This is a genomic window from Marinobacterium sp. NO-S09, from assembly GCF_059179545.1.
The window spans coordinates 1,957,355-2,072,697 of the sequence record NZ_CP168954.1; the positions used below are offsets into that span (position 1 = coordinate 1,957,355).

The 115,343-nt window shown below is 56.1% G+C and carries 101 protein-coding genes and 10 tRNA genes (2 of these 111 running past the window's edge); 69 read left to right on the forward strand and 42 right to left on the reverse strand.

What is annotated here, in order from left to right; genetic code table 11:
* The 13 genes from O3C79_RS09080 to O3C79_RS09140 form a co-directional block, all read right to left on the reverse strand.
* Positions 1–229, reverse strand: the beginning of a protein-coding gene (locus O3C79_RS09080) for a nitrilase-related carbon-nitrogen hydrolase (RefSeq protein ID WP_494385683.1). Its footprint begins 608 nt before the window's first position; only the first 229 of its 837 coding nucleotides appear in the window; it begins with the start codon at positions 227–229; the stop codon falls past the left edge of the window.
* A gap of 47 nt (positions 230–276) precedes the next feature.
* Positions 277–1,164, reverse strand: coding sequence for a glycine betaine ABC transporter substrate-binding protein (locus O3C79_RS09085; RefSeq protein WP_494385684.1), 888 nt, complete (start codon positions 1,162–1,164; stop codon positions 277–279).
* A 43-nt stretch (positions 1,165–1,207) separates the two neighbouring features.
* On the reverse strand, positions 1,208–1,939 hold the full coding sequence (locus O3C79_RS09090) for an ABC transporter permease (protein ID WP_076461929.1): 732 nt from the start codon (positions 1,937–1,939) through the stop codon (positions 1,208–1,210).
* A 10-nt stretch (positions 1,940–1,949) separates the two neighbouring features.
* Positions 1,950–3,110 (reverse strand): ABC transporter ATP-binding protein, encoded by a 1,161-nt coding sequence (locus tag O3C79_RS09095; RefSeq protein WP_494385685.1) that lies wholly within the window; start codon positions 3,108–3,110, stop codon positions 1,950–1,952.
* A gap of 32 nt (positions 3,111–3,142) precedes the next feature.
* Positions 3,143–3,793 (reverse strand): ABC transporter permease, encoded by a 651-nt coding sequence (locus tag O3C79_RS09100; RefSeq protein WP_494385686.1) that lies wholly within the window; start codon positions 3,791–3,793, stop codon positions 3,143–3,145.
* Positions 3,794–4,076: 283 nt separating this feature from the next.
* Positions 4,077–5,030 (reverse strand): GlxA family transcriptional regulator, encoded by a 954-nt coding sequence (locus tag O3C79_RS09105; protein WP_494385687.1) that lies wholly within the window; start codon positions 5,028–5,030, stop codon positions 4,077–4,079.
* A gap of 145 nt (positions 5,031–5,175) precedes the next feature.
* Positions 5,176–6,216 carry an alcohol dehydrogenase catalytic domain-containing protein gene (locus O3C79_RS09110; protein ID WP_494385688.1) on the reverse strand — a complete coding sequence of 347 codons (1,041 nt, stop codon included), beginning with the start codon at positions 6,214–6,216 and terminating at the stop codon, positions 5,176–5,178.
* Positions 6,217–6,226: 10 nt separating this feature from the next.
* A complete protein-coding gene (locus O3C79_RS09115; RefSeq protein ID WP_494385689.1) occupies positions 6,227–7,690 on the reverse strand; it encodes an aldehyde dehydrogenase family protein in 1,464 nt (487 codons plus the stop codon).
* A 90-nt stretch (positions 7,691–7,780) separates the two neighbouring features.
* On the reverse strand, positions 7,781–8,665 hold the full coding sequence (locus O3C79_RS09120) for a glycine betaine ABC transporter substrate-binding protein (RefSeq protein WP_494385690.1): 885 nt from the start codon (positions 8,663–8,665) through the stop codon (positions 7,781–7,783).
* Positions 8,666–8,868: 203 nt separating this feature from the next.
* On the reverse strand, positions 8,869–9,831 hold the full coding sequence (locus O3C79_RS09125; protein WP_494385691.1) for a GlxA family transcriptional regulator: 963 nt from the start codon (positions 9,829–9,831) through the stop codon (positions 8,869–8,871).
* A 231-nt stretch (positions 9,832–10,062) separates the two neighbouring features.
* A complete protein-coding gene (locus tag O3C79_RS09130; protein ID WP_494385692.1) occupies positions 10,063–11,448 on the reverse strand; it encodes a sodium-dependent transporter in 1,386 nt (461 codons plus the stop codon).
* Positions 11,449–11,553: 105 nt separating this feature from the next.
* On the reverse strand, positions 11,554–12,747 hold the full coding sequence (locus O3C79_RS09135; protein ID WP_494385693.1) for an amino acid aminotransferase: 1,194 nt from the start codon (positions 12,745–12,747) through the stop codon (positions 11,554–11,556).
* On the reverse strand, positions 12,740–16,261 hold the full coding sequence (locus tag O3C79_RS09140) for an indolepyruvate ferredoxin oxidoreductase family protein (protein ID WP_494385694.1): 3,522 nt from the start codon (positions 16,259–16,261) through the stop codon (positions 12,740–12,742). The genes O3C79_RS09135 and O3C79_RS09140 overlap by 8 nt, the downstream gene beginning before the upstream one ends.
* A gap of 209 nt (positions 16,262–16,470) precedes the next feature.
* Between O3C79_RS09140 and O3C79_RS09145 the strand changes: the two genes are divergently transcribed.
* Together O3C79_RS09145 and O3C79_RS09150 are read left to right on the forward strand one after the other, a co-directional pair.
* On the forward strand, positions 16,471–16,938 hold the full coding sequence (locus O3C79_RS09145; protein ID WP_010323715.1) for an Lrp/AsnC family transcriptional regulator: 468 nt from the start codon (positions 16,471–16,473) through the stop codon (positions 16,936–16,938).
* A gap of 131 nt (positions 16,939–17,069) precedes the next feature.
* Entirely contained in the window at positions 17,070–19,973 is a 2,904-nt protein-coding gene (locus tag O3C79_RS09150; protein ID WP_494385695.1) for a bifunctional diguanylate cyclase/phosphodiesterase, read from the forward strand.
* Here O3C79_RS09150 and corA read toward each other — a convergent pair.
* A complete protein-coding gene (gene corA, locus O3C79_RS09155) occupies positions 19,926–20,879 on the reverse strand; it encodes a magnesium/cobalt transporter CorA (RefSeq protein WP_494385696.1) in 954 nt (317 codons plus the stop codon). The two genes, O3C79_RS09150 and corA, sit on opposite strands and share 48 nt — an antisense overlap.
* Positions 20,880–20,893: 14 nt before the next feature.
* A complete protein-coding gene (locus O3C79_RS09160; protein ID WP_010323712.1) occupies positions 20,894–21,868 on the reverse strand; it encodes a calcium/sodium antiporter in 975 nt (324 codons plus the stop codon).
* Positions 21,869–22,066: 198 nt separating this feature from the next.
* Here O3C79_RS09160 and O3C79_RS09165 point away from each other — a divergent pair.
* The 4 genes from O3C79_RS09165 (at position 22,067) to O3C79_RS09180 (ending at position 28,956) form a co-directional block, all read left to right on the forward strand.
* Positions 22,067–22,154, forward strand: a tRNA-Ser gene (locus O3C79_RS09165).
* A 207-nt stretch (positions 22,155–22,361) separates the two neighbouring features.
* Complete coding sequence (locus O3C79_RS09170) at positions 22,362–25,814, forward strand: ATP-binding protein (protein ID WP_494385697.1); 3,453 nt, start codon at positions 22,362–22,364, stop codon at positions 25,812–25,814.
* A gap of 107 nt (positions 25,815–25,921) precedes the next feature.
* A complete protein-coding gene (locus O3C79_RS09175; protein ID WP_494385698.1) occupies positions 25,922–27,184 on the forward strand; it encodes an ABC transporter substrate-binding protein in 1,263 nt (420 codons plus the stop codon).
* Positions 27,185–27,189: 5 nt separating this feature from the next.
* Positions 27,190–28,956, forward strand: a complete 1,767-nt coding sequence (locus O3C79_RS09180; protein ID WP_494385699.1) for a GGDEF domain-containing protein — start codon at positions 27,190–27,192, stop codon at positions 28,954–28,956.
* Here O3C79_RS09180 and O3C79_RS09185 read toward each other — a convergent pair.
* Positions 28,950–29,657: a response regulator gene (locus tag O3C79_RS09185; protein WP_494385700.1), complete on the reverse strand. Its 708-nt coding sequence runs from the start codon at positions 29,655–29,657 to the stop codon at positions 28,950–28,952. The genes O3C79_RS09180 and O3C79_RS09185 overlap by 7 nt on opposite strands.
* On the reverse strand, positions 29,650–31,299 hold the full coding sequence (locus tag O3C79_RS09190) for an ATP-binding protein (RefSeq protein WP_494385701.1): 1,650 nt from the start codon (positions 31,297–31,299) through the stop codon (positions 29,650–29,652). The genes O3C79_RS09185 and O3C79_RS09190 overlap by 8 nt, the downstream gene beginning before the upstream one ends.
* Before the next feature lie 176 nt (positions 31,300–31,475).
* Between O3C79_RS09190 and O3C79_RS09195 the strand changes: the two genes are divergently transcribed.
* The 3 genes from O3C79_RS09195 to O3C79_RS09205 all read left to right on the forward strand — a co-directional run bounded on the left by O3C79_RS09195 (position 31,476) and on the right by O3C79_RS09205 (position 34,560).
* Complete coding sequence (locus O3C79_RS09195) at positions 31,476–32,459, forward strand: tripartite tricarboxylate transporter substrate binding protein (RefSeq protein WP_494385702.1); 984 nt, start codon at positions 31,476–31,478, stop codon at positions 32,457–32,459.
* An 84-nt stretch (positions 32,460–32,543) separates the two neighbouring features.
* Positions 32,544–33,017, forward strand: a complete 474-nt coding sequence (locus O3C79_RS09200) for a tripartite tricarboxylate transporter TctB family protein (protein WP_010323705.1) — start codon at positions 32,544–32,546, stop codon at positions 33,015–33,017.
* A gap of 4 nt (positions 33,018–33,021) precedes the next feature.
* On the forward strand, positions 33,022–34,560 hold the full coding sequence (locus tag O3C79_RS09205) for a tripartite tricarboxylate transporter permease (protein ID WP_494385703.1): 1,539 nt from the start codon (positions 33,022–33,024) through the stop codon (positions 34,558–34,560).
* 97 nt (positions 34,561–34,657) lie between these two features.
* On the opposite strand, the gene O3C79_RS09210 is transcribed toward O3C79_RS09205, so the two are convergent.
* Positions 34,658–36,229, reverse strand: a complete 1,572-nt coding sequence (locus tag O3C79_RS09210; protein WP_494385704.1) for a sensor domain-containing diguanylate cyclase — start codon at positions 36,227–36,229, stop codon at positions 34,658–34,660.
* Between the two features lie 107 nt (positions 36,230–36,336).
* Positions 36,337–37,995, reverse strand: coding sequence for a VRR-NUC domain-containing protein (locus tag O3C79_RS09215; RefSeq protein WP_494385705.1), 1,659 nt, complete (start codon positions 37,993–37,995; stop codon positions 36,337–36,339).
* A gap of 75 nt (positions 37,996–38,070) precedes the next feature.
* On the opposite strand from O3C79_RS09215, the gene O3C79_RS09220 reads away from it, so the two are divergent.
* From O3C79_RS09220 to O3C79_RS09235, 4 genes are all read left to right on the forward strand, one after another.
* Entirely contained in the window at positions 38,071–38,850 is a 780-nt protein-coding gene (locus O3C79_RS09220) for a CLCA_X family protein (protein WP_494385706.1), read from the forward strand.
* Positions 38,851–38,968: 118 nt separating this feature from the next.
* Complete coding sequence (locus O3C79_RS09225; RefSeq protein WP_076461779.1) at positions 38,969–40,444, forward strand: DUF3360 family protein; 1,476 nt, start codon at positions 38,969–38,971, stop codon at positions 40,442–40,444.
* A 145-nt stretch (positions 40,445–40,589) separates the two neighbouring features.
* Positions 40,590–41,513, forward strand: a complete 924-nt coding sequence (gene ttcA, locus O3C79_RS09230; protein WP_076461777.1) for a tRNA 2-thiocytidine(32) synthetase TtcA — start codon at positions 40,590–40,592, stop codon at positions 41,511–41,513.
* Between the two features lie 82 nt (positions 41,514–41,595).
* Positions 41,596–42,375, forward strand: coding sequence for an enoyl-CoA hydratase (locus O3C79_RS09235; protein WP_076461775.1), 780 nt, complete (start codon positions 41,596–41,598; stop codon positions 42,373–42,375).
* A gap of 6 nt (positions 42,376–42,381) precedes the next feature.
* On the opposite strand, the gene O3C79_RS09240 is transcribed toward O3C79_RS09235, so the two are convergent.
* From O3C79_RS09240 to O3C79_RS09255, 4 genes are all read right to left on the reverse strand, one after another.
* A complete protein-coding gene (locus tag O3C79_RS09240) occupies positions 42,382–43,107 on the reverse strand; it encodes a TSUP family transporter (RefSeq protein ID WP_494385707.1) in 726 nt (241 codons plus the stop codon).
* A gap of 84 nt (positions 43,108–43,191) precedes the next feature.
* On the reverse strand, positions 43,192–43,929 hold the full coding sequence (locus tag O3C79_RS09245; protein ID WP_494385708.1) for a DUF3726 domain-containing protein: 738 nt from the start codon (positions 43,927–43,929) through the stop codon (positions 43,192–43,194).
* An 11-nt stretch (positions 43,930–43,940) separates the two neighbouring features.
* The gene (locus tag O3C79_RS09250; RefSeq protein ID WP_494385709.1) at positions 43,941–45,650 is read right to left on the reverse strand and encodes a hypothetical protein; all 1,710 of its coding nucleotides are present in this window, start codon (positions 45,648–45,650) and stop codon (positions 43,941–43,943) included.
* 238 nt (positions 45,651–45,888) lie between these two features.
* Positions 45,889–46,791, reverse strand: coding sequence for a LysR family transcriptional regulator (locus O3C79_RS09255; RefSeq protein ID WP_494385710.1), 903 nt, complete (start codon positions 46,789–46,791; stop codon positions 45,889–45,891).
* 125 nt (positions 46,792–46,916) lie between these two features.
* Here O3C79_RS09255 and O3C79_RS09260 point away from each other — a divergent pair, with 125 nt between their 5' ends.
* The 4 genes from O3C79_RS09260 (at position 46,917) to O3C79_RS09275 (ending at position 51,505) form a co-directional block, all read left to right on the forward strand.
* Positions 46,917–48,359 carry an aldehyde dehydrogenase family protein gene (locus tag O3C79_RS09260; protein ID WP_494385711.1) on the forward strand — a complete coding sequence of 481 codons (1,443 nt, stop codon included), beginning with the start codon at positions 46,917–46,919 and terminating at the stop codon, positions 48,357–48,359.
* 13 nt (positions 48,360–48,372) lie between these two features.
* On the forward strand, positions 48,373–49,371 hold the full coding sequence (locus tag O3C79_RS09265; protein WP_494385712.1) for a dipeptidase: 999 nt from the start codon (positions 48,373–48,375) through the stop codon (positions 49,369–49,371).
* Between the two features lie 104 nt (positions 49,372–49,475).
* Positions 49,476–51,047 (forward strand): BCCT family transporter, encoded by a 1,572-nt coding sequence (locus tag O3C79_RS09270; protein WP_494385713.1) that lies wholly within the window; start codon positions 49,476–49,478, stop codon positions 51,045–51,047.
* 80 nt (positions 51,048–51,127) lie between these two features.
* On the forward strand, positions 51,128–51,505 hold the full coding sequence (locus O3C79_RS09275) for a RidA family protein (RefSeq protein ID WP_494385714.1): 378 nt from the start codon (positions 51,128–51,130) through the stop codon (positions 51,503–51,505).
* Positions 51,506–51,590: 85 nt separating this feature from the next.
* Here O3C79_RS09275 and O3C79_RS09280 read toward each other — a convergent pair whose 3' ends face one another.
* From O3C79_RS09280 to O3C79_RS09295, 4 genes are all read right to left on the reverse strand, one after another.
* Positions 51,591–53,021 (reverse strand): two-component system sensor histidine kinase NtrB, encoded by a 1,431-nt coding sequence (locus tag O3C79_RS09280; RefSeq protein ID WP_010323689.1) that lies wholly within the window; start codon positions 53,019–53,021, stop codon positions 51,591–51,593.
* A gap of 154 nt (positions 53,022–53,175) precedes the next feature.
* Positions 53,176–53,274, reverse strand: a complete 99-nt coding sequence (cydX, locus tag O3C79_RS09285; protein ID WP_010323688.1) for a cytochrome bd-I oxidase subunit CydX — start codon at positions 53,272–53,274, stop codon at positions 53,176–53,178.
* Positions 53,275–53,289: 15 nt separating this feature from the next.
* A complete protein-coding gene (gene cydB / locus O3C79_RS09290; protein WP_494385715.1) occupies positions 53,290–54,432 on the reverse strand; it encodes a cytochrome d ubiquinol oxidase subunit II in 1,143 nt (380 codons plus the stop codon).
* A gap of 19 nt (positions 54,433–54,451) precedes the next feature.
* On the reverse strand, positions 54,452–56,032 hold the full coding sequence (locus tag O3C79_RS09295; RefSeq protein WP_494385716.1) for a cytochrome ubiquinol oxidase subunit I: 1,581 nt from the start codon (positions 56,030–56,032) through the stop codon (positions 54,452–54,454).
* Positions 56,033–56,288: 256 nt separating this feature from the next.
* Between O3C79_RS09295 and O3C79_RS09300 the strand changes: the two genes are divergently transcribed.
* From O3C79_RS09300 to O3C79_RS09355, 12 genes are all read left to right on the forward strand, one after another.
* Positions 56,289–57,611, forward strand: a complete 1,323-nt coding sequence (locus O3C79_RS09300) for a sigma-54 interaction domain-containing protein (RefSeq protein WP_494385717.1) — start codon at positions 56,289–56,291, stop codon at positions 57,609–57,611.
* A 95-nt stretch (positions 57,612–57,706) separates the two neighbouring features.
* On the forward strand, positions 57,707–59,041 hold the full coding sequence (gene soxC / locus O3C79_RS09305; protein ID WP_494385718.1) for a sulfite dehydrogenase: 1,335 nt from the start codon (positions 57,707–57,709) through the stop codon (positions 59,039–59,041).
* Positions 59,025–60,050 carry a c-type cytochrome gene (locus tag O3C79_RS09310; RefSeq protein ID WP_494385719.1) on the forward strand — a complete coding sequence of 342 codons (1,026 nt, stop codon included), beginning with the start codon at positions 59,025–59,027 and terminating at the stop codon, positions 60,048–60,050. Before soxC ends, O3C79_RS09310 begins: the two co-directional genes overlap by 17 nt.
* Before the next feature lie 92 nt (positions 60,051–60,142).
* Positions 60,143–60,502, forward strand: coding sequence for a sulfur oxidation c-type cytochrome SoxX (gene soxX, locus O3C79_RS09315; protein WP_010323682.1), 360 nt, complete (start codon positions 60,143–60,145; stop codon positions 60,500–60,502).
* A 32-nt stretch (positions 60,503–60,534) separates the two neighbouring features.
* Entirely contained in the window at positions 60,535–60,996 is a 462-nt protein-coding gene (gene soxY, locus O3C79_RS09320) for a thiosulfate oxidation carrier protein SoxY (RefSeq protein WP_494385720.1), read from the forward strand.
* Positions 60,997–61,023: 27 nt separating this feature from the next.
* A complete protein-coding gene (soxZ, locus tag O3C79_RS09325; RefSeq protein ID WP_494385721.1) occupies positions 61,024–61,332 on the forward strand; it encodes a thiosulfate oxidation carrier complex protein SoxZ in 309 nt (102 codons plus the stop codon).
* 23 nt (positions 61,333–61,355) lie between these two features.
* Entirely contained in the window at positions 61,356–62,222 is an 867-nt protein-coding gene (gene soxA / locus O3C79_RS09330) for a sulfur oxidation c-type cytochrome SoxA (RefSeq protein WP_494385722.1), read from the forward strand.
* 11 nt (positions 62,223–62,233) lie between these two features.
* Positions 62,234–62,659: a SoxAX-binding protein gene (locus O3C79_RS09335; RefSeq protein WP_494385723.1), complete on the forward strand. Its 426-nt coding sequence runs from the start codon at positions 62,234–62,236 to the stop codon at positions 62,657–62,659.
* A 75-nt stretch (positions 62,660–62,734) separates the two neighbouring features.
* On the forward strand, positions 62,735–64,516 hold the full coding sequence (gene soxB, locus O3C79_RS09340; RefSeq protein WP_494385724.1) for a thiosulfohydrolase SoxB: 1,782 nt from the start codon (positions 62,735–62,737) through the stop codon (positions 64,514–64,516).
* A 64-nt stretch (positions 64,517–64,580) separates the two neighbouring features.
* Positions 64,581–65,318 carry a hypothetical protein gene (locus O3C79_RS09345; RefSeq protein WP_494385725.1) on the forward strand — a complete coding sequence of 246 codons (738 nt, stop codon included), beginning with the start codon at positions 64,581–64,583 and terminating at the stop codon, positions 65,316–65,318.
* On the forward strand, positions 65,319–65,879 hold the full coding sequence (locus tag O3C79_RS09350; RefSeq protein ID WP_494385726.1) for an elongation factor P hydroxylase: 561 nt from the start codon (positions 65,319–65,321) through the stop codon (positions 65,877–65,879).
* Positions 65,872–66,402, forward strand: a complete 531-nt coding sequence (locus O3C79_RS09355; protein WP_494385727.1) for a hypothetical protein — start codon at positions 65,872–65,874, stop codon at positions 66,400–66,402. The genes O3C79_RS09350 and O3C79_RS09355 overlap by 8 nt, the downstream gene beginning before the upstream one ends.
* 11 nt (positions 66,403–66,413) lie before the next feature.
* Here the strand turns inward: O3C79_RS09355 and O3C79_RS09360 are convergent, their stop codons facing one another.
* Genes O3C79_RS09360 through O3C79_RS09370 form a run of 3 tightly spaced genes read right to left on the reverse strand, consistent with a single transcriptional unit; the run spans position 66,414 to position 67,970 of the window.
* The gene (locus O3C79_RS09360; RefSeq protein ID WP_494385728.1) at positions 66,414–66,878 is read right to left on the reverse strand and encodes a copper chaperone PCu(A)C; all 465 of its coding nucleotides are present in this window, start codon (positions 66,876–66,878) and stop codon (positions 66,414–66,416) included.
* Positions 66,879–66,882: 4 nt separating this feature from the next.
* Positions 66,883–67,500 (reverse strand): SCO family protein, encoded by a 618-nt coding sequence (locus O3C79_RS09365; protein WP_494385729.1) that lies wholly within the window; start codon positions 67,498–67,500, stop codon positions 66,883–66,885.
* A complete protein-coding gene (locus tag O3C79_RS09370) occupies positions 67,497–67,970 on the reverse strand; it encodes a hypothetical protein (RefSeq protein WP_494385730.1) in 474 nt (157 codons plus the stop codon). Before O3C79_RS09370 ends, O3C79_RS09365 begins: the two co-directional genes overlap by 4 nt.
* A 149-nt stretch (positions 67,971–68,119) precedes the next feature.
* On the opposite strand from O3C79_RS09370, the gene O3C79_RS09375 reads away from it, so the two are divergent.
* Positions 68,120–68,974 (forward strand): diguanylate cyclase domain-containing protein, encoded by an 855-nt coding sequence (locus tag O3C79_RS09375; RefSeq protein WP_494385731.1) that lies wholly within the window; start codon positions 68,120–68,122, stop codon positions 68,972–68,974.
* Positions 68,975–69,007: 33 nt separating this feature from the next.
* Here the strand turns inward: O3C79_RS09375 and O3C79_RS09380 are convergent, their stop codons facing one another.
* The 3 genes from O3C79_RS09380 to O3C79_RS09390 all read right to left on the reverse strand — a co-directional run bounded on the left by O3C79_RS09380 (position 69,008) and on the right by O3C79_RS09390 (position 71,190).
* Entirely contained in the window at positions 69,008–69,253 is a 246-nt protein-coding gene (locus O3C79_RS09380; RefSeq protein WP_076461732.1) for a hypothetical protein, read from the reverse strand.
* 300 nt (positions 69,254–69,553) lie between these two features.
* Positions 69,554–70,756: a tryptophan synthase subunit beta gene (gene trpB / locus O3C79_RS09385; RefSeq protein WP_494385732.1), complete on the reverse strand. Its 1,203-nt coding sequence runs from the start codon at positions 70,754–70,756 to the stop codon at positions 69,554–69,556.
* Positions 70,757–70,950: 194 nt separating this feature from the next.
* On the reverse strand, positions 70,951–71,190 hold the full coding sequence (locus O3C79_RS09390) for a hypothetical protein (RefSeq protein WP_139044337.1): 240 nt from the start codon (positions 71,188–71,190) through the stop codon (positions 70,951–70,953).
* Positions 71,191–71,308: 118 nt separating this feature from the next.
* On the opposite strand from O3C79_RS09390, the gene pdxB reads away from it, so the two are divergent.
* The 3 genes from pdxB to O3C79_RS09405 are packed head-to-tail and all read left to right on the forward strand — an operon-like array spanning position 71,309 to position 74,284.
* Positions 71,309–72,469 (forward strand): 4-phosphoerythronate dehydrogenase PdxB, encoded by a 1,161-nt coding sequence (gene pdxB / locus O3C79_RS09395; RefSeq protein WP_494385733.1) that lies wholly within the window; start codon positions 71,309–71,311, stop codon positions 72,467–72,469.
* Positions 72,462–73,160: a flagellar brake protein gene (locus O3C79_RS09400; protein WP_494385734.1), complete on the forward strand. Its 699-nt coding sequence runs from the start codon at positions 72,462–72,464 to the stop codon at positions 73,158–73,160. The genes pdxB and O3C79_RS09400 overlap by 8 nt, the downstream gene beginning before the upstream one ends.
* Before the next feature lie 8 nt (positions 73,161–73,168).
* Positions 73,169–74,284: an ATP-NAD kinase family protein gene (locus O3C79_RS09405; protein ID WP_494385735.1), complete on the forward strand. Its 1,116-nt coding sequence runs from the start codon at positions 73,169–73,171 to the stop codon at positions 74,282–74,284.
* 66 nt (positions 74,285–74,350) lie between these two features.
* Here O3C79_RS09405 and htpX read toward each other — a convergent pair whose 3' ends face one another.
* Complete coding sequence (gene htpX, locus O3C79_RS09410; protein ID WP_494385736.1) at positions 74,351–75,235, reverse strand: protease HtpX; 885 nt, start codon at positions 75,233–75,235, stop codon at positions 74,351–74,353.
* Between the two features lie 125 nt (positions 75,236–75,360).
* Between htpX and O3C79_RS09415 the strand changes: the two genes are divergently transcribed.
* Both O3C79_RS09415 and O3C79_RS09420 read left to right on the forward strand, forming a co-directional pair.
* Entirely contained in the window at positions 75,361–76,266 is a 906-nt protein-coding gene (locus O3C79_RS09415) for a class I SAM-dependent methyltransferase (protein WP_494385737.1), read from the forward strand.
* Positions 76,267–76,272: 6 nt separating this feature from the next.
* Positions 76,273–76,755 carry a hypothetical protein gene (locus O3C79_RS09420; protein WP_494385738.1) on the forward strand — a complete coding sequence of 161 codons (483 nt, stop codon included), beginning with the start codon at positions 76,273–76,275 and terminating at the stop codon, positions 76,753–76,755.
* 26 nt (positions 76,756–76,781) lie between these two features.
* On the opposite strand, the gene O3C79_RS09425 is transcribed toward O3C79_RS09420, so the two are convergent.
* Positions 76,782–77,150, reverse strand: a complete 369-nt coding sequence (locus O3C79_RS09425) for a hypothetical protein (RefSeq protein WP_010325180.1) — start codon at positions 77,148–77,150, stop codon at positions 76,782–76,784.
* Between the two features lie 99 nt (positions 77,151–77,249).
* Positions 77,250–78,464: a pyridoxal phosphate-dependent aminotransferase gene (locus tag O3C79_RS09430; protein WP_010325179.1), complete on the reverse strand. Its 1,215-nt coding sequence runs from the start codon at positions 78,462–78,464 to the stop codon at positions 77,250–77,252.
* Positions 78,465–78,633: 169 nt separating this feature from the next.
* Here O3C79_RS09430 and O3C79_RS09435 point away from each other — a divergent pair, with 169 nt between their 5' ends.
* On the forward strand, positions 78,634–79,302 hold the full coding sequence (locus O3C79_RS09435) for a DNA-3-methyladenine glycosylase I (RefSeq protein ID WP_494385739.1): 669 nt from the start codon (positions 78,634–78,636) through the stop codon (positions 79,300–79,302).
* An 18-nt stretch (positions 79,303–79,320) separates the two neighbouring features.
* On the opposite strand, the gene syd is transcribed toward O3C79_RS09435, so the two are convergent.
* Positions 79,321–79,872, reverse strand: a complete 552-nt coding sequence (gene syd, locus O3C79_RS09440; protein ID WP_494385740.1) for a SecY-interacting protein — start codon at positions 79,870–79,872, stop codon at positions 79,321–79,323.
* A 218-nt stretch (positions 79,873–80,090) separates the two neighbouring features.
* On the opposite strand from syd, the gene O3C79_RS09445 reads away from it, so the two are divergent.
* The 19 genes from O3C79_RS09445 to O3C79_RS09535 all read left to right on the forward strand — a co-directional run bounded on the left by O3C79_RS09445 (position 80,091) and on the right by O3C79_RS09535 (position 90,841).
* Positions 80,091–80,167 (forward strand) — tRNA-Asp (locus O3C79_RS09445).
* A gap of 138 nt (positions 80,168–80,305) precedes the next feature.
* A tRNA-Val gene (locus O3C79_RS09450) sits at positions 80,306–80,381 on the forward strand.
* A 4-nt stretch (positions 80,382–80,385) separates the two neighbouring features.
* Positions 80,386–80,462: transfer RNA gene (locus O3C79_RS09455), tRNA-Asp, on the forward strand.
* A gap of 46 nt (positions 80,463–80,508) precedes the next feature.
* Positions 80,509–80,584 (forward strand) — tRNA-Val (locus tag O3C79_RS09460).
* A gap of 4 nt (positions 80,585–80,588) precedes the next feature.
* Positions 80,589–80,665, forward strand: a tRNA-Asp gene (locus O3C79_RS09465).
* A gap of 46 nt (positions 80,666–80,711) precedes the next feature.
* Positions 80,712–80,787, forward strand: a tRNA-Val gene (locus O3C79_RS09470).
* A 4-nt stretch (positions 80,788–80,791) separates the two neighbouring features.
* Positions 80,792–80,868: transfer RNA gene (locus O3C79_RS09475), tRNA-Asp, on the forward strand.
* Positions 80,869–80,996: 128 nt separating this feature from the next.
* Positions 80,997–81,072, forward strand: a tRNA-Val gene (locus O3C79_RS09480).
* Between the two features lie 6 nt (positions 81,073–81,078).
* A tRNA-Asp gene (locus tag O3C79_RS09485) sits at positions 81,079–81,155 on the forward strand.
* A 261-nt stretch (positions 81,156–81,416) separates the two neighbouring features.
* The gene (locus O3C79_RS09490; RefSeq protein WP_010325343.1) at positions 81,417–82,403 is read left to right on the forward strand and encodes a 1-aminocyclopropane-1-carboxylate deaminase/D-cysteine desulfhydrase; all 987 of its coding nucleotides are present in this window, start codon (positions 81,417–81,419) and stop codon (positions 82,401–82,403) included.
* Between the two features lie 40 nt (positions 82,404–82,443).
* Positions 82,444–83,331, forward strand: coding sequence for an NAD(+) kinase (locus O3C79_RS09495; RefSeq protein ID WP_010325344.1), 888 nt, complete (start codon positions 82,444–82,446; stop codon positions 83,329–83,331).
* Positions 83,332–83,334: 3 nt separating this feature from the next.
* Entirely contained in the window at positions 83,335–84,318 is a 984-nt protein-coding gene (locus O3C79_RS09500; protein WP_010325345.1) for a metallophosphoesterase, read from the forward strand.
* On the forward strand, positions 84,315–85,175 hold the full coding sequence (locus O3C79_RS09505; protein ID WP_494385741.1) for a rhomboid family intramembrane serine protease: 861 nt from the start codon (positions 84,315–84,317) through the stop codon (positions 85,173–85,175). The genes O3C79_RS09500 and O3C79_RS09505 overlap by 4 nt, the downstream gene beginning before the upstream one ends.
* Before the next feature lie 32 nt (positions 85,176–85,207).
* Positions 85,208–85,477, forward strand: coding sequence for a YeaC family protein (locus O3C79_RS09510; RefSeq protein WP_010325347.1), 270 nt, complete (start codon positions 85,208–85,210; stop codon positions 85,475–85,477).
* Positions 85,470–86,303, forward strand: a complete 834-nt coding sequence (locus tag O3C79_RS09515) for a DUF2797 domain-containing protein (RefSeq protein ID WP_494385742.1) — start codon at positions 85,470–85,472, stop codon at positions 86,301–86,303. Before O3C79_RS09510 ends, O3C79_RS09515 begins: the two co-directional genes overlap by 8 nt.
* A gap of 13 nt (positions 86,304–86,316) precedes the next feature.
* Entirely contained in the window at positions 86,317–88,935 is a 2,619-nt protein-coding gene (pepN, locus tag O3C79_RS09520; RefSeq protein WP_494385743.1) for an aminopeptidase N, read from the forward strand.
* Between the two features lie 64 nt (positions 88,936–88,999).
* Positions 89,000–89,386, forward strand: a complete 387-nt coding sequence (locus O3C79_RS09525) for a hypothetical protein (RefSeq protein ID WP_010325350.1) — start codon at positions 89,000–89,002, stop codon at positions 89,384–89,386.
* 8 nt (positions 89,387–89,394) lie between these two features.
* Positions 89,395–90,201: an AlbA family DNA-binding domain-containing protein gene (locus O3C79_RS09530; protein WP_417534492.1), complete on the forward strand. Its 807-nt coding sequence runs from the start codon at positions 89,395–89,397 to the stop codon at positions 90,199–90,201.
* 85 nt (positions 90,202–90,286) lie between these two features.
* Entirely contained in the window at positions 90,287–90,841 is a 555-nt protein-coding gene (locus O3C79_RS09535; RefSeq protein ID WP_494385744.1) for a hemerythrin domain-containing protein, read from the forward strand.
* A gap of 5 nt (positions 90,842–90,846) precedes the next feature.
* Here O3C79_RS09535 and O3C79_RS09540 read toward each other — a convergent pair whose 3' ends face one another.
* Complete coding sequence (locus O3C79_RS09540) at positions 90,847–91,458, reverse strand: riboflavin synthase subunit alpha (protein ID WP_494385745.1); 612 nt, start codon at positions 91,456–91,458, stop codon at positions 90,847–90,849.
* An 80-nt stretch (positions 91,459–91,538) separates the two neighbouring features.
* On the opposite strand from O3C79_RS09540, the gene O3C79_RS09545 reads away from it, so the two are divergent.
* The gene (locus O3C79_RS09545; RefSeq protein WP_494385746.1) at positions 91,539–92,423 is read left to right on the forward strand and encodes a TIGR01777 family oxidoreductase; all 885 of its coding nucleotides are present in this window, start codon (positions 91,539–91,541) and stop codon (positions 92,421–92,423) included.
* Position 92,424: 1 nt separating this feature from the next.
* Here the strand turns inward: O3C79_RS09545 and O3C79_RS09550 are convergent, their stop codons facing one another.
* Positions 92,425–94,062 (reverse strand): BatD family protein, encoded by a 1,638-nt coding sequence (locus O3C79_RS09550; RefSeq protein WP_494385747.1) that lies wholly within the window; start codon positions 94,060–94,062, stop codon positions 92,425–92,427.
* Between the two features lie 186 nt (positions 94,063–94,248).
* Here O3C79_RS09550 and O3C79_RS09555 point away from each other — a divergent pair, with 186 nt between their 5' ends.
* The 3 genes from O3C79_RS09555 to O3C79_RS09565 all read left to right on the forward strand — a co-directional run bounded on the left by O3C79_RS09555 (position 94,249) and on the right by O3C79_RS09565 (position 100,428).
* Entirely contained in the window at positions 94,249–99,090 is a 4,842-nt protein-coding gene (locus tag O3C79_RS09555) for an NAD-glutamate dehydrogenase (RefSeq protein ID WP_494385748.1), read from the forward strand.
* A 6-nt stretch (positions 99,091–99,096) separates the two neighbouring features.
* The gene (locus tag O3C79_RS09560) at positions 99,097–99,318 is read left to right on the forward strand and encodes a DUF2835 domain-containing protein (RefSeq protein WP_010325358.1); all 222 of its coding nucleotides are present in this window, start codon (positions 99,097–99,099) and stop codon (positions 99,316–99,318) included.
* Between the two features lie 66 nt (positions 99,319–99,384).
* Positions 99,385–100,428, forward strand: a complete 1,044-nt coding sequence (locus O3C79_RS09565) for a quinone-dependent dihydroorotate dehydrogenase (protein WP_010325359.1) — start codon at positions 99,385–99,387, stop codon at positions 100,426–100,428.
* A 53-nt stretch (positions 100,429–100,481) separates the two neighbouring features.
* Here the strand turns inward: O3C79_RS09565 and rmf are convergent, their stop codons facing one another.
* Positions 100,482–100,688, reverse strand: coding sequence for a ribosome modulation factor (gene rmf, locus O3C79_RS09570; protein WP_010325360.1), 207 nt, complete (start codon positions 100,686–100,688; stop codon positions 100,482–100,484).
* Between the two features lie 308 nt (positions 100,689–100,996).
* Between rmf and rlmKL the strand changes: the two genes are divergently transcribed.
* Positions 100,997–103,138 carry a bifunctional 23S rRNA (guanine(2069)-N(7))-methyltransferase RlmK/23S rRNA (guanine(2445)-N(2))-methyltransferase RlmL gene (gene rlmKL / locus O3C79_RS09575; protein WP_494385749.1) on the forward strand — a complete coding sequence of 714 codons (2,142 nt, stop codon included), beginning with the start codon at positions 100,997–100,999 and terminating at the stop codon, positions 103,136–103,138.
* Between the two features lie 242 nt (positions 103,139–103,380).
* Positions 103,381–104,592 (forward strand): ammonium transporter, encoded by a 1,212-nt coding sequence (locus O3C79_RS09580; RefSeq protein WP_494385750.1) that lies wholly within the window; start codon positions 103,381–103,383, stop codon positions 104,590–104,592.
* Positions 104,593–104,657: 65 nt separating this feature from the next.
* Here the strand turns inward: O3C79_RS09580 and O3C79_RS09585 are convergent, their stop codons facing one another.
* Positions 104,658–105,140 carry an FKBP-type peptidyl-prolyl cis-trans isomerase gene (locus O3C79_RS09585; protein ID WP_494385751.1) on the reverse strand — a complete coding sequence of 161 codons (483 nt, stop codon included), beginning with the start codon at positions 105,138–105,140 and terminating at the stop codon, positions 104,658–104,660.
* A gap of 233 nt (positions 105,141–105,373) precedes the next feature.
* Here O3C79_RS09585 and O3C79_RS09590 point away from each other — a divergent pair, with 233 nt between their 5' ends.
* The 6 genes from O3C79_RS09590 (at position 105,374) to O3C79_RS09615 (ending at position 112,881) form a co-directional block, all read left to right on the forward strand.
* A complete protein-coding gene (locus tag O3C79_RS09590) occupies positions 105,374–106,351 on the forward strand; it encodes an NAD(P)/FAD-dependent oxidoreductase (protein WP_494385752.1) in 978 nt (325 codons plus the stop codon).
* A 62-nt stretch (positions 106,352–106,413) separates the two neighbouring features.
* Positions 106,414–107,343 (forward strand): AAA family ATPase, encoded by a 930-nt coding sequence (locus O3C79_RS09595; RefSeq protein ID WP_494385753.1) that lies wholly within the window; start codon positions 106,414–106,416, stop codon positions 107,341–107,343.
* Positions 107,327–108,322, forward strand: a complete 996-nt coding sequence (locus tag O3C79_RS09600; protein ID WP_494385754.1) for a DUF58 domain-containing protein — start codon at positions 107,327–107,329, stop codon at positions 108,320–108,322. The genes O3C79_RS09595 and O3C79_RS09600 overlap by 17 nt, the downstream gene beginning before the upstream one ends.
* Positions 108,309–110,282 (forward strand): transglutaminase TgpA family protein, encoded by a 1,974-nt coding sequence (locus O3C79_RS09605; RefSeq protein ID WP_494385755.1) that lies wholly within the window; start codon positions 108,309–108,311, stop codon positions 110,280–110,282. Before O3C79_RS09600 ends, O3C79_RS09605 begins: the two co-directional genes overlap by 14 nt.
* A complete protein-coding gene (locus O3C79_RS09610; protein WP_494385756.1) occupies positions 110,282–110,965 on the forward strand; it encodes a M48 family metallopeptidase in 684 nt (227 codons plus the stop codon). Before O3C79_RS09605 ends, O3C79_RS09610 begins: the two co-directional genes overlap by 1 nt.
* Before the next feature lie 110 nt (positions 110,966–111,075).
* Positions 111,076–112,881 (forward strand): methyl-accepting chemotaxis protein, encoded by a 1,806-nt coding sequence (locus O3C79_RS09615; RefSeq protein ID WP_494385757.1) that lies wholly within the window; start codon positions 111,076–111,078, stop codon positions 112,879–112,881.
* Between the two features lie 86 nt (positions 112,882–112,967).
* Here O3C79_RS09615 and O3C79_RS09620 read toward each other — a convergent pair whose 3' ends face one another.
* On the reverse strand, positions 112,968–113,771 hold the full coding sequence (locus O3C79_RS09620) for a response regulator (protein WP_494385758.1): 804 nt from the start codon (positions 113,769–113,771) through the stop codon (positions 112,968–112,970).
* 227 nt (positions 113,772–113,998) lie between these two features.
* Between O3C79_RS09620 and O3C79_RS09625 the strand changes: the two genes are divergently transcribed.
* Together O3C79_RS09625 and O3C79_RS09630 are read left to right on the forward strand one after the other, a co-directional pair.
* Entirely contained in the window at positions 113,999–115,186 is a 1,188-nt protein-coding gene (locus O3C79_RS09625) for an MFS transporter (RefSeq protein WP_494385759.1), read from the forward strand.
* A 4-nt stretch (positions 115,187–115,190) separates the two neighbouring features.
* On the forward strand, positions 115,191–115,343 hold the 5' portion of the coding sequence (locus tag O3C79_RS09630) for a class II glutamine amidotransferase (protein ID WP_494385760.1). 687 nt of this gene lie beyond the right edge of the window; the window shows 153 of its 840 coding nt (coding positions 1–153); it begins with the start codon at positions 115,191–115,193; its stop codon lies off the right edge, out of view.

Genomic DNA, 115,343 nt, shown 5'->3' on the forward strand with positions numbered 1-115,343 from the left:
CGATACGGGCCAGTGACTTCAAACGCTCGTCATCGGCACGCATGGCGGCCTCGGGTGTGCGCCGGCCCAGTTGATAGCCGGTTAATGACAGTTCCGGAAACAGCAGGAGTTCAATGGATTCAGATTGCGCAGTGCGAATCCAGTCGGCGTGGGCGCTGAGGTTGGATTCCAAGGCAAGCAGTTCGGAGTTGAGCTGTACGACCCCAACCAGAAGCGGAAAAGAATTCATTTTATGGCTCCAGAAAAGGGCCGGCAGCGCCGGCCCGGCTGGCGGTTTTAGAGCAGGCCCTTGGCGGTCAGGAATTCTGCTGCAACATCTTCGATGGACATGCGGTCCACATCCACCTTGGCGTTCAATGCCGACATGGTGTCGTTGTCCAGCTGTGCTGACAGGTTGTTCAGCTGCTCGCTCAGGTTCGGGTTGGCCTTCAGCACCTCATCACGCACCACAGGGGTGATGGCGTAGTTGGGGAAGAAGCCCTTGTCGTCTTCAAGCACACGGAAGTTGAAGGCCGGAATGCGGCCATCAGTGGCAAATACCAGTGCAATGTCAACCTGGCCTTCTTTCAGGGCCACGTACGTCAGGCCTGAGTCCATGCGTTTGATATCACTGCGCGGAATTTCGAAATCATAGGCTTTTTTCAGCTCCTTGTAGCCATCCTTGCGGGAGTACCATTCAGCATTAGTGGCAAGCGTCAGCTCCTGGTCGTCATTGAGCGCCTTGGCCAGATCACTTAGCGTATTGATGCCCTTGGCGTCAGCATCTTCATTGCGCATGGCCAGCGCATAGGTGTTGTTGGCGCTGGACGGGTTCAGCCAGGTCAGCCCTTTCTTGGCATCCAGTTCACGTACCTTCTCATAGACCTTCTGCGGATCAGCAATCTGCTCCTTCACCTTGTTGTATACCAGCAGTGAGGTGCCGGTGTACTCCCAGTACAGATCGATCTGAGCATTTTCCTGCGCCTTGCGCAGGACTGCGCTGCCCATGCCGGCACGACGCTCAATGTCGTAGCCCTGTTTATCCAGATACTGGGCGGTCATTTCAGTCAGCAGTTGCTGTTCGGTGAAGTTTTTGCCACCGATGACCAGCGGTTCTGCCTGAATGGCCGTCGCCAGTGTTGCTGCCATCAGAGTGGTACCCAGTTGTTTGAACAGTTTGCGCATTGTCTATTTCCTCGTTTTTATATTTATCCCGCTCTGAGGCCGATCAGGCACGCAGGGGGTTAACGCCTTTGGGCACAATCATGAAAGCCAGGATAGCGATAGCGATGTCGACCAGAATTGCCAGAATCGCAGTCGGAATCGCCCCCGCCAGCATCATGAAGGGTTCATCAAGATCGATACCGGTAAAAATCAGCTCGCCCAGGCCGCCGCCGCCAATCAGGAAGGCGAGCGGCACGGTGCCTACGTTGATCGCCAGTGCGGTACGGATACCGGCAAAGATGACGAACAGGGCGTTGGGCAGCTCGACGCGGATCAACATCTGCATGGGAGTCATGCCGATACCGGATGCGGCTTCTTTCAAATGGTCCGGCACTTCCAGCAAACCGGTATAAGTGTTTCGGACAATCGGCAGCAGGGAAGCGATACAGAGGCCGAACACGGCAGGCAGCATGCCGATACCGAGCAGGCTCATGGAGAGGGCCAGAATCGCCAGGGTCGGGATGGTGGTGCCGATATTCAGCGTCTGCATGGCTGTTTCCGCCATTTTGGCAAAGCGTGGCCGGCTCAAAACTGTGCCAAGGGGCACGCCAATGAGGATTGCGAGGCTGCCGGAGATCAGTACCAGCTCAATGTGCTGACCGACCAGGTAGACCACATCTTCACGGTAGCTGAACAGCTCTTCCAGAATGCCAGCCTGCTCGGCCAGTGAGCCCAGTGCAAACATCAGCACCAGTGCAAGGCCGTAGGCGAAGCGGGTGAATGCGGGTTTCTTCATGACATCCCCCTCAGGCGCTGATCTGTTGCAGAGTCTGCGCCAGGCCTGCCGGTGCATCACGGTGGTAGGTTGCGCCAAGATAGTGAGTGATACCTCGTTGGGTAACCTGTCCGACCAGAACGCCGTGCTCATCGGTGCAGGGTAGCCAGGTGGTGTCATGGTTGAACATCAATGACGCGACCTTGCGTAGATCATCTTCGGGACGGGTGTCCGCCTTGAGGCCGAAGTAGTGCTCACTGCAGAGGCCATTGGTGGTTTGTGCCACACTGCGCGATACATAGCCGATCGGCTGGTTGCGCTCGTTGACCATCAGGATGGCGTGACTATAGCCCTGCTGCTCGATCCGCTCCAGGGCAACCTTAAGGCTGTCACCGGGGCTGACCGTGGTAACCGGTTCCATCACCTGGCTGACCTGGACCAGACGCAGACGTTTCAGGGCGCGGTCATCACCGACAAAGCTCTCAACAAAGTCATCGACCGGGTGGGCCAGCAGATCGTCCGGCGTATCGTACTGAACCAGACGGCCACCGCGGAAAATGGCGATGCGATCAGCCATCTTCACTGCTTCATCGATGTCATGGCTGACAAACATGATGGTCTTGCGAAGTTCCTGCTGCATTTTCAGGAACTCATCCTGGATTACCTCGCGGTTGATCGGGTCGATGGCGCCAAAAGGCTCATCCATCAGCATCACGGGCGGATCGGCTGCCAGCGCACGGGCGACACCGATACGCTGCTGCTGGCCACCGGACAGCTCCCGCGGGTAACGCTTGAGGAAGATGGATGGGTCCAGTGCCACCAGCTCCAGCAGCTCCTTGGCGCGTGCCTTGTAGCGGTTGGCGTCCCAGCCCAGCAGTTTGGGTACGATGGCGATGTTTTCTTCGATGGTCATGTTGGGGAACAGGCCGATCTGCTGGATTACATAGCCGATGTTGCGACGCAGCTCCACTGTGTTCATGCCGGTGGTGTCTTCACCGTTGATGAAGATCTTGCCGGAGGTGGAGGGGATGATCCGGTTGATCATCTTCAGCGTGGTGGTTTTGCCACAGCCGGACGGTCCCAGCAGTACACAGATTTCACCCTCGGGCACTTCCATATTGATATGGTCGGCTGCAGTCACCGGGCCATTGGGTGTTTCGAAGATTTTGGTCAGATTGTCGATTCTTATCATTGTCTTGTCCCGTTAAGCGGCGCTGAAGAGAGTTAGGCTGAAATACCCTTGGGCGTCAGGCGTTTTTGAATCCAGAGCAGGGCGTAGTCTGCAATCACGGCCAGGATGCTGACGGCGATGGCACCGGCTACCAGCTGGCGCGGATCGCTCTGGGTAATGCCTCGGCTGATCAGTACACCCAGTCCACCGGCCCCGATGTAGGCGGCGATGGCCATCACGCCAATGTTCATCACCACAGCGGTGCGAACACCGGCCATGATCACCGGAATGGCCAACGGTATTTCCACCATGCGCAGGCGTTGTACAGGGTTCATACCGATACCCCGTGCCGCTTCACGCAGCGCCGGGTTGACGTTATTGATCGCGGTGTATGTGTTGCGGATGATCGGCAGCTGGGAGTAGAGCAGTACCGCAATCACCGCCGGCAAATAGCCGATGCCGTGGCCAATGGTGGACAGCAGCGGAATCATGATGCCGAACAGGGCGATGGAGGGGATGGTGATAATGATAGAGGCGAGGTAAAGCACCACACGTGCGACTCGCTCATTCTGGGTAATGGCGATACCGATGGGCACACCCGTGATGGTAGCGAGGCCCACGGCGACGGCCACCAGAGAGATGTGCTCGATCGTCAGCTTCACAATCAGATCGAGGTTACCGGTAAGAAAGTCGAGAATTTCCAACGTCTTTCCTCTTGCTTGTAGTCATTATTGTTATCTTTTCTCAGCCTGTGTCTGCTGGAGAATGATGTTCACATTAATAGAGAGCCATGAGGCATTAGGATAGATTTGCGACATTTTAGGGCCTGTTTGCGACTTCGAAATGGAATACATATATTCCATGGATTGTCTGGGGGTATTCATATGTATGGTTGAGTATAAGACGTCCTGCAAATGCAGAGCTTTACAGTCGAGTATCTGGAATTAAATGGCGCGCGATTTTAGCAGGTGTGGCAGAAATACCCAGCTATCTACAGTCAATCCTGGTGGCACTTGGGCTGTGGTTGAATTGCTGCTTGTACGCACGTGCAAAATGAGATGTATTGCTGAACCCGCAGGCAACGGCAACCTTCGTAATCGAAAGTGTTGACTGCTTGATCAGGAAGTAGGCGCGCTCCAGTCTAAGTTCAAGATAGTGTTGATTGGGGCTTTTGCCCAAATGAGTATTAAACAGACGTGCCAGTTGCCTGGAGGATAAGCCTATCCGGCTACAAATTTCATGGTTGGCTAACGGGTTTTCTATATTGGCCAGCATGAGGTCTATAGCTTTGCTCAAGCGAGGATCCAGGGACTGCTGCTTTTTGGTCAGGTGTTGTCGTTGTTTATCGTGTGCCGGTCGCATTACGGGATGAATACATTGTTCTGCAACGAGTGTGGCCAAATTTTCACCGTGGTTCATGGCGATCAGGTGAAGCATCATGTCCAGTCCTGCAAGTCCGCCAGAGCAGGTATGGATATTACTGTCAATTTCATAGAGCCCGCCTGTTACTTCAAGGTCCGGGTATAGCTCTGCCAGTATGTCGCAACTTTCCCAGTGAATGGTGCACGTGTTGTGCTTTAGAATGCCGGCTTCGGCTAATATCAGGCTACCGGTGGATAGTGCGCACAGGTTGATTCCCTTGCCGATCAGGCGCTTCAGCCACGAAAATAGTTCGGGACTTCCTGCGTTATGAGCGCCAATGCCTGCAACGATAACCAGTGTATGCAGTTCGTTGATGTCATCTGTTTGCCGGGTGGGTTCAAAAGGTAAACCGTTGCTGGCGAGTACACTGGTATTGCCTTGGGTATAAATAGGCCAGCGGAATAACTCTTGGCCACACAAGCGGTTAGCAATACGTAGGGGTTCCAGTGCGGAGCCGAAGCACATCATTGAAAACCCTGGGATGAGTAAAAAGCCAAAGTTATGGGTCTTCGGTTGCACTATGATTATTGCCTGTAGCAGGACTGGAGCCAGAAATGGCCTTTGGTAGGCTCGTATCCTGCTGCAAATAAATCAGCAGGTCAAAAACTGTTTTCAAAGCACGAGCCCCGAAGTTTGATCACTCAGGAGCCCGCGATTGGGCATGTTATGAGGACATGTCGATCACTGTTACGCCCACGCCGTTAAAGGAAGCGATATTGTCCATGATGCGATTGATATCTTCCAGCTTGGCGTGCTCCTTAACAAGCAGGCCGGGGTTCAGTTTACCCGTCTCTACAAGTTTGAGCAGGCCACTGAAACTGCTAATTGGCATGCCATGGCTGCCCAGAAATTCGATCTCATAAGACATCATCTGGTCAACCGGCAGGCTGATCTGTCCGCGTTCCTGTTCGGATGTGATACCTACCTGAACATGACGGCCATGTTTACGAAGTCCGTTGATCGAATTTTGGCAAGTCACGGCAATACCGAGTGCGTCCATCGAAAGGTGGGCGCCGCCATCGGTGATGTGCCTGATCGCTTCAACAGGATCTTCTCGGCTTGAGTTGATGGTATGCGTCGCTCCCAATTCTTTACAAAGCCTGAGCTTGTCATCGTCAATATCAACCGCAATGACCAGGCCTCCTGCGGCATTGGCAATCTGAACGGCTGATAACCCTACGCCACCGCAGCCATGGATGCTCACCCATTCACCTGGTTTGAGCCTGCCTACTTCGACAATGCCGTGAAAGGCAGTGATGTAGCGGCAGCCCATGGCGGCGGCCGAAAAGTCGTCGATGTTGTGGGGCAGTTTGACCATGTTGATGTTGGCCTGGTGAACGGCAACGTATTCACCAAATCCGCCAGAGGCATTGAAGCCGGGTTGATAGGGTGCATCACAGCTGTGATGGCGCCCCTCAATGCACCAGTCGCAGTCACCACAACCGCCACACATGGTAACAACCACGCGATCCCCGGGTTTGAACCGGGTGACCCGGCTCCCCACCTGCTCGACCACGCCGCTCAGCTCATGCCCAAGTACCATGGGGGTATCGACATCGTAAAGTCCGTGCCAGATGTGGTGGTCGGTACGGCATACCCCGCATGCGCTGACTTTAATCAGAGCGCCTTCCGCGTCGAAGTCAGGACGAGGAATATCCTGAATACTAAAAGGCTCGTTGAAGCCTGTCATAACCGCTGCTTTCATGATCGTTTCCTTACAGCAGGTGATCGAGTTTAATGGCGATGTTTTTGGTCTGCAGGTAGTTGTACAATGCTTCCTGACCCTTATCCCGGCCCATGCCGGACATTTTCATACCGCCAAACGGGGTCTCGATGCCGCCGGCATACCATTCATTTACGAACACCTGTCCAGCTTCCAAATGGCGGCTGTACCAGGCAACGCGTTCGAGGTTTTTTGTGAACACGCCAGCCACAAGTCCGTAGTCGGTGCCGTTGGCAATTTGCACCGCTTCTTCATGGCTGTCATAAGGCATCACGCAGAGTACGGGGCCGAAAAACTCTTCCTGTGCGATAGATGACTGTGGCGGAACGTCAGAGAATACGGTGGGTGCTATAAAATACCCAGCACGGTTCAGCGCCTCACCGCCGCATTCAAGAGTGGCACCTTCTGCCACGCCCTTTGCACAGAGATCTAAAATTGATGTTTGTTGCTGGGCGGATATGACAGGTGTGATATCCGCGTTATCCAGGCCGTTGCCAATGCTGAGTTGATCAATTTTCTGCTGGATCAGCTCAACAATCCGGGCTTGCATCTGGCGGGGCACGATCAGGCGGGACAGGGCAGAACAAACCTGACCGGCATTGTAAAAGGTGCCCCAATAGACATTTTCCACGACCTTTTCCAGATCAGCGTCGTCGCAGACAATGGCAGCCGATTTGCCGCCCAGTTCCATCACGCTTGGTATGACGCGGGGTGCGATGGCCGCCTGGATGCGCTGGCCGACCGGGACTGAGCCGGTGAAGACCACCTGTTGCGTGTCAGGGTGGCAGGTCATGGCTTCACCAGCCACTGAGCCGCGACCGCACAGAATACTGACGCTACCCTCTGGCACCCCGGCGTTTTCACAGGCGAGACCCAGGAGCAGGGTGGCAATGGGATCCAGTTCGGGAACCTTGACTACCGCGGTGTTGCCGGCCGCCAAAGCCGGTGCCAGAGAGCGTGCCGCCAGTGACAGAGGAAAGTTCCAGGGGACGATATGGGCTGTCACGCCGTAGGGAACATGCACGGTGTAGTCGATGTAGTCCTTGCCCAGCGGGATGCTGCGTCCCTCAATTTTGTCAGCCATACCGGCGTAGTAGTGGAAATAGCGTACCGCTTCATCAAACTCGCCCTCGGCGTCCACCAGTCGCTTGCCGCTTTCCAGCGTAAGCAGTCTGGCGCCTTCGGGTTTGAGCTGTTCCAGCAGGTCGGCGATGCGGCGCAGCATGGCACTGCGCTCATGGGGCGGCATCTCGAACAGGATGCGGCTTTCATGAACCCTGCGCGCAGCCGCAATGGCCTGATTGACGTCGTCAGTCGACGCCATGCTGACCCTGGCGATGACTTCTCCGTTGGCCGGGTTGATCACCTCGGTGGCCTGTTCGGACAGAACCCATTGTCCGGCGATAAAATTCTTGTAGGTGCCGGTGTGCTGATCGAAAGATGCGTATGTATTCATCCTGATACCTTAATTCTCTTAGCGGTGAGAGGTATTGGGGTGGGGCATAATGGCGGCAAGGCCATTATGCGGGTAAGGGGAACGGCTGTTTTACAGCAGCCCTTGCTGTTGCAGGAAGCCTCGGGCGGCGTCTTCAATTGATACGCGCTCGACATCCACTTGGCCGTTCAGTCGGGCCATGACCTGATCATCAATTCTGGCTGCCAGTTCGTTTAGCCAGCCGCTGAGTTCAGGGTGCTTTTCGAGCGTATCCTGGCGTATCACGGGTGCCATTTCGTAGGCCGGGAAGTAGTCACGGTCATCACGGATAACCACAAAGTCAAACGCAGGGATGCGTCCGTCGGTCGCAAACACCAGACCGATATCGACATCACCGTTCTTGAGTGCCTGGTAGATAATGCCGGCATCCATACGCACGATTTCGTTACGCTTGAGGCTGAAGCCATACTCTTTCAACAGGGGCCGCAAGCCATCAGGACGGGCATAAAATTCGGTATCGGAAGCCAGTGTAAGTTTGTTACCGGCCTTGATATGGGCGGCGAGGTCGCTGATGGTTGCAATACCCAAGGCTTCTGCACGGGAGCGCTGCATGGCAAGCGCGTAGGTGCTGTTGGCTTTAGTCGCGTGCAACCAGACCAGACCCTGCTCAGCATCCATTTGCTTGACCTTGGCGTATACGTCATCGGCCGGCATTTTGTCTTTGACCTTGTTGTAAGTAACCAGAGAGGTCCCCGTATATTCCCAATAGACATCAACTTGGCCGTTGATTTGTGCTTTGCGAAGCAGGGCGCTTCCCATGCCGTCCTTTTTCGCGACATCAAGACCTTTGTACGTCAGGTATTGCTCGGTCATGGAGGCCATGATCAGTTGTTCGGTGAATCCTTTACCGCCAACGACGATGTCGGATGCCCAGGCGGTGCTGGCTGAAAGTCCAATAACTGCAATGCCCAGAACACGTTTTGCCATATTCAACATGACATTCTCCTGTTGTTGTTTTTATGTGTAGATGTGGATTCGACCACTGATAAAGACAGCTCTAGTAGACTGGAGAATGCTCTTGGATTATGTTCTAAACCGGACAAAAAATGTTCTTTATCAGACATATTGTCGACGGCATCATTAGCCGTGGCCGCATCTGTGATGCGCGGACGTGCTGGTCACGAAGGTGAGAAAATGCTTTAGCTATGGCGACGCTCTTCCCGTGGCGAGCGTTGATACTTCTTCCGGTAGCAGCGCGAGAAGTAGGACGTTGAGCTGAAGCCGCAGGCGGTGGCGATCTGCAGGATGGTCAGGCTGCTTTGCTGCAGCAGGTGGCGGGCCCGTTCCAGACGCAGTTCCATATAGTATTGCGCCGGCGACATGGACAGGTTTTGGTGAAACAGCCGCTCCAGCTGACGGGTGGAGATACCCACCAGCTGACCGATCTCTTCACAGGTGAGCACCTCTTCCAGGTTTTCACGCATCAACTCCAGCGCCTGCACCAGGCGGGGGTGGTTGGCGTGATAGCGCAGCTGGAACTTCATGCGCTGCTTGTCGTGAGCGGGGCGTATATGCGGATGGATACACTGCTCGGCCACATCATTGGCCAGGGCTTCACCGTGCTGCAGAGCGATGATCTGCAGAATCATGTCCAGCCCGGCCAGGCCGCCGGAGCAGGTCGAGATGCGGCCATCAATTTCGTACAACTCGCCGGATACGTTCAGGCCCGGAAACTCTTCCTGCATGCTTTCACGGTTTTCCCAGTGAATCGTGCAGGTATGGCCCTTGAGCAGACCGGCTCGTGCCAACAGCAGGCTGCCGGTTGAGGTGCCGCCCAGTGCGACTTTATTGCGTGACAGCTGGCGCAGCCATTTGAACACAGGCTTCTCATCGACCAGGTGGGCATTGATGCCGGCCACCACAAACAGGCGGTTCAGATCGCTGACATCGTTCATTGAACGACTGGGACTGATGGGAATTCCGTTACTGCAGGTGACGGGCTCATCGTGCAGACCATAAAAGTGCCAGCGGTACAGTGGTTTGCCGCTGAGGCGGTTGGCCATGCGCAAGGGGTCGACCACCGCGGCGAAGGAGATCATGGAAAATTCGGGGATCAGGAAAAATCCCACATGCTCGGTCTGGCAACTTGTATCCGTGGCCATGCTTGGACTCCGGCACATTCAGGTCGTAAACCTGATCAGAATAATCGGCAGTATCAGCGGGGGCGTCGGGACAGGTCAGCAGAGATCAGTGGCAGGCCCCGTTGGCGGCGCCAATAATGGACGAGCCGTTATCTGCATTCAAGCAGATTTGAAGCCAAGGGTGCAAAGGAAATGGGCGGGTGCTGAGTGAAGGGGGAAGGCCGGGCGACGAGACGCCGCCCGGCGCAGGTATTACAGCAGGTTGTACAGGAAGACTACAGCGATGCCCGCCGGAGTCAGGTAGCGCAGTACAAACATGAACGCGCTGTACATGCCGCCTTTGAGACCGATCTCATCGTCCAGGCCCTGACGCTTCATGGCCCAGCCGGCGAACAGTGCAATCGCCAGACCGCCCAGCGGCATCATCAGATTGGATACCAGGAAGTCGAGCAGGTCGAACACGGTTTTGCCTTCAAAGAAAGCAATGCCGCCCAGCGGGTGGAAGTCAGCCCAGGCATTGAAGGACAGCACGGTGCCAATACCGACCAGCCAGATGGCCAGACCACCGGCCAGTGCGCTCTTGGCACGGCTGACACCTTTGTGTTCTTCCAGCCACTCAACCACCGGCTCCAGCATGGAGATGGCAGAGGTAATGGCTGCGACGAGCAGCAGGGCGAAGAACAGGGTGCCGAAAATCAAACCACCGGTCATTTGGCCGAAGGCCAGCGGCAGGGTTACGAAGATCAGACCAGGGCCTGCGCCCGGTTCCAGACCGTTGGCAAAGACCAGCGGGAAGATGGCCAGGCCGGCCAGCAGGGCAACACCGGTATCCATCACTGCGATAGCCATGGCGGTACGGGCAATGTTGACCTTCTGCGGCAGGTAGGAACCGTAGGCCATCATTACACCGATACCGATACTCAGTGTGAAGGCTGCGTGACCCAGCGCGGTCAGCACACCCTCGGTGGTGAGCTTGCTGAAGTCAGGCGAGAACATGAAGCTGACGGCTTCGCCGAAATGGCCGGTAGTCATGGCGTAACCAACCATGATGAACAGCAGCACAAACAGCAGCGGCATCAGGGTGTTGATCGCTTTTTCCATGCCGGAGCGGATACCGCGACCGACGATAAGAATAACGATCGCCATGAATACACTGTGCCACAGCAGCAGGTCGCCGGTGCTGGCCAGCATGCCACCAAAGGCGCCGCCGATAGCATCGGCATCAGCACCGATAAACATGCCGGAAGCTGCCTTGCCCACGTAGGAAAGGGCCCAGCCGCCAATCACGGAATAGAAGGAAAGTACCAGGAAGGAAGCGATGATGCCGTTCCAGCCGATCAGGCGCCAGCCCTTGCGGGTGCCTTCGGTTTGGGTCAGTGAGTGCATGCTGGCCACGGGGCTCTGGCCACCGCGACGGCCGATCATGACCTCGGCGATCAGAACGGGAATACCCACAATGGCGATACAGGCGAGGTAGACGAGCACGAATGCGCCGCCGCCGTTTTCGCCGGTGATATACGGAAACTTCCAGATGTTGCCCAGGCCTACGGCAGAACCCACTGCCGCGAGAATAAAGGCCATGCGTGAAGACCAGAGGTTTCCAGCCTGCTGGTGTGCTTTTGTTGTGGTCTGACTCATTTTAAGAGTTCTCCGGTATCGTTATTGTTATCGGACAGTGCCGGCACTGTACTGAAAGGCCCCTGTCACCCGGAGGCGGCAGAGGCCGTGTTCTGGCTACTCAGCTTATTCAGTGCGTCCGAGCACCTCACGCATGGCCTCACTGACCAGTGGCAAGGTGTCTGCGGACAGACCGGCGATGTTGATCCGACTGGAGTCCAGCATGTAGATGCCAAACTCTTCGCGCAGAATCTGAACCTGTTGCGGGGTAATACCCAGGAAGGAGAACATCCCGCGCTGCCGTTCGATAAAGCTGAAGTCACCGGCCGGGGCCAGTGCCTGGCTGAGGGCGGCACGCAAATCGAGGATGCGCACACACATCGCTTCGAGTTCGCTCTGCCAAGTCTGCATCAGCTCAGGTGTGTCGAGGATCATCTCGACCACCGCTGCCCCATGCGAGGGAGGCATGGAATAGTGCGACCGGATCGCACTCAACAGCTGGCTGGTGGCGGCCTTGCCCTGTTGGGCGTTGGCCGAAATCAGCATCAGGGCACCGGTACGTTCCCGGTACAGGCCAAAGTTCTTGGAGCAGGAGGACGCGACGATCACTTCCGGCAGGCGCTCGGCCATCAGGCGAACACCCTGCGCATCCTGATCCAGATTTTCACCCAGGCCCTGATAGGCAATATCAATAAACGGCAGCAGTCCCTTGCGCTCGACCAGGTCCGTGATAGCGGCCCATTGATCGGCGTCCAGATCTGCGCCGGACGGATTATGACAGCAGCCGTGCAGGAGTACCACATCACCGGCTTCTGCCTGCTCCAGACAGGCCATCATGGCGTCGAATTCAACGCTCAGGGTGGCCTTGTCCAGGTAGGGGTATTCGCGAATGTTGAGGTTCGCACCGCCCAGTAGCGGAATGTGGTTGGCCCAGGTCGGCGTGCTCACCCATACGGTGGTATCCGGCTTGCAGAGCTTCAGGAACTCGGCGGCCATGCGCAGGGCACCACAACCGCCCGGCGTCTGGACCACGTTGACGCGGCCGTCTTTCAGCGCCGGGTGATTACCGCCCAGCAGTAGCTGGCCGATCAGCTGGTTGAAGCCCTCAGCACCGGCCGGGCCGATGTAGGCCTTGGTGGTTTCGGTCTCCAGCAAGCGCTGCTGCGCCTGCTGGACCGCGGCCATGATGGGGGTGTTGCCCGCTTCGTCACGGTAGACACCGACACCCAAATCAACCTTGTTGCTGCGTGTGTCTTCACGGAAGGTTTTCATCAGACCCAGAATCGGATCCTGGGGCAGGGTTTTCAGTTGTTCAAACATGAGCCTTCTCCTCAGCCTGGGCGACCTTAATCAGCGTGGCCTGACCGGTCTCGAATGCCTTGACCAGGTGCTTGCGCTTCTCGGCTGCCGCTTCAGCCGCCTGTTCGCGTACCGGGCCGTAGCCGCGGATATCGGACGGCAGTTGTGCCAGTTCCAGTGCGAACTCATAGTTGTTGGCGTTCAGTTCTTTGGCCAGTCGGTTCAGCAACTCACGGTATTCCGCCAGCAGAGCACGATCCAGCTTGCGATCGGCAGAAAAACGGAAGGGGTCGAACGGAGAGTTTCGGAGCCCCTTCAAAGGTGCCAGAACTTTCAAGGCCTTCAACATCCAGGGGCCGAACTGACGCTTCATCGGGCGACCTTTTGCATCCTTCTTTCCGCCAAGGATCGGCGGTGCCAGGTTGAAGTTGATGCGGTAGTCACCTTCGAAGGTCTGCTCGACCTCTTTCAGGAAGTCGGTTTGAGTGAACAGACGCGCCACCTCATACTCATCTTTATAGGACATCAGACGGAACAGCTGCTGCACGACGGTGCGCGTCAGGCTGAGATCGTCCTTGCCCAAAGACAGTTCGGCAGTGCGGGTCTGTTCGACCAGCAGTTTGTATTCGTTGGCCCAGGCCGCATCCTGATACTCGGTCAGGTGCTTCATGCGGCGCTCGATCAGCTGCTCCAGAGTTTCTTTCTCCGGGGTGATGGGCTTCTCGCGGGCTTCATCGCTCAGCAGTGACATGACATAGTCACGGTCGGTGGCAGCCAGACGGCCCCAGCCGAAGGCCTGCTTGTTGCGGTCGATGGCCACACCGTTGAGTTCAATGGCGCGCATCAGGGCGTCCATGGATACCGGCACCAGGCCGCTCTGCCAGGCGAAGCCCAGCATCATGACGTTGGAGAATACGGTGTCGCCCAGCAGTTTTTCGGCCACCAGATTGGCATCCAGCTGGTCGAAATGGCTCTCGCCCACGGCATCTTTCAGTAGCTTGAGGCGCTTTTCGGCCTGCATATCGGCATCACGGAAGAGCACGTAATCGGCCGTAGCCAGTTCCGCTTCGTTGGCGACGATGCGCGAGTGGTTCGGGCGCAGTACGTTCAGCGCTTTCTGAGACGTGGCCACAACCATGTCACAGGCGACCATGGCGTCGGCCTGGCCGTTCTCGATACGTACCTGGTGCAGATTGTCCGGGGAGTTGGCCAGACGCACATAGCTCAGTACGGTACCGCCTTTCTGGGCGAAGCCCATGAAGTCCAGTACGGATGCGCCCTTGGATTCCAGGTGAGCCGCCATGGTGATCAGCTGGCCCACGGTAACAACACCGGTACCACCGACGCCGCCGACCAGCAGGTCGTAGCTGTCGTTCAGTGCCGGAATTGTCGGCATCGGCGTGCCGCTAAGGCGTTTTTCCAGCTCGGCGCCCAGGTCCAGCCCCTTGGACTTGCGTAGCTGACCGCCTTCGATGGTGACGAAGCTCGGGCAGAAACCGTTGACGCAGGAGAAGTCCTTGTTACAGGAGGACTGGTCGATCTTGCGCTTGCGGCCCAGAGCGGTGTCACGCGGAACCACGGACAGACAGTTGGACTGAGTCGAGCAGTCGCCACAGCCTTCACACACGTGGTGGTTGATAAACGCACGCTTGGCTGGGTCGGGGAACTGACCGCGCTTGCGACGACGACGTTTTTCGGCAGCGCAGGTCTGGTCGTAGATCAGTACGGTACAGCCTTCGATGTCACGCAGCTCGCGCTGTACATTATCCAGCTCGGAACGGTCATGGAAGGTGACACCGGTCGGGAACAGGGACTCGTGGCCCTTGTACTTCTCGGGTTCGTCACTCAGTACCACAACACGCTTAACGCCTTCGGCGGAGACCTGCTTGGCGATGGCATCCACCGTGATTACACCGTCCACCGGCTGGCCGCCTGTCATGGCAACTGCATCGTTGAACAGGATCTTGTAGGTGATGTTGATACCGGCGGCGACAGCCTGACGGATCGCCATGTAACCGGAGTGGAAGTAGGTGCCTTCACCCAGGTTCTGGAAAACGTGCGGGTTGCCGGTGTAGCGGCTCTTGCCGATCCAGTTAACACCTTCACCGCCCATCTGAATCAGGGATTCGGTGTCACGGCCCATCCAGGATGCCATGAAGTGACAGCCGATACCGGCCAGTGCCTTGCTGCCCTCGGGTACCTTGGTAGATGAGTTGTGCGGGCAGCCGGAACAGAAGTACGGCATGCGGCGAACGCCACCCGGGTCGGTAATGCCCAGGCTGCAGTTCACTGCATCCATTTGATCGGTAAATTTCACCCCGAAGAAGCGGTCCAGACGGGCGGCCAGGTAGCCGGCCAGCAGTTTCGGGCTCAGCTCGCCAACATAGGGAATCAGCGGGTCGCCGTTCTGGTCCTGTTTACCGGTAATCAACACTTCGCCAGGGCGATCCGGTTCAGACATGTACTCCTTGATCTGGCTCTCGATGATGCCGCGCTTCTCTTCGATAACGAGGATCTCATCCTTGCCGCGGACAAAGTCCATGATGCCCTGGCGCTCCAGCGGCCAGACCATGCCGACTTTATAGATGTCGATGCCCATTTCCTGAGCGCGCGCTTCATCGATACCCAGCAGCTGCAGGGCTTCCAGAAGGTCCAGATGTCCCTTGCCGGTGCTGACAATACCGAAACGTGCTTCCTTGTTGTTAAAGAGGCAACGGTCGATCGGGTTGGCACGGGCAAAGGCCTGCACCGCAGCAAGTTTGTGCTCGATGCGGGTTTCCAGCTGTGGGCCGGGCAGATCCGGCCAACGGTAGTGCAGACCGTCAGCCGGCGGGGTGAAATCGGTAGGTGTGACGAATGTCGGCAGCGGCTTCAGCTCAACGGAAGCGGCACTTTCAACAGTTTCAGAGATCGCCTTGAAGCCGACCCAGCAGCCGCTGAAGCGGGACAGGGCGTAACCCCAGAGACCAAAGTCCAGATACTCGGACAGGTTGGCCGGGTTGATGGTCGGCATGAACCAGGACATGAAGGCCACGTCAGACTGGTGCGGCATGGAAGAGGAGACACAACCGTGGTCATCACCGGCAACAACCAGCACACCGCCGTGCGGGGAGCTGCCGTAGGTGGTGCCATGCTTGAGCGCATCACCGGCACGATCGACACCGGGGCCCTTGCCGTACCAGAGACCGAAAACGCCTTCGACCTGTTTGTCGTCGTCGGTTTCAACCTGCTGGCTGCCCAGGATGATGGTGGCGGCCAGATCTTCGTTGATGGCCGGAACGAAGTCGACTTTGCTGTCATCCAGCAGTTTCTTGGCCTGCCACAGCGCCTGGTCGTAAGCACCCAGCGGGGAACCACGGTAACCACTGATCAGACCAGCGGTGTTAAGACCATTCTGCTGGTCGAGGCGTGCCTGCATGAGCGGGATGCGGACCAGCGCCTGGGTGCCGGTCAGAAATACGCGACCCGTATCGCGCAGGTAACGATCCTCGAGACGATAGTCGTCGAGTGCGGGGGTATTGGCATTGACAGTCATACCCGGACTCCTCTTGTTGGATCTTGTCGTTATCGCCGGTTGGCTGCCGATGGCTGTGCAGAAAACCGTGCATTTATGGTGAGAAATTGTAGGGAGAAGCGGCGTAAAGGTGTTTGCTATTTGGGGCGTGAATCAGGTTAATTTCCGATAAATATTTCTTTTTACCTATAAATACGAAAGAATATTCGAAAATTCTTGGGTGTTACTAAATGAAACAGGTTTCGCTGGATAATTTTGATCGCAAGATCCTGCAGGTATTGCAACAGGATGGCCGTATCAGCAACCAGCAGCTTGCCGAACAGGTAGGGTTGTCACCTGCTGCGTGCTGGCGCCGGGTAAGGGCGCTTGAGGAGAAGGGGGCCATTGCCGGCTATGCGGCGTTGCTGGATCCGGAAACCCTGGGCCAGGGGTTGAGTGTATTTGTGCTGGTGTCACTGCAGCGGCATAACATCGACAGCACCGAAGAGTTTGAGCAGGAGGTGCTGAACTATCCCGAGGTGCTGCAGTGCTATGCAGTGACCGGGAATGCGGATTTTGTTCTGCGTGTGGTCGTACCCGACATGGGGTCCTATGACCGCTTTCTTAACGAAAAGATCTTTACTCTTAAGGGGATAGCGCAGGTTCACTCCAATTTTGGCTTGCGTCAAATCAAGAATAGCCATGCTTTGCCCCTGTAGCAGCAAATTTGATTGTCCGCTTCACTGGGGGGTGTTATAAGAGGCTTTAGTAAAGAAAATAGTTCTCAGTTCGGCCTCAGGGAGCGAGGCCAGCCAGGAGACACCCAGTCAGCAGTCGGGCCCCGGATCAGATGCCTCTGAAGATCAATGCCAAAACGCTCCCCCGTTATCAGACCAGCGCCCTGGTGGGCAGTGTGTGCCTGTTGGTACTGCTGATTACGGCCTTTTTTACCAACAACGCCTATCAAACCGGTCAAAACCGCCTGGAGCTTCAGCGTTCTGAAATGGAGCTTGCAAGTCGTGAGCAGTTGCGTCAGCAAGTTGACAGCATCCTGGGCTACATAACCTTTTCCCGCGAGCGCACCGAGACGGTACTGAAACAACGTATCCAGACCGTTACCCGTGAAGTCATGACACTGGCTCGAAGCATATACAGTCAGCAGATCCGCAGTGGCAATAACGACCTCGACAGTATTGGTGCGTTGATTCGTGAAGCCATGCGCGATCTGCGCTTTTTCGGCGGGCGCGGTTATATCTTCATCGATACTCTGGATGGTGAATGTGTACTGCTGCCGACCAGCCCGGGTATTGAAGGTCAGTCGCTGATGGATAATCAGGACGATACTGGCCACTACATCATGCGCGGTTTGATCGATGCGGTAAACAGGCCTGAAGGCGGGGGGTATTCACGTTATCGCTGGTTTGCGCCGGATTATCCGGATCAGATGAAGGAAAAGATCGCTTACGTTGAATATTTTGAGCCACTGGACTGGATTATCGGTACCGGCGATTACCTCTATCAAGTTGAAAATGATCTGAAGCAGGAGGCTTTGGCTCGCCTGGAAGCACTGACATTTGGTGACGATGGCTATATCGCCGTTTTGCATACCGATGGCCGGGTGTTGCTTTCACCGAGTCAGCCCGAGTCCGAAGGGCTGACGTTATCAGAGCTGACGCCTGAACATCGCGACATGGTGCAAACCCTGCTTCAGGGCGCAACGCCTGAGGGGCGTTTTATGCAATATGACTGGTATCGATCCGGCGACAGCGAACTGCATGCCAAGCAGGCGCTGGTGCAATTGGTGCCCGAGTGGAACTGGGTACTGGTCGCCACCAGCTTTCAGGACAATTTGCAGGAGGCGATTGCCCGACAGGAGCAGGCTCTGGAAGAACAGACAACTCAGGATGTGAGGTACATGCTGGTGGTCATGATGGTGGCGCTTATGGTCGCCCTGTCTGTGGCTCTGCTGTTATCACATTGGCTCAGGGATCTGGTGCGTCGCTATCAGCACGCAATCGATAAGCAGAAGGATGAGTTGGAAAACCGCTCACGTGAACTTCAGCTGGCCGCGACGGTGTTTGAGTCCGCTAGTGAAGGGGCGATGATTTCGGATGCAAGCAATCACATCATGGCCGTCAATCCCGCCTTTTGCAGCATTACCGGTTACAGCGAAGAAGATGTGGTAGGGAAAACGCCGGCACTGTTCTCTTCCGGCCGGCACAGTGCACGCTTCTTTGAAAAAATGTGGAGTCAGTTGCGTAGCGAAAAGCGTTGGGAGGGCGAGGTCTGGAACCGTCGTCGTAACGGCGAGGTGTACCCGCAATGGCTGTCGATTACCGTCGTTGAAGACGAGCAGGGCCAGCCTCAGAACTATGTGGCCATGCTCAATGATGTGTCCGAGCGCAAAGCGACCGAAGACCAGCTCAAGTACCTGTCAGACTTCGATACCCTGACTGATCTGCCCAACCGCCGTCTGTTACGTGATCGCACCATTCAGGCCTTGGCCAAGGCCCGTGCCAGCGGCGAGCAGGTAGCACTGTTGGTAGTGGGGCTGGACCGCTTCAAACACATCAATGACTCCCTGGGCCACGGTGCCGGTGACAACCTGCTTAAGCAGCTGGCACGTCGGCTGACGGATCAGGCACAGGAAAACGAGACCCTTAGCCGCCTGGGTGGAGACGAATTCGGCATACTCCTGCCCAAGGTCAAATCCCTGCATGAGCTTGAGAAACGGGTGGAGGAGTACCTGCATCTGGTGAGTGAGCCGGTTCATATTCATGATCACAATCTGGTGGTGACGGCCAGTATCGGTGTCGCCCTCTACCCCTATGACGGTGATGACTTTGACAGCATGCTTAAAAGTGCCGACACCGCGCTCTATCATGCCAAGGGTGAAGGCCGGAACACCTGCCGCTTCTTCGCGCCGGTGATGAACCAGCAGGTCTCGGAACGCCTGGCCATGGAGAATAACCTGCGCAATGCGCTGCAGCAGAATGAATTCGAGCTCTATTATCAGCCCCAATTCTGTTTTGCCACACAAAGCGTGATCGGCTGTGAAGCCCTGCTGCGCTGGAATAGCGCCTCCGGTTTGGTGATGCCGGACCGCTTTATTCCCTTGGCTGAAGAAACCGGCCTGATTGTGCCCATTGGTGGCTGGGTGCTGCGTGAAGCCTGTCATCAGGCCAAGCGCTGGCAGAGTATGAGCAACACGCCGCTGTCTGTGGCGGTGAATGTCTCGGCGGTTCAGTTCCGCCCCGAGCTGGTGGACGATGTGCGTAAGGCGCTGGCCAGCAGTGGTCTGGAGCCGCACTTGTTGGTGCTGGAAGTCACCGAAAGCCTGCTGATGTCGGATGTACAGGGATCGGCTCTGCTGCTGGAGCAGCTCAGGGCGTTGGGCACGCGGATCGCGCTGGATGATTTCGGTACCGGCTATGCCAGCCTGGCCTATCTCAAGCGCTTTGCGCTGGATAAGCTCAAGATCGACCGTACCTTCATCATGGGTATACCCGAGGACAAGGATGACAGTGCGATCACATCTTCCATCATCGATATCGCCCGCCACCTGAATCTGGAAACAGTGGCAGAAGGGGTTGAAACAAGGGCGCATGTCGACTTCCTGCATGCGGCCGGTTGTCACCAGGCGCAGGGTTATTTCTTCGACCGGCCGCTGCCGGTGCCTGAATTCGAGAAGCGGATGCGCGAGCCGTCAGAGCCAGCCCTTGTGTTTGAAAAAGAGGTAGGGCGAGATGGCTGATACCACCATCAGTCCCAGTGCCATCGGATAGCCGAATATCCAATCCAGCTCCGGCATGCTGTGGAAGTTCATACCGTAAACGGTGCCCACCAGCGTCGGCGGCAGGAACACCACGGCAGCGATGGAAAAGATCTTGATGATCTGGTTCTGACGGATATTGATGAAGCCCTGGGCCGCGTTCAGCAGGAAGTTGATCTTCTCGAACACGAAGGTAGCGTGCGCCATCAGGGTGTCCAGGTCACGCAGCATTTCGCGGCAGATCTTCACGTCCAGCTTCTGCTGACGGATATGGCGCAGCAGGAAAGACACCGAGCGCTGGGTATCCATCAGACAAAGACGGATCTGACCGTTGCTGTCTTCCAGCTTGGCCAGGCGGTCCAGCTGCTCGCCCAGGTCTGATTCACGCTTTTCCAGCACTTCAATGCTGACACCTTCCAAGTCTCGGTGCAGGTCTTCCAGCTGGTCCGCCAGGTTATCAATTTTCTGTTCGAACAGGGCCGTCATGATGCGCAGTGGCCTGTCGGCCTCTATCCAGCCACGACGAGCCCGGAGGCGGGTGAGGCGGAAGTCCGGCAGGTCTACATCATGGATACTGATCAGGCGGTCTGGCTGTAGCGTGAAGGCCACAGTCGCGTTACGAAAGCGGCCCTCCGATTGATACAGGAAGAGGGAGTGTACGTGGAGGTCGTCGCCGTCGACGAAATAGCGCGAACTGGATTCGATCTCTTCAACATTACGGGCATCGGGCAGGCTCTCCGGAAAGTGCTGCTCAACCAGGCTGCGCTCGCTATCATCCGCTTCCTGCAGGTCCAGCCAGCTGGCTGCCTGCAGATCAGCACCGCTGAGCGGCTGTGCCAGTTCCTGCTCACGCAGCTTGCCCGCACTCAATGCGAAGGTTCGAATCATCCTTTTTCTCCGTATCAGGCGTTAAGTACACCATAGACCAGGTAGCCGGTATAACCGATGAACACGGACAGCAGCAGTCCGCCTTCAAGACGGTTGATGCGGCCCTGGCCACGGAAACCATAGCCCAGCACAAACAGGGACGCGGTCAGAGCGGCCATGATCACCCAGTCACGGTACAGCGCCTCCGGGCTTACACTCATGGGCTGGATGCTGCCGGCAATGCCGACCACAGCAAGGGTGTTGAACATGTTGGAACCGATTACGTTGCCCAGTGCCAGGTCATGCTCGTTCTTGCGAACGGCGATGATCGAAGACGCCAGTTCAGGCAGCGATGTGCCGATTGCCACCACGGTCAGGCCGATGACCAGGTCGCTGACGCCCATGGCGCTGGCGATATCTACGGCACCCCAGACCAGTACACGGGAGCTCACAACCAGCAGAACCAGGCCGACAACCAGCCAAAGAATACCCTGGCGCAATGTCATCTGTGTTTCGCCTTCCATGTCATGCTCAACATCACTGCCCAGGGCATCACCACGCTGACGCATGCCTTGCATGATTGACCAGCCCATCATCAGGAAGAAAACACCCAGCAGTACCACGGCTTCCATACGGGTGATCTGGCCATCCAGAAGTTGGTACCCGGCCAGCAGGGTAAATGCCATCAACACCGGCAGTTCCTTGCGCAGGATCTGCGAATGGACAGCGATCGGGCTGAGCAGGGCGGTAATACCCAATATCAGGGCTATGTTGGCAATATTTGAACCATAGCCATTACCCAGCGCCAGGTTCGGGTTGCCCTGGATGGACGCAAAAGCCGACACCACCATCTCGGGTGCGGAGGTGCCGAAGCCGATAATAACCATGCCGATGAGTAAAGGTGGCATGCCGGCATAACGGGCGGTTGCTGCGGCCCCATCTATAAAGCGGTCAGCACTCCAGACCAGCAGAGCCAGCCCTCCCACAACGGCCAAAATTGCCATCAACATCGATTACCGAACTCCTTGCAGATTCAGGTTTTAAGAACAGTGCGCATCATACTCTGACCAGGCGCTCCCGTCGCGCTCAGGAATAATGAAAAAAAATTCACACGAGGGGGTTGTGCTTTTAAAACAAGCATCTATAATACGCACCTCAATTGATTAGGCGACAACAGCAACGCGCTGCAAGCCACACAATTGAAATGCGGTGAGGTGTCCGAGTGGCCGAAGGAGCACGCCTGGAAAGTGTGTATACGGAAACGTATCGAGGGTTCGAATCCCTCCCTCACCGCCATCGAATTCAGAAGCCCTGTTGAGGAAACTCAACAGGGCTTTTTCGTTTATGATTGCTCGCAAACCTACCCCGTTGAAATGCTGTTCTGGCACCCATCGGACACCCTTCTTGACACTTATCATCCCAAGTTTGAATGAAGCCTAATTAGCGTTTCACTTCAACGACATTTATGCCTTAATGACGAGATGGCCAATGTGAGGTTGTCTCATGCAGCGGTTTGCCTACGAATACCTTGTAATCCCCTTTACGATTTTGTTGCTGGCAGGTAGCTACTGGCTCGACCTGTCCCGCAGTGAAGCGGCGCACACCATCTTGATGCAAGAAGAGACGCTATTGCTGGAGCAGCGCCACCAGTCTCTGCGCGACGATCTGGAACGCCCCATGCAGCAGATGGAAGCGCTGGGTAATACAGTGTATCGACTGGCATCAAAAGGTCGCTGGCAGGAAGTTGAAAACGCGTTGTACCTCCTGGCCAGCACCAATCCTGACTACCTGCAGGTGCGTTACATTGATCAGCACGGCCTGGAGAGGGTGCGGATTAATCACTATTCCATCGGTGAGCCGGCCGTGGTGCCGGTCAGCCAACTGCAGCCCAAGCATGACCGGCCCTATACTCAGCGCATACTGAAATTGCCGGCCGGGCATTTCTATCTGTCCAAACTCGATCTGAACGTTGAGCAGGGAGTCATACAGATCCCTTTGCAGCCGACTCTGCGCATCGGAATGCGTCTGGCTGACCAGTCAGCTCAAGGCACGGGGTTTCTGATCATCAATCTTAACGCCCGCAAACTCCTGCATGAACTGCGAGGTGATCACGACGTTCATCTGTTTAATACCTATATGCTCAACAGCAATGCCGACTGGCTCAGTGCGCCGGATGAGGGGCTGGCATGGCGAGCACAGTTGGGGCATGAGCATGGGCTATATACCTATCCGGATGCGCCTGAAGTCAGCCTGGATGCCATTACGCATTCAACAGAAGCCCGAGGCAAGCAGGCGGGGCACTGGCTGATCACCCCTGTGTCGAGCGACTTTGGTTTTGCCTTTCCGGTGCATCATGAGGAGAAGTGGTTTCTTGTCAGCCATTTGAACAACGAGGGTATGAATTCTTTGTTGCCTGACATGGATACGCTCAGGGCAATGAGCCTGAGTACCCCTTTGGGGGCGCTAATGCTGTTTTTCGCCCTGCGTTCCATGCGCAGAAGCCGGGCTTTGGCTGAACAGGCGCGTTTGGAAGCACAGCAGAGCCATGAGCAATCGGAAGTGTTGGAGCAAAGTGTCCAGCGGCGTACCCGTCAGTTACGCGAGGCACTCGCATTCATTGAAGCCCTGACGGATCATCTTCCGGTACTGATCGCGGCCTGGGGTCGTGATTTCCGCTGCCAGTTTATTAATACGGCCTGTGCCGACTGGTTTGAGCTGAGCAAGGCCGAGGCGTTGAACATGACGCTGGCCGAGTGCATGGGGGAGGCGCGCTTTGAGTCCCGTCGCGCCCTGCTGGATAAAGTACTCAAGGGTGAATCCGCGTCACTGGAAACGCTTTATCCGGACACGAATGGAGGGGTTCGTCTGCTGTTGGTGCGTTATTTGCCACTATCGGGTGGTGAGCGCGGCTTTATCATGATCGTGGAAGATATCACTGATCAACGCCAGGCTGATCAGGTGCTGCGTGACCGTACCCATGAGGCTGAGCAGGCTGCAGAGGCCAAGCAGAGCTTTCTTGCCAATATGAGCCATGAGGTGCGTACCCCCATGAATGCGATTCTGGGGATGTTGCAACTGCTGTTGGATACCGGGATGACCGAGGCGCAGCGCAACTATGCGGCTAAGGCCTATCAGGCATCAGAGTCCCTGTTGCGGATTCTCAATGAAATCCTGGATCTTTCAAAGCTTGAAGCGGGGCGCGTCAGTATCGAGAAAACGCCTTTCGACCTCGAAGAACTGGTACAGCGCTCGGCAGGTCTCTTTGCGCTGGAAGCCGAACGCAAGGGGCTGAACCTCAGTGTCGAGATTGACCCGCAGCTGCCGCGTCAGCTGTTGGGGGATTCGCTGCGCTTAGGGCAAATACTGTCCAACCTGATGGGTAATGCCATCAAGTTTACCCATCAGGGCGAAATCTGCTTGAGCATGGAGCTGTTGTCGGAGCATGAGTCCAGCATACAGCTGTCTATCTCGATTGCGGATACCGGTGTAGGCATGACTGATGAGCAGCTGAAGAGGGTTTTTCAGGCCTTTAACCAGGGTGAAGATTCAACAGCCCGCCGTTACGGAGGCACTGGATTGGGGCTAGCGATCAGCCGTGCCTTGGCCGAAGCCATGGATGGAGAGCTTTCAGTGGATAGCCATCCGGGCATGGGCAGCGTGTTTATCCTGAAAATCGAGCTGGAAGTGCCTGAACAAAGTCGTCGTTATGCCGATTTGAGACTGCCTGAGCTCAGTGTTTATCTGCCCGAAGCGGCTGCGGACGCCCATATTGAAAATATGCGCCAGTTATTCGAATGCTGGGAGGTGGATGCTGTGCCTTATCCAGAGGACTGGCAGAGGGCTCTGGGCAATTCTGATCGGAAGCACGCGTTGATTCTGCTGGGGGATAAACAGCTGGACTCAGCGCCGGTACAAGCCGCCTTGTCCGTTGCCGAAATGAATCCGGACATCGCGGCCAGGCTGCGTTTGATTGTGCTTCTGCCGCCAGGGCATGTGATTCCCTGTGGGAGAGATGTGAAAGGCGTCAGTGTGTACTGTCTGCCTGGACCACAAACACCGGCGCGCCTATTTGCGGCGCTGAGTGGGGAGCTTGGTCAGCCTGAGGCCCTGTCGATACAGCCTGAGTTAGAGTCTGTGTCAGAGGAGTTGCAAGCTTTCTCATCACGGCACCTGTTGGTCGTAGATGACCTGGCGGTTAACCGTGAAGTGGTGGTACACCTGTTGCACAAGCTGGGTGTGACCTGTGATGAGGCTGAGTCAGGTGAGCAGGCCGTAGAGCGGGTGGCTCAAGGGCATTACGATGCGGTTCTGATGGATGTATATATGGATGGCATGACTGGCTACGAGGCAACCCGTGCCCTGCCGGAAGGCGCACCGCCTGTAATCGGTTTGTCGGCTTCAGTGCTGGAGCGGGACCAGGAGGCCGCACGTGAGGCAGGCATGGTCGATTACCTTGGTAAGCCTGTGGTGCTGGAGGATCTTCACGATGCCTTGTCCAGACTCTTCGGTGCCGAGGCTCCCGTTTCTGCTGAAACACTACATGAACAGGCACGCAAAACTTCTGCCGTTTCCGATGCCTTACCGGCACAGGGGGCGACCGACTGGAAAGATAACCTGCCCGAATTTATTGATCGCGACCGGGTGCAGCATCAATTCGGGGATGATGAAGAGATCTACATGGCTTGTCTGGCCTCCTTTGCAGCCAGCCTTGATGAACTGGCGGCCACTCTGGAACAGGCTATTACCGCAGGCGGTGATACGCTGGCTGGCGTTGCACACCGGATCAAGGGCGGAGCTGGCACCGTAGCCAACCGGGAGTTGGAGCAGCGCAGTCAGGAGGTGGAAGCCGAGTTGAGAACCAGTGGTGATGTTGAATCCGCCCGCTCTCTGTTGCAGCTGTTGAAGCAGCAGCGTAAACAGCTGGCGGAACTGGACCTGGCTGAATACACCCTTTGATGTCGCCATTTGCATGGCAGCTTGCCGGCGTTTACCTATACTGAAGTGATTCAGGTTCCGGACGACCTGCCAGACGTGCGTGCAGGGTCAAACGAAGGGAAGGGTACATGCAACGACGTCAATTCCTCCGCAAGGCGGGAATGGTAGCGGCTTCGGGCCTTGCGTCAGCGGGCTTTCCCGCTATTGTCTCGGCGGTCAATCGCAAACCCACCATTCGGGTGCTGGGTACCCATGTGACCTTGCAGGAAGCGATACGTCAGCGTGCCGAACAGGATTTGGGCATCAATATCGAGTTTCATCCCGGCGGCAGTGCCGGTGTGCTCCTGCGAGCCTCGACCAATCCCCAGTCCTTTGATCTTTACGAACAGTGGTCCAACAGTATTCGCATTCTCTGGCAGGCCGGCTCGATTCAGCCTATTGAAATTAGCCGGTTGAAGTACTGGAACGAGATTAACAGCCTGACCAAAACCGGACGCATCTCACCGGATGCCCGTCTGGGTCAGGGGGATGCGCCTTACAAACTGTTGTATGTGCAGCCGGAAGGGACGCTGGCGCCAGAGCCAAGCCGCCATATCAGCTTTTTACCTTACGTTCATAACACGGATTCCTTTGGCTACGATTCACGTCGCATAGCTCAGGGCGTGCCCTATGAAACCGAAAGCTGGGGCTGGCTGCTGAACCCTGATTACCATGGCAAGGTGGCCATTGTGAATGCGCCGACTATCGGCCTGTTCGACCTGGCGTTGGCGGTGCAGGCACGTGGGCTGATGCAGTTTGCCGATATTGGCAATATTAGCCGTACCGAGTTGGACCTGTTGTTTGAAATTGCCGTTGAGTACAAGCGCAGGGGGCACTTTCGGGGTGTCTGGTCTTCCGTACCGGCATCGGTTGAGCTGATGCAGAATGAAGAGGTCTGGATTCAGAGCATGTTTTCCCCGGGGGTCAGCAGCCTCAATGGCATGGGGGTTCCCTGTGTCTATGCTGCTCCGCGGGAAGGCTACCGAGCCTGGCATGGTGTTATGTGCCTGTCGTCTCACTGTGAGGGCGAGCGTAAGGAGGCGGCCTATGCCTTTATGAACTGGTGGCTGTCCGGCTGGCCCGGTGCGTTTATTGCCCGCCAGGGCTATTACATCGCCAACCCGGAGCGCTCACGACGTTTCATGAGTGGCGCCGAGTGGGATTACTGGTATGAGGGAGAGCCAGCGGCCCAGCGTTTGAAAGGGACTGACGGGCGGTTTTCTGTTGCCGAGGGTGAAGTACGTACCGGCGGTTCCTATCAGCAGCGATTCGAGAATATAGCGGTCTGGAATACGGTCATGGATAACTACGAGTACACCCTGATCAAGTGGAAAGAGTTTTTGCTGGCCTGATCATGGTGAGCACTTTCTATTTCAAGTTGCGTACACGCATTTACGCCGGTTACATCATCACCGGGGGAATCGCCCTGCTGATGGTGTTGCTGGCCTATTTCAGCGTGATGTCACTGTTTGGTGAGTTCAAGCACTTTACCGAGCATGGCGAAAGTGCGCTCAGAGGGCAGGAACTGTCGCGTAATGTGGTTGAACTGCAGCGCTCGGCCGACCTGTTCATGCAGGACGGTCAGGTGTCCGGTGCCCGTCAGGCGGCCTATATCAGTGAGCGGGTGCAGCGGATCCTGCTGCAGCTGGAGCAGGGTGGTCAGCCTGAAGTGCAGGAGCGGGTCGAGTCGATTCGCCAGCACCTGAATATCTACACCAGTACCTTTGAGGATGTGAAGCGCCAGCGTCAGCGGCGTGCTGAACTGGTAGAGCAGCGTATTGCCGATCACGCCAGTGAAGTGAATCGTCTGCTACAGGCCTACCGTCGCCTGCCGGGCAGCGGTCGGGTCGCGCCAGTTGACCAGTTGGCAGAGCTTGAAACCGCTTTGCTGAGGGTAGAGCAGGGGGCCTCACGTTACTTTTATGCGCTGGATGGGCGCTACATTGCGCGGATGCAGCAGTGGATGCGGGAAAGCCGCCAGCTGATGTCAGGCTTTGCCCTGCTGGAGATCCGCCCCGAAGCGCAGGCGTTGCTGGACGCCATGCTGCAATCTCTGCAGAACTACGAAGCCGTAATACTGGAAGCGGTTCAGCGCACGCGCGGGTATATGTATCTGGTCAATGTGGTGATGGCAGCGGAAGCGGATGAGATGCTGTACCAGACACAATACCTGGCTGATCTGATACAGGCTGAGATGAAGAATATCGAAGGGCAGGCAGTTGCAGAAATGCGCTGGACCGGGCAATGGGTGCTCTGGATCTGCATGGGCCTTCTGGTGCTGGTTCTGCTCTTGTCCTATCTCATCGGGCATAGCGTGGCGGACCCGATCCGGTCATTGGCAAAAACCTTTATGGATTTGGCGCGGGGCAAGGACAGTACCACCATCGAGCGTCAGGATGCGGACGATGAGCTGGGTGAGCTGGCTCGTGCCGCCGAGGTGTTCAGGTCCAAGAATCAGGAAACCCGGCAACTGCTGGCCAGCTTTCAGGCATTGAGCAGTGAGCTGGAGCAGAAAGTTGCTGACCGCACCCAGGAGCTGGAACAGGCCAATGCCCGGCTGGAAGCGCTGTCCAATACCGATAGCCTGACGGGGCTGGCCAACCGGCGCCTGTTCGACCAGGTGCTGGAGCGTGAGTGGACACGGGTTGAGCGCAGCGGCGAGCCGTTGGCTGCGATCATGATGGATGTGGATTACTTCAAACTCTATAACGATCACTATGGTCACTTGGCCGGAGATGACTGTCTCAAAGCCATCGCGGACGAATTGCAGCTACAGCTGAAGCGGGCGACGGATCTGGCGGCGCGTTATGGCGGTGAAGAGTTCGTGATGCTGCTGCAAAACACCGATCTGGAAGGTGCGCTTAGGGTGGCAGAGAGTATCCGCCAGGCCGTTGAGCAGCTGCATCTGCCTCATGTTGAATCACCGATGGGGCAGGTCAGTTTGAGCCTGGGCGTTGCCCTGCATACCCGCGATTATCCTGCCCAGGACCGACATTGGTTGGTGCGTCAGGCAGATGAGGCGCTCTACTGTGCCAAGGACGGAGGTCGCAACCGGGTCTGCGCCTGGCCGCAGGTGGCCAGTATTGGCCGTTCGGAGTCGTCATCCGGCCGTTCTGATCACTGAGTGCGCTGGTAGCGCCGCTCCGGGCGACCCACACTGCCGTAATTGACGCTGGCTTCCAATTCACGCGTGCTGACCAGATATTCCAGGTACCGGCGTGCGGTGGTGCGGCTGGCGCCGATGGTAGCGCCCACTTCTTCGGCATTTTGAGATACGTCGGTGGCAGCGAAAACGGCTCTCACTTTCTCAAGTGTCAGTGCATCAACCCCTTTGGGAAGGCGTTGTTCTGTTGTTTCAGGTGCTGTCGTATCGGCCTGTGGCACCTTGCTGCGAGGCAGCAGGCTGTCCACGTCTGACTGGGCAAGCGATTCCATCGAGCGCAGCCTTTCCAGGTGGCGGGCATATTCCTGCAGGGCATCGCGAAGGCGTTCAAACACCAGTGGTTTGAGAATGTAATCAAACACACCGCCCCTGAGCGCTTCACGCAGAGTGTCCACTTCCCGGGCGGCAGTAATCAGGATCACGTCGGTGGCGTTGTTCTGAGTGCGCATTTCTCGCAGCAGGTCCAGCCCGGTGCCGTTGGGGAACTGGATGTCCAGCAGCAGGAGTTCGGGCTGCATTACATCCACCAGATCCCGGGCGGTATCCAGACTGTGAGCCAGCCCTACCAGCTCAAAACCGTCAATGCGTTCAAGAAAGCGCTGCTGGATCTCGGCGATCTGCGGGTCATCTTCGGCGACTACAACGCGTATGGGGTTAGTCATTGGCGGCTCCTGTCATCGGTGAGGGCTTCACTGCCTGCTGTTTGGGTATGTATACGGTAAAGCGGCTGCCTTCGGGGTCGCCGGGCTCTATGGTGATGGTGCCGTTCAATTGCTGCAGTAGGCTGTTGACCAAGTGTAGCCCCAGGCCGTGACCGGCACGCGCCTTGCTGGTAAAGCCCTTGGTGAAGATCAACGCCTGTTGATCATCGGGTATGCCGGGGCCGCGGTCTTCAATTTCAAAGATCAAATCATCGCCCAGGTCAGTCATGGTCAGAAGAATGGCCTTGCCGTGACCGCCGTGATTGAGGGTTGCTTCAAAGGCGTTATCGAGCAGATTGCCCAGGATACTGACCAACTGCTCGCGGGGTATCCACTCGGGCAGGTCGCGCATCTGGCTGTCCGGGTCGATCTCAAGCACCAGGCCCAGCTCACGCGCACGGTTGTATTTACCCAGCAGGCAGCCGGCCAGTACCGGGTCCGGCACCGCTTCCACCAGCAGGTGAATCAGTGCCTGATGGTCGCGGGTTTCCTGACCGATAATGGCCAGGGCCTTGTCGTTGGCACCGATCTGAATCAGGCCGGCAATTGTGTGCAGCTTATTGGAATACTCATGGGCCTGGCTGCGCAGGCTGTCAGCGTACTGCTGGATACGGCTGAGCTTCTGGCCAAGCTGATGCAGTTCATCCTTGCGGCGGAAACTGGACACTACCCCGATGACCTTGCCTGCCTGGTGTAAGGGGACGCGGTTAACAATTAATACCCGGTCACCAACGCGGATCTCCTGGTCGAATTGGACCTGATCACTGGTGAGGACTTCCGGCATGCGCGAATTGGGCAGCAGGTCTGTTACCGGCTTGCCGATAATGTTCTGTTCGTTGGGCAGGTCCAGAATGGACAGAGCGGCCTGGTTGACGGTGGTGATTTCGCCGCGGGTGTTGATGGCGATGATGCCCTCTCGCACGGATTGCAGGGTAGCGTTGCGTTCCTGGAAGAGACGGCCGATCTCCTCGGGTTCCAGGCCAAAGATCGCTTTCTTGAAGTGGCTGGCAAACCATACCGCGGTTATAACACTGAACGCGAATGCCAGCAGAATCACCATGGTCATGGTCAGGCGGTAGCGGCTGATATAAAGATCCACTTTGTCGAGCAGGTAGCCAACGGAGACAAGCCCTATTACCTGTTCCCCGGCGGCATCATAAATGGGGGCACGCGCGCGCATGGACAGCCCAAGGCTACCTTCGGCGCGGGTAATCTGGGCCAGACCATACGCCAAGGTCGGCGACACGGCATCATCGTCATCATCGGACATGGAAAAGCCAAGCCGTTCAGGGTTGGGATGTGCCAGTCTTAAGCCGTTGCGGTCGCCAATGACGACAAACAGTGCCTGGGTTTTTTCGGCCAGAGTGAGGCTAAGCGGTTGTAGCTCGGTGCTGTCACGATCTTCAACGGATTGAATCACCTGGGGAATGCTGGCGATGGTTTTGGCCACATGAAGGGCACGTTCACCCATCTGCTCTTCCAATGCCGATGTCAGGTAATGCAGGGCAAACAGGCCCAAAGCACCGGTCTGCAGCAGGGCAATTAACCCCAGCAGCAACACCATGCGGGTTTTCAGAGGAAAGCGGCGGATCGAGAGTTTCATAAACAGGCTCTTTTTTACTGCTCGATGTTAACTCTAGCTGACATTCAAGGCCCGTGAACAGAATGAACAAAATGGTTTTTAAAGACTAAAAGCTCTTTAAATTCATAAACTTTTTTAACCGAGAGCGGGTGCCTAGTCTTACCTCCAACCAATACAAAAATAATGAGGTACAGGCTATGCGCTCTAAAATGCTTTCTTTCCGTCGCTCCACCGTTCTGGCCACTGCACTGGCATCCTGTCTGACTGCCGGCGTGGCTCAGGCTGAAGTTGATACTATTCACTTCCTCATCCCCGGTGGTGCCGGTGGTGGTTGGGATGGTACTGCACGTGGTACCGGTGAAGCGCTGCAGAAGTCTGGTCTGGTTGAGACCATCTCTTACGAAAACCTGTCCGGTGGTGGCGGTGGCAAGGCGATCGCCCACCTGATCGAGGTGGCCGAGCAGTCCGAAGACACGCTGATGGTCAACTCCACACCGATTGTTATCCGCTCCCTGTCAAAAGTATTCCCGCAGTCATTCCGCGACCTGACACCGGTTGCCGCCACTATCGGTGACTTCGGTGCCTTCGTAGTTAAAGCGGACTCCAAGTACACCAGCTTCAATGAGCTGGCCGACGCCTACCTGGAAAATCCGCGTTCCGTTACCGTCGTGGGCGGTTCTGCCCGTGGCAGCATGGACCACCTGGTAGCAGCTCAGGCATTCAAGGCCGCCGGCGGTGATCCGCGCATGGTGAAGTACCTGGCCTATGATGCCGGTGGCAAGGCAATGGCAGGCCTGCTGTCTGGTGAAGCGGATGTACTGTCCACCGGTTTCAGTGAAGCACTGGCCCTGGCAGAAGCGGGTGAAGTTCGCATTCTGGCGATGACCGGCCCTGAGCGCTCCAGTGCTGCCGCGGATGTGCCGACGCTGAAAGAACTGGGCTACGACGCCACCTTCGTCAACTGGCGTGGCTTCTTCGCAGCGCCGGGTCTGGCCGAGAGCAAGCGTGACGAGTTCATCGCGGTGCTGGAGAAAATGTACGGTACTGAAGAGTGGGCGAAAGTGCGCGACCGCAATGGTTGGGCCGAAGACTTCCGTCCGGGTGATGAATTTGTTGCCTTCCTTGAGCAGCAGGAACAGGAGATCGGTGATCTGATGCGCGAACTGGGCTTCCTGCGCTGATCATCCGGACCTGCACTCTGACATGAGTGCGGGCCGCTTCCTTTTGACCCCCTCGATTTACCCCGCTCCAACGAGGACTCGATCATGACTATTTCCAAGGATCACATCGGTGGTCTGGTGTTTCTCTGTTTGTCGGTGGCCTATGGCTACTACACAGGTGATATACCGCTGCTGCCAGGTGATGAATTTGCTCCCTTTAACGCTCAATCACTGCCCAGCGCGTTGGCAGTCCTCGGTGGGATTCTTTCGGTTGCCCTGATCGTCACCGCCGACCGCTCTGCCGAAGGCCGAGTGAAACTGGCCGGCTATGACTTCTGGCTGGTGGGCAAGCTGCTGGTACTGGTAATGCTGCTGGGCTTTGTCCTGCCCTGGCTCGGTTTCCTGCTCTCTACCATTCTGTTCCTGATGGGAGGCTACTGGATTCTGGGTGTACGCAAGGTCAAAACCCTGCTGCTGGCCTCTGTGCCGTTCTCGGTAGTGCTCTGGTTCATGCTGGCACAGCTGCTGGATATCTATCTGGCACCGGGTCGCATCTTTACATCGCTGTTCGGAGGCTGATCTCATGTGGGACGGAATTCTGACCGGTTTGGGCACCGCTGTAATGCCCTTCAATCTGTTGATGGTGGTGGTCGGCTGTTTTGCCGGTACCTTCATCGGTATGCTCCCGGGCTTGGGACCGATCTCGGCGGTTGCGCTGATGATCCCGGTTACCTATGGCCTTGATCCGGCTTCAGGCATCATCCTGATGGCGGGTGTTTACTACGGCGCCGTCTTCGGTGGCTCAACCTCATCCATTCTGGTAAATGCGCCGGGCTGTGCCAGTACGGTTGTGACCGCGTTTGATGGCTTTCCGCTGGCGCAGAAAAACCAGGCGGGCAAGGCGCTGGCGCTGGCCGCGTACTCATCCTTTACCGGTGGCACCATCGGTGCGCTGATTCTGCTGTTTGCCGCACCTGCACTGGCTTCGGTTTCGCTGAGCTTCCAGTCCGGTGACTACTTTGCCCTGATGCTGCTGGGCCTGACCGCGGTCGCTGCATTTTCCGGCAAGGGACAGGTCATCAAGGCGTTGTTGATGACCATTTTCGGTCTGATGATCGCCACGGTGGGGACGGATATTACCTCGGGCGCGACCCGCTTTACCTTTGGCAGTGTCGACCTGATTGACGGTGTCAGCTTCCTGCTGCTGGCGATGGCGACTTTCGCCCTGACCGAAGTGATCATGACGGTGATGCGCGGCCAGCATGCCGAAGAAGAGCCGGAGATGGACATGGCCTCTCTGGGCAGCATGAAACTGAGCAAGGAAGAGATCAAGGAAGTGGCACCGACCATTGGCCGCTCTTCAGTTTTCGGCTTCCTGGTGGGCGTTCTGCCGGGTGCGGGCGCGACCATCGCCTCATTCATGGCGTACGGCCTGGAACGTAACCTGGCATCCGCTAAGGAAAAACTGAAGTTCGGCAAGGGCTCTCTGCGTGGTCTGGCGGCGCCGGAATCGGCCAACAATGCGGCCTCGACCGGCTCCTTTGTACCTCTTCTGACCCTGGGTATCCCCGGTTCCGGCACCACGGCCATCATGCTGGGCGCGCTTATCGCTTATGGTATTCAGCCGGGGCCACGTCTGTTCGTGGATAATCCGGATGTGTTCTGGTCCGTCATCATCTCCATGTACTTCGGTAACCTGGTGCTGCTGATCCTGAACTTGCCACTGATTCCGTATATTTCGCGCCTGCTGGCAATTCCGCGTCCGATCCTGATTCCGTTGATCCTGTTCTTCTCGATCACCGGCGTGTATTTGGTCAGCTTCAATACCTTTGATATCTACATGATGGTGTTTATCACTCTGGGTGCGATCTTCTTGAAGCTGCTGGAGTTCCCCATGGCGCCCATGCTGTTGGGCTTCATCCTGGGCGGCATCATGGAGAAGAATCTGGGCCGCGCGCTCACTATGTCCGATGGCAGCTTTGCCTTCCTGTGGGATCGCCCGTTGACGCTTGCCATCACGACTATTGCCGTCATTGTCCTGCTATTGCCGCTGTTGTCGGCTGTGTTTGGCAAAATGCGGGGACGTGGCCTTGAGGTCACGGTGAAGGAGGGCGAAGGCTAAGGTTCGATCTGTTGTCTGTCAGCGTGTAAGGGTAGAGACGGGTTCGTCAGCCTGCCCTGTTTTTTAGCCGGCCTTGTGCCGGCTTTTTTTGTGCGCGCTATTCACTCTGATGCAGCTCGCAGCGGTTACGGCCATTTTGCTTGGCTCTGTACAGTGCCTTGTCGGCATATTTGAGTACTTCATAGGGGTCGTCAGCCTGTAAGGGCCACTCAGCCAAACCGATTGATATGTGCAGTTGGTCAAGCGGGGTAATTGCGTTGGTTTCCACTTCCTTGCGCAGGCGCTCGGCCAGCACCCAGGCACTGTCCAGAGAAGAGCCCGGCAGGATGATAATGAACTCCTCGCCTCCAGCACGACAGATCAAATCATCCTTGCGGAAGCAGTTGCTCATGCGCTCAGCCAGGCCCTTGAGCACCTGGTCACCCACATCATGCCCATAGCTGTCATTGATCGCCTTGAAGTGGTCCACATCCACCGCCAGTACGCTGAATGGTGTATTGCGGCTATGGTGCAGGGCAATGGCTGAATCCAGGCTGCGTCTGTTACCCAGTCCGGTTAAAGGGTCCCTGGCGGCGGCATCCTGCAAACGTCCCAGCTGGCGGTGCACCAGATTCACACCGGTCAGCATGGCCTGTTTGAGGGAATCGCTCTCAAAGTACCAGGAACGGACGGAATGGATACGTTTCAGGGTGTCTTCATGATCCAGCGACTGGGCGCTCTCAGCCAGTTTGCGTAGAGGACTGGCGATCAGGCGTGACAGCCAGAGGATCAGGATGAGCGTGACCAGAACGACCGGTAAGGTGTTGCTGATGACGCGCCACATCTGCTGATTCAGCGTCTCCAGTGTAGCCTTTACCGGACGCTGGGCGACCACACCCCAGCCTGCCTCCGGTATAGGGGCATAGCCGGCCAGCATGTCGACGCCCTTGCTGTTGATGACGCGTGACATGCCCTGTTCACCCGCTACCACGGCGTCGATGACGCGGTTGACCAATACCTGTTCGCCGACGCGCTCACGCTTGGGGTGGTAGATCAGTCGCTTCTTCTGGTCGACCACATAGATATAGGAACCATCCTCGTAGAAATGTTGGCCAAGAATGTTACTGAGAATATTGCGTTCTTTCAGATACAGGGAGCCTGCCAGATACCCAAGGTATTCACCTGTGGGGGAGAATATCGGGTGTGAGATCAGCACCAGCAGATTACCGGCGGGGGAGATAAAGGGGTCACTGATCATAGGACGCTGCTCGTCCAGGGCCAGGGCTGTGCTGCTGTCGGTGAGCTGCTCCCCCAACACGGGCAGGGTATCCGGTGAAATGTTGAGTATTCTCCCCGATGGGTCGATGATCGCTACCGAACTGAAACTGCCGGATTGACGCATCAACCTCTCGGTCACCTCATGACGCGCCTCAGGCGAGTCCAGGTTGCGGCTGAGCATGCGCGCATTGTAGGCAAGCGTCTGCTGGGCATTGAGCAGGAAGTGTGTGGTGACATCTGCCAGCTTGCTGGCATAGGCGTGGTTGCTGGACAGTGCCTGTTCGATGAGGAGCTGTCGCTGCACTTGATAGCTGGCGAAGAGGCCGTTCACCAGTGTCAGAGCCGCAGTACTGAAGGCCAGGAGCAGAATCAGGTGTTTAAGGTCGAGACGAAACAGGTTTCTAACAAACACAGGCAAGGGGCTCCATGATCGGGTGCTGCTTCAGGTCCTTTTGCGTTGGAGAGTCAGTCATTATGCCTTGTCGGCGGGTATTGGCTGCCTGTGACGCAGTCTAGCATCTAGTGGTGTTCAACGAGGCAAAGACTAGCAGGTATCCCCTGGCGCATAAAGAATTCCATCCAGAGGCGCTGATGGTCCTGCAGCCGGTCTCCCGGTCCTTTGACTTCAATGAGCCGGTAGCCGTGTTGCCGGGTGTCGAAGCAGATCAAATCCGGCATGCCGCGACGGTGGTGGCGCAGGTCGAGCATCAAATGACGGAACACTGCTTCCAGATGTTCAGCCGGTATAAGCTCCAGCGCCTGAGTCAACAGTTCAAGGGGCAGGGATGGCCAGTGGATCAGGCTGCAGCGAATGCCCTGTTTTTGCCGAAAGTTCTGCACAATGGTCTGTCGATATTCGCCCGTTTTCAGCTGTGCCAGCTGCATCTCGACCAGAGCCTCTCGGCGCTGAAAAAAGTCGGGGCGGTAGAGATCAGCCGGGCCGGCCTGAAAGGGGTGGAAAAAGGACCCTTTTTCCGGGCTATAGAGCGCAGGCCAGAGCAGCAGTGCAAAGAGGCCGTTGAACAGCCGATTTTCTACGTGCCAGGCCTGTTGGTTATCGTCACTCAGCGCTTCGATGACCAGGCGTTCGACCCTCAGGTTCTCGTCGGCAGGCAGTATGAGGGTTTGCTCCTGCAGGGAGGGGCGTTTGATGCCCGCGACCTTATGTCCGGCTTTTTTGCCGGTGCGCTGCAAAATCCGTTCAATGCGTAGCCGGGCTTCGGGCTGTTTAACCTCATCAAGCAGCTGTTGAGCATTCGCGAACGTGTCTTCAGGTGTGTCATTAAGCTCCTGCAGGCGCAGATGTCGCAGCTGTGCGTCGCGGTGCGGGTTGCTCGAGTAAAGCTGTCGGGCCAATGTCACTTCACCGCTGCGTTCTGCCGCATGCCCCAGTGCAAAGGCCAGCTTGCGACGACGGTGCTCCAGCCAGTCGTTGGGGCAATAGTGGGGCAGTTGGCTGACAAGGTCGGTCAGGTCTGCGCCGCTATCCAGTTGTTGCTGCAGATCCGCCAGCTGCAGGTAGGCATCCACTTCGGCGCGCTGTTGAAAGGCACGGCTACCCGCATCCAGCGGCACGGGCTCGTAGCGCTGATGGCCCAACTCGGTGACAACAAATTCGGACCAGTCCTGATGCAGGTTACCAAAGAACATCAAGCGCAAACGTTGCATCAGCGGGCTGATGTTCAAGGCTACAACCTCAAAGCCTGCATCCGGCAGCCAGTGGCTGAAGGGACGGCGAGCTTCGTAATGGCTGCTCAACCAGTCCTGCAGTTCCTGCTTGCGAAGGCTGCGTGAAAGCGGGCTGTCCGGTGCAAGGGTTGCGCAGAGTTGCCAGAGCTCCGCTTTACGCAGCAGGGAGCCAAGCTCATCGGTGTTAAGTTGTGGATCCGGCTGAATGAGTTCTGCGTCTGCCAACAGGCCCAGCAGGCGGTTGATGTCCGCTAGCTCGGCATATTCAAGTTGATCGGTACGAAAATATTCACCGCGACGCATCACCATCCGAATCAGCAACGCCTGGGCCGGCTCTGGTACACTGCTAAAGCGTTCAAGCTGGTCACACTCATGCTGATCGAGCAGGTCGCCGTGGCGTTGGCTGACCCAATTGATCAGGGTATGCGCATTACGCAGGTAGTAAAGCGGGTCGTTCAGGTCGGCCTGAATTGAAGTGGGCTCTGGCATTGAGGCTCGGCAGCTCAGAATGAACGCGTAGAATCGAACTTTAGCAATCGGGCCTGGCCCGAACAGTACAAGCGGATGAGCATAAAACAAAGGCAGTTCTATCGCCAGGGGCCGGACCACCGTGCCGGACAGGAGATCGACTTTGTCGAGGTACGGCGTCGTTTTGATTTTCGCAGCATCGAGCTGGGTCGCTGGGTGACCAAACAGGAACGCAGCCGCGCGGCCGGGCTTTTCTATGATGCGCTCTGCGATCTGATGCTGATTCTGCAGGGGCCGGAGCAACTGGTGTCGCTGCGTGGCACCCTCGGCCTGCAGTATGGCACGGGCGGCCGGCCGGGTGTGTCGGCCCACTATGATCCCTCCCGGCGCGCCTTTGCACTGGCCAAAAATGCCGGCCCCGGCAGTATCGCCCATGAGTGGTTTCATGCGCTGGACCATTACCTGTCGGACAAGATATTCACCGATGCGCCCTCGGGGTTGTTTGCCTCTGCCGCCTGGCTGGATGATGCCACGCCGGTGGTGCACCCCCTGAATGATCTCTGGTTTGCCTTGATGAAGGCGATCTTGCTGGATGAGTCTGGGCGCGAGCCAAGCGAGTTGTTCAATCATTCGGTCAACATGGACCGGAAGTTGAGCACGCGCTATTACAGTCGCCCTGAAGAGATCTGTGCCCGTGCTTTTGAAGCCTTTGTGCAGGATGCCAGCGTGAAAAACCACTTTCTTGTGAAAGGCACACGTGAGTCTCCCGAAGCCCAAAACGGGCTTTACCCCCGTGATGACGAAAGACAGCGGATCAACCAGGCCTTTGCCGATTACTTTTACCGCCTGGGCGCGGCACTCAGCCGTCAGGCCTAGCCATCAGGTTCAGACAAGGCTATTCGACTTAGTGTTAATAGCCTAAGTATCGATTGTGGCTGTAACACACGCTCCCTAGAATCGCCGGCTTTTATGTTCAGCGATAACAAGAGAGCTTATGTCCGAAGTAGATCAATCGACCTACCAGGCGCAGCGCAAGCCCCGTTCTGCCTTCGCCTCCCGTGCCGAGTATCTGGACCATGAACTGCAAAGCATGCGCCCCAGGCGCTGGCGTCCGAACCTGCCCTTTAAAGACTACCGCTTTGAGGTAGAGGATTGGGTGCCGGCCATGGCGGCCACCATCGGCAAGATTGTGATGGTGGCCGCGATTGTCGCCGCCTTTGCCACTCAGTTGGGGCTGCCGGAAACCTTTGTCATTGAAAACGTGCGCTTTGAGCTGCTGATTGCGGCCATCCTGTTCGTTGTGCTGGTGTCCGGTTTCTTGAATCCGAATGCCAACCTGGCGGGGACACACGGACCACTTATTCCCTTGATACCACTCATCGTGGCCTCCGGCGGTCATCCTATGGCGTTAGGGCTGATGATAGGTGTGCTGGGCTTTATTCTGGGTATTACCAAAGGCGGCAGCCTGCTGGCGCGGCTCACCAGTAACGGAGTTTGCGGCGGGTTACTGCTCTATCTCGGCTTTATCGGCATCACGGGTCAGATCAGCAAACTGTTCGCCTGGGCCGAAGGCTTTGATATGGCGTATCTGGCGTTCATTGTCATTATCAGCACCATCATCATGTACGCCTACCTGGAGCACATCCAGATGCGCTGGCTGGCGATCCCGCTGGGTTCGGTGCTGGCAGCTGGCCTCTCCTTTGCTCTGGGCGCGCCCTTTGAGTTCACCACCGAACCCGGCATGCCCAACATGAACCCGGCGTACTGGTGGGGTGAAAACACTGGCTGGCAGCTTGGCTGGCCGGAGCTGCATCATTTCATCGCTGTAGCGCCTTTTGCCATTCTGGCGGTGGCCATGTGGTCGCCGGACTTTCTGGGCCATCGAGTGTTTCAGGAGATCAACTACCCGAAGAAAACCGAAAAGGTGCTGATGGATATCGACGATACCATGTGCACCGCGTCGGCGCGTCAGATCACCGGCAGCCTGCTGGGTGGTGGCAATATCACCTCATCCTGGGGCACCTATATTGTGCCGGCAGCTATTGCACGTCGTCCCATTCCGGCCGGAGCCATATTGACGGGCTTCCTCTGTGTGGTGGCAGCGCTCTGGGGTTACCCCATGGATCTGGCCGTGTGGCAGCCGGTACTCAGTGTGGCGCTGATCGTCGGGGTTTACCTGCCCTTGCTGGAAGCGGGCATGCAGATGACGCGTGAAGGCAAGACGACCCAGTCTGCAGCGGTGGTGATCTTCTCCTCGGCGCTGGTGAACCCGGTGTTTGGCTGGTCGCTGACGGTGCTGTTGGACAACCTGGGCCTGATCGGCTGTAAGGAGCGTGGCAAAAGCCTGGGTCATATGGGCCGCTGGGTGGTACCGGGCGTCGTCTTCCTGATTCTGTGCGCGGTGATGGCCGGTATCGGCATGTTCCCGGGGCTGCCGCCCTTGCTGGAATCTTTCCGCGAGCTGTCCTGATCTTGGCTGACCATAAAACGCCGGGCACTGTCCCGGCGTTTTAGTCTGTAGAACCCATGATGAAATCCGGTTGCATCTTATGAGTCCGGCTGCTTTGCTGTATACTTCGCGCTCGATTTTCAACCAGTGATTCACGAAGCGCCTTATGCACACCGACAGCCTCGACAAACAGACCAAAACCCGCCTCAACAAGCTGCAGAAACGTCTGCGCCGTGAGGTAGGCCAGGCCATTGAAGCCTTCAATATGATTGAAGAGGGTGACAAGGTGATGGTGTGTCTGTCCGGTGGCAAAGACTCTTATGCCATGCTCGATATTCTGATGAATCTGCAGAAGAGTGCGCCGATTCGGTTTGAGCTGGTGGCCGTGAACCTGGACCAGAAGCAGCCGGGTTTCCCGGAAGAAGTGCTGCCCAATTATCTGGAGTCCATCGGTGTGCCTTTCCACATCGTGGAGCGTGATACCTACTCCATCGTCAAGGAAGTGGTTCCCGAGGGTAAAACCACCTGTGCACTCTGCTCGCGCCTGCGTCGTGGCACCCTGTACGGTTTTGCCGAGGAGATCGGGGCCAACAAGATCGCGTTGGGCCATCACCGCGACGATATTCTGGAAACCTTCTTCCTCAACATGTTCTACGGTGGCAAGCTCAAGTCCATGCCGCCCAAGCTGGTATCCGATGACGGCAAGAACATGGTGATCCGTCCGCTGGCCTATGCCCGTGAGAAAGATATCGCCGAATACGCCGAACTGCGCGAATTCCCGATCATCCCGTGCAACCTCTGTGGCTCTCAGGAAAACCTGCAGCGCCAGGTGATCAAGGAGATGCTGCAGGGCTGGGACAAGTCGCATCCGGGGCGCATTGAAACCATGTTCCGCTCGCTCTGCAATGTGGTGCCTTCACATCTGGCCGATAACGAACTCTTCGACTTCAAGGGCCTGCAGCTGGGCTTCCCGCACGGCATTGCACCGGATACCGGCAGTGCTCTGGGGCCGCTGGGTGATGATGAAGAAACCGGCGCCAATGGCTCTGGCGTTCAGGTGATGGAAAAGATCGATATTCTGTCGGTTTAAGCCTAAAAATTAACCGCTTGACCTGCGGCTCGCTTTTGCGGATATTCGGGTTTACCCGTATAAAAACAAAAAGGGAGTTCGCATGTCTCAGTCGCTTCTCGAACGTCAGGATCAGGCCGGTGTTGCCACCCTGACGTTATCCCGCCCCGATGCCTACAACAGCCTTTCTCTGGAACTCATGCAGGCGCTGCATGCCGAGCTGGACAGCATTGCCGATGACATCAATGTTCGTTGCGTAGTGATCCGTGGTTCCGGCAAGGGGTTCTGTGCCGGCCATGATCTCAAGCAGATGCTGGGTGAGGGTGAGGAAGAATACTACCGCTGTACCTTTGATACCTGCTCCCGTTTGATGCAGCGTGTGGTCAGTCTGCCCGTCCCGGTTATTGCCCAGGTGCATGGTGTTGCCACAGCAGCAGGCTGTCAGCTGGTTGCCAGTGCCGATATGGCGGTTGCCGCTGATAATGCACGCTTTGCGACGCCCGGTGTCAACATCGGGCTGTTCTGTTCAACACCAATGGTGGCGTTAAGCCGTGCCGTACAGCCCAAACACGCCATGGAGCTGCTGCTGACCGGTGATCTGATCAACGCCCAGCGCGCCTTTGATATCGGTTTGATCAATCAGCTGGTGCCGGAAGCGGAGCTGGAAACAGCCGTGGATACGCTGGCGGCCAAGATCGCGTCCAAATCCCGTAAAACTCTCCAGATCGGCAAGCAGGCGTTTTATCGCCAGCGCGAATTGCCATTGTCCGAGGCCTATGAATTCTGCAGTGAGGTGATGGTCGGCAATATGCTGATTGATGATGCGCAGGAAGGGATAGATGCATTTATCAATAAGCGTAAACCGGAGTGGACGCACCGTTAAAAGCGGTTACAGATTTGACACCCCCTGGCTCAGAGGCAGAAGGGCGGCCAGCAATGAAAGCACCAGAACCCAGGGCTTGAGGTTGCTGATCTGCCAATAGTGCTCGGACAGGTAGCTCAGGCTGTTGCCCAGCAAGACTCCGGGCAGCAGTTTGAGTGCCAGCCATAGATGTTGTTCACTCAGAAGGCCAGCGCCGAACAGCATCGCCAGCGAGATCAGGGTGCCCACCAGAAAGAAGGCTGCCAGTTCGGCGCGGGCGATGGCCGGATCCTGCTCCTGATACACCAGTGCGATCGGTGGGCCACCAATGCCGGTGGCTGTACCGATCAGACCCGAGAAAAAGCCTCCCGTCACCAGGCTGCGAGGCGTGGTGCGCAGTTTGAATGCACGCCAGCTCAACAGGGTCGCCAGCAGCAACGCCAGCCCCAGAAACACCCCTAACAGCGCCTGGCTCAGCAGTTGAACCAGCAATGCACCGACTCCGGCCCCTGGTGCGCGGGCAATAATGGCCGGCAGCACTCGACGCCAGCGCAGCTGCTGCGCGCTTTGCATCACCATCAAAGTGGACAGGCAAAATCCCACCACCAGAATCGGGCCCGGGACATACGCCGGGTCTATCTGGAACAGAACCGGGGCGGCCAGCAAGCCATAGCCGATACCAATGCGGGACTGGACGAAGACACCCGCGGTTACCACGAGCAAGGCCAGCAATTCAGGGGGTGTATAGAGCATCAATCAGGTCCTGAAAGTGAAAAAGCTCCCGAAGTGGCTAGTGCGGGACCACTCGGGAGCTTTGTGAAACAGGATAAAATTGATTTAGCGACCGCCAGCGTCGGCGCGGGAGCGTTCGCTGTTTTCGACCAGTATCTCGGTGCCGATGCGGTTGATCTCGTCCCAGAGAGCCGGGTCAATTTCAATGCCGCTTTCCACGCTCTGCTCCTTGTTTTCCTCAACCTGAGTCTCGGTCAGCAGGCGCGTTTTACGGTGCTTGAGACGGGTCGAGAGATCTACGCGAGAGCTGCAGATAATGGTCAGCGCCTGTTTGTCATCGGCGCTGGCGCTGAGGCAGGTTTTGGCCTCGCTGTAACTGGGATAGCGCTCGCCGGCACGGATGGCAGCGGTATGCTCGGTGATATTCTGCTCACCATTCTGCCAGTAGGCCGCCACACTGATGCCACGGCGTCCGCAGTCGGTCAGTGCCTTGAGAATGAACATGCGATTATGGCAGTTGTGCACGATGACCGTCGCAATACCCACTTCCAGTGCCTTCGCGTGAGCCAGGTCGACAGCCGCTGCAATGCAGTTAAGGGCGCTGCGATCATGGCTGTCGATAATGGCCGAGGTGCTGTCCTCATAGACGACGCTGCTGAGTGGCTTGTCACTGTCGTTACGAATGTAGGGCAGGGCACGTTCCAGCTCGCCCAGACCGTTGAGGCCGTGTTTTTCCAGCCAGAGGATCATGTTGGCGGCATCCTCATAGTTGCCGACAAAATAGCCGCTGGCTTCGAAGCAGCGACGCAGCGCCGCTTTGAGTTCGTTCATGGAAATATGCATGGAGCTGCTCCTTACTGCTGTGGTGCCAGTGGCATGAACCAGTCATCGCCGAAGCGAGAGCCGATATCGTCCAGCAGCGGTGCGCCCTGGAACATGGTGTTACGGACCCAAAGCCGTGAGCGTGGATCGAATTTGCTGACACCAAAGAAGGCGAGCTTGCAGCGCAGCAGGTGCATGGGCAACACATTACGATCCAGCAGGTTGGCCTGAATATCGCCGTAGACACAGCGGTTCATGCTCTGGATACGGCGCACAATCCCGCGCATTTTCGGTCGCGCAACCATGAAACGGGCGGTGGTATGGTCCGGGTGCTCGGCGACGTAGTCACACAGCTGGTCGTAGCACTTGCGCACGGCATAGCCTACACCCAGCGCCATCTGCTTTTTCTTGGCTTCCGCATCGGCCACACTGCCCAGGCGTGGCTCCATCTTTTCTTCCGAACGATACCAGCAGGTTTCACGGGTGCCCTCGACGCTGAAGTCGATCGCCAGTGCCCAGGCATAGCGTGTTTCGATCACCTCTTTGAGTGTCTGCAGCGGCATCAGCGGATCCAGATCGAGAAATTCCTCGGCGCAGTGATAGTCTTCAAGGTCATCCACCAGCGTGGGATACAGCTCCAACAGAATGGACACCAGCATCTCCTGTCCCTGCAGGGAGCAGTGCTCTTCACTCCAGATAATCAGGCTGTCCCAGTCGTCGAACCCTTCGCTGGCCTTGCTGCGCAGGGCTGCCAGGTCCTTGAGCACCTGCTGGTTGTTGCCGGTCTGCCATTGGTCTTCTGTCACTGTTTCACGGGTATGCTGTTCGCAGCGATCAATCAGGCGATGCAGCTGTTCGCGAAGGGCGGGGGAGATATCACCCAATACCCGAATCCGGGCCAGTGCCAGCTCACGCATTTCCACCCAGCGATTGATCAATAGCGGGTGGTTCACCAGATAGGGCGCCATGCCCAGACCAGTTGAGTTGCCGATGCCGAAGTAGCGTTTGATCTCCGGCTTCATCGGCTGGAAGCTGTCAGGGGAGCGGTGGCGAGCAATATGCTCGGCCTGCAACAGACTGAAATTGCGCAGCATCAGGCAGACAAACATTTCCGCCGCAAAAGGCCGGGCGAAGTCGGTGTATTGTGTTCGTACCTTTTCCCAGTCGGCCATGCCGAGCTTGCCGCTGCCGTACACGGCGGTGGTGCGATAGAGGTAGCCGACGCGGGCGATACGTTCAACGTCAGGCTGCTCGCCTTTTGCCAGCTGGTCGACTACATAGTCAAAGTTGCGTGCACTGCGGTTGGCGCGGGACAGCACGAAGACCCGGGCATCGACGCGGCCTGCTTCCTGCTTGGGCACATTCTGGCGCAGCTTTTCCAGATAGATATCGTCGACGCGGCCTTCCACCAGTGCCATGGTGAGGTCCCACTGGGTGGCGATCACGCGGTCATTACGTACTTCCGGTGCCAGATAGTTGGAAAAGAGTACAAAACTGTACAGGCCCTGAGGTGCCTGTACTTCATAGATGACGGTACCGTAACCATCGGCATCCAGGTCCAGGCGGACCGGCTCGATCTGCCAGCGCTCGCGCATGATACGGCGCACCAGGCTGCGCATGAAGCTGAGGCGGCTTTGGTGCATGGCGCCCAGTCGTTCCAGGTGCATTACCTGTTCGGCGGGGCGCAGGGGAAGTGCATTGTCACCCCGCAGAGAGGTTTGAATTGCTGCAGGCGTTATCATTATTGTGATCCTCTGTTAACTCCACATCCTGTATCGGTGTTGCCAGCGGTGCTGGCGCTCAGCATAGATGGGATGGAAACCTTGCTCTTTGGATCTCTGCTGGCTTCCTGTTTAGTTATAGTCGGCAGAGAGAGGACACCCCATGGGTGACAGCTTTATCTTGGGCAAAGCGCTGCGCCTGGACAAATGAAAAGGATCTATCGCCTGATAAGTCTAGCTTATCAAACCCCATTTTTAATTATTTTTTCTGTTCTTTGCTCTGTTCCAGAATGAACTGTACCAGCGCGTCGGCGGCCGGTGGCAATGACTTGTTACTCAAACGAACAATGCCGATGCGGCGCACCACCTCCGGAGTGGTCAATGGGATAAACGTGAGGGTGTTGCTCTCCTCGGGAAAGGCAAAGCGGGGCAGGGTTGTCACGCCCAGTCCGGCTTCCAGCATGGCCACCAGAGAAATCATGTTGGAGATATAAAACTGGGAATCGAGCAGCAGCGGTTCTGCTTCGGTACCTTCCAGCAGGCGAGAGGTGCCGTTACTGATCAAGCGGTGATCACGCAGGGTTTCCCAGTGCAGGCTGGTTTCACCGGCAAGCGGATGATCACGTGGACAGACAACGCCGACATGGTCTTCCCAGATCGGGGTAAAGCTTTTGTCGCCATGTTCTTCTGCTTTCCAAAGACTGGCGATGCCAAAATCGACCTGCTGGTTTTCCACCATCTTGAGCACAGCAGACGCATTGTCATCATAAAAGCTGATATGCAGATCAGGTGCATTGGCGACAAAGCGAGACAGAATGCTCGGCAGCATTCGGCTGGCGATAGACGGGACCGAGGCCAGGCGCAGGTGGCCGGTCTTGTGTTCCGCCATCAGGGTCATGTCTTCGGCAATGCGGTCGTGATGGGCAATCAGCTCTTTAGCCTGGGGCAGGAAATGGCGGCCAAAAGGGGTCAGTTCGGCGTTGCTGGACTTGGCATTGCGCTTTTCAAACAGGGTCTCGCCCAATTTGTTTTCCAGATCCTTGATCGACAGGGAGATTGCCGGCTGGGTGCGATACGCCTTTTCTGCAGCAGCGTGAAACCCCTTGAGTTCAGCGACCCACACGAAGTGTCTCAGCTGGGCGATTTTTAATTCCGGCAGCATGGCGAGGCCTCCCGTTCACATCAAATATCAGTGATAAGGTATTTTTATCACGAGATATTATTTATTAATTTTTATTATTAAAACACTGCGCCTAGGATGAATCCATCAATTTGGTGGAGGTAATCATGTCTGAATCAATTTTTCGTAACTATATCGCCGGTGAATGGGTTGAAGGCGCGGGCGTGGTCGCCAATATCAGTCCGGCCGATACCAGTGATGTGATCGGCCAGTACGCCCAGGCTGACAAGGCCCAGACACAGGCGGCGATTGCTGCGGCGAACCTGGGCCAGCTGGAATGGCAGAAAAGCGGTCTGGAGCAGCGTTACTACGTGCTCATGTCCATCGGCGACGAGCTTATCGCCCGCAAGGACGAGTTGGGTGAGTTGCTGGCCCGTGAAGAAGGCAAAACTCTGGCAGAAGGTGCTGGCGAAATCTACCGCTCCGGCCAATTTTTCCATTACTACGCCGCGGAAGTGCTGCGCCAGATGGGCGAAACCGCCGATTCTGTCCGTCCCGGTATCGAAGTTGAAACCCGCCGCGAGCCTGTGGGTGTGGTCGGTATCATTACTCCCTGGAACTTCCCGACCGCCACCGGCGCCTGGAAAATCGCACCGGCGCTGGCGTTTGGTAACGCCGTTGTCTGGAAGCCGGCCAACCAGGTGCCTGCATCGGCCTGGGCGCTGACCGAAATCATCTCCCGTCAGGGACTGCCGGCCGGTACGTTCAACCTGGTAATGGGGCCGGGCGCTGAAGTCGGCGATGTGCTGATCAATTCACGCGATATCAATGCACTGACCTTCACCGGCTCACTGGAGACCGGTCGCAAGGTGGCTGCCGCCACCGCTGTGAACCTGGTCAAGTGCCAGCTGGAGATGGGCAGCAAGAACGCCCTGGTGGTGCTGGATGATGCCGATCTGGATAACGCCGTCGAGTGTGCGGTTAATGGTGCCTTCGGTGGTACCGGCCAGAAATGTACCGCTTCTTCCCGCCTGATCGTCACCGAAGGTATTCATGATCGCTTTGTAGACGCGGTGAAAGCGCGCATGCAGAAACTGGTGGTCGGTCACCCGCTGAAAGAGGGTGTGCATATCGGCGCTGTGGCGGATGCCCGCCAGATGGAGCAGAACCTGGAATACCTGGCGCTGGCCAAGAGCGAAGGCGGTGAGTTGGTCTGTGGCGGTGAAGTACTCAACGAAGATACCGAAGGCTACTACATGCAGCCGGCGCTGTTTACCGGCACCACCAACGATATGCGTATCAACCGTGAAGAAGCCTTTGCACCGATCGCCTGTGTGATCAAGGTGAAGGACTACGAGGAAGCACTCGCGACTCTGAACGATACCAACTTCGGCCTGACCGGTGGCATCTGCACCCAGTCACTGAAGTACGCCACTGACTTTAAGCGTAACGCCAAGACCGGCTGTGTGATGATCAACCTGCCAACCGCAGGTACGGATTACCACGTGCCTTTCGGTGGTCGCAAGGATTCCAGCTTCGGCCCACGTGAGCAGGGCACTTACGCGAAAGAGTTCTACACCGTCGTTAAAACTACCTACATGCGTGCATAAGCGGAGTCAGGCCATGAACCAGAACCTGCACAAAGACTTGATCGTGGTCGACGGGCTTCAGTATTCCAACTGGAACCGTCACATCTTCGAGCAGCTGCGCGAAGGCGGGGTAACCATGGTGCACGTTACCATTGTCTACCACGAGCAGATTCGTGAAACCCTGCTGCGTATCGCCGAGTGGAATCGTCACTTCGAGTACAACAGCGATCTGATCATGCCGGTGAAGTCCGCCGAGGATATTCGTCGCGCCAAGGCGTTGGGCAAGGTGGGCATCATGTTTGGTGCCCAGAACTGCTCACCCATCGAGGACGATATCGGCATGGTCGAGGTAATGCGTGAGCTTAACCTGATGATCATGCAGCTGACCTACAACAACCAGAGCCTGCTGGCCTGCGGTTGTTATGAGGCGGAAGACAGCGGTGTCACCCGTTTCGGCAAGCAGGCGATCCGCGAGATGAACCGGGTCGGCATGGTTGTCGATATGAGTCATAGCGGCGAACGCAGTACTCTGGATGCCATTGAGTTGTCCGAACGTCCCATCGTGATCTCGCACGCCAACCCGACCAGCTTCCATGCTGCCAAGCGCAACAAGTCCGATACCGTGCTCAAGGCCTTGGGCGAGTCTGGTGGACTGCTGGGATTCAGCCTCTATCCGTTTCATCTCAAGAACGGTTCCGACTGCACTCTGGAAGAGTTCTGCGACATGGTCGCCAGTACCGCGGATCTGATGGGCGTTGAACACATCGGTATTGGCACCGATCTGTGCCAGGAACAGCCGCTGTCGGTGCTGGAATGGATGCGCAATGGCCGCTGGTCCAAAGAGATGGATTACGGTGAAGGCTCCAAGTCCAATGCGGACTGGCCACGCCCGCTGTCCTGGTTCCGTGACAGCCGCGACTTCCCCAATCTGACCGCAGGTCTGCAGGCCCGAGGTTTCAGTGACGAGGATGTGGCGCGAATCATGGGCCGAAACTGGCTTAACTTCCTCGAGGATGCGCTGCAACCGCAATAGCACAGCGCGACTGAAAACAGTTGCCGTCCGGTGTCCCCGGTCGGACGGCAATGCCCCCGTCGATGCTCCGAACCATAAATATAAAAGCTCGCCAGGAGACTAAGATGAATACAACTACTCAGGCTGCGTCTGTCAGCCAGGAGCTTGATATGCCCAAAAAGTCGTGGCTGTCAGGTGTGGATCTGCCCGTGTTCCTGATCAGTGGCGGGATTCTTGTCCTGTTCGCCGCTCTTGCCCTCTATGATATTGACCTGGTGTCTGGCTGGGTCAATACCGCCTTTGCTACCTCGACCAAGCTGTTCGGGGCCTACTGGCAGGTGCTGCTCCTGCTTACTTTCCTGATCGGCCTGATGTTGAGCGTGGGTCGTACTGGCAGTGTGGTGATGGGCGGTACGGATACGCCGGATATCACCACCTTCCAGTGGATCTCCATCATCATGTGTACGTTGCTGGCCGGTGGTGGCGTGTTCTGGGCGGCGGCTGAGCCCATGGCGCATTTCACCTCGCCACCACCGCTGTTTGCGGGTGAAGGCGCGGAAACCGGTACACTGCAGGCGGCCTATAACGCGCTGGCGCAAAGCTTCATGCACTGGGGCTTTCTGGCCTGGGCAATTCTGGGCAGCCTGACCGGCATTATCTTCATGTACCTGCACTATGAGAAAGGCCTGCCGCTGAAGCCGCGCACTCTGCTGTACCCTGTGCTGGGCGACCGTGTCATGAAAGGTCCTCTGGGTGCCATTGTCGACTCCTGCTGTGTGCTGGCAGTGGTTGCGGGTACCGTTGGCCCCATCGGTTTTCTGGGCCTGCAGGTCAGCTTTGGTCTGGAAAAGCTGTTTGGTATTCCCAATACCTACGGTACCCAAGTGTTCATTCTGATCGGTTTGATCGGTATCTATACCCTGTCAGCAGTGAGCGGTGTGAATCGTGGTATTCAGATCCTGAGCCGAGCCAATGTGATCCTGGCGGTGGCGCTGATGGCGTTCATCCTGCTGCTGGGGCCGACCGGTTTCATCGTGGATGGCTATCTGCACTCTTTCGGTATCTACCTGGATCAGTTTATCCCGATGGCAACCTTCCGTGCCGATACCGGCTGGCTGGACTGGTGGACCGTATTCTTCTGGGGCTGGTTCCTGGGCTATGGACCGCTGATGGCGATGTTTGTAGCGCGCATTTCCCGTGGTCGTACCATCCGTGAAATGATCCTGCTGATCTCGGTGGTGGCGCCGGTGATCACCTGCTTCTGGTTCACTATTGTGGGCGGTGCCGGGCTCTCGTTTGAGCTCAACAACCCGGGTGTGATCTCCGAGCCGTTTACCGGATTTAATCTCCCGGCCGCTCTGATGGCCATTACCGAACAGTTGCCCATGGGCTTCCTGGTCTCGGTGCTGTTCCTGATTCTGACCACCATTTTCGTGGCGACTACCGGTGACTCCATGACCTATGCCGTGTCCATGGTGATGACTGGTACTGACCACCCGCAGACCAGCGTCCGCATTTTCTGGGGCGTGATGATGGGCGTCATGGCGGCACTGCTGATCTCCATCGGCTCCGGCGGTATCTCGGCACTCCAGTCCTTCATCGTGGTGACTGCTGTACCGGTGTCACTGGTTCTGTTGCCCTCCCTTTGGGTAGCTCCTCGCATTGCCCGTCAGATGGCTAAAGAACAAGGCCTTTAACTTTCCTTTGCTCCGGTTGCCGTGCTTTGTGCGGCAACCGGATTTTTCTATTTTTCCGCGACTGAATACACGAGATGACAATGAAAACAGCTGTGAAGACTGATCTTTTTGCTTCCAAAGCACCCCTTGAATGGGCCGTTATTGCAAACGGCACCCTGTCCACGGCCCAGATTCCCATTGATGCCAACGGCCAGGTGGTGGAAGGCGGGATTGAGGCCCAGGCGCGCCAGACCATGGACAACTTCAAACACACCATCGAAGCGGCTGAGCTGAGCATGGCAGATGTTACCCAGGTGCTGATTTATGTGACCGATCGTGCGCAGCTGCCGGTATTCAATCAGGTGTACGCAGAATACTTTGAAGCACCTTATCCTAACCGGGCAGCCATGGTAGTAGCGGGGCTGGCCCGTGAAGAGATGCTGTGTGAGATTGTGGCCTATGCGGCAGTTCCAGCATAAGCTTCATAAACAGGCAGTTTGAGCCTGGAGGACTTAAAAAGGCGGCCCCTGTGGCCGCCTTTTTTGTGTCTGCTGTCGTAGCTGATTAGTGCAGGTCGAGCTGGATGTGGAAGGTAGTACCCACTTCCGGGTCAGAGGTGACGGCCATCTGGCCCTTGTGCTGTTCGGTAATCACGAAGTAGGGGAATGACAGTCGCTTGTCGGCTTCTTCCGCTGCCTTGGTTTCATTGCCCTTGCGCATGTAGGGCTCGAACAGGTGCATCTGTTCATCGCTGTCCAGGCCGGTGCCGTTGTGCTGAATACGGATCGACAGGGCATCGTAGCATTCGGTCACATAGAGTTTGATACAGGGCGTGAACTCGGCTCCAAGACGCTGGGACTTGTCTACCAGGGACTGGTAGGCATGACGGAACAGGGTCAGGAAAACCTGCTGAAGTTCAGTGATATAACAGGGCGCCAGCGGAATCTCGCCTTCAAAGTGACGCTCAATGTCGATATTTCGGAAGGGCACTGCATTAGGCACCGACAGGACATCACCTGCCTGAATCAGGGAGTGCTCCAGAATATCCACCACGTTGGCATCCTGGGCGCTGTCGTTGCGGCCATGGGCAAAATCGAGCAGATTTCGAATCACGGATTCAACCTGCTGGCCATTCTTGGAGGCGTTTTGCAGCAACTGCTGTACGCGCTCCACCTCGGCAGCGGAATCGGCACCGGTATTTTGCAGCTTGCCGGATTCCAGCAGGCTCTGGAAATTGCGCAGATCAAACAGGATCGCCTGCAGCGGCGGGTTGATATCGTTGGCCATGGTGGTGGCCAGTTCACCCATGGATGACAGCTTGTCGTGGTGAATCAGCATGTTTTCGGCGATGACCTGACGGGTCACATCATCCACCAGAATTACTACGCCGGGCTCCTGGGTGTGCTCCAGCGGATAGACGGTGATATCCATGTGGTAGCTGCCGGGTTGGCTGTAGCGCAGGGTCAGGGCTTCATTCTGCTCGATGGCCTGCTCAATATGCTTGGGCGTGACAGTGATATCGGGGTAGATCTTCCACAGGTTCTGGCCGATTGCTTCCTCTGTACTGATGCCGGAGCGCTCTTCCGCACGGCGGTTCCATTGCGTGATGGTACCGTCCTTGCTCAGGCCCACCAGTACCAGCGGCATGGAAGTCAGTATATTGCGGATATAGGCCTCGGATGACTGCAGACGCTGGGTGGTAATCACGTGCTCGGACACTTCGTGCTCAAGTTTGGCGGTACGGTCCTGTACGCGCTGCTCCAGGTGTCCGCGGATGGCTTCCAGTTCCACGTTGTAGCGACGCGCGCGTCGCCAGGTGACGAACAGGCTGATCACGACCAGTGTCAGCAGAATAATCAACACGCCACTGGAGAAGTTGGCGACGTATTGCCAGCGGGTACTGCCATCCTCGTTACGGAATGGATCCAGCAGGGCCGCCTGACTGAAAGGTGAAGTAAAAAGTAAAGCTGCAGCCAGGAGAAGTCGGTTTGTCATCTAAGGCGGTCCGTTGTCTCGATAAATGAAACGTATTCTCTGCAGATTATAACGGAAGAAGGCCCCGGAGCGCGGCACTAATTGCCACCTGATCACAGATGAAAATAAAAAAAGGCGCCAGGGGCGCCTTTGAGGAGAGATGACAGGCAAGCTGTCAGGGGTTATCGATGTCTTCGTGCTCCAGCCACATCGCATTGATGATGCCGAATGAGCAGGCCAGGAGCACACCGAGAATCCAGGCGAAGTACCACATGGTTGTATCTCCTTATTAATAGGACGAGTAATCGTTTTCCTGAATGTAATCTACCGAAATCTTCGACCAGAGGGCGCGGTAGCACCACAGGGTGTAGGCCAGAATGATCGGGACGAAGATAAAGGCTGCAATCGCCATTACGTTCAGGGTCAGGTGACTGGACGCCGCATCCCAAAGGGTCAGGCTGGAATTGGGGCTGAGGCTCGATGGCATCACGAACGGGAACATGGAGACCCCGGCGGTGGCGATGATGCCGGCCAGTGCCAGTGAACTGAACAGGAAGGCCCAGCCTGGCTTGTTGCGGCCAGCCAGTAGGAATACACCGATCAGACCGATGAAGCCGGTAATGGGCGCCAGCATGGTCAGCGGATAGAGGCTGTAATTGGCCAGCCAGGCACCTTCAGCAATGACCACTTCCTTGGCCAGCGGATTGGGCAGGGCGCCCAGTTCCGGTTGGCTGAGGATCTTGTAGCCATCGATGCCCATACTGAGCCAGATACCGGCCAGGGCGAAGGCTGCCAGTGTCACCAATGCCAGCAACTGGGCATAGCCCTTGGCGCGGCGTTCCACTTCGCCATGGCTGCGCAGGTTAATCCAGACCGCACCATGCATGGACAGCATGGCCAGGCTGACGACACCACAGAGCAGGCCGAAGGGGTTCAGCAGGCCGAACAGATTGCCATCGTAGCTAGGGCGCATGAACTCGTCATGCTGGAAGGGTACGCCCAGCAACAGGTTGCCAAAGGCAACACCGAATACCAGAGACGGCACAACACCACCGGCAATCAGGCCCCAGTCCCAGGCGCGACGCCACTTGGTATTGGCCAGCTTGGAGCGATAGTCAAAGCCGACCGGACGGAAGAACAGGGCGAACAGCACCAGCAGCATGGCCCAGTAAAAGCCGGAGAAAGCCGCCGCATAGACAGCCGGCCAGGCGGCAAACAGAGCACCACCGGCGGTGATGAACCAGACCTGGTTACCTTCCCAGTGCGGGCCAACGGTATTGATTACCACGCGACGTTCGTCGTCAGTTTTACCGATCAGCGGCAGCAGGGCACAGGCCCCCATATCAAAGCCGTCGGTGATGGCGAAGCCGATCAGCAGCACGCCAACCAGCACCCACCAGAGCAGTTTCAGAGTTTCATAATCAAACAGCATATCCAGTCTCCTCAGGTGTTCAGACTTTCACGGCAGCATCGGCTGCGTCGTGCTGTTGTTCGTGGTGGTAACGGCCGGTATGCAGACTGCTGGGGCCCAGGCGGGCAAATTTCACCATCAGATAGATCTCGACAATCGCCAGCAGGGTGTACAGCGCGATAAAGGCGAATAGGCTGCCCAACAGGTCGGCCTTGGTCAGTACCGAGGGCGCAACATAGGTAGGTAGAATTTCACCAATGGCCCAGGGCTGACGGCCGAACTCGGCCACAAACCAGCCCATCTCGGACGCGATCCAGGGGGCCGGGATCGAGAACAGAGCCAGGCGCAGCAACCAGGGCTTGTTGAACGAAGTGCGGCGCGCGGTGAAGTAGAACGACAGCGCAAAGATCATCAGCATCCAGAAGCCACAGGCCACCATGATGCGGAAGGCCCAGAACATCGGCGCCACGCTTGGGATGGTGTCCCGTGCAGCCATCTGGATCTGCTCTTCGGTCGCATCGACGACATTGTCGGTGTACTTTTTCAACAGCAGGCCAAAGCCCAGGTCGCCCTTGACCTGATCGAACTCGGCCTTGAGCGCATCGGTTTCTTCGCCGTTGCGCAGTCGTTCCAGCAGGGCATAGGCCTGCATGCCGTTGCGTATGCGCGCTTCGTGCTCGGTGATCAGATCCTTGATGCCGATAACTTCTTCGTCAATGGAGCGGGTCGCGATGATGCCCATGACATAGGGGATCTTGATCGCGTAATCGGTTTCCATGGTTTCGTCGTTGGGCATGCCGAACAGGGTGAAGGCGGCCGGCGCTTCTTCGGTTTCCCATTCAGCTTCGATCACGGCCAGCTTGGTTTTCTGCACATCACCGATCTCGTAACCGGACTCATCACCCAGCAGGATCACCGACAGGGATGCGGCCAGGCCAAAGGCGGAGGCGATGGCGAAGGAGCGACGGGCAAATGCCAGGTCACGCCCTTTCAGCAGATAGTAGGCACTGATACCCAGGACGAACATGGCAGCGGTGGTATAACCCGCCGATACGGTGTGCACGAATTTAACCTGAGCCACCGGGTTCAGAAACACCTCGGCAAAGCTGGTCATCTCCATGCGCATGGTTTCATAGCTGAACTCGGAGCCCACCGGGTTCTGCATCCAGCCATTGGCCACCAGAATCCAGAGCGCAGACATGTTGGAGCCCAGGGCCACCAGCCAGGTGACCATAAGGTGTTTTACTTTGCTCAGGCGTTCCCAACCAAAGAAAAACAAACCGACAAAGGTGGACTCCAGGAAGAAGGCCATCAGGCCCTCAATGGCCAGAGGGGCACCGAAGATGTCGCCCACATAATGCGAGTAATACGCCCAGTTGGTGCCAAACTCGAATTCCATGGTCAGACCGGTGGTAACACCGAGGGCAAAGTTGATACCAAAGAGCTTGCCCCAGAACTGGGTCATGTCCTTGTAGATCTGTTTGCCGGTCATGACATAGACGGATTCCATGATGGCCAGCATGAATGACAGCCCCAGCGTAAGCGGGACGAAAAGGAAGTGGTACATCGCCGTAATGGCAAATTGTAGCCGGGAAAGATCAACGATTTCCTCAGTGATCATTACCAGTCTCCTGTGCGAGTTTAGAGCGCCTGAATGCAGGTCATGACATTAATAAAGCATTATTTGTGCCATATATTCCTGTATGTTTTATGAGGTTAATTATTGGTAATAAGCCAGTAATAACGCAGTCTAGCGGATTTTTATGACGTATTTTCAGCTGCAACTCTTAGTTCCGACAAGTGACAAAATGTCGCGGGGTGACGATAATGTCAGTCGGCTGACGTAGATGTCAGTTCGAGGTGAAGGAGGCTGGCACATGTACGACCATTTTGACCCCGCCGTGATTCTGGAAGCGATTCCGGAACCGGCGGCCATACTCTCGCTGGATTATCTTATCCTGGCGACCAATCAGGCCTATCAGGATTGCTATGCGCCCCAGGGGCGAATTGTGGGGAAAACCTGCTACCGGGTGTCACATGGGTACACCGTCCCCTGCGATCAGGCCGGAGAAGCCTGCCCGCTCCGAGCCTGCAGGGATACGGGGCTGCGTCAGCGCGTGTTGCATTTGCACAATACGCCAGAGGGAGAGGAGCACGTCGATGTCGAGATGTCGCCGCTGAAGGATGCTTCAGGCCAGCTGATCGGCTATCTGGAGGTGATGCACCAGGTCAAGGAAGCGCGGGCGCAGGTGTCGGACCAGGATGGCATGGTCGGGCGCTCCCAGGCCTTCACCGAAATGCTGTCACTGGTCCATCGGGCGGCACCCAGTGAGATCACCGTGTTGCTGCTGGGTGAATCCGGCACCGGCAAGGAGCTGGTGGCCAAGGCGCTGCATGACGGTAGTCCGCGCTCACGGGCACCCTTTGTCACGGTTGAATGCTCGGGGCTAAGTGAAGGTTTGTTTGAAAGTGAACTGTTTGGCCATGAAAAGGGCGCGTTCACCGGCGCCATCGGGCGAAAAAAAGGGCTGGTTGAAGCGGCCCGGGGCGGCACATTGTTTCTGGATGAGATCGGTGAAATTCCGCTGAGTCTGCAGGTTAAATTGCTGCGCTTGATCGAGACCGGCACCTTCCGTCCGGTGGGCAGTGTGGAGCCTCAGCATGCGGACTTTCGCCTGGTGTGTGCCACCCATCGTGACCTGCGTGAAATGGTGCGGGCCGGCGAGTTCCGTCAGGATCTCTACTACCGCATTTCTGCCTTTCCAGTGCCTCTGCCACCGTTGCGGCAGAGAGCCGACGACCTGCCACTGCTGGTCTCCGTTCTGCTCAAACGACTGCCAGGTGGTGCCGAGGTACAGCTGGACGAAGCCGTCATGCAGTGGCTGCGCCGATATTCCTTCCCGGGTAATATCCGTGAACTGCGCAACCTGCTGGAGCGCGGCATTCTCCTGGCCGATGCTGGCGTGATCAAGCTGGAACACCTGCCACCAGACCTCTTTGCAACTGTCGAAACCACGCCCGCACTGCCCGCTGAGCAAGTAATGCATCAGCTGCCGGTGATGCCCCTGGAGGCGCTGGAGGCCGCTTATCTGCATTCACTGGCTGTCCGTTTTAAAGGTGAGCGGCGCGAGCTGGCGCAACAGCTCGGTGTTAGCGAGCGGACCCTCTACCGCAAACTGAAAGATATTGATGCGAGTTAGACTAAAGTTTAATCATGCATATTCTAATATTGTCTACGCTTATTACATAAAAATAAAAAGGAGCTGTCAGGCTCCGCACAAATCGGGAGACTGGCATGTCCAGAATTATTCGTCCCCAAAGCACGGCTGAGTTGCTCAAACAGCTGGCGCGGGAGTCTGAAGACCTGTCTGCAAACGACCGGCGTGATTTTCTTCGCCGTGGCATTACTGCCGTTGGCACGCTGGCAGCCACCAGTGTTGCTGGAGGAGCCCTGGCAGAAAGCGCCGGTTCCACCAACCTGCCGCCCAACGAACCCAGCTGGAGCCGTCAATTGGGTCACGGGGTTGTTGAACACCCCTATGGCAGTCCTTCTCAGTTTGAAAAAAATGTCGTGCGTCGAACCGTTCCCTGGTTGACGGCAGAATCCATATCCTCCATCTCCATGACGCCACTTGCGGAACTCAAGGGCATTATTACCCCCAATGGGTTGGTATTCGAGCGCTATCACGCCGGGGTTCCTGTCATAAATCCTGAAGAGCATCGCCTGATATTGCATGGCTTGGTGGAGCGCCCACTGATTTTTACCATGGATGACCTGATGCGTTTTCCGTCCGTCTCGGAGATCAAGTTTCTCGAGTGTCCGGCCAACGGCGGCATGGAGTGGAAAGGGGCGCAGATGGAAGCGCTGCAGTTTACCCATGGCATGCTGAGCTGCTGTGAGTGGACGGGCGTACCACTGAAAGTGCTGCTGGAAGAAGCGGGTGTTAAACCTGAGGGCAAATGGATACTGGCTGAGGGTGCCGATGGTGCCCATATGAGCCGTTCCATCCCGCTGGAGAAAGCGCTGGACGATACACTGGTGGTGTATGCCCAGAATGGCGAACGGCTGCGGCCCGAGCAGGGCTATCCCCTGAGACTGTTCAACCCCGGCTGGGAAGGCAATACTTCAATCAAGTGGCTGCGCCGTCTGGAGGTGGGAGATCAGCCCTGGTATCACCGCGAGGAAACTTCCAAATACACCGATCTGCTCGCCAGTGGCAAGGCTCGCAAGTTCAGCTTCGTGCAGGAAACCAACTCGGTTATTACCTATCCCTGCCCGGAAAAGCCGGTCAAGCATTCGGGCTATATCGAAATTGAAGGGCTTGCCTGGTCCGGGCGCGGGCGGATCAAACAAGTGGATGTGTCCTTCGATGGCGGTGTCAACTGGGTGCCTGCACGCCTGAAAGGGCTGGTGCTGCCCAAGGCGCTCACCCGCTTCAGTGTCGATGCGCAGTGGCATGGCCAACCCTGGCTGTTGCAGGCACGAGCAATTGATGAAACCGGCTATGTGCAGCCAACCCTCAAGCAGCTGCGAGCAGCACGAGGAAGCAATTCCATTTATCACAAGAATTCGATTCACACCTGGAAAGTTGCATCCAACGGGGAGGTCACCAATGTTCAGATTACCTGATCACAGCTGGCGCCCGTTGATCGCCGGGCTGCTGCTGACGACCGGTGTGCAGGCCCTGGCTGAGCCTCTGGGTATTGGTCGGGCCGCCAGTGCGGATGAGATAGCCGGCTGGGATATTGATGTGCGCCCCGATGGCCTGGGTTTGCCACCCGGAGAGGGTAGTGTGATGGATGGCGAGATGCTGTATGAGTCGCGCTGCGCCAGTTGTCATGGCACCTTCGGTGAAGGAGTGGGCCGTTGGCCGGTGCTGTCCGGTGGCTTTGATACTCTGACGCATGAACGGCCTACCAAGACTGTCGGCTCCTACTGGCCCTATGCCAGCACGCTCTGGGACTACATTCATCGTGCCATGCCGTTTACGGCACCGCGCTCCCTCAGTGCAGATGAAACCTATGCCATCTCTGCGTACGTACTCTATCTGAATGACATAGTGGATGATGAGTTTGTGCTGACACAGGACAATCTGGCATCCATCGAAATGCCGAATCAGGATGGCTTTTTTCTCGATGATCGACCGGATTCGCCCAATAAGCGCTGCATGAAGGACTGCGCCAATCCAGAGCAACTGGAGATGGTTGGCACCATTGGCGGTATTACGCCGGTTGGTCATTTCAAGCAGGGAGCCGATGCGCCGGCAGCCTCTCATGAGGCGCAGAAAGCATTGGAAGAGCAAAAGGAGCGTGAGCGTCTACACTCCCTCGGGGTTGAGGTTGAAGCGCCTCATGAACGCGCAGACAGTGAGTTGTCGGCGTCAGCCCTTGCGGGACGTGAAGTGTATGAAGCGGCCTGTGTTGCCTGTCATGGTTCGGGTCTTGCCGGTGCTCCCAAACTGGGGGATCAGGCGGATTGGTCACCACGGCTGGCGAAGGGTATGGATACGTTGCTCAAGCATGCCATAGAAGGATTCACTGGCACCAAGGGCGTTATGCCACCAAAAGGAGGGCGTGTTGATCTGTCTGACGAGCAGATAATGCATGCAGTGGCTTTCATGACAGAAAAAAGTCGGTAAAATACGTCTATATTACTTTTGGTGTTCAAAAATAATAAAGTTAGCATAATTTAATATAAGGGCCTTAAGCAGGCTCGGCCGGAGGATTTAGCATGCGCAGACTGACCACCCTGATGTGTGTGGCAACTGCAGCCACCGCGCTCAGCGGGCCGGTAGCGGCCGCGTCCCAGGACGAAATGATCGAACTGGGCCGTGACGTTTTTCACGACAAAACCCGTGGTAACTGTATTTCCTGCCACAGCATTGATGACCCTGTTGCCAACTTGCCCGGCAATCAGGGCCCAATGATGGTTGCCATGAAGCAGCGCTTCCCGGACAAGCGCAAACTGCGTGCCCAGGTGTGGGACGCCACCGTGGCAAACCCGCTCAGCATCATGCCGCCGATTGGCAAGCATTGGATCCTCTCTGAAGAAGAGATCGATGCTGTTGTGGAATACATCTACCAGTACTAAGGCCCCTTGGGGAACAGGATGAGGAACAGATAATGAGTATGAATCGTCGAACCCTGGTAAAAGCGGTGGCAGCCGGTGGCGCCCTGATGGGCCTGAGTGTGCTGATGCCGCGTGCCGCCATGGCGGCCTGGGCCAAAGAAGCCTTCAGCGCTTCTGAACAGAGTGCAGCTATCAAGGCGCTTTACGGGGATGACGCCCCGGCTGAAAGTGCCGAGGTAATCCTTGATGCACCGGATATTGCTGAAAACGGTGCGGTTGTGCCCGTCAGCGTCAGCACTGGCATGGCCAATGTTGAGTCCATGAGCATCTTCATCGAGAACAACCCGTCTCCGCTGGCGGTCCAGTTCATGATCCCGGAAGGGACGCAAGCGGATGTCTCCACCCGTGTGCGCATGGGTAAAACCACTAACGTAACCGCGGTCGTGAAGGCCGACGGCAAGCTGTACAGCGCGACCAAAGAGGTCAAGGTCACCATCGGTGGTTGCGGCGGCTAATAACGACAGGATTTGAGGAGACAGACAATGAGTATCATGCGAGTAAAAGCCAAATCCAGTGGCGAGCGTACCGACGTTAAGATGATGGCCAAACACATCATGGAAACCGGTCAGCGCAAGGACAAGTCGGGCAATATCATTCCTGCCATGTTCCTGTCTGAAGTTGAGGTGAAACACGGTGGCAAGGTGGTGTTTGTTGCCAACCTGGGCCCCGCTGTGTCCAAGAACCCCTATTTTTCGTTCAGTTTTGCCGGCGGCGCCTCAGGTGACGAGCTGGAGATCAACTGGAAGGAAAATACCGGCAAGTCCGGCAGTGAGACCGCCTCGATCCGCTGATAACCGATTTTGAATGGTGTTGCATGAAGACAATAAAAACCTTGTTGCTGGGACTGGGATTGACCGCGCTGGCACCGCTGACCCAAGCGGCCGAGAGTGGCTTCACTCTGGAAACGGTTGATCCTGAAGCGGATCGTAAGGCGCTGCAGGCGTTCTATCAGAACCGTTTTCCCGGCGTGCCGCTGGAAGAGTATGTAAACGGTATCTATGCCATCGATCCGCCGTCTCGTGAGCAGTGGGATGCCCTGATGGAATTCCCGCCCTACGAGTTTGACCTCGAAGAGGGGCAGGTGCTGTTTGAAACGCCGTTTGCCAATGGCAAAAGCTATGCGGACTGCTTTGAAAATGGGGGCATCGGCATTCGCCAGAACTACCCGTACTGGAATAAGGAAGAAGGTACGGTGAAGACGCTGGAGCAGGAAATCAACGAATGCCGCGAGCAGAATGGTGAGAAGCCGTTGAAGTGGAAAAAGGGCGCAATCGCCCAGATTTCTGCCTACATGGCCTGGACATCGCGTGACAATGTCATCGATATCAAGATCCCGGAAGACGACCCCCGTGCCCTGCAGGCATACCTGGACGGCAAGCAGTTCTTCTATGCCAAGCGTGGCCAGCTCAATCTGTCCTGCGCCAACTGCCACTTGCAGGGCTCGCGCCGCCTGATTCGTGCCGACCTGCCGGGCCCGATGCTGGGACAGCCGACACACTTCCCGGTATATCGCTCCAAGTGGGGTGAAATCGGTACGCTGCACCGTCGCTACGAGGGCTGTCACCGTGACTCCCGCTCCGTGCCGCTGCCGCCGCAGTCGGAAGAGTTCCGTAAGCTGGAATATTTCCAGACCTACATGAGCAACGGTCTGGTTGTGAATGGTCCGGGCGCACGTAAATAAGGGGTCGCATGATGAAAAAGGCAACAATGACATTGCTGGCTGCCCTGGTGTTGGCGCCGGCACTGGCACAGGCTGAAACCTTCCAGGAGGTGTTCAACCAGCAGCGTGCCCTTTACGGCAAGGGGCATGAATTCACCTTCGAGGGCAAAACGTACAAGACGTATCACCCGGAAGAAGTGGAAGCCATGGCTGAGCCGACCAAGGCAAATGCGGAAGCGCTGGTGGCCAGTGCTGAAGCCAAGCGTCAGGAGGCTGCCGCTGTTGGCTACGAATGGCGTTTCACCGGCCGTATCTTGAAGCAGGCGCAGGAGGCGTTGGCAGAAGAGCGTTTCCAGGATGCCATGAACCTGGCTGCCCAGGCGAAGTACCAGGCGCGCAAGGCGGTTGAACAGCAGGCGCATGTGGCTTCAACCTGGCACCACGCCGTGCCCGAGTAATTCCAATTAGCTACAGGCTTTAAACGCCCGTCCCCGTCTCGGGTACGGGCGTTTTCATGTCAGGAGGAACTGAACATGTCGATGACGCGTCGTGAATTTGCCCGCATGATGGGGCTGGCTGGTATGGCGGGAATGCTGCCGCTGAAAGGGCAGGCTGCGGGGCGCCAACCGGCAGACCTCTATGAGGTCCCCAGTTTTGGCAATGTGCGCCTGCTGCACATGACGGACTGCCATGCCCAGCTGTTGCCGATCCACTTCCGCGAACCCAATGTAAACCTGGGTGTCGCCGGTGCGCGTGGTCAGGCGCCACACCTGGTGGGCGACAAGTTGCTGCAGCACTTTGGCATTGAGCCTGGTGGTATTGAAGCCCATGCCTTCAGCTATCTGGACTTCAATGACGCGGCCGCCCAGTACGGCAAGGTCGGTGGGTTTGCGCACTTGAAAACCCTGGCTGACCGCCTGCGTGACAGCTATGGGCGTGACAAGACCCTGTTGCTGGACGGTGGTGATACCTGGCAGGGCTCGGGCACCTCCTACAAGACCCGTGGCATGGACATGGTCAAGGCCTGTAATGCGTTGGGCGTGGATATCATGACCGGACACTGGGAGTTCACCTATCACCAGGAAGAAATTCTCAGCAATATCAAAGCCTTCAACGGTGAGTTTCTGGCCCAGAACGTCTTTATTACCGAAGATGCCCTGTTCGGCAGTGATACCGATTACCTGTTTGATGACTTCTCCGGGCGTGTATTCAAGCCCTACAGCATTAGTGAGCTCGGCGGCGTACGTATTGCCGTTATCGGTCAGGCGTTCCCGCGGACCAAGATTGCCAACCCGTCACGCTTCATTCCTGACTGGAGCTTTGATATTCACGACAAGTATCTGCAGGAGCTTGTGGATCAGGTGCGTGCAGAGGAAAAAGTGGATGCTGTTGTCGTGCTGTCCCATAACGGCATGGATGTGGATCTGGCCATGGCAAGTCGGGTCTCGGGCGTTGATCTGATTCTGGGTGGCCATACCCATGACGGCATGCCGGCTCCGACGGTGGTGAAAAATAGCGGTGGTGAAACACTGGTATTCAACGCGGGCTCCAACGGCAAGTTCCTGGGTACGCTTGACCTGGATATCCGCAACGGCCGCATTCAGGACTTCCGTTACCGTCTGGTGCCGGTGTTCTCGGAACTGCTGCCGGCAGATGCGGGTATGCAGCAGCTTATCGATGAAATTCGTGCGCCTCATCTCGACTGGCTAAATGAAGAGCTTGCGGTGGCCAACGATCTGATGTTCCGTCGCGGCAACTTTAACGGCACCTTTGATCAGGTGATCTGTGATGCCCTGCGTGAAGTCGGCGATGCCCAGATCTCGCTGTCACCGGGCTTCCGCTGGGGAACCAGCGTGCTCAAGGGGCAGATGATCAATATGGAGCGAGTGCTCGATCAAACCTGCCTGACCTACCCCGAAACCTATGTGCGGGAAATGAAAGGTTCCGAGCTCAAGCTGATCATGGAGGATGTGGCGGATAACCTGTTTAACCCCGAGCCCTATCTGCAATCAGGTGGTGATATGGTGCGTGTCGGTGGTTTCGATTATGTGTGTGAGCCCGGTCGACAGATCGGTGAGCGCATCAGTGAGATGACGCTGGATAACGGCGAGCGGATAGAAGCCGACAAGACCTACAAGGTGACCGGTTGGGCGACGGTGGGCGCTCAGTCCGAAGGTCCTGCCATCTGGGATGTGGTCGCGGAATATCTGCGTGATCGTAAGGAAGCGCAGGTTGATAAACTCAATACGCCGGTGCTTAAAGGTGTTAAGGGAAATCCGGGCCTGGCTGACTATGCCAATAAGGTATTGAGCTGAGACTGTGGCGCATGTCTCGGGTTTCGATAGAATAGGACGCAGTTTCCATCTATGAGGCCCGTGCATGCGCATCACCCCCATCGCTATTCCTGTACTGGCGTTGTTGCTCAGTGGCTGCAACGCCGCTCAAACGCAGCCGCAGTCCGGTGAAGGCAGTGCCAACCCGGCGGCTGACGCCCAGTCCCAATCATCCTCTTCAGAGCAGTCGCGAGAGACTGGGCAGGGTCCTTCGCCATCAGAGCGCGGCAACGCAAATGCCGAAATGGCGGGCGCCATTCAGACCGGTTTTGATCAGCTCAGCGGTCGTTTAACTCTGCTGCAGGAGCAGGTGCTGCAGATTCGCAGCAGTAACCAGCAGCTGCGTGAGCAGAATCAGATGCTGTTGAATCGTCTTGAGCTCCTTACCCGCACTCAGCCTGAGGACTCGGCAGCAGAAGGGGAAATGTCTGCTGATGCCGGTGGTACCGAGCAGCTGGATGCTGCCATCGGTCAGCTGATGCAGATTCTGAACCAGGCAGAGTTGCCCTCTGGCAGCAGCCAGGGGCAGTTTGGGCTGGCGACAACCTACACTCAGGTCGGAGATTGGGTACTGCTGCGCTATGACCGCAGCACGGGTGAGACCTGGATGGCGGAATTTGGTGACTGGCAGCTGATCTCTGAGGAGTTGCCGCCGGAAAATTCACTCTATGATATCCAGATCAGCCGCGCCGACCGCAATACGGCGGGGTATGTGGCGGTGCGTATCGACCTCAACTCTGGTCGCAGCTGGTGGCTGAATGGCAAGCGTTGGCAGGAGTACTGAATGCAGCAGGATGACTACCAGCCATTGATCGAGCTGTTCAACCGCTTGTTCCTGCCAACTTATAACACCGTTTTGGTGGCGGGTGAGGATGAGCCGATCTATCTGCCGGCGGATGATACCCATCCTCATCATCGTATTATTTTCGCACATGGCTTTTTTGCCAGTGCGCTGCACGAAATTGCCCACTGGTGTGTTGCAGGCCCGCAGCGGCGTCTGCTGGAGGATTTTGGCTACTGGTACAAGCCTGATGGCCGCACCGCGCAAGAGCAGGCAGAATTCGAGCGTGTGGAAGTTAAACCCCAGGCCTATGAGTGGATTTTCAATCAGGCGGCCGGGCGACGCTTTCACTTCAGTGCCGATAACCTGAGTGCCGGGCTTGGGGCCAGTGATACCTTTCAGCGCAATGTGCATGCCCGTGTTATGCAGCTGCTTGAAGAGGGACTGCCGGTGCGGGTGCAGATGCTGGTTGATGGCCTGCGTCGCCAGTATCAAACGCCTCCCTTGAGCGCGCAGCAATTTGTGCTTGAGCTTGAGACCGAGGAAGGCTGCAGTCATGCGTAATCTGGATATCAAGGCAACACCCTGGCAACAGGAGGTTCTGCCTGACGAGCTGCATCTGCCCACGGGTGTTGATGCGCTCGTGCTGGAATCCTGCCAGTTTGAAGGCTGGCATTACCAGCGCCTGCAATTGCAAACAACATCAGGCCTCAAGTGTTACCTCTATGTTGATGATGGCGACCAGGTCTGGGTGCTGGGTGTGTTTGATACGCTGGGCCAGGCGGATTTCTTCCTGGCACTTCACAATGCCAATGCTCTGTATGTTCCCGCCTTGCTGATTGAACAGGATGCACCGGCGGTGCGCATGATTGACCAACAGTTGCATTGGCCTGTGTATGCGGGCCTGTACAGGGTGGGATTCAAATCCTATCGGGTAGAACCGGTCGAGACGGAAGCAGATTGGGTGCGAGCCGAATATATTGACGGGTATCGTGTCGAGTCGCTGGGAGAGGGGCCGGAAATCGAGGTATGTCTGCAGGTTTACAGCCACTTCGACGGGCGTCTGCGTGGCTGTAAAATGTGCTGATATAGCGGCTATCAGTTATGCATGCCGTGACTCTTGTTGCCGTGCTTCATGCCCCCAGGCATCACCATCTGCACGGGTACCTGAAGGGTGCGTGTATCCCCGTCTTCAAATTCCAGGTTCAATTCAATTGAGCTGCCCGCCGCCAGTGGCTGAGGCAATCCGATCAGCATGATATGCAGACCGCCCGGCGCCAGTGTGGTGGTTTCGTTGGCCGGCAGGTCGATGGCTTCAATCTGACGCATGCGCATAACGCCCTGGTCATGCTGGTGGGTATGCAGCTCAACAACCTCGGCCGCCGAGCTGCTGGCACCGATGAGGCGAGTGGCGTCGCCCTTGTTGCTCAACTGCATGAAAGCGGCGCTGTTCATCTGGCCCGGTGCCGTAGCGCGGGCATAAGGCTCAACAACATCTACATCCGCTGCCTGCAGGCTGCTGGCCAGCAGCAGGGTGGTCAGAGTGGCAAGCGCTCGTTTCATGATCTTATCCTTCCGAAGTTAACAGGGTTTTGAGTGCCGTTGTCATGGCCGGCACGCTGGTATTGTGCAGCAGGGTTTCGACCAGGCGCCCCTCGCGATCCACCAGATACAAACGGGAGGAGTGGTCGACTGCATAACCCATGGCTGAATCTTCCATATCAACAATGCGGTAAAAGGCACCGTACTGGCGTACCACCTGATCGATCTCTTCACGGCTGCCGGTCACCCCGACAATGCGTGGCGAGAAAAAGGCGGTGTAATCGGCCAGTTTTGCAGGCGTATCCCGCTCGGGGTCGACACTGATGAATATGCCCTGCACTTGCTCGCGTTCTGACTCAGACAGCTGGCGCAGAGACTGTGTCAGCACCGCAAGTGCTGTCGGGCAGACATCCGGGCAGGATGCATAGCCGATGTAAATGACGCTCACCTGACCCTTGAAGTCGGACAGGGATACCGGTCCCTCTGCTGACTGCAAAGTAAAGTCACCGCCTAGCTGAAGATTTGCATTCATCGGGTCGGTGGCGACAGACTGGGGTCGCAACAAGAATGCAGTGGCCAGACCCAGCAACAGGCAGAGGGTCAGAATCAGCAGAATTTTGAGTGTTTTCAGATGTTGGCTCATTGGGCATCAAACTCGAATTGGTGCTGTTGAGTCTTGCCGTTACGGGTCAGACTCAATGTTAGTCTCCAGCGCATGGTCCCGGTTGTGCAGACCGCCAGCTCGGTATCACCCTGCCAGCCATTCTCATCCGAGGGCGTTAACGAAAAACGGTTTTGTCCCATATACATTTCCGCTCCCTGAAGATCGGCAACCACCTGATCGAATGAGGTACCCTCGCTTGTCTCCAGTTCCAGTGTCAGTGGCTGCAGTGACTGAATGGGGGAAGGTCCAAAGCTGAGTGTGAGACCTTCAAATTCGCAGGCACCCTGTTGCAGGTCGCAATCGTGTATTTTTGCACCCTGGTTTACATCAAGCTGTTGTTGCGCATAGGTCGCCACTGCCAGAATCAGCAATAACAGGACGGCCCACAAAAGCCATTTGAAAAGCGCTGACGAGTTGCCGTCCTGGTTGCTGGAAGTGTCTGTTTTCATTTGGATAGGAGCTTAGTACAGGCGTTGTGTTAGTAGGAAGTGACAAATTGTCGCACTCTCTCTTCTAATGGTCGAGATGTCTGGCAACGCCGTTCGGTATTGGTTATCTTGGGCGCTGCAATCTGAATTTCGAGCAGAGACCAGACTCAATGAGTGAAGTGCACGCGCAAGGGAATAACGAGGCCTGTCAGCCGGAAACCCGTCACCTGATTCAATTAGCAGACAACCTGGATGATTTTGTTGTTGTGTTGCGACTGGATGGCACCTGTGCATGGTGTAATCGATCTTTTGCGAATCTGCTTGGGGCCGAACGGGAGTCACTTTTGGGCAAGGCCTATCCTTTGCCGGAGCTGCGTGAATTGATGGTGCACCAGGCCAGGGAATCCGTGGAAACTTGGGTGCAGCTTGAGGGCGGTCAAAACCGCTTGATCAGGTTCAATGCAGATGCGGGTCTGGATTCTGAAGGCTGCGTCGAATCTCTGCTGATCACCGGCCGGGACCTGACGCCGTTCTATCGTTTGCAACACCCGCTTGCCGCTGCTGGCGATGGAAGCCTGTTGCTCGCCTCCGAAGGTCAGGTACAGGCCCGTATCAAACATGCTTTGGATCGTGCTCAGCGAGCACAGGAATACGTCGGTTTTATGGCGATTCAGGTGAGCGGCACCGGGCAGCAGAATCTGGCAAGCCAGGCTGATGTGCTCAACCAGGTTGTGGCCTCTGTGCGTCAGAAAATCCGCCAGGGCGATACGTTGGCGCGGCTTGAATCCGGTGCTTACCTGCTGGTTCTGGAGCAGATCGATTGCCCTGAGGCTATCGGCACTGTGGTTGAAAAGTTCTCGGCGCTACTGCATGAGGGAGCTCCCCAATTGGAGACAGGCTATGCCATCAATACCGGGGTTGCGATCAGTCCTGATGATGGCGTGGAAACAGCTGAGTTGATCGAGCGTGCGCAGCAGGCCATGCAGCGTGCCATTATGGACGAGCAGCAGATCGCATATTTTTGATGTGACTCAGAGCAGGCTGAGCTGTGTGTCTGCTTAGCCTGTAAAGAAGCCGCGAGACGATTTTTCCATCAGGTGGGAGTCGTCTTTGCCGCGACCTACACCCAAATGTACCTTCAATACCGGGGTCTTGCCTGAATCGGCTTCTGTGGCGTGATGGGAAATTGATTTGACCATATAGCGTTGGCCATTGAAGTGGATAATCTCACCTTGCATCGGACGTGTTGGTAGACGTGCGCGCGTAAAGTTGCCGTCTTCGAAAACCAGTACTGACTGAACCATGAAAGTCTTCTTCCCTAAAAATGTCCGTAAATTGCGGCACTATCATCGCGGTGAATCCCTGTGCCGTCAATCCTTGTAATTGTCGCCGATATGATCTGACTCAAGCAAATAAAGCCCTGTTTTATAGAGGGTTTCCTGGTTGCTTCAGTGCTGGTCCTGGTCGTTGATTACAACGGTAAGGGTTTAAGCGATAGAGCCGGCAGCTGCTGCGAGCCAGAACCTGCTCACTGTGAGTCGATGAAGAGTGAAAAGTTCACCGCCCGTCAAAACGGGCGGTGTTTGCTGTGCTGTGTACCTGGTTTAGAGCCCCAGCTTCTCAGCAATGTAATCAGCGTCTTTGTCACCACGGCCGGACAGGTTGACCAGAATGCTCTGGTCGGATGTCAGCGTCGGAGCGGTACGGATGGCCCAGGCAACGGCGTGAGAGCTTTCCAGTGCCGGGATAATGCCTTCAACACGGGACAGGGTCATGAATGCATCCAGGCATTCCTCGTCGCTGGCGCTATCGTACTGTACGCGTCCTAGGTCTTTCAGGTAGCTGTGCTGAGGGCCGACACCCGGGTAGTCCAGACCTGATGCAATGGAATGAACCGGCATGGGAGTGCCGTCTTCCTGTTCGAGTACATAGCATTTCATGCCGTGGATTTCGCCGGGCTTGCCCAGTGTCATGGTGGCGGAATGCTTGTCAGTATCCAGGCCATAACCGGCAGGTTCAACACCGACCAGGCTCACGGACTTATCACCCAGGAAAGCTGTGAACATGCCGATGGCGTTGGAGCCACCGCCGACGCAGGCGGTTACATAATCCGGCAGTTTGCCTTCACGCTGCTGGAACTGCTCACGTGCTTCCTTGCCGATGATGCTCTGGAAGTCTCGCACCATTTTGGGGAAGGGGTGAGGACCAACAACGGAGCCGATGGCGTAGATAAAGTTCTTCGGGTCTTTCAGGTATTCCTCGAAGGCGCTGTCGACGGCGTCTTTCAGGGTGGCAGTGCCGCGGGTAACCGGGACCAGTTTGCAGCCCAGGATCTTCATCTTCACGACATTGGGGTGTTCTTTTTCAATATCCACCTGGCCCATGTGGATTTCACAGGGAATGCCGACCAGTGCGCAGGCCGTTGCCAGAGCTACGCCGTGCTGACCGGCGCCGGTTTCGGCAATCACTTTGGTTTTGCCCATGTATTTGGCAAGCAGAGCTTCACCCAGGCAGTGGTTGATCTTGTGCGCACCGGTATGGTTGAGGTCTTCACGCTTGAGGTAGATACGTGCACCACCCAGCTTTTCGCTCAGGCGGCGGGCATAAAATACCGGGCTGGGGCGGCCAACATAGTCAGCAAAGAGGGCGTTGAGTTCCTGCTGGAACTCGGGCATCTGACGGATCTCTTCGTATGCCTGGTTGATTTCATCCATGACCTGTTTCAGTTCGGGCGGAATCAACTGGCCGCCGTATTCACCAAAAAAGCCATCAGCATCGGGCATCTGCGCAAAATCAAACTTACTCATAGTTACTCCAGGCATCACAGCACAATACGCCGTACAGACGACGCATATGTTATTTCATCCAATCAGGGGAAATGACTATAAAGTGACGACCGGGCGGTGCCAAGTCTGAAAGGGAGATTTCCAGGGAAGCTATGAATAAGTCCATGGCATCTCAGATTCTTCTGAGGTGCTACAGGCAGAAGGTAACTGCGCCCCTAGCTGAAGTCGAAGCCGAGCTGTTCTTCGCGCACCTGTTGGCGGCGGAAGCCTCGCTGGCGCTGCTCGCGGCCAATATCACGCAGGCGCTCAAGTGCCTCGGCATAGGAGTCCACGAGCGTATGACGGCAATCCCCGCTGTCATTCGGGCTGCCCCAGCATTCGCTGACCACCCAGTCACCGACAAGATCGCGATAGATCCTGACTACAAGGAAGTCCTGATTTTTTTGCCAGCGCACAACCAAGGAAGCGTTACCGTTCAATGACCCGGAGGGAGTATGTCTTTATAATGGAGGCGCGTGATTGAGCCTGAAACCCGGGCGTTTGTAAAGCCCTGACCGCAAATAAGGACTGCATTTGACTGATTTGCCACTGACAATTGTTGCTGACGAGAATATCCCTGCACTGGAGCCGCTGTTTCAGCACCTGGGCAGGTTGCACACCTATCCGGGGCGTACGCTTTCACCCGAGCAGGTGAGAGATGCGGATGTGCTGCTGGTGCGATCGGTCACCCGCGTCGATGAGCGACTGTTGAGCGACAGTTCCGTGCGTTTTGTAGGGACCGCAACCATCGGGACTGATCACGTGGATCAGGCCTGGCTGGCGAAGCAGGGTATCGGTTTCAGCAGCGCGCCGGGCTGTAATGCCGAATCTGTGGTCGACTATGTACTGGCCGCCCTGCTGCATACTGCTCAGGATCAGCGTTTTGATCTGCGCGATAAAACCCTGGGTATTGTCGGTGTGGGTAATGTTGGTCGTCGTCTGCAGGGCCGCCTTGAGCAGTTGGGCGTAGAGCTGCTCCTGTGTGATCCGCCACGTGCTGCCAGTGAAGGTGCTGATGGCTTTGTGGAGCTGGAACACCTGCTGGGCTCGGCCGATATCATTTGTATGCATACGCCCCTGACGCGAACGGGCGCCTGGCCCACACATCATCTACTCAATGCGGATAATATGTCGCTGCTAAAACCGGATATGGTGCTGCTCAATGCCGGGCGCGGTCCGGTCATTGATAATGCGGCCCTGTTGCAACTGGCAAAGGCACGCCCGCAGATGAGTCTGATCATGGATGTATGGGAGCATGAACCCTGGGTGGATGCCGAGCTTGCATCCCGCTGTCGCCTGGCAACGCCCCATATTGCCGGATATGCGCTGGATGGGAAGATTCGTGGCACCTGGATGCTCTACAATGCCTTGTGTGAACAGCTTGGCAGACCGGCCGATATAGGCCTGTCACAGGTGTTGCCACCATCGCCGGTGTCATCCATGCAGTTGAATAGGCCTGATAATCTGCTGGCGCCGGTGAGATCCGTCTATGATATCTATCGAGACGACCGCGATTTCAGAGCGATGCTGGGCGATACTGAAACGGATATTAAACTGGGGTTTGACCGTTTGCGGCGCTTTTATCCTGAACGCCGTGAATTTGTCACCCTGAGCTTGAAAGGGGAGGTTGAGCCTGATGCTGCACAGCAGTTTGCGGCACTGGGGTTCAACTGTCACTGGGGGAATGATGACTGATCTGTCCCGAATACTGGGAAACGAGCTGACCAGTCTGGCGGAATTGGCGCCGGCGGTGGGTGAATCGATTCGTCTGGATGTCAGGGCGCCTAACCAGAAGCTGTCCACACGCCTTCTGGGTTATCGCGAGCCCGGGTCCTTGATGGTATCAGCCCCCAAACTGGCTCCAGGCGGTGCCATTGTCCACGAAGGCACCCGAATGTCAGCTCGTATGATGATCGGTAACTACCTGTGTACCTTTGAAACGCGCCTGGTTCAGGTGCAAAGCCGGCCTTTCGGCTATTGGCACCTGGAGTACCCCGCTCGTGTCGAGAGTCGACGCCTGCGTAAGGAAACACGTATACCTATCAACCTCAGTGTGCGTGTGGAGCAGGATGAACTGTCACTGGGGGCGTCGGCGGTGTCGGCCGTCTGTCGTGATATCAGCCTGCAGGGCGCTAATCTGGAGTCTTCTCGTGCGCTGGCTCAGCCTGAGGAGCAACTCTTTATCACCCTGCGGGTGAGTGTGGCCGGTATGGATCATCTGCTGCTACTGCCTGCCCTGGTGCGCAACGTGCAGCAATTGGAAACCGGTCCTGTTCCCGTGTTCAGTCAGGGGGTTGAATTTGTGGACCTCGAAGAAGATACGCGCCTGATCCTGGCGGGGTTTGTCTATGAGCAGCAATTGCAGAATGCCGGTTTGATTGAGTAAGGCGGGTAATGAGTTTTCGATTAGGACTGATAATCAACCCTTACGCGGGCTTGGGTGGCAGCGTTGCTTTGAAGGGCAGTGATGGTGCTGATGTCGCTGCTCAGGCGCTGGCGCTGGGAGCTGAGCCGCGCGCCGAAAAACGAACACGAACGGCTCTGGAGGCCTTGCAAGGGCTGGATGTCTGTATCAAGACCTGGGCTGGTCCAATGGGCGCCTCCCTTGCGCATGAGTTGGGGTTTGCCACCGAGGTATTAGGCGCCCCGGCCTCGGATCCCAGCACGGCGAAAGATACGCTGGCTGCTGCACGACAGCTCAAGACGGCTGGCGTTGATCTGATTCTCTTTGCCGGCGGTGATGGGACCGCGCGCAATATCTGTGAAGCGGTGGAAGACAGCATTCCGGTACTGGGTGTGCCGGCTGGCGTTAAAATCCATTCGGGGGTCTATGCACTTACGCCTCAGGCGGCAGGAGAGTTGCTGACGCTGCTGGTAAAGGGCGAGCTGGTATCCCTGGCGAACGAAGAGGTTCGTGATCTGGATGAGGCTGCCTACCGTGAGGGGCGGGTGAGTGCGCGCTTCTTTGGTGAAATGTGTGTGCCGGCCGAACACCAGTATATCCAGCATGTGAAAAACGCCAGCAACCGCGAAGAGGAAGTGTTGGTACTGGATGAGATAGCCGCCGGCTTTGCCGAGCAGATGGATCCCGATATCTATTACCTGATGGGCTCGGGCTCAACGGTTGCTGCGATTATGGAAGAGCTGGGGCTGGAGAACAGCCTGCTGGGGGTTGATGTGATTCACGATGGTGAGCTGATCGCATCGGACTGCACGGCAGCAGAGTTGTTGGCGTTGACCGAGGGTAAACCGACACGAATTGTGATTACGTTGATTGGTGGTCAGGGGCATATTATTGGCCGTGGCAACCAGCAATTGAGTGCGGAACTTCTGCGTCGGGTTGGACGGGAAAACCTGTATGTGGTTGCGACCCGTACCAAATTGAATGCACTGGAAGGCCGTCCATTGATCGTTGATTCGGGAGATCCCGAGCTGGATGTTGAGTTGAGCGGGCTGATGCCGGTCAATACAGGCTATCGAGATGCGGTGCTTTATCGGGTAGGGCGCTAGGCGGACAAGACAGATAAAAAACGGGGCGCCAGTTGGCGCCCCGTTTGTTTTGGGTTTTGTATTGTCTTAGCGCTGCTTCAGTGCGGCAATGCGGTCATCCAGCGGCGGATGGCTGGCAAACAGTGCCATCAAGCCCTGCTTCAGGTGGCTGTTGATGCCGAAAGCGGTCATCTGAGCAGGCATCTGATCCGGAATGCCGGATTCGGCTTTCAGGCGCTGGAGCGCACCAATCATGGCATGCGGATTGGCCAGGGTAGCACCGGCTTCGTCGGCACGGTATTCGCGACGGCGCGAGAACCAGGCCACGATAGTGGAAGCCAGAATGCCGAAGATGATTTCAAAGATGAACGTGGTGATGTAGAAGCCGATGCCCACACCGCCGCCTTCTTCATCGCGACGCAGGAAAGAATCCACGGCGTAGCCTGCGATACGGGCAAAGAACATCACAAAGGTGTTCACGACACCCTGTACCAGCGCCAGAGTGACCATGTCACCGTTGGCAACATGGCCAATTTCGTGTGCCAGCACGGCACGAATTTCTTCCGGGCGGAAACGCTGCATCAGGCCTGAGCTTACGGCAACCAGCGCATCATTACGGTTCCAGCCGGTGGCAAAGGCGTTAGCCTGCTGAGCCGGGAAAACGCCGACTTCAGGCATCTTGATGCCAGCCTTGTCCGACAGCTCGGCGACGGTTTCCAGCAACCAGCGTTCCTCTTCGGAGCGGGGCTGTTCGATCAGTTGAGTACCGGTCGACCGCTTGGCCATCCATTTCGACATCAGCAGTGAAATGATGGAGCCGGCAAAGCCGAACACGGCACAGAAAATCAGCAGCGACGTCAGATTGAGACCGGTACCGCTGAGGTAGTGCTCTACACCCAGAATATTCAGGGTGACGCTGGCGACCAGCAATACAGCCATGTTAGTGGCCAGAAAGAGGATGATTCGCATCATGGTGGGTCATCGTTCCTTAGTTTGGTGTTGCTGCTTAGATATGGGCAGTGAGTGAAAGTTTCAATCTACATGGTTGATAGAATAGCCAATAGGTATACTGCCCGCTTTTTTATCGGGGGAAGCAGATGCAGAGTGTCATTGACTGGGTTGAACAGCAACTGGCACAGGCGCAGGGGGAGGTCCGGCGCCTGTTTCATGGCCGTGGCGGCCGTTTCCCCGGCTTTGAATGGCTGGTAGTGGATTGGCTGCCGCCGGTAGCGGTTATTCGCGCCTATCAGCCGGAATCCCCCGAGTCGATTCAGCCGTTGCTGGATTGGCTGAGATCTCAGGCGCAGGTGGAGGCGGTGGTCTGGCAGCTGCGTAGTCGCAAGGATGAAGCGGGCTTGCAGGTTCTGTGGGGCGCTATACCTGAACAGCATGTGGTAACCGAGGCCGGCCTGAAATACGGCGTAAACAGCCTGGCCTGGCAGAACTCGGGGCTGTTTCTGGATATGCGGCCCGGTCGAGCCTGGGTGCGCGAGCAGGCCAAGGGTGCGCGAGTGCTGAACCTCTTTGCCTACACCTGTGCGTTTTCGGTGGCCGCTGCCGCAGGGGGCGCTGCGTCTGTGGTAAACGTTGATATGAGCTCTCGCTCGTTATCCCGTGGTCGAGACAATCATCGTCTCAACGATCTGGATGGCGTTGATGTGCGCTACCTGGCGGTGAATCTCCTTAAATCCTGGGGCAAGCTGCGCAAGCTTGGCCCCTACGACCTGGTGATTGTCGACCCGCCCAGCTTCCAGCCCGGCAGTTTTGTGGCTGAAAAGGATTACTTGAAGGTGTTGAAGCGCTTACCTGAGTTGACCAGTCCTGGTGCCCATGTGCTGCTCTGTCATAACGACCCGTTGGAGACACGTAACTTTGTTGAATCAATGATGACAGAGCAAGTGCCAGCGTTTAGTCTGAAGGGGTATCTGGGTGCTGGAGAAGACTTCCCGGATATGGATGAGTCGGGTGGGCTCAAGGTATTTGTATATGAGCGACAGGAGTAAGCTAACTTGATCTGCATCGACCTGGAAGCCAGTGGTCTGGCACGGGAATCCTACCCGATTGAAGTGGCGTGGAAATGCTCCGAGACGGGCGAGCACGACAGTTTTTTGATTGACCCTACCTCTGTTCCCGACTGGACCTTCTGGGATGATTTTGCCAGTGAGTTGCACTGTATTCCCTTCGCCAAGCTTGAGGCCGAAGGTATCAGTGTCAAGGAAGCCGCTGAGCGTTTGAATCGCTCACTTGATGGCTGTGAGATTATTAGTGATGCCGTTGAATACGACAGCTTCTGGCTGGGGAGACTGTTCAAGGCTGCGGGCATTGAGCCGACCTTCGAGCTGAAGGGGTTGGAAAGGGTACTCAGCAGCGAAGAGCGTATCCAGTACCAGTTGATCTCTCGCGCCCAGTTTCGTCGTCACCGCGCGCTGCCGGATGTAGAGCATCTGTTGGCGGCAATTGCGGCCGCGCAGGCAGGTTCCACACCTGCCTGAGGCCGTGCACGGTCTTTTGCCTCTGACTAGAGGTTTCCCACCTGCTGTTCAATCAGGTTGCGCAGCTCTTCATAGGCATCCACATTCTCGGGTGCAAAGTACAGCTTGTAATACTGACGTTCCACCAGGCGGCCCTTGTTGCCGTTAATGGTTTCCTTGATGGTGGCGTACAGGTAGCTCATCTGCAGATGGATGACACGGCTCTGAAGGGGGAGTTCGAATTCGTGGCCTTCCAGATCGAAACGCGTCTTGCGCTCCTTGATGGTGTAGAAGGATACTTCGGCAACCTGATTAAGGTTAATCAGGAAGTTGGACGTTACAGGCACAAGGCGACGTGTCTCCAGACCGTTGTGTTCCATCTGGATACCGCAGTTTTTCTTGATCTTGATAAACATGGCGACTCTCTGTCGGTGGGTGTGTCCGACTTTGAGTATATGTCATATGGGTGACATTTTGCTGACAGCTTCCCGAGAAGCTGTCAGCAGGAGGGGAGGCTACTGCTCGTAGGTACGCAGGAAATTGGCAATGCGCTCGATGGCGTCGGCCAGTAGTTCCTTGGAGGGCAGGAAAACCAGACGGAAATGCTGGGTATCCGGATAGTTGAAACCGCTGCCCTGAACCACCAGAACTTTCTGCTGCTGCAGCAGGTCGAGGGCAAACTTCTCATCGTTGCGGATCGGGTAGCGCGCCGGGTCCAGTTTCGGGAACAGGTACATGGCGCCCTTGGGTTTAACACAGGATACACCGGGAATCTCGTTCAGCATCTCCCATGCCAGGGTGCGCTGCTCGTAAAGGCGTCCACCCGGTACAATCAGCTCGTTGATGCTTTGGTAGCCGCCAAGAGCAGTCTGGATGGCATGCTGCGAAGGTACGTTGGCACACAGACGCATGCTGGAGAGCATCTCGAAGCCTTCGATCAGGTCGCGAGCCTTGTGCTTGGGGCCGCTGATGATCATCCAGCCGGAACGGAAGCCGGCAGCACGGTAGGTCTTGGACAGGCCGTTGAAGGTGATGCACATAACGTCATCGGCCAGGGAGGCGAGGGCGGTGTGCTCTTCACCGTCATAGAGGATCTTGTCGTAGATCTCGTCAGCGAACACGATCAGCTTATGCTCGCGCGCCAGCTCCAGAATCTCCAGCAGCAGTGACTCGGGATAGAGTGCACCGGTCGGGTTGTTCGGGTTGATAACCACAATGCCGCGGGTTTTGGGCGTGATCTTGCTGCGAATATCTTCGATGTCCGGGAACCAGTCCTGCTGCTCGTCGCAGACATAGTGAACGGGGTTGCCACCGGCGAGGCTGACGGCTGCTGTCCAGAGGGGGTAGTCCGGTGCCGGGATCAACATTTCATCGTTGTCGTTCAGCAGACCCTGCATGGCCATGACGATCAGCTCGGAAACGCCGTTGCCGATGTAGATGTCTTCAATGCCCACGTTGCGGATATTCTTGCGCTGGCACTCCTGCATCACCGCTTTACGAGCAGAAAACAGCCCTTTGGAGTCACAGTAGCCTTGAGAGGCCGGCAGGTTGAGAATGACGTCCTGTACAATTTCTTCCGGCGCCTCAAAGCCCCAGGGGGCGGGGTTGCCGATATTGAGTTTGAGGATGCGGTGGCCTTCTTCTTCAAGGCGCTTTGCTTCCTGCAGTACAGGGCCACGAATATCGTAGCAGACGTTGATCAGCTTGTTCGATTTGCGAATGACAGACATCTTCTCGTTCCTGAGTTCCAGGCGCGTCGAACGGGCGGTGCGTGGGCGAACGCGGCATACTGGACAGCAAAATTAAAGTGCCCAATCATACGCGCATGCCAGAAGGCGTACAATCCAGAGGTCATTGTCTGGCGTACAGGGTGCGTTCAAATTCAGCGGGAGGAAGAGTGTGAAAAAGTGGTCGGATCTTTGTGAGCAGGCGTTGAATTTTCATCCGGACAGTTCGTTGGAAGATTTGCTGGGCATGCCGCCTTTGTCAGCGCAGGATTTGGCGGCTACACCGGATGATCGTATCTTTTCAGTGATGATGCGGCGTATTTTTCGTGCCGGGTTGAAGCATTCTCTTGTCGACTCCAAATGGCCTGCATTTGAGGAAGCCTTTTACCGCTTTAATCCTGAAGCAGTGCTGGAGATGAGTGATGAAATGCTGGAGGAGCTGATGCATAACGAACGTATCATTCGGCACTTTGGCAAGATCAAGTCCACTCGTGAAAATGCCATGATGATGGTTGATTTGGCACAGGAATATGGCAGCGTTGCCCGAATGATTGCCGAGTGGCCGGAGGAGGATATCATCGGGTTGTGGACCCTTCTCAAAAAGCGCGGCAAGCAGCTTGGCGGCAATTCAGGAGCCTATTTTCTGCGTATGTTGGGTAAGGATACCTTCATGCTGACCGATGATGTTGTAGTTGCTCTGAAAGCTCAGGGCGTGATCGACAAAAAGCCGACTGCACAGCGTGACCTTAAGCTGGTGCAGCAGGCTTTCAATGACTTGCGCGAGCAGTCAGGCAGGCCTCTGTGCCAGATCAGTCGGCTGCTGGCGTTCAGTGTTGGCTGAATGCCAGCGTGTATCGGTTTACAGAGCGGGTGATAGCTGGCGCAAAAAATCAGCCAGGGTGTCAGCCAGTCGGGTATGTGGTGCCTTGCCCGGTTTTTCCAGCCAAATGCTGCCATCCTGATTGTTGAGGCTGATCATGTCATTGGTGTCGGGCTCTACTACACCGAAGAATAGCGTCAACGGGCGCTTTTGCTTGCGTTTGCTCAGTGCATGGCCAATGAGATTGCCTCGGAGTCGTTCCAGGTCTTCACTATTCCATGCAAACAGCAAACTAAGCTGGGTGCCATCCGGCATCACGCAGTTGATGGGGTCTGACCAGTAACGGCTATAGTAGCTGACCAGGTCCGGGTGCAGCTCTTCTTCCAATGCATCGCTCAGGCGTTGGAACATATCCAATGGCTCTTCAATGCGCACCGGTTGCCAGCTGACGTCTTTGCCCGGGCTGGCTTCATGTCGATAGCAGGCGCTGGGCCAATCGGGATCAAAAGGGGTCATTGGGTATTGGTGTTGGTCGCAGGAGGCCAGGAAGGTCTCCATCAATTGATCAAGGGCTGTCTCTGTAGCGGTCATAAGGGTCCATCAGTTGTTTTGCAAGCCGTACCCTGACTGTGGCCCAAGTGGTCGAGAGCCGCAAGTCATTGTGTTGACTTGGTTAATCTTTGTACGGCTCTGAAATAAAACGAAATTTTTTTAAATTAAGTGATTGACAACATCTCAGAACTCCTTAAAATGCGCACCTCATTCACGGGGTACTTGTTACAACAAAGTGTCGACAGGAATGAAGAAGTGGAGCGGTAGTTCAGTTGGTTAGAATACCTGCCTGTCACGCAGGGGGTCGCGGGTTCGAGTCCCGTCCGTTCCGCCACTTTGAGAGATGAAAGGTTAGAATGCCTGCCTGTCAGCTCTCACAGGAATCAAGGATCGCGCTCTTCACAAGAGCAGCCGAAAATTCCGCCACCTCTTCATCGAAGTGCTGATGAGGTTGTAAATAAGCCGACGTTTTGGGCGAATAGCTCAGTTGGGAGAGCATCTGCCTTACAAGCAGAGGGTCGGGGGTTCGAACCCCTCTTCGCCCACCAAAACGGAGTGGTAGTTCAGTTGGTTAGAATACCTGCCTGTCACGCAGGGGGTCGCGGGTTCGAGTCCCGTCCATTCCGCCACCTCTTCATCGAAGTGCTGATGAAGTTGTAAATAAGCCAACGTTTTGGGCGAATAGCTCAGTTGGGAGAGCATCTGCCTTACAAGCAGAGGGTCGGGGGTTCGAACCCCTCTTCGCCCACCAAAACGGAGTGGTAGTTCAGTTGGTTAGAATACCTGCCTGTCACGCAGGGGGTCGCGGGTTCGAGTCCCGTCCATTCCGCCACCTCTTCATCAAAGTGCTGATGAGGTTGTAAATAAGCCGACGTTTTGGGCGAATAGCTCAGTTGGGAGAGCATCTGCCTTACAAGCAGAGGGTCGGGGGTTCGAACCCCTCTTCGCCCACCAAAACGGAGTGGTAGTTCAGTTGGTTAGAATACCTGCCTGTCACGCAGGGGGTCGCGGGTTCGAGTCCCGTCCATTCCGCCAATTTTGAGAGATGAAAGGTTAGAATACCTGCCTGTCAGCTCTCATAGGAATCAAGGGTCGCCAAGTCCCGGAAATTCCGCCACCTCTTCATCGAAGTGCTGATGAAGTTGTAAACAAGCCGACGTTTTGGGCGAATAGCTCAGTTGGGAGAGCATCTGCCTTACAAGCAGAGGGTCGGGGGTTCGAACCCCTCTTCGCCCACCAAAACGCGGAGCGGTAGTTCAGTTGGTTAGAATACCTGCCTGTCACGCAGGGGGTCGCGGGTTCGAGTCCCGTCCGTTCCGCCACTTCTTTAGGAACCAGTCCTGGTTCTGTTCAAAAACATCTTATGTTTTAGTCTTGTGCGAGTTCTGCACTGCCTGTTGCCCCTTCTTTTCCCTTGGTTTCTGCTCATTAGCCTTGTTCAGATAGTCCAGCATTTTGATCAATGGGGGAGTCGATCTGTTGCCTGATTTGGTCGCGAGGCGTTCTGGGTAATAATATTTCCTTTAAATAGTACGCTTGGGGTCTATGAGTGGTGGGTGCTGAGTGGCTCGGGGGAGGAGCGCGTGTCAGGAAAGTATGAGCCTGAAAAGTATGAGCTTGAGTTGGGTGGCGACCTTTTTCGTGTGCCTGTCCATCAGCTGATTACGCCACTTACCCGGTGCCGGGACGTTACCCTGGATATTATGCGGCTGGATCAAATTCACCCACTGGTCAGTGGTAATAAATGGTTCAAGCTCAAGCCCGCTATTGAATCGGCGCGTAAAACCGGCATGCCAGTGCTCAGTTTTGGTGGTGCCTGGTCAAACCATATTCATGCTTTGGCATACGCCGGAGCACATTTCTCTGTTCCTACTCTCGGTATCATTCGTGGTGAGCCCGAGTATGCCAGTAACGCAATGCTAACGGATGCGCGTCGCTGGGGTATGAAACTTCATTTCGTTACCCGTGCAGAATATCGGCAGCGCACGCACCCCGATTACCTGCAATCTTTGCTTGAACGGTTCGGCCCCGGGCACTTGGTGCCAGAGGGAGGCAGTCAGGCCGCAGCGCTGCCGGCCGTGGCCTCGATCTGGCAACATCCTGTGTTCAGTGAGCGTGAATATGATGCCGTCTTTCTTCCTGTGGGTACGGGTGGGACCCTGGCGGGCGTGTTGTTCGGGGCGCCATCGAATGTAGAAGTGATTGGAGTGCCGGTACTTAAATACGGTGAATGGCTGGAGCAGGATATTAGTGCCTTGCTGCAACAGGCCGGGGGAGCGGTGCGCTGCAAGTGGTCTCTGGATCCTGCGTCTCAGGGTGCTGGATATGCACGCCTGAACGCAGAAGAGGCGGCGCTGGTGCGGCAAATGCAGGACGGGTATGGCCTGGATCTGGACCCTGTATACACAGTCAAGGCATTGAGAGCCCTCCAAAGAAGGATTGTGCAGTGCCGAATAAAACCGCATAGTCGTATTTTGATGCTGCATACTGGCGGCCTTCAGGGAAACCGAGGGTTTGCAGATCGGCTCAGTGCTTTGGCCCCTGAATTTGTCGGGCCTTTGCCTTTATAATGCGGTAAACACATCACCAACCTGGAGAGTGCAAGCGGGCATGGATAACTTTCGTAATATTGGCTTGATCGGGCGCCTGGGAAGCAAGTCGGTCATCGATACCTTGAAAGACCTGATACGCTTTCTGGATGACCGGGGGTTGAATGTAATCCTGGATCAGTCCATCGCGGAAGTGATGCCTGGGCATGGTCAGCAGGTCTGCAAGCAGAAATTGATGGGCGAGATTTGTGACCTTGCGATTGTGGTCGGTGGTGATGGCAGTTTGCTGGGTGCGGCGCGTTCGCTGGCCAAAAGCAAGATTCCCGTGCTTGGAATCAACCGTGGCAACCTGGGCTTTTTGACCGATATTCCCCCTCATGATTTTGAGGAAAAGCTGGTAGAAGTGCTGTCTGGCCAGTATATGGTCGATACCCGCTTCCTGCTGGACGTGGAGGTCAAGCGCGATGGTGAGCCGATTGGTGAGATGACCGGTCTGAATGACTGTGTGGTGCACCCGGGTAAGGCAACACGAATGATCCAGTTTGAGCTCTATATCGAAGGACAGTTCGTATACACCCAGAAATCGGATGGCTTGATTGTCTCGACGCCCACAGGGTCAACGGCGTATGCGCTTTCGGGTGGTGGTCCAATCATGCATCCCAAGCTGGATGCCCTGGTGCTGGTGCCCATGTTTCCGCACACCCTGTCCAGTCGTCCCATTGTGGTGGATGGCAACAGTGAGCTGAAGCTGGTGATCAGTGAGGATAACAAGACCTATCCGGTCATCTCCTGCGATGGTCAGGTAAACCAGAGCCTGTCACCCGGTGACAGCATTACCATCCGTAAGCATTCGCATAAGCTCAAGCTGTTGCACCCGCGTGACTATGATTTTTACCGCACCTGTCGCGAGAAGCTGGGCTGGGGTACCAAGTTTGGAGAGCAGGGGTAAAGCGTGGCCTATCAGGGATACGATCTAATTGGTGATATTCACGGCTGTGCATTCAGCCTGAGGATGCTGCTGGCCAGGATGGGGTATCGGCAGATAAACGGCGTTTACCAGCATCCGCAGCGTAAGGTGGTCTTTATTGGCGATATCATTGATCGCGGCCCGCACATACGCGAAGCGCTGCATATCGTGCGCGATATGGTGGAAGCGGGGCATGCCGAGATCGTGATGGGGAACCACGAGTACAACTATCTCTGCTACATGACGCCGGATCCCGAAAAGCCCGGAGAATATCTGCGCCAGCATACACCCAGGCATAAGCGCATCCTGCAGCAGACGCTGGAACAGTTATCGCCCTATGGGGATGAACAGCAGGAATACATGGAGTGGTTCCTGCAGCTACCGCTGTTTATCGAATTCGAAAATTTCAGGGTAGTACACGCCTGTTGGCATAATGAACTGATCGAAACCTTCAAGCAGAAAATGGGCGGTAATCGAATCGACCGCGGTTTTCTTGAGCGCTCGGCAAAAGAGGGCAGCTTTGAGTGGGAAGTAATGGATCGACTTCTGCGGGGCACCCATCTGCGCCTCCCTAACGATGAAGTGATGGTCAGCAAGGATGGTTTCAGACGCCATTTCTTCCGCACCAAATTCTGGATGCCGGATCCCCAGTACCTGGTGGATGTGGTATTCCAGCCGGACCCACTCCCTGCGCACCTGGCGCGATTGCCGATAAACAATGCACAACGGGAAGATCTGCTGTACTACGGTGACACTGAAAAGCTGCTCTTTATCGGGCACTATTGGCGTGAGGGTACTCCGAGCCCAATAACCGATAATATCACCTGCCTTGATTACAGCGCCGTTAAATTCGGCAAGCTTGTAGCCTATCGACTCGATGATGAAACAGTGATGCAACCGGACAAGTTTGTCTGGGTCGATGTTGCCCGTGAAGTGCATCTGATAGATCCTGAGGTGGGTGCTTCGTGATCCCTGTGCTGGAGGTGCCTCTGGGTCAGGACCTCACGGAGTTTACGGCCTGCCTGTGGCGCAGTGGTATTTCGCACCGGGTGGTTGAAAGCGAGCACTATCAGGTTGTCTGGCTGCAAAATCCCGCTGATGCCGAAACCGTTCAGCACCTGTTTGCACGTTGGCGGGCAGGGGAGTCTCTGGAACAGGTCCAGCTCAAAGCTGCTCGCCGTCGTCGTTTCTCGCCGGCTCCTTCGCTGAAGCAGTTACCGCTTACCCTGCTGCTGATTGCCAGCAGTTTTGTCGTGAGTATTTTGATCGGCTTCGGCAAGGATCTGGAAACGTTATCCTTCTTCAGCTTTGCGCCCTTTTCAATTTCCGCTGGAACGCTGAGTTATCCTTCGGTGTCAGACGTGCTCGCCTCGGGGCAGTTGTGGCGCTTATGGACCCCCATCTTCATGCATTTTAGCCTCATGCATATCCTGTTCAATTTATTGTGGGTATGGCTGGTGGGTGGCCGCATGGAGGCCATGCAGGGGAGGTTATCCCTGCTGGGGCTGGTCACGTTCAGTGGCTTGTTGTCGAATCTTGCCCAGTTCTGGCATACCGGACCGGTTTTTGGCGGTATGTCTGGAGTGGTCTTTGCTTTGATCGCCTACAGCTGGCTGTGGGATCGGCAAAAGCAGACGCCCAGGTTCGGTTTGCCGCCAGCCCTGATGGGGTTCATGTTGTTTTGGGTGGCGCTGGGCTATACCGGAATGTTGGGAAGTCTGGGGTTTGGTGCCATTGCCAACACGGCACACCTGGTGGGGTTATTGGCCGGTCTGCTGTGGTTGCCCGTCGGGCGCCGGCTGCAGCGAGGCCGTGCTTCGCTATGATAGAATGACTGCTTGAAATACCGGAGAGTGGCATGACATTCGAAAAGATGATTGAAACGATGGCGCCGGAGGTTTATCGGTCCTTGCGGCGTGCAGTAGAGCTGGGCAAGTGGCCCAATGGTGAACGCCTCAGTCAGGAGCAGCGGGAAACCAGCCTGCGTGCGGTCATTGCCTATGAGCACCGCCATCAGGTTGCGGAGCAGGAGCGCGTTGGCTTTATCGACCGTACCCGCCCGGATGGTCGTCAACATGGTAGTGACCCTTTACAACCCGAGACGCTGAAGATACTGACTGATGACTGAGCTTTCTCTACGGGCCAGTGGTCACCTGCGCAAGATGGTGACGCAACTGGAGGCTCCCGTGCACTACCGGCTGCCGTTGGATGATGAGCTGGTGGATATGGCTCCTCTGATTGGTCAGCCTATCCGTCTTGAATACACCGGCGAGATCCACTGTCAGCATTGTGGCCGTAAAACCCGCAAAAGCTTTAACCAGGGCTTCTGCTACCCCTGTTTTACCCGTTTGCCCCAGTGTGATTCCTGTATTGTGAAACCGGAAAAGTGCCACTACCACGAAGGAACCTGTCGTGACCCTTCCTGGGGGGAACGACATTGTTTCCAGCCTCACGTGGTTTATTTGGCCAATTCATCGGGCATCAAGGTCGGTATTACACGGGGTGAACAGGTCCCTACGCGCTGGATGGATCAGGGGGCCATACAGGCACTGCCCATTCTGGAAGTGGATACTCGTCTGCATTCCGGTTTGATTGAACAAATCATCGCAGCACATGTCAGTGACAAGACCAACTGGCGCACCATGCTGAAGGGGCAGGTTGAGCCTCTGGACCTGAAGGCCGAGCGCGACCGCTTGCTGAATCTTTGTGCGCTGCAGCTGGATAGCTTGCGCGAGGAGTACGGTGTAGAAGCCATTCGTGAACTGGATGCCGAAGTGGTCGAGATCAATTACCCTGTAGAGGTATATCCTGCCAAGGTCGGAACCCATAATCTGGATAAGAACCCGGTCGTGGAAGGTGTGCTGCAGGGGATCAAGGGGCAGTACTTGATCCTCGATACCGGAGTTATCAATATTCGCAAGTTTGCTGCCTATAACGTCGAACTCAGTTTTTAAGTTTGGAGCTTTCATGTCTGCACAGCAGCCGCAAGCCATTTATCTGGAAGATTATCGCCCACCGGCCTGGCTGGTGACGCACACTGAGCTGAATTTTGAGCTGGAAGAAGAGCAGACCCTGGTTCGGGCGCGCCTGAATATCAAGGCCAACCCCGAGGTAAGTGGCAAGCCTGAACCGCTGCAGCTGCATGGTGATGAAGGTATGGAGCTGCTGCGCCTGAGTATCGATAACCAGGTGCTGGAGCCGCAGGACTATCGCCGCGAAGCAGGCATGCTTACCATCAATAATGTGCCTGACCAGTTTGTTCTGGAGTGTGTGACGCGCCTGTTGCCTCATGAGAATACAGCGCTGGAAGGGCTCTACAAATCCGATGGCATGTTCTGTACTCAGTGCGAGGCAGAAGGCTTTCGTCGCATTACCTTCTTCCCGGATCGCCCGGACGTAATGTCCATCTTCCGCACCACGCTGACTGCTGACAAGTCTCAGTATCCCGTGCTTCTGTCCAACGGTAACCCGGTGGCCAGTGGTGATGCAGAAGAGGGGCGTCATTGGGTGACCTGGGAAGACCCCTGGCCCAAGCCTGCCTACCTGTTCGCGCTGGTTGCTGGCGACTTGGCTCTGCTGGAAGACAGCTTCACCACCTGCTCCGGACGTGAAGTGGCCTTGCGCATCTATGCCGAGCACAAGGATCTCGACAAGCTCGAGTACGCCATGACCTCGCTGAAGAATGCCATGCGCTGGGATGAAGAGGTGTACGGTCGCGAGTATGATCTCGATATCTTCATGATCGTGGCGGTCGATTTCTTCAATATGGGGGCCATGGAAAACAAGGGTCTCAATATCTTCAACACCTCCTGTGTGCTGGCGCACCCGAAAACCACGACCGATGGTGGTTTTCAGCGTGTTGAAGGCGTGGTAGCCCACGAATATTTCCATAACTGGTCCGGAAACCGTGTGACCTGCCGTGACTGGTTCCAGCTAAGCCTGAAGGAAGGCTTTACCGTGTTCCGTGACGCCGAATTTTCGGCTGACATGAACTCGCGTACGGTAAAACGCATTGAAGACGTCTCTCTTCTGCGTACCGCGCAATTTGCGGAAGACGCCGGTCCCATGGCGCACCCGGTAAGGCCGGAGTCCTTCATTGAAATCTCCAACTTCTACACCCTGACCGTATATGAGAAAGGGGCAGAGGTTGTACGCATGTTGCACAGCCTGCTGGGCCCCGAACTGTTCCGGAAAGGCAGTGATCTGTACTTTGAGCGTCACGATGGTCAGGCAGTAACCACCGATGACTTTGTGGCTGCCATGGAGGCTGTATCCGGGCGTGATCTGTCCCATTTCCGTCGCTGGTACTCCCAGGCCGGCACACCGCGCTTGAACGTGACAGACCGCTGGGATGCGGGTGCAGGCGAATATCGCCTGACCGTCAAGCAAAGCTGCCCGCCGTCTCCGGGGCAGGAACACAAGCAGCCTTACCATCTGCCTCTTGCCTATGGTTTGCTGGATGAAGCGGGTCGTGAATTGCGCTCCGGAGTTTTGGAGGTACGTGAGGAGGAGGAAACTTTCGTCTTCTCCGGTCTCGAAAGCCGCCCTGTGCCTTCACTGCTGAGAGCCTTCTCTGCACCGGTCAAGCTGGAATACGACTACAGCGATGAGCAGCTATTGATGCTGCTGCGTCATGATACGGATGGCTTCAACCGTTGGGATGCGGGTCAGCGTGTCTGTGTGCGCCTGATGCAGAACTTGATCCGTGACTGGCAAAACGAGCAGACGCTGCAGCTTCCGGCAACACTGGTCGAAGCCTGGAAGCAGCTGCTGCAGGATGAAACCCTGGATCCGGCCATGCTGGCTCAGTGCCTACGATTGCCGTCCGAGGCTCTGCTTGCAGAGCTGGCCGATGAAGTGGATGTGGTGGCCATTCATGAGGTGCGTGAGTTTCTGCGCACCTCGCTGGCGCAGGCGCTTGAACAGCAGTGGTTGGCGGCCTACCAGCGTTGCGATACCCGTGAAGAGAGCTACTCGCCGGATGCGGCTTCCATTGGGCGTCGCAGCTTGAAAAATCTGGCGCTGGGCTATCTGATGGCGACGGGAGCTGAGCCCTGGCTCGAGCTGGCGCGACAGCAGTTTGAGCAGAGCGACAACATGACCGATCAGCAGGCGGCGCTTGCACTGGTGGCGCATTCCCGTCACCGTGAAAGTGCCGCAGAGCTGTTGCAGCAGTTCTACCTGCAATGGCAGCATGAGTCTCTGGTGATGAACCAGTGGCTGGCAGTACAGGCCTCAGACCCTACGGAAGGTGCCCTGGAGCGCGTACAGGCATTGAGTGAGCACCCGGTGTTCGATGCCCGCAACCCGAACAAGCTGCGCTCTCTGGTCGGGGCCTTCTGTGGTCAGAACCCCATGCATTTCCACAGCGAAGACGGCTCAGGTTATGCCTGGCTGGCAGACTGGATTCTGCGTCTGGACAAGCAGAACCCACAGGTTGCTGCGCGTTTGCTGACCCCGCTAACGCGCTGGAAACGCTATGATAAGGTACGTAGTGCGCTGATGCAGAAGCAACTACAACGAATGATGGATACCGATGATCTCTCAGCTGATGTATATGAAGTAGTCAGCAAGAGTCTTGTTTAATAAGTAATGACGTATTGGGGTCTTTTACAGGCCCCGCAATAACAAACTGGTTAAGGACATGCCAATGGACGCTGTTTTCGATTCAAGCGACAAATTCGATTTGCAACAGAACTACCGTCGTTATCTGAAGTTTTATGATCAATGCCTGACTGCCAATGAAATACTCAAGGATGCGCGTGGCAGTCGCGTCTGGGTAGCCGGTGTCGTATTGATGGTTTTCGCTTTGGCTTCCGAGTTTTTCCTCGGTGCTGCAGCCGGCCTGTTCGGCCTGTATTTCTACCGTATTATGTCCGCCTGGTATCGTGTATCCCAGGCAGAAGAAGGCAAGGAAGTTGCCGAGCGCTGGTTTGCGTCCAAAGGTATGAAGTTTGAGGGGCGCATCCTGTACCGCCGTACGGACGAACAGCTGGAAGCACCGCTGGACCCGTTCGATGAAGCGCTGTACAGCTAAGTACTCGCATGCAACGTGAATATCGGCGTTTAAGCCGCAGGACACGCCACTTGTTGGCGTTGCCTGAAGGGCTTAACGTTGATTTCAAACGTGAGGTGCAGGCGGTCAGAAGTGCTGATCTGGTCGCCTTTGCCAATGCTCCGCTGGGCGGTACCCTGCTTATCGGGATTGATGAATACACCACCTCTGACGGCGTGCAACGCGGACGTGTGGTTGGCTGTGAAGTGGACGACAAGGCGCGGCTCACGCTAATCAACAAGTCCACCGGTTGTATTCCCAATGTGGAGGTGCAGCTGTTTACCGAAAATCTCGCCGCTTCCAAACCTATCCTCCGTATCGAAATCCCCAGCGGTACACGCAAGCCGTACTGTACCCAGCGGGGTGAATATGCCATTCGCACCGATGGACGTAACCGCGCCATGCTGCCGGAAGAGTTACTGGCCATCTTCATGGAGCGCGAAGGCGATCTTTTCCTGTCCCGGTTCCGCAAGGCGGTGCAGCAGCTTGAAGTTCAGCTGGGCAGCGTCAATCACTCTTTGAGTGAGGGTATGCTGGGTGTCAGTGAGCATCTGTACGATTTGGATCAGCAGCTGCAGCGTACGCTGTCGCGTATCGAGCAGCTGACCGACAGCAACAAGAAACGCTCGCGCAATCTCATGCAGGCGCTTAGGCAAAGCCAGGATGGTATCGTCCAGCTGGAGAACAGCATTGCGCCCGTGATCAACGATCAGGGACAGCACCTGCTCCAGGATATTGAGCACAAGCTCGGCATGTTGCTGGACCTTCTGGACAGCGATAGCAATGGTAACCACTGACTGAGTCGGCTTTGACAGGTGTCAACAAGTAGACACCTGAGTCAGCTATAGTGAGGGTAACCAATGTGATCGGGAGCGTGCCAAGATGAATACCTTGTCTGAATTGCACCAAGACCATATCAACCTGACGCGGTTGCTGGATATCCTGCAGCGCAAGGTTGGTCGGCTGCGCGAAGGGGTCCACCCCGACTTCTCCTTGATGGCCGATGTAGTCAGCTATGTTGGCGACTACGCCGACCAGTACCATCACCCCCATGAAGATCTGATGTATGAATTTTTCCGTGGTCGAGACAGCGAGCTTGATAAGCACTTTGCCGAATGTGAGCAGGAGCATCGCGATCTCAAACAGCTTTCAACCAGGCTGACTGACTCCATCGAGGCGATTCTCAATGATGCCGTCATGCCGATGGAGCAGTTCACGGATCAGTTGGATGCGTTTGTTACGGCTGAAAAGAACCATCTGGACTTTGAAGAAGCCAAAATCTTCCCACGCCTCAAGGAATTGGGCAGTGAGCAGGATTGGGAAGCACTGGCCGCCAAGATACCCGAGAACCCCGACCCCCTGTTTGGAGAACACCAGGCAGAGGAGTATCGGGAACTCTATCGGGCACTAATGGAAGACATGAACGCCGAGGCGTGACCGGGTCACGCCTGACTGGCAAGATATCGTTGTACGGTATCCACGACGGCCTGTGTTTGCGGGTCAACTTCCAGGTTGACGCGGTCGCCGGGGCGCAGCTGGGCGAAAGTTGTGCGCTCGAGCGTTTCCGGAATCAGTGAAACACTGAAGCTTTCCTGATCCGACTCTGCCAGAGTCAGGCTGCAGCCGTTCAGGCCTGCAAACCCTTTGGGTAGCAGGTAGGGTGCGGCGTGTTCCGGCGTTTTAAAACGGATATGGCAGTTATTGGCGTCGGGATACTCAACCGCCAGTACTTCAGCGCAGCACAGGATGTGGCCCGACATCAGATGGCCGCCAATCTCATCCCCTACGCGTGCCGCACGCTCGAAATTGACCCACGAACCCACATCCAGGGCCCCCAGGTTAGTCAACTCCAGTGTGGTGTCGATGACATCAAACTGGACCAGTGGTCCCTCAAAGTCGGTCACCGTCAGACAGGTGCCATTGAGAGCAATACTAGCGCCATTTTCCAGATGGTCGGCGTTCTCCAGTGGCAGCTCAATCTGCAAGTGCACCAAACCCTGTTTGCGTGTCAGGGCCTTGACCTGAGCGACCCCCTGGACGATACCTGTAAACATGCTGTGCTAACCTCTTAACGTGTGAATCCGTAACGGCTATCAGGGCGTAATAGTACCTGAAACCATCAGGGAGTGTGCAGATGCGAGTATTGGTGACCGGGGGAAGCGGGTTTATTGGTCAGGCGTTAACCCGTGCCTTGACGCAACGAGGTGATCAGGTGGTGATCCTCAGCCGCCAGCCCGGCAAGGTGCCGGCCATGACGGGTGTGGTCACGGTTGACCGCTTACAGGCTATATCAGGCAAAGTGGATGCCGTTGTGAATCTGGCGGGTGCACCCATTGTTGATAAGCGCTGGAGTGAGTCCCGTAAGCAGTTGCTGCGTGCCAGTCGTATCGATTTAACACGTGATCTTGTCAGCTGGATGCAGACACGGGATGTACCACCTTCCGTGCTGGTGAGTGGTTCCGCAATCGGTTATTACGGTTCACACCAGGATGAAGTGCTGGATGAAAATGCCCAAGTGGCAGCCGGCTTTCCGCATGAGCTCTGTAATGCCTGGGAGCAGGCAGCTCTGGCGGCAGAGTCGGCCAGTACTCGGGTATGTCTGGTGCGTACAGGGGTCGTACTGGGGCCTGGAGGCGCCTTGACCAAAATGCTGCCACCGTATCGGCTTGGCTTGGGCGGCCCTATTGGTGATGGTCAGCAATGGATGTCCTGGATTCATCTGGATGATGAAGTCGGTGCCATTTTGTACCTGCTCGACAACCCTTCATTGCGTGGGCCTTTTAACCTGACGGCGCCGGAGCCCGTGACCAATGAAGAGTTCAGTCAGACCCTGGGCAAGGTATTGAAACGACCAGCGGCATTTCGCATGCCGGCTTTTGTCATGCGCCTGTTGTTGGGCGAGGCCAGTGAATTGTTGCTGGAAGGCCAGCGAGTGGTGCCGGTGCACCTTAATTCGGCGGGTTATGCTTTCAAATACCGCACCCTTGAGCCGGCACTGAAAGCGGTTATCAAGACCTGAATCAAGACGCCAGTGACAGCGGGCCTGAGCCATCGCCGAGTTGCTGTTCAGCATTGCGGAAGCGCTTGAGTCGCAGTTTCTCGACCGCTTCCAATAGCAGGTCGCCCTGCCATTCAAACGGTGAGCTGTGCAGGTGCTGTTCCAGGTCCAGAATCAGGAAGTCGATGGTTTGACTATGGGCCGCTTCACAGAGGCCTTCAAGGGAATCAATATTCTGTTCCGGCCAAAAATTCTGACCCCATTCAATCAGGCGTGAACGAGCCGTCTCGCCATCATTCTGTTGGCAGGCAATAGCCAGTGCCTGGAAGGTGTTACGTTCTGCACGCTGGTGAGACAACAGTAGCTTCTGCGCCCTGCGCTGGGCTTCCAATTGGTTATGTTCATTATGGCGGTTACGTTCCTGCCTGAGCTGGCGCATGCTGTGTAACCAGCCTGCACTGCTGCCCAGAAAGGCAACGCCAAAGCAGAGGCTGAGCCAGGGCCAGAAATCGAATCCCTGCGTATCGATGATATCCGGGCCTGCGGCCGGAGTTGCAGCAATGACCGGTGCGGGTTCCTCAATATTCACTTCGCGTGCTGGCAAAGTCGTGGTGTCGGCCTGGTCATCGAGGGTGTTCCACCAGCTCAGATCAATGGCGGGCAGTTTAAGTGCGCCCGGGCCCAAGGGTTCGATGCGTATGCGCTCTGTCCGCGTGCTGACCAGCCCTTGAGGTGTCTGGGTTTCGGTCAGGCTGACATCTTCCTTTTGTGCAAAATAATCGTCGTGCCGTTGTGTAAACAGGCTTGGAAGGGCATCCGCCGGCAAACCGCGAGCGGTAAGTGTTATTTCGCGAACAAAGGATTCACCTGGCTGTAGTGAGGAAGCCGTATCCCAGTTTTCATCCAGTGAGACCTGTTCAGCCGGCAACCAGTACCCGCGGGTATTTTGATGTGCAGGCGGCAGTACCTCGATTTCAAATCGTTCAGGCAAGGGGCTGGAAAAGGCGGGGCCAGCAGAGCGAATTTCTGCCCCCAGCAGTGTATGCAGGCCGGTTTCAGACGGAAAAAGGGCAAAAGTCTGTTCTCGAATATACCAGGTCTCACCGCCGCGCTCGGTATTAAATGTGCGTGGGTCTGTTAAACGGACCACAAGCGCGCCGGGCATACTGGGGGGCAGAAATTCGAGACTCTCCGCTGGCGGAGTGCGCTGAAAAAGACGTGCGGTATAGATGAGCTGTGCGTGACTGTAGACGCGGTCCTGACTGATCAGACTGTCCATAAAAAGGTTGTCGGCCTGAGGTCGGCTTTGTACTGCACCCGTGACCGTAACGTCGAGCGGTTCACTCAGTGAGTTGCCCAGGCGCAGCGGCGGAATGGTGAGTGTGCCTGTGTTGAGCGGGCGCAGCTGCAGGTGCCAGCGGGTGCTGACATCACGGGTTGCCGAGGAATGGCTGGACACGACAACACGCTGGCTGCCCAGAATACGAAAGTCCTTTTGCAGGGGGCTCAGATCCGGCCGTTGCTGAATTTGATCCGCAGCTTCCAGGGTCAGATTGAGGGTATCCGAAGCAGTCAGTGAATAACGGTCGAGCGTAGCCGAAACCTGGGCGGACAAAATTGGCGAAAAAATAATCAGCAGCAGTGCGAAAAATGCACGCATCAACACGTCCAACTACTCGTAAATGAATTCACAAATCAGGCTTCATTATCAGCGAAGGTTGTGCACATATCAATTTAATTAAGAAAGCGTTTTTTATTGTCGCTATTGAGGTTTTCAACATGACTTCACTAGTTGTTTAACTATACTGCTGCAAAAGCCAAATCCATTTGCCATAGGAGGGTGGGTATGTCCTCTCAGACTGCCGAGAGCAAAATCGATTTTCTGCATCAGCTTAAAGAAATGATTTTCAGTCGACTGCCGAAAAAACGTGCATTGCCGCTGAGCGAGTTTGCTGATCAATATTTCGCACACATGGCAGAGCCGGATTTACTCAAGTGGCGACTGGATGACCTTTACGGCGCCACTCTGAATGCCTGGCAGTTCATGCAGGAACGTGCGCCTGGTGAAATAAAGGTACGGGTATTTAATCCAGACTTTGAGCGGCATGGTTGGCAATCGACCCACACGGTGATTGAGGTGCTACAGGAAGACATGCCCTTTATCATCGACTCGCTGCGTATGGAGCTTAACCAGCGCGGTCTGACGATTCATGCCATTCTCAACACTCTGTTGGACATCAAACGTGATGATCAGGGGCAGATGCTCAGTCTCTGCGCTCCTGAGACGCATGAACAGGTATGCGACTGCGAGTCAGTTGTCTCTATCGAGGTGGATCGTCATACCGATCCGGAACAACTCAAGGCTCTGCAGCAGGGGTTGCATGAGGTCCTGTGCGAAGTGGAAGTCACCGTTCAGGACTTCGACCAGATGCTGGCTAAAACGGACGATCTCCTGTCGTGCTACGACAAGGCGCCGGCAGATCTGGATCCTGCTGATGTGGCAGAAACGCGAGACTTTATCGTCTGGCTTAAAGAGCATTTTACCTTCCTTGGTTACGACGAATTCAAACTGACGGGCAAGGGTGACAAGCAGCAGCTGGAGCCTGTTGCCGGCAGTGGCCTCGGGTTACTGCGTGGCAACGGCGGTAATCGCGATCAGGGGCTCATGTTTGGCAAGGACCGTGATGTGGGGGCGTTTACCCTGATTCCCGAGTTGCTTTCATTTACCAAGTCGTCGCTGAAATCGCGTGTGCACCGTCCGGCGTACCCCGATTACATCAGCATCAAGCGCTTTGATGCTGAGGGTAGCCTGGTCGGGGAATCGCGTTTTCTGGGGCTCTATACGTCTGCTGTTTACCTGCACGGCTCCACCGATATTCCGGTGGTGAGAAACAAGATCAAGGCCGTGATGGAGCGCTCCGGTTTGCCGCGTGGCGGGCATGACTGGAAAGAGCTGCAGCAGATAATGGAGATTTACCCAAGGGATGATCTCTTCCAGTCCAGTCTGGATGAGCTGTACCGCATTGCCATGGGCATCCAGCAGATCCATGAGCGGCGCCAGATTCGCTTGTTCCTGCGCCGTGACTACTACGGTCATTTTTTCTCGGCACTGGTGTATGTGCCGCGTGAAATCTACAGCACCGATTTCCGTGTCAAAGTCCAAAAGATCCTGCAGCAGGCGCTGGACTGCGATGAAGCGGAATTTACCACCTATTTCTCAGAGTCAGTGCTGGCGCGCACCCAGTTTCTGCTGCGCCGCTCTGATCACCATCCGGTCACCGATAAATACGACGAGCCTGAACTGGAGCGTCAGGTATCCCATGCGGCAAGCAGTTGGCAGGAAGAACTGTACGACACGCTGATAGAAATGCTCGGTGAAGAGCAGGGTATCAAGGCGTTCAACCATTACCACACGGGTTTTTCTGCCGGCTATCGCGCTGACTTCTCGCCACGTGCTGCGGTTGTCGATATTCAGCACATGATGGGATTAACGGACTCTGATCCCATGGCCTTGAGCTTTTATGAAGCGCTGGAACGTGAACCGGAAGAACTGAACTTCAAGCTTTATCATCGGGGCGAGGCTTTGCCCTTGTCTGATGTGCTGCCCATTCTCGAAAATCTGGGGCTGCGTGTCATCGATGAGCACCCCTATCAGGTCGCGGTCGATGACCACTGTGTTTGGGTGCATGATTTCAATTTGCGTTACACCGGCCGTCAGCAGGTGACCGCCGATACCATGCAGGCGGTGTTTGAAGAGGCCTTCCTGAATATCTGGTATGGCCGTGCCGGTAATGACGACTTTAACAAGCTGGTATTGGGTGCTGAGCTTAACTGGCGCGAAGTTGCCCTGTTACGCGCCTATGCCGGTTACATGAAGCAGATGCGTTTCCCCATCAGTCAGGAAGCGATCAGTCTGGCATTGCGCCATCACGCCAGTCTTGCGCGTCAGTTGGTCGACTATTTTGCTGCCCGCTTTGATCCTGACAAGGCGTCCGAGAAGCAGCAGGCAGCGATGGAAGAGCAGATTCTGCAGGGGCTGGATGAAGTCAGCAGCCTGAACGAAGACCAGGCGATTCGTCAGTACCTGTCACTGATTCAGGCGACCCTGAGAACCAACTATTATCAGACTGTAGATGGCGAGCCCAAGCCCTACCTGTCGTTCAAGCTGTCGCCTCGCGACATCCCCCAGGTGCCCGAACCCAAGCCTATGTTCGAGATATATGTGCACTCTCCGCGTGTTGAAGGTGTGCACTTGCGTGGTGGCAAGGTGGCGCGAGGTGGCTTGCGCTGGTCGGATCGCCATGAGGATTTCCGTACCGAGGTACTGGGGCTGGTTAAAGCACAGCAGGTCAAGAATGCGGTCATTGTGCCTGTGGGTGCCAAGGGCGGCTTTGTTGCCCGTCGCCTGCATGAAGGCATGGCGCGTGATGAATGGATGAAAGAAGGTGTTGAATGCTACAAAACTTTCATTCGTGCTTTGCTGGATGTGACTGACAACCTGGTGAACGGTGAGGTTGAGCCGCCGGCATCGGTGGTACGCCATGACGAGGATGACACCTATCTGGTGGTCGCAGCCGACAAGGGCACGGCGACCTTCTCGGATATCGCCAATGAGATTGCTGCAGAATACAACTTCTGGCTGGGCGATGCCTTTGCATCCGGGGGCAGTCAGGGGTATGACCACAAGAAGATGGGTATTACAGCCCGTGGCGCCTGGGTATCGGTTGAGCGTCACTTCCGGGAAATGGGCATCAACACCGCGGAGGACCCCTTCACGGTATTGGCGATAGGCGATATGTCCGGTGATGTGTTTGGTAACGGCATGCTGTGCTCGGATAAAATTCGACTGCAGGCAGCGTTTAACCACCTGCATATTTTTATTGACCCGGATCCGGATTGTGCCGCCAGCTTCAAGGAGCGTCAGCGCCTGTTTGAAGAGCGCGGTGGCTGGGGTGAATACGACACCAGCCTCATTTCCAAAGGGGGCGGGGTGTTCAACCGCTCCGCCAAATCGATCACGCTTACACCTGAAATCAAACGCCTGACCGGTCTTACCGGCAGCCGGGTAACACCAACGGAGCTGATCTCGGCGTTGCTGTCTGCCAAAATTGACCTGATCTGGAATGGTGGTATCGGTACCTACATCAAGGCTGCTGATGAAAGCCATGCCGATGTGGGCGACAAGGCAAACGATAGTCTGAGGGTGGATGCAAATAAGGTACGGGCCAAGGTGATCGGCGAAGGGGGTAACCTCGGCCTGACCCAGAAAGCCCGTATGGCATTGGCAGCCCAGGGCTGTCGTCTCAATACCGACTTTATTGATAATGCCGGTGGGGTGGACTGCTCCGACCATGAGGTCAACATCAAGATTCTGCTCAATGAAATGGTCAGAAACGATGATATGACCGCCAAGCAGCGTAACCGCCTGTTGAGCGATATGACCGAATCGGTTGCCGAGCTGGTGCTGGATAACAACTACCGACAGGTGCAGGCGATCTCTTTGGCTGGCGGGCGTTCGGTGGGCTCAATGGCGGAATACCGCCGTTTCATCAATGCCCTGGAAGCCGATGGAAAGCTGAACCGTGAGTTGGAATACCTGCCAACCGACGAGCAGTTGTCCGACCGCCAGAACGCCGGTGAAGGCATGACACGACCGGAACTGTCGGTCCTGGTGTCCTACAGCAAATCAGTGCTTAAAGAGCGCTTGCTGGATTCAGCAGTTGCGGAAGATGAATATCTGGCCCATGAACTGTTTACCGCCTTCCCGGAGCGGATTCGCAAGGAATTTGCCCCTGAACTGGAACAGCATCGACTGCGTGCCGCGATCATTTCGACACAGATCGCCAACCACATGGTCAACATGATGGGCATCAATTTTGCTGATCGTCTACTGACCTCTACGGGTGCCGAAATCGAGCACGTGGTGCGTGCCTATATCCTGGCGCGGGACATCTTCGGTTTGCAGCCACTCTGGGAGCAGGTCGAGGCGCTGGACTATAAGGTATCGGCTGATATCCAGGCTGAAATGATGTATAGCCTGCAGAATTTAATCCGCCGTGCGACGCGCTGGTTTGTGCGTAACCGCCCGACCAATATGGACTGTACCCAGGAGGCTGAAAGCTTCTCGGTACATCTGAAAACAATCACCGAAAACCTGGATGAACTCTTGTGTGGTACGCCTCACGAAATATGGCAGGCGGCCTACAACCGATACTGCGAGGCGGGAGTGCCGTCCAGCCTGGCGCAGGTGGTGGCCGGTTCCAGAGCACTCTACGCAGCCCTGAGTATCATCGAGGTGGCCAGTGAACATTCGGTTTCTGTCGAAGCCGCGGCCAAGGTGTTCTATGGCTTGGGTGAAGAGCTCCAGCTGCAGTGGTTCAGTACTCAGCTCAACGATCTGAGCATTCACAGCTACTGGCAGGCCCTGGCCAGGGATACGTTCAGGGATGACCTGGATACCCAGCATCGTGCCCTGACCGCTGCAGTGGTGCAGGCGGGCAATAACGACCAGCAGTTGGCGCCGGAGTGTCTCACGGCCTGGCTTGAGCAGAACCGGCCGCACATTGATCGCTGGCTTCACATGCTGAATGAACTGAAAAATGCCGGCAGTGAAGACTATGCGATGTATACTGTCGCCGTAAGAGAGTTGGCCGATATGGCGCGGTGCAGTACGCAGCTGGAAGTATGAGGTGCGATGAACGAGATTATTGTTGATCTACGCATCAGCAGTGATGAATATCTGAAGCTATACCAGGGAGTGGCACGTGTCGTGTCCGTGAGGGCCAGGGATGGCAGGCGGGTTCAGTTCCCCGCCAGTATTCTCCAGCCCTGGGTTTCCAGAGAAGGAATCCGGGGCTGTTTTCGTATACGTTTCAATGATGCAGGCAAGCTGCAGGATATCCAGCGGCTGGGGTGAATGGTGTTCATCCCGGCTCTCCTCGCCTATAATGCGGCCTCCGTCCTCAACCGGCAGTGAATCACCATGCTATATGATCTTGCACGTACCCTCATGTTCCGGCTGGATGCCGAAACCTCGCATGAGCTTGCCCTGAGCAGCATGAACCTTGCAGCCTCTCTGGGCCTGCCGCGTTTGATGGGGGCGACAGTGCAAAATCTGCCAACACGGGTAATGGGAATTCGTTTTCCCAATCCTGTCGGTTTGGCTGCCGGCCTGGACAAGAATGGCACCGCCGTGGATGGATTGGCAGCCATGGGCTTCGGGTTTGTGGAAGTAGGAACGGTTACGCCACGTCCTCAACCCGGGAATCCCAAGCCGCGCCTGTTCCGTATTCCCGAGCATAAAGCCATCGTCAACCGGATGGGCTTCAACAATGACGGTGTTGACCAGCTGCTGAAGAACCTGTCACGCAGCCGCTATGACGGCGTATTGGGGATCAACATCGGCAAGAACAAGGATACGCCCAACGAGAAGGCACATGAGGATTACCTTGTCTGCCTGCGTAAGGTGTACCCCCATGCCAGCTACATCACGGTAAATGTGTCCTCGCCGAACACACCAGGACTGCGGACCCTTCAGTTTGGTGATTCTCTCAACAGCCTGCTGGATGCGCTGAAAACCGAACAGGCACGTCAGGCACGCTTGCATGGTCGTTATGTACCCATCGCGGTGAAAATTGCGCCGGATATGGTGGAAGAGGAACTGGGCCTGGTGGCCGGTGCTTTGAAAACCTATGAGATGGATGGTGTGATTGCGACCAACACCACGCTGTCACGTGAAGGCGTCGAAGACAGCCCCATTGCCAGTGAAGCAGGTGGGCTGAGTGGTTCTCCGGTACGTAACCGCTCTACTGCTGTAATTCGCAATCTCGCGGAGCATCTGGATGGTGCCCTGCCGATTATTGGTGTTGGCGGTATTACAGAGGGTTTTGATGCAGCTGAGAAAATCGAAGCGGGCGCGAGCCTGGTTCAGGTTTACACCGGCTTTATTTACCGCGGGCCTCAGCTGGTACGGGATTCGGTAGCCGCAATTGCCGAGTTGCGTGAGCGGGCAGGAGAGATTCGCTGAGGATTCACCGAGGCAGGCTCCGTGGAGCCTGCCCCGTCTAACGTCCTGAGTTGTTAGTGTAAAGATGGGTTCGATTGAATTGCAGAAACGCCAGACATGCCGCCCCAATGTGCTTCACGCCCTTCACGCCAGCCACTCATCCAGTGACTTCGCAGCTCGATTGCCTGGACAGGGCAGGTATCACGGGTTTTGCCGTTCAGGCCAGCCACAAAACCACGGTTGAACAGAGTAGAGGTACGATCTCGTTTCTGTTTCTTCATATTGCGCCTCACATATTCTGATTATACTGACCCGAGCGACGAAGGGTGTCACTCGGGGTATGCGCTTAGCTCTGTGACGTCACACCCCTATTGATATCTGAATTCTCGCCGGAAGGCGATTAAAATTAACTATATTGTTACCATTTTGTAATAGAAGCGGTGTCAGCGCAGCTGCAGCAATTCTTTTAAAATCAGCTGTTTAGGTGTTAGATGCATGTTGTATATTTCAGAATGAATAATTTTCACGTTCTAAATCCGTCCCTCGATACGGACAGGATCTATGTTCAAGGTTTGGAGTTAGGCTGTAGATGAAGCTGTTTATCACCTGTCCCAAGGGCCTGGAGCTGTTGCTTGAGCAAGAGCTGGCCGATCTGGGTGCGCAAGAAATTCGACAGAAGGTGGCAGGTGTTTCCTGTGAGGGTGAGCTGGAACTGGCTTATCGCATCTGTCTTTGGTCTCGCCTGGCTAACCGTGTATTGCTGCCGCTGCTGGAAGCCGAAGTGGAAACGGCCGATCAGCTTTATGCCATGGTCAGCGAAGTGGACTGGCTTGAGCACTTGCGACCGTCGGGCACCCTGACGGTGGATTTCAATGGGCAGTCCAAAGCTATCAACAATACGCATTTTGGTGCCCTCAAGGTCAAGGACGCGATCGTCGATCAGGTTCGTAATGCTACAGGGCAGCGCCCCAGTGTGGATCGGGCGGCACCGGACCTGCGCATCAATGTGTATCTGCACCGTGGCCAAGCCAGCCTCGCCCTCGACCTGTCTGGCGAGAGTCTGCACCGCCGTGGCTATCGCCTCAAGGCCGGTGCCGCTCCGATGAAAGAAAACCTGGCTGCTGCAGTATTGATGCGAGCAGGCTGGCCGGATAGCGAATGTTTCCCATGCCTGGTCGACCCCATGTGCGGGTCGGGTACCCTGCTGGTTGAAGCCGCTATGATGGCGACAGACAGTGCACCCGGACTGATGCGGCAGCGTTTCGGTTTCAGTCGCTGGCTCAAGCATGAGCAGGCACTGTGGAACCAGCTTGTCGATGAAGCGCGCCAGCGCCGTGCCGATGGCCTTGAGCGGGCCGAGCTACAGCTGTTTGGCTATGACGCGGATGCTGATGTGCTCAGGCGTGCCGGCGAGAACGCACGTCGTGCAGGTGTTGAGCGTTTCATTCAGTTGAAGCAGCAGCCGTTGGATGAGCTGACGCTTGAGGCATCGGTCTCTGCAGGTCTGCTGGTGACCAACCCGCCCTATGGCGAGCGTCTGGGGGAAACCTCTCAGCTGATGCATCTATACCGCACGCTGGGCGCGCGTCTCAAAGCAGAATTCGGTGGCTGGCAGGCGGCCGTCTTTACTGCCAATCCGGACCTGTGCAAGGTCATGAAGCTGCGTGCTGAAAAGCAGTACCGCATGTTCAATGGTGCCCTGGACAGTAAGCTACTGTTGTTCACGGTGCATGCTCGCAGTGCCGAAGAACTGGCAGAAGCCGAAGCCGCCAGTCAGGGCGCGTTGAGCGAGCAGGGGCAGATGTTTGCCAACCGGCTGAAGAAAAATCTCAAGCAGCTGTCTCGCTGGGTGCGCAAGGAGTCAATCAGCTGCTACCGTGCCTACGATGCCGATATGCCCGAGTTTGCCGTTGCGGTCGACATTTATCCGGGGCATGCGGTCGTGCAGGAATATGCACCGCCGGCCAAAGTCGATCCGGTCAAGGCGTTTCAGCGCCTGCAGGAGGTGCTGCAGGCAACGGCACAGGTGCTGGAGCTGCCTCAGGAGCATGTGATCCTCAAGCAGCGCAAACGCCAGCAAGGGCAGCAGCAATACGAACGCCGTGATGAGACTGGCAACTTCTTTGAAGTCGAGGAGCAGGGCGTTCAACTGCGGGTAAACCTGCATGATTACCTGGATACTGGTCTGTTCCTGGATCATCGTCCGGCACGTCGTATGGTGCAGAAGTTGGCGGCTGGCAAGGATATGCTCAACCTGTTCTGCTATACCGCCAGTGCCACTGCCCATGCGGGTGTTGGTGGGGCGCGTTCCACCCTGAGCGTTGATATGTCGGCGACCTATCTGGACTGGGCTCGGCAGAGTCTGGAGCTCAACGGTTTGCCCCGTCAGCAGCATCAACTGGTTCAGGCGGACTGCATGAAATGGCTGGCTGAGCCTGCTGATCGCCAGTTCGATCTGATCTTCATGGACCCACCCACATTCTCCAACTCCAAGCGGATGCAGGATGTCATGGATGTGCAGCGTGACCATGTCTGGTTGATTCGTCAGGCCATGAAACGCCTGCGTCCGGGGGGCGTGCTTCTGTTCTCGAACAACTATCGTCGTTTCAAGCTCGATCAGGAGCAATTGGCCGATTTTGTGGTACGGGATATCACGGCATCCACCCTGGATCCTGATTTCAAGCGCAACAGCAAAATTCACTGTTGTTTCGAGGTTCGCCACCCCATCTAATGTGCTGAGCGCTTAACCCTATACACGACCGGGTTTTTACCCGGTCGTTCCATTTCTGGCACAGTCTGTGCTTATTATTAGCCCCAATTGTCTGCTCGTTTAGAGTGCATGGCCTCAAGGCCCCGCATCGTTGCGGTGCAGACCCAATTCAAGTCAACTGCTGTATTGGAATTGTGCACTTTTTAGGTGCGCATGGTCCAAAATGCAGCACGGGTAGCATAACAAGAAGTGGAGGGGATTCTGTGGAATCAATCAGCAGCGCTATCTCGGTGCTCTCGCAAAGTGCCAACACCCAGTTTATTTTGTTCGGTGCAATCCTGGTGTTTGCCATGCATGCGGGCTTTGCCTTTCTGGAAGTCGGTACCGTTCGTCGCAAGAACCAGGTGAATGCGCTGGCCAAAATCATGAGTGATTTTGGTTTCTCGGCGCTGGCATACCTGTTTGTCGGCTATTGGATTGCCTATGGCGTTACTTTCTATGACAGTGCCGCAGTGCTGTCAGAGAATAATGGCTATGAGCTGGTGAAGTTCTTCTTTCTGATGACCTTTGCGGCAGCGATTCCGGCCATTATTTCCGGTGGTATTGCCGAACGTGGCCGCTTCTGGCCGTTCCTCATTGCTTCCTCTCTGGTGGTCGGCCTGGTGTATCCGCTGTTTGAAGGCATTATCTGGAATGGCAACTGGGGTTTTCAGGCCTGGCTCGAGTCCTCTTTTGGTGCGCCTTTCCATGATTTTGCCGGCTCTGTTGTGGTGCACGGTGTAGGCGGCTGGCTTGCGCTGGTTGCGGTGGTGATGCTGGGTGTTCGCAACGGTCGCTACAAGGGTGGCCGCCTGGTAGCCTTTCCGCCGTCCAATATTCCCTTCCTGGCACTGGGTGCATGGATTCTCTGCATCGGCTGGTTCGGGTTCAATGTAATGTCTGCACAAACGCTGGATGGCATCTCCGGCCTGGTGGCGTTCAATAGCCTGATGGCCATGGTGGGCGGCATCATTACGGCGTTGATTGTGGGCCGCAATGACCCGGGCTTCATTCACAATGGTCCTCTTGCCGGCCTGGTGGCGGTATGTGCCGGCTCAGACGTGATGCACCCGTTGGGCTCGCTGGTTGTCGGCGGTGTGGCTGGCGTGATCTTTGTCTGGACGTTTACGCTGGTACAGAACCGCTGGAAAATCGATGATGTGTTGGGTGTCTGGCCCCTGCATGGTCTGTGTGGCGTCTGGGGCGGCATTGCTGCGGGTATCTTCGGCAGCGAAGCTCTGGGCGGTCTGGGCGGTGTCAGCCTGGTGTCTCAGCTGCTGGGCACAGCTCTGGGTGTAGTGATTGCGCTGGTGGGTGGTCTGCTGGTGTATGGTGCCATTAAGGCCATCGCCGGTTTGCGACTGGATGCGGAGCAGGAATATAACGGTGCTGACTTGAGCATTCACCGCATCGAGGCGACCTCTGACGACCGTTGATTGCCTGGGCATAAATTCCAGGCAAAAAAAACCGGGCCTTGGCCCGGTTTTTTTATATCGGTTGCTTAGTGCTCGTGGCCACCAGCACCGTGAGCGTGGCCATGCTCAACTTCTTCTTCAGTTGCGTCACGGACTTCAACAACTTCAACATCAAACGTCAGTGTCTGGCCAGCCAGCGGGTGGTTGCCATCCAGAGTGATGTTGTCGCCTTCAACTTTAACAACAGTTACCGGCTGCTCGCCCCAAGGGGTCTGAGCCATGAACTGCATGCCGATCTGAATGTCGTCGATGCCGCTGAATGCGCTGCGGTCAACATCCTGCACCAGCTCGTCACGGACCGGGCCGTAACCTTCTTCAGGTTCTACGGTTACTTTCAGGCTGTCGCCGACACTTTTGCCGACCAGCGCATTTTCCAGGCCAGGGATGATGTTGCTGGCACCATGCAGATACGCCAGGGGATCCTGGCCTTCAGAGCTATCCAGCACATTGCCTTCGGCATTGGTCAGGGTGTAATGAATGGAAACAACGGATTTTTCAGCGATCTGCATCAGGGATCTCCTGGTTGCAAGGAACTGCCTCAACACCGTATTACCCCGATGAGCTTCCCTGCCAGACAGACACAGAACACACCAGAGTAACAGGCAGCTTGGCAGGGCTCCCGGTTGGTTTGGGGCTCATGCTAACACCGTGTATACACAGCGCAAGCCGAATCAGGCCTGTCGGCTGATCTCTTGGCCGTTAGGGCACGTAATATCAAAAATTTTCATCATCAGGAGTGGGTATGGCGGCTAAAAAGGGTCATGTAGCAATAATTGGCGCAGGGCTTAGCGGGGCGTTTGTGGCCGCTGGCCTGTTGCAACGTGGCTGCCAGGTCGATGTGTTTGATAAAAGCCGTGGAACCGGCGGGCGTCTGGCCAGTGCGCGTTTTGGCGAGGGCTCTATGGATCTGGGGGCGCCCGGCTTTTCGTCAGCGCAACGGGATAAGCTGCTGACACTTGCTGATGGTCTGCGTGAGCATTTGCAACCCTGGCAGGTGCAATACGCCGATTTTGCCAATCCGACGAACCTGTCGAATCTAACCCGCCATGTATGCGTACCGCGCAATAGTGCGCTCACGCGTGCACTTTTGCAGGGTGCTCTGTTACACACCTCGACCCGTGTCGGAGAGGTTGTGCGATTGGATGGCGGCAGCTGGGTACTGAAAAGTGACAGGGGCGAGGCGCTGGGCGAGTACACACAGGTTGTGGTTGCGGTTCCGGCACCTCAGGCAGTCCCGCTGTTAACGGCCTGCCCTGACTTGGCCCGGCAGGCTGCTGAGGTCAGAATGACGCCGCTCTGGGTCATGCTGGTGCAGCTTGAACGGGCCCCTGAACGGTTGCAATCACTTGGCTGGCTCGAAGGTGAGCATCCGGTGTTGGGTCGAATTGTGCGTGATGGTGCCAAGCCAGGACGGTCCGGGCAGCATTGGTTTATTCAGGCGTCAGATATCTGGAGTGAACGTCATGTTGACAGTTCATCTGAGCAGGTGAGCGCCGAGTTGTTGCAGGCACTTGAGGCGTTCACCGAACAGCCGATTAAGGTCGTTGCCAGCCGTGTTCATCGTTGGCTGTATGCGCAAGCCGGCGCGCCGGTTGGCAACCTGAAGTCAATGAACGGGCTTCATGTCTGCGGTGACTGGACCTGCACAGCTGAATCGGGCGAGGAGGGGCTTGATGCGGCTTGCCTGAGTGCTGCCAGGGTACTGCAGAACTGGGATTGACTGGTCTGAGTCGCCGGTGGTCGTTAAACTGGGTGCATCAACAAATCGGCAAGGACTGAAGCATGCTGCTGAGAGATCAGGTGAACAAGGCGCTGGATGCGCTATCGAAAGTATTGTTAGGCAAGGAAGAGTCTCTGAAGCTGGCCATGACCTGTCTGTTGGCCAGAGGTCACCTGTTGATCGAGGATCTGCCGGGCATGGGTAAAACTACGCTCGCCCACGCACTGGCACATGTGACCGGTCTGGATGATACCCGTGTGCAGTTTACCAGTGACATGCTGCCGGCGGACATTATCGGTGTATCCATTTTTGAGCCGGCCGAAAGCCGCTTCCGGTTTCACCCCGGGCCTGTATTCACCCAATTGCTGCTGGCAGATGAAATCAACCGCACCACACCGAAAACCCAGTCGGCGCTGTTGGAGGCGATGGAGGAAGGACAGGTGAGTGTTGATGGTGAGCGCCATCAGCTTCCGTCGCCTTTCTTTGTGATCGCGACCCAAAACCCGTCCAGCCAGTACGGCACCTTTCCGTTGCCGGAATCACAGCTTGACCGCTTTCTGATGCGTATCACTCTTGGCTATCCTGCGCCGGCCATCGAGCGGGACCTGTTGAAGGGAGGGGGAACGCGCCACCGCATCGACCAGCTTCCCATCTGCCTGAAGCCTGAGCAGCTGGTAGAGGCGCAACAGGCGTGTGAAAAGGTGCACGCATCTGACAGTTTGATTGACTATGTGCAGCGCCTGCTGCAGCACACCCGTGATCATGCCGAATACAGTTATGGCATGTCACCGCGAGGCGGGCTGGCATTGTTGCGCTGTGCCCGCTGCTGGGCCTGGGTTCATGGCCGCGACCATGTGGTACCCGAGGATGTACAGGCGGTACTGAATTCTGTGGTGGCTCACCGTGTGCGAGCCGCCGATGATGTGGCCTCCCGTGAGGGTGACCGCTTGACCGAGCGATTGCTGCGAGAGGTTGATGTCCTTGGCGCATGATTCAGATAGCCGGGTACAGTCTCGTATTCGGCGCTGGAGTCTGTCCCGCCAACCTCGTCAGACCAGCGTCCGGCTGACCCGCAAAAGTGTCTATATCCTGCCCACTCGAACGGGTGTGGTCTTTCTTCTGTTGCTGGCGCTGCTGCTGGTGATGGGTATCAATTATGAGAACAACCTCATCTATGCCCTGACGTTTCTGCTCGGCAGCCTGTTTCTGGTGACTATTCTGCACACCTACAACAATCTGGCGGGTATCGAGTTAAGTGCGGTGCGGGGGAGTGATTGTCATGCGGGTGAGCAGGCCCATTTCCAGTTGCGACTGTCGCAGACTGGTGAGCGGGACCGCATTCAAATGCAATTGCCTGAAGGTACGGTGCACGAGTTTGATCTGACCGAGTCGTCTCAGGTGGTTGATCTCAGCTGCCCGGCCAGCTCGCGCGGTTATCTGAAACCCGAGTGGGTACGATTGGAAACCGTCTATCCGCTTGGTTTGTTTCGCGCCTGGACCTGGTGCCGGCTGGAGCTGTCGGCGCTGGTCTTCCCTGCGCTATTGGAGTCGCCCTTGCCGGAACATATGGAAGCTACCGTATCCGGTAGTCTGGTAAAAGCGCGTCAGGGCGGTACCGACGATTATATCGGCCTGGAACGCTTCCGGCCGGGCATGTCACCGCGCCAGATCGACTGGAAAAGTCTGGCACGGGGCCATGGCCTGCAGGCCAAACAATTTGCCGACCTTCGTAGTCCCGAACTCTGGCTGGATCTGGATGCGATGGGGGCGGAAAACCTGGAGCGGCGCCTGTCACGACTGACGGCATGGGTACTGCGCCTTTCTCAGGCTGATCTGTCTTATGGCCTGAAGCTTGGGCAATACACCCTGGCGCCGGCCAGTGGTGAGCTGCAGCGTCAACAGGCACTGAAAGCTCTGGCTCTGTATGGCCTGGAGCCGCTGCAGCAGGAGGGCGCCCATGCATCCGGTTGAAACCCAGATTACCCGCGCAGCCGTTATCTGGCAGTTGTTGGCCTGTGTGCTGGTGGTGTTGCCACATCTGGAGTGGCTGCCCTTTTGGGTGCCAGTACTATTACTGCTCACCCTTGGAGCGCGGCTGATGATCCATCAGGGTCGCTGGTCCTTTCCATCGCGCCTGATCAAATTGGTGCTGGTTGTCGCTTCGTCCTTGGGGCTGATACTGAGCTTTGGCCATCAGAGTGGCCCTGAAACCATGGTTGCCCTGTTAATAGTGGGCATGGCACTGAAACTGGTCGAGATCTATCGACGACGTGATGCTCTGGTCGTCATTTACGTGGCCTTCTTTGTGCTTGGTACTACCTTTCTGTTCTCCAGCAGCGCCTGGATTGCGCTCTATGCGGCAGCGGTGCTCATCGTGGTGATCTCGGCCCTGTTGGCGATTCATCAGCGTAAGGGGGTGTCCGTTAGGCAGACCCTCAAGCGAGCCCTGTGGTTATTGTGGCCTGCGGTGCCTTTGATGGTGTTGCTGTTCCTGATTTTTCCGCGCCTGGAGCCGCTCTGGTCGGTGACGCTGGATACGCCTCAGGCGACTACCGGCTTGTCGGATAACCTGTCCCCTGGGGATGTCAGTGAGTTGGCGCGTTCGGATGAGCTGGCCTTCCGTGTCACCTTTGACGGTGAAGTCCCTGCGCCGCGGCAACGCTACTGGCGTGCACTGGTGATGGACCGGTTCGATGGTCGGCAGTGGTACCGTTCTCAGGAAACGGGCGCGCTACGGCCGGAAAAGCTGGAGCAGACGGAGGATGTCACCAATTATGAAGTGGTGCTGGAAGCTACTCGGCGACCCTGGCTGGTGGCACTGGATCAGCCTTTGTCAGCACCCGCGGGCATGCAGATGCGCTCTGCCAGGACGCTGGAGCTGAAACAGGATCTGAACCAGCGTTACAGCTACCGACTCAATGCCGCCTTGACCTATGCACTGCAGCCCATGCTGACCCGAGCCGAGCAGCAGCATTATGTGCAGCTGCCGGATTCAGGTAACCCCGAAGCCCGTGCTCTGGCACAGCGCTGGTTTGATGAAGCTCAGGGTGACCAGCAGGCCTTTATTCAACGCATGATGCAGCACTACAATCAGTCCTTTGTGTACACGCTCAGCCCCGGTCGCCTGCTGGGCGACAGCATTGATCGTTTCCTGTTTGATACCCAGCGTGGCTACTGTGAGCATTATGCCGCTGCCACCAGCTTCATGCTTCGCTCCGTCGGGATTCCGGCGCGTATCGTAACCGGCTACCAGGGCGGTGAGTGGAACCCCTACCAAGGTTACTTGCAGGTGCGCCAGTATGATGCCCATGCCTGGGTGGAAGTCTGGCAGGAAGGGCAGGGCTGGGTACGCCTTGACCCTACCGCTGCTGTCGCGCCTGAACGTATCGAATCCTCTGCCGAGAGCTTTTTGAGACGCTCCAGCGACTCGCTGGCGGCGTCCCGCGTTTTTCGCAGCGACTGGATGCGATCCTTGCAGTTACGCTATGACGCATTCAATTTTGTGTGGCAGCGCTGGGTCTTGAATTATGACCGTGAACAGGAAAACCTGCTGGCGGACTGGCTGGGTGGGTTGGATTACTGGCGTTTGGCATTGTTCCTCATGCTTCCTGGCAGTGTGATTTTTGCATTTCTGGCCTGGTCACAATTGCGCCGTCGTACTACGCGGATCTCCGATCCGGTAGATGCCGCCCTGTTCAAGTTGCAGGCACGCGCCGGTGCCCGTTTCAATGCACGTGAACCTCAGCAAAGTCTGGCCCATTGGCTGGAAGCACTTGCCGGTGAATGGCCCGAGCAGGAAGGCCGTTTGCTGCGTCTTGCTGAGCTGGATAACCGGCGTCGTTATGCCGGCAGCCACAGCGACCGGGAAGCCCAGGCGATTATTAAACTCGCTGGCGAACTGATGAGCCAGCTGCCGAATCGAGTACCATGATGAAATACACACTCGCTTTCAGCAGCCGTCGCAGGACTTTGGGCATTCAGGTTCGCGGCGGTGAAGTTATTGTCCGTGCCCCCAAAGGGCTTGGTCGGCAGCAGATCGAGGATTTTGTTCAGTCACGCAAACAATGGATTGAGCAGCATCAGCGTAAACAGAAGCAGGCACTGGAGGAGCAGTCAGTGGTGATTGCCCAGTCGGGGCGCGTACCCTGGCAGGGGGAATGGCTGGAGTTGAGTTGGAGTCGGGCATCACGCAGTCGGGTATTACCCATCCGGGAGCAGAGCATTCATGTACAGCTGTCGTCTCGGGTACGGCGGGCTGAAGATGAGGTGGTGCGTGAATTGCTGCAGAACTGGTATCAGAACCAGGCTGAATTCATTTTGTTAGCCAGGCTTAGGGAGCTTGCCGAACGCACAGGCCTGCAGCCCAGTCGTGCCTACATTGGGCATTGGCGCGCCCGTTGGGGGCAATGCTCAGCCAGGGGAGAAATTGGTCTTAACTGGCGCCTCCTGCAGTTGCCGGCGGCGATGCGGGACTATGTGATCTTGCATGAGCTCTGTCACCTCAGGCATATGAATCATGGGCCTGGGTTTCACCGCATGCTGACCAGTCTTTTGCCTGATCAGCGTCAAGTCTCGAAACAAATCTCATACTATAGTGCTTGGTTAAACTGGTAGCTGATACCTAAGGAGGATGGCTGTTTCGGTGCGAGTATGTCCATAATCGGTAACAGTTGTTCATGATAAACGGCCAGCGGATGGTCGATATAATGATAATTAGGGTTGTCATGAGTTTATATACTTCTATAGAGCGTGCACTGTTCAACACCCTGACCAAAAAAATCACCGGCAATGTTGTCTTTTTGCTGTTGCCGCATGTGGTACTGATTGGAATAGGGTTTTACTACACGGCCAGTATTCGAGACCAGTTAAGTGCCTTTAACCTGGCGCCAGAGCAACTGGCGGCTATTGATGGCAGCTTGACGGCGTTGTTGGTCAGTATCGTAGTCACTATCAGTATTGCTCTGGTTGGTGGCGTCTTCACCATTTTCTTCATGCGATACCTGTTTCTGCGACCCATTCGTCACATCACCGAGGTGCTGACGGCAATCAGGGATAAGGATGGCGATATTTCAGGTACCTTGCCTGAATATACCTACGATGAAATCTCTGACATGGCCGCGGCCTATAATGACTTCTCGGACCGTCTCAAGAAGATGATCGCGCAGAGTCAGCGGCGCTCTGTCAGTGTGGCCTTGTGTGCGACACGTTTGCAGAAGGTGGTGATTCAGTCGCATGGCTCGGCCGAGCGGCAGGAAGAGCAGGCGCAGCTGGTGTTCCAGTCCAGCCAGGAGTCCACGCAGGCCATTGACGAAATTGCGGCCAGCACGCTGACTATCAGCGAGCAGAACAGCGGCAATATGGGCGAGGTTCACAACTCCTGCAATGAGCTGCAACGTGTGCTGGAGCGGGTGCGTGAGACCTGCAAGCTGGCCGAGTCTTTCCAGGATACCGTGAGCAAGCTGAGTGAGAACTCCGGCAATATCACCAATATTCTGTCGATGGTGAAGGACTTCTCCGATCAGACCAATCTGTTGGCACTCAATGCCTCCATTGAGGCGGCACGCGCGGGTGAAGCCGGGCGTGGCTTTGCCGTGGTCGCGGATGAAGTGCGCAGCCTGTCGCAGAAGGTGAGTACCGCTACTCAGGAGATCGACAGCAATATTTCCGAAATGTCGGCGCTGGTGGACTCTACTCGTGACAGTGCCCACAATATCCTCGATAACGTCAATGAAGCCGAGAATTTCATCAGCAGCACCAACGAGCAGTTCGAACGTATGGTGTCGGACTTTGAGGAAGTTAATACCCAGCTGACCGGGATCAGCGCGGCTATCGATGAGTTGTCGCATACCAACCGCGAGTCCCATGGCCACGTGCAGGAAATTACCCAGCTATCGGCAGGTATTCGCGATGAGATGGCCGAGTCACGCCAGTACTCCGAAGAGCTGGAGATCTCAACGGAAGAAACCCAGGAGCTGTTGTCTCGCTTCATTATCGGTTATGGCGGCTTCGAGCGCATGATCCAGACTGGTAAAAACTGGGCTCAGCAAACCCTGGAGCAGATGGAAGCGTTGCAGGCGGAGGGGGTCAACCTCTTTGACCATAACTACCGCCGAACCAACGATGGCCAAAAGCCTGAAAAATTCGACTGCAGCTACACCGAACGTTTCGAGCGTAAGCTCCAGCCTCTGTTTGATAGCTTTATCAACCAGTCACCTGAGTTTATCTATGCCATCGCGGTTGATAAAAATGGCTACGCACCTGCGCACCATGCCAAGGTCTCAAAGCCGATGAATGGCGATTTCTCCGTTGATAACCTGCAAAGCCGGCATCGTAGAATTTTTGCCGGTAACCGTGCTGAAAAGCGCAGGGCTTCCCATACCTCGCCTTTCCTGTTGCAGACCTTTATCCGAGATACCGGTGAAGTGCTGAATGACCTGTCGATACCGTTATATATAAACGGCAAGCACTGGGGGGCGCTGATTATGGGCTTCAACCCGGAGCAGCTGTTGCAGGGCGGTGAAGAGGATTAATAAGGGGTGATACAAACAAGCAGGGCTCCCAATGGGAGCCCTGTTTCGTTGGGGATTCTGGTGCGTTGCTGAGATAGCTGCGTCAATCAGACATCGACACCGGTGACCAGCTGTCGTACCAGCTGTTTAAGCATGTCGTAGTTGAGCGGCTTGTTGCAGATCGCAGATACGCCAGCGCTCTCGACGGCTGCCAGTCGACCTTCATTTTGCTCAGACGTGATCATCATCACCGGAACGGATGACTGGTTGCTGTAGTGGCGAATGTGCTCAACCAGTTCAAGTCCATCGATGTTGGGCATGTTGTAGTCGGAAATAACCAGGTCGAAACTTTCCTGCTTCATGATCTGCAGGGCTTCGGCTCCATCCTTGGCTTCAATTACATGCTCAATACCAATCGCATTCATGCTCTTGCGCACAAACTTGCGTGACAAAATGCTGTCATCTACGACCAGCACGCGCATATCCTCCAATTCGTCATTATCCAGGGGTTCGACTTCCTGAGTATCGCGAATGTAATGCATGGTGTTGCGCAGTGCAGTAGACAGGGCTTCCTGCGTAAAAGGCTTGGGCAAAATGGCAATGGCACCCGCCTGGCGAATAGGCTCCAGGTAACGATAATGGGTTTCCGAAGAGATCAGCAGGAAGGTCACGTCGATGAGGTCGGGTGACTGGCGCATGCGTCTAACAAACTCCGTACCGGTCATATCCGGCAGGTGCATGGATGACACCACAATATCAGGCACAATTTGCCCCATGCGTTCCAAAGCGGGAGCGGCCTCGTCAAATTCTTCGATCTCTTTAAGACCAATTGCGCGCAGGTGGCCCGTAATGATATGGCGCTGCATATTGGAGGGCTCAATCACCAGTACCAGGAGGTCATCTAAATTCATTGCGTTCAATCCGTTCTTACCAGCATAGCACCATGCGGGTGTTGGGCTGAGCAGGATGTGACTGGACCTTTGAATGTGGCAGCCACCCTCTGTGTATAGTGCGACATTCTAACCTTTGTGCAAAGTGTCTGAAATATGTAACGCTACTTTCGCACTGAAAAAGGTCATCACTTGCATCCATGAGAAGCAACCTCTTTAATTACCTCTTCTTGAGGCGGAGAGGTGCTATGAATAGGGATGTATGGTTGCTGGCACTATGTCAGGCGTTACTCAATACCGGTAATGTTCTACTGGTCTCGGTTAATGCACTGATTGGACAACAGTTGGCACCCGCTACTCACTGGATTACGTTACCGGTTGCCTGCCAGTTCATCGGTTTGATGCTGGCAACCATTCCGGCCTCCTTGATTATGGCACGGATTGGCCGCCGTAATGGCTTTGTGTTGGGAAATCTGGTCGGCCTGGCCGGAGCCCTTTTGTGCTTTGTTGCGCTTCAGGCCTCGGCGTTTGCGCTCTTTTGTCTGGGAACGGGGCTGATCGGTGTCGGCATCGGATTTGGCATGCTGTATCGCTTTGCAGCTTTAGAAGTGTGCAGCTCGGGATATGAGAGCCGCGCCATCTCCATGGTAATGCTCGGTGGTGTGATTGCTGCCGTATTGGGCCCCAACCTGGCTGTACATACGCGAGAGCTTGAGTGGGGGGCACTGTTCAGCGGTGCTTTTGTGGTTCTGGCCGGCCTGTATTTGCTGGCGTTGCTATTGCTGAGTCAGGTACGAATACCACCCATGGCTGTGGTGGCACAGGGGCATTCACGTGCGGTGCGTGACATTGTTCTGCAGCCGCGCTTTCTGATGGCGGTGATAGTGGCAATGGTCAGCTATGCCGTAATGAATCTTCTGATGACAGCTACACCGTTGGCAATGGCGCGCTGTGGTTATGCGTTTTCCAGTGCGGCCAATGTGATTGAGTGGCATGTGCTGGGCATGTTTTTACCGTCTTTTTTTACCGGCCACCTGATTAAACATTTCGGTGAAAGAAAGCTGATGCTGGCTGGCAGTATGTTAATGCTGGTGTGTATAGGGATTAACTTGCATGGCCAAAGTGAATGGCATTTCTGGTCGGCGCTGTTCTTGCTGGGGCTGGGTTGGAACTGGATGTTTATCAGTGCAACCTCCTATTTAACCGGTGCCTACCGTGACGGCGAAAAAGCCAAGGCCCAGGCCAGCAATGAATTTCTGGTGTTCAGTACTGTAACTCTGTCTGCCTTGGCGGCTGGTTGGCTTGAGGCCACGCTGGGGTGGGCCACAATGAATGTGTTGATGATCCCAGTTGTTATCTTTGCCTTGCTGGCGTTGGTATTACTCGAGCCCTTGCGCCGCCAATCCGAAGAACCGGCCGTACAACAACAGGTGTGAATGTATGTGTGAACTCTTGGCTATTTCAACAGCACAGCCAGTGCACCTGTCGTTGTCGCTTGAGCGGTTTGCGCGCCATGGCGGTGCCGAAGGGTCGCATGGCGATGGTTGGGGATTGGCCTGGTATGAACAAGGTGACTGCCAGCTGATTCGTGAA

Bases quoted from the DNA above. Each gene is read 5' to 3' on its own strand.
- O3C79_RS09085 (WP_494385684.1), bottom strand. From the start codon at position 1,164: ATGCGCAAACTGTTCAAACAACTGGGTACCACTCTGATGGCAGCAACA.
- O3C79_RS09090 (WP_076461929.1), bottom strand. From the start codon at position 1,939: ATGAAGAAACCCGCATTCACCCGCTTCGCCTACGGCCTTGCACTGGTG.
- O3C79_RS09095 (WP_494385685.1), bottom strand. From the start codon at position 3,110: ATGATAAGAATCGACAATCTGACCAAAATCTTCGAAACACCCAATGGC.
- O3C79_RS09110 (WP_494385688.1), bottom strand. From the start codon at position 6,216: ATGAAAGCAGCGGTTATGACAGGCTTCAACGAGCCTTTTAGTATTCAG.
- O3C79_RS09115 (WP_494385689.1), bottom strand. From the start codon at position 7,690: ATGAATACATACGCATCTTTCGATCAGCACACCGGCACCTACAAGAAT.
- O3C79_RS09120 (WP_494385690.1), bottom strand. From the start codon at position 8,665: ATGTTGAATATGGCAAAACGTGTTCTGGGCATTGCAGTTATTGGACTT.
- O3C79_RS09125 (WP_494385691.1), bottom strand. From the start codon at position 9,831: ATGGCCACGGATACAAGTTGCCAGACCGAGCATGTGGGATTTTTCCTG.
- O3C79_RS09130 (WP_494385692.1), bottom strand. From the start codon at position 11,448: ATGAGTCAGACCACAACAAAAGCACACCAGCAGGCTGGAAACCTCTGG.
- O3C79_RS09135 (WP_494385693.1), bottom strand. From the start codon at position 12,747: ATGTTTGAACAACTGAAAACCCTGCCCCAGGATCCGATTCTGGGTCTG.
- O3C79_RS09140 (WP_494385694.1), bottom strand. From the start codon at position 16,261: ATGACTGTCAATGCCAATACCCCCGCACTCGACGACTATCGTCTCGAG.
- O3C79_RS09145 (WP_010323715.1), top strand. From the start codon at position 16,471: ATGAAACAGGTTTCGCTGGATAATTTTGATCGCAAGATCCTGCAGGTA.
- O3C79_RS09150 (WP_494385695.1), top strand. From the start codon at position 17,070: ATGCCTCTGAAGATCAATGCCAAAACGCTCCCCCGTTATCAGACCAGC.
- corA (WP_494385696.1), bottom strand. From the start codon at position 20,879: ATGATTCGAACCTTCGCATTGAGTGCGGGCAAGCTGCGTGAGCAGGAA.
- O3C79_RS09160 (WP_010323712.1), bottom strand. From the start codon at position 21,868: ATGTTGATGGCAATTTTGGCCGTTGTGGGAGGGCTGGCTCTGCTGGTC.
- O3C79_RS09170 (WP_494385697.1), top strand. From the start codon at position 22,362: ATGCAGCGGTTTGCCTACGAATACCTTGTAATCCCCTTTACGATTTTG.
- O3C79_RS09175 (WP_494385698.1), top strand. From the start codon at position 25,922: ATGCAACGACGTCAATTCCTCCGCAAGGCGGGAATGGTAGCGGCTTCG.
- O3C79_RS09185 (WP_494385700.1), bottom strand. From the start codon at position 29,657: ATGACTAACCCCATACGCGTTGTAGTCGCCGAAGATGACCCGCAGATC.
- O3C79_RS09190 (WP_494385701.1), bottom strand. From the start codon at position 31,299: ATGAAACTCTCGATCCGCCGCTTTCCTCTGAAAACCCGCATGGTGTTG.
- O3C79_RS09195 (WP_494385702.1), top strand. From the start codon at position 31,476: ATGCGCTCTAAAATGCTTTCTTTCCGTCGCTCCACCGTTCTGGCCACT.
- O3C79_RS09200 (WP_010323705.1), top strand. From the start codon at position 32,544: ATGACTATTTCCAAGGATCACATCGGTGGTCTGGTGTTTCTCTGTTTG.
- O3C79_RS09205 (WP_494385703.1), top strand. From the start codon at position 33,022: ATGTGGGACGGAATTCTGACCGGTTTGGGCACCGCTGTAATGCCCTTC.
- O3C79_RS09215 (WP_494385705.1), bottom strand. From the start codon at position 37,995: ATGCCAGAGCCCACTTCAATTCAGGCCGACCTGAACGACCCGCTTTAC.
- O3C79_RS09220 (WP_494385706.1), top strand. From the start codon at position 38,071: ATGAGCATAAAACAAAGGCAGTTCTATCGCCAGGGGCCGGACCACCGT.
- O3C79_RS09225 (WP_076461779.1), top strand. From the start codon at position 38,969: ATGTCCGAAGTAGATCAATCGACCTACCAGGCGCAGCGCAAGCCCCGT.
- ttcA (WP_076461777.1), top strand. From the start codon at position 40,590: ATGCACACCGACAGCCTCGACAAACAGACCAAAACCCGCCTCAACAAG.
- O3C79_RS09235 (WP_076461775.1), top strand. From the start codon at position 41,596: ATGTCTCAGTCGCTTCTCGAACGTCAGGATCAGGCCGGTGTTGCCACC.
- O3C79_RS09240 (WP_494385707.1), bottom strand. From the start codon at position 43,107: ATGCTCTATACACCCCCTGAATTGCTGGCCTTGCTCGTGGTAACCGCG.
- O3C79_RS09245 (WP_494385708.1), bottom strand. From the start codon at position 43,929: ATGCATATTTCCATGAACGAACTCAAAGCGGCGCTGCGTCGCTGCTTC.
- O3C79_RS09250 (WP_494385709.1), bottom strand. From the start codon at position 45,650: ATGATAACGCCTGCAGCAATTCAAACCTCTCTGCGGGGTGACAATGCA.
- O3C79_RS09255 (WP_494385710.1), bottom strand. From the start codon at position 46,791: ATGCTGCCGGAATTAAAAATCGCCCAGCTGAGACACTTCGTGTGGGTC.
- O3C79_RS09260 (WP_494385711.1), top strand. From the start codon at position 46,917: ATGTCTGAATCAATTTTTCGTAACTATATCGCCGGTGAATGGGTTGAA.
- O3C79_RS09265 (WP_494385712.1), top strand. From the start codon at position 48,373: ATGAACCAGAACCTGCACAAAGACTTGATCGTGGTCGACGGGCTTCAG.
- O3C79_RS09270 (WP_494385713.1), top strand. From the start codon at position 49,476: ATGAATACAACTACTCAGGCTGCGTCTGTCAGCCAGGAGCTTGATATG.
- O3C79_RS09275 (WP_494385714.1), top strand. From the start codon at position 51,128: ATGAAAACAGCTGTGAAGACTGATCTTTTTGCTTCCAAAGCACCCCTT.
- O3C79_RS09280 (WP_010323689.1), bottom strand. From the start codon at position 53,021: ATGACAAACCGACTTCTCCTGGCTGCAGCTTTACTTTTTACTTCACCT.
- cydX (WP_010323688.1), bottom strand. From the start codon at position 53,274: ATGTGGTACTTCGCCTGGATTCTCGGTGTGCTCCTGGCCTGCTCATTC.
- cydB (WP_494385715.1), bottom strand. From the start codon at position 54,432: ATGCTGTTTGATTATGAAACTCTGAAACTGCTCTGGTGGGTGCTGGTT.
- O3C79_RS09295 (WP_494385716.1), bottom strand. From the start codon at position 56,032: ATGATCACTGAGGAAATCGTTGATCTTTCCCGGCTACAATTTGCCATT.
- O3C79_RS09300 (WP_494385717.1), top strand. From the start codon at position 56,289: ATGTACGACCATTTTGACCCCGCCGTGATTCTGGAAGCGATTCCGGAA.
- soxC (WP_494385718.1), top strand. From the start codon at position 57,707: ATGTCCAGAATTATTCGTCCCCAAAGCACGGCTGAGTTGCTCAAACAG.
- O3C79_RS09310 (WP_494385719.1), top strand. From the start codon at position 59,025: ATGTTCAGATTACCTGATCACAGCTGGCGCCCGTTGATCGCCGGGCTG.
- soxX (WP_010323682.1), top strand. From the start codon at position 60,143: ATGCGCAGACTGACCACCCTGATGTGTGTGGCAACTGCAGCCACCGCG.
- soxY (WP_494385720.1), top strand. From the start codon at position 60,535: ATGAGTATGAATCGTCGAACCCTGGTAAAAGCGGTGGCAGCCGGTGGC.
- soxZ (WP_494385721.1), top strand. From the start codon at position 61,024: ATGAGTATCATGCGAGTAAAAGCCAAATCCAGTGGCGAGCGTACCGAC.
- soxA (WP_494385722.1), top strand. From the start codon at position 61,356: ATGAAGACAATAAAAACCTTGTTGCTGGGACTGGGATTGACCGCGCTG.
- O3C79_RS09335 (WP_494385723.1), top strand. From the start codon at position 62,234: ATGAAAAAGGCAACAATGACATTGCTGGCTGCCCTGGTGTTGGCGCCG.
- soxB (WP_494385724.1), top strand. From the start codon at position 62,735: ATGTCGATGACGCGTCGTGAATTTGCCCGCATGATGGGGCTGGCTGGT.
- O3C79_RS09345 (WP_494385725.1), top strand. From the start codon at position 64,581: ATGCGCATCACCCCCATCGCTATTCCTGTACTGGCGTTGTTGCTCAGT.
- O3C79_RS09350 (WP_494385726.1), top strand. From the start codon at position 65,319: ATGCAGCAGGATGACTACCAGCCATTGATCGAGCTGTTCAACCGCTTG.
- O3C79_RS09355 (WP_494385727.1), top strand. From the start codon at position 65,872: ATGCGTAATCTGGATATCAAGGCAACACCCTGGCAACAGGAGGTTCTG.
- O3C79_RS09360 (WP_494385728.1), bottom strand. From the start codon at position 66,878: ATGAAACGAGCGCTTGCCACTCTGACCACCCTGCTGCTGGCCAGCAGC.
- O3C79_RS09365 (WP_494385729.1), bottom strand. From the start codon at position 67,500: ATGAGCCAACATCTGAAAACACTCAAAATTCTGCTGATTCTGACCCTC.
- O3C79_RS09370 (WP_494385730.1), bottom strand. From the start codon at position 67,970: ATGAAAACAGACACTTCCAGCAACCAGGACGGCAACTCGTCAGCGCTT.
- O3C79_RS09375 (WP_494385731.1), top strand. From the start codon at position 68,120: ATGAGTGAAGTGCACGCGCAAGGGAATAACGAGGCCTGTCAGCCGGAA.
- O3C79_RS09380 (WP_076461732.1), bottom strand. From the start codon at position 69,253: ATGGTTCAGTCAGTACTGGTTTTCGAAGACGGCAACTTTACGCGCGCA.
- trpB (WP_494385732.1), bottom strand. From the start codon at position 70,756: ATGAGTAAGTTTGATTTTGCGCAGATGCCCGATGCTGATGGCTTTTTT.
- O3C79_RS09400 (WP_494385734.1), top strand. From the start codon at position 72,462: ATGACTGATCTGTCCCGAATACTGGGAAACGAGCTGACCAGTCTGGCG.
- O3C79_RS09405 (WP_494385735.1), top strand. From the start codon at position 73,169: ATGAGTTTTCGATTAGGACTGATAATCAACCCTTACGCGGGCTTGGGT.
- htpX (WP_494385736.1), bottom strand. From the start codon at position 75,235: ATGATGCGAATCATCCTCTTTCTGGCCACTAACATGGCTGTATTGCTG.
- O3C79_RS09415 (WP_494385737.1), top strand. From the start codon at position 75,361: ATGCAGAGTGTCATTGACTGGGTTGAACAGCAACTGGCACAGGCGCAG.
- O3C79_RS09425 (WP_010325180.1), bottom strand. From the start codon at position 77,150: ATGTTTATCAAGATCAAGAAAAACTGCGGTATCCAGATGGAACACAAC.
- O3C79_RS09430 (WP_010325179.1), bottom strand. From the start codon at position 78,464: ATGTCTGTCATTCGCAAATCGAACAAGCTGATCAACGTCTGCTACGAT.
- syd (WP_494385740.1), bottom strand. From the start codon at position 79,872: ATGACCGCTACAGAGACAGCCCTTGATCAATTGATGGAGACCTTCCTG.
- O3C79_RS09495 (WP_010325344.1), top strand. From the start codon at position 82,444: ATGGATAACTTTCGTAATATTGGCTTGATCGGGCGCCTGGGAAGCAAG.
- O3C79_RS09510 (WP_010325347.1), top strand. From the start codon at position 85,208: ATGACATTCGAAAAGATGATTGAAACGATGGCGCCGGAGGTTTATCGG.
- O3C79_RS09515 (WP_494385742.1), top strand. From the start codon at position 85,470: ATGACTGAGCTTTCTCTACGGGCCAGTGGTCACCTGCGCAAGATGGTG.
- pepN (WP_494385743.1), top strand. From the start codon at position 86,317: ATGTCTGCACAGCAGCCGCAAGCCATTTATCTGGAAGATTATCGCCCA.
- O3C79_RS09525 (WP_010325350.1), top strand. From the start codon at position 89,000: ATGGACGCTGTTTTCGATTCAAGCGACAAATTCGATTTGCAACAGAAC.
- O3C79_RS09530 (WP_417534492.1), top strand. From the start codon at position 89,395: ATGCAACGTGAATATCGGCGTTTAAGCCGCAGGACACGCCACTTGTTG.
- O3C79_RS09535 (WP_494385744.1), top strand. From the start codon at position 90,287: ATGAATACCTTGTCTGAATTGCACCAAGACCATATCAACCTGACGCGG.
- O3C79_RS09540 (WP_494385745.1), bottom strand. From the start codon at position 91,458: ATGTTTACAGGTATCGTCCAGGGGGTCGCTCAGGTCAAGGCCCTGACA.
- O3C79_RS09545 (WP_494385746.1), top strand. From the start codon at position 91,539: ATGCGAGTATTGGTGACCGGGGGAAGCGGGTTTATTGGTCAGGCGTTA.
- O3C79_RS09550 (WP_494385747.1), bottom strand. From the start codon at position 94,062: ATGCGTGCATTTTTCGCACTGCTGCTGATTATTTTTTCGCCAATTTTG.
- O3C79_RS09555 (WP_494385748.1), top strand. From the start codon at position 94,249: ATGTCCTCTCAGACTGCCGAGAGCAAAATCGATTTTCTGCATCAGCTT.
- O3C79_RS09560 (WP_010325358.1), top strand. From the start codon at position 99,097: ATGAACGAGATTATTGTTGATCTACGCATCAGCAGTGATGAATATCTG.
- O3C79_RS09565 (WP_010325359.1), top strand. From the start codon at position 99,385: ATGCTATATGATCTTGCACGTACCCTCATGTTCCGGCTGGATGCCGAA.
- rmf (WP_010325360.1), bottom strand. From the start codon at position 100,688: ATGAAGAAACAGAAACGAGATCGTACCTCTACTCTGTTCAACCGTGGT.
- rlmKL (WP_494385749.1), top strand. From the start codon at position 100,997: ATGAAGCTGTTTATCACCTGTCCCAAGGGCCTGGAGCTGTTGCTTGAG.
- O3C79_RS09585 (WP_494385751.1), bottom strand. From the start codon at position 105,140: ATGCAGATCGCTGAAAAATCCGTTGTTTCCATTCATTACACCCTGACC.
- O3C79_RS09590 (WP_494385752.1), top strand. From the start codon at position 105,374: ATGGCGGCTAAAAAGGGTCATGTAGCAATAATTGGCGCAGGGCTTAGC.
- O3C79_RS09595 (WP_494385753.1), top strand. From the start codon at position 106,414: ATGCTGCTGAGAGATCAGGTGAACAAGGCGCTGGATGCGCTATCGAAA.
- O3C79_RS09600 (WP_494385754.1), top strand. From the start codon at position 107,327: ATGTCCTTGGCGCATGATTCAGATAGCCGGGTACAGTCTCGTATTCGG.
- O3C79_RS09605 (WP_494385755.1), top strand. From the start codon at position 108,309: ATGCATCCGGTTGAAACCCAGATTACCCGCGCAGCCGTTATCTGGCAG.
- O3C79_RS09610 (WP_494385756.1), top strand. From the start codon at position 110,282: ATGAAATACACACTCGCTTTCAGCAGCCGTCGCAGGACTTTGGGCATT.
- O3C79_RS09615 (WP_494385757.1), top strand. From the start codon at position 111,076: ATGAGTTTATATACTTCTATAGAGCGTGCACTGTTCAACACCCTGACC.
- O3C79_RS09620 (WP_494385758.1), bottom strand. From the start codon at position 113,771: ATGAATTTAGATGACCTCCTGGTACTGGTGATTGAGCCCTCCAATATG.
- O3C79_RS09625 (WP_494385759.1), top strand. From the start codon at position 113,999: ATGAATAGGGATGTATGGTTGCTGGCACTATGTCAGGCGTTACTCAAT.